Here is a 115,343-nt window from a genome sequence, read left to right on the forward strand (position 1 = left end):
TCGTAATTCCTTTTCCTGTAGGTCTCAAAGGAGTATTCGTTTCAGGTCGGTAAGAGCAGCTGCCAGAGTAACCGCAAACCGTGCGGCTTCGGCACCATCGATAATCCGATGGTCATAGGAGACGCTAAAGGGCAACATCATGCGCGGGACAAACTGCTCGCCATCCCATACCGGCTGCATGCTGCTTTTGGCGACGCCGAGGATAGCTGCCTGTGGAGCGTTGACAATAGGTGTGAAATTGGTACCGCCGATTCCGCCCAAGCTGGAAATGGTGAACGAGGCACCCTGGAGTTCGGCAACAGTGAGCTTCCCCTCACGGGCAGCCTTGCTCAGGGACGACAGCTCATTGGCTATCTCGATCAACCCCTTTTTTTCGCAGCCCTTAATGACCGGAACCATCAGCCCCTGGGGAGTGTCGACTGCCACGCCGATGTTGTAATAATATTTATAGATAATTTTTTTGCCTGGCACCAGGGAGCTGTTAAACAGTGGATGGCGCTGGAGAACACGTACAACAGCCTTGATGATGAAGCACAGTGGGCTGAAACGGATCCCCTCGTCTACATGCTGGTCATTGAGCTGTTGCCTGAATTGCTCCAGGTCGGTGATGTCCGCCTCCTCAAAATGACTAACATGAGGGATATTTACCCAGCTTTTGTGCAGATGGGGCCCGGAAATCCGCTGGATACGCCCAAGCTCCGCCTCTTCGGTGGGGCCGTAAACCGAAAAGTCCTCAAGGACGATTTCCGGCAGGGCGCTGTCCTCTCCTGATGGGCGATCGGCCTGTTGGGCATGCTCCTTAAGGGTTTGCTTGACCAGTTTCTGCACATCCTCCTTGAGGATTCGCCCTTTGGGGCCGGTGGCTGCCACAAGCGCGAGGTCAACGCCGAGCTCCCTGGCATAGGCACGGAGCGAAGGTGTAGCATGGTACACTGCGCCAAGTGGCTGGGCATTGGCAGGCGGCGCTTCCTCGGCGGGGGAAGGCGATGGGACGGGATGTTCCTGCTGCTCTTCAGTTGCCGGCGGCGAGGGACGTTCAGCAGGTGCCTGGGCAGTTGACCGGGCCGCAGATTTTTCTCGACTAATCAAGGCAATGGTGTCACCGCTTCGGACGGTGTCGCCTTCTTTCAGTTCCACAGTATCCACTGTTCCGGCAACTGGAGAAGGAATATCCATCACCGCCTTTTCGCTCTCCAAAGCGACCAGCGGTGTCTCCTTTTCCACGGTATCTCCAGGAGCGACGAACACTTCGATCACAACTATTTCCTGGACATCGCCGAAGTCGGGGATGGTGACTGTTTCGGTGGCCGGCTCCTGGTCCGGAGCAGGTTCCGCTTCTGGAGATTCATCCTTTGGCGAAGTATCCGTCTCCACATCTGTATCGTTATCCGCTTCGTCGGCTGCGTCTGCCGATGCCTCAGTCGTTTTCGCTGATTGGGTATCCACCAGGGCAATGGTGTCACCGCTGACAACGGTCTGGCCTTCCTGGACCAGCACTTCCTGGATGACCCCGCCGAGAGGAGAAGGGATATCCATGACCGCCTTCTCACTCTCCAGGGAGAGCAGTGCGTCTTCCGGCGCGACGGTGTCTCCAACCTGCACGAAGACCTCGATAACGGTGATGTCCTGAACGTCGCCGAATTCAGGAACAGTAATGGTTTCAATGGTCATGACTGTTGCTCCTGTTTAACGTTGCAGGGGATGGAGGTCTTCCGTTTTCAGGTCGAATTGCCTGATTGCTCCGGAGACGGTTTCAGTGTCAATCTCCCCCTGTTCCGCCAGGGCAGCCAGAGCGGCTACCGTAATATGGTAGCGATCCACCCTGAAGAAATCACGTAATGCCTCGCGGGAGTCACTTCGACCGAATCCGTCGGTGCCCAGAATGGTTAAGGGATTGGGGATCAAGCGCCGAATTTGTTCCGGGTAAGCCTGTACATAGTCCGTACTGATGATAGCCGGTCCGGTATGGCCCTCAAGGCGTTTGGTAACAAAAGGCACCTTCCGCGGCTTGTCGGGATGCAGGCGGTTCCAGCTCTCGCTCTCCATCCCGTTGCGATGCAGCTGGTTGATGCCGAGGACCGACCAGATGTCGGCGGCCACGTCAAAATGTTCGGCCAGCAGTTCCGCCGCCGCAAGGACCTCAAGAAAAATGGCACCGCTTCCCATGAGTTGGACTCGATGTTTTCCCTGTTTGCCGCGTCGGTAGAGGTACATCCCGGAGGCAATGTCTTTTTCCACACCCTCCGGCATTTCCGGTTGCTGGTAGTTTTGGTTGAGGAGGGTGATGTAGTAATACAGGTCTTCCCCTTTTGCATACATCCGCTCCAGTCCATTATGGATCAGGATCGCGACTTCGAAAGCAAACGTCGGGTCATATGCCATGCAGTTGGGAATAGGAGACGCATGCAGCAGCCCCTGACCGTCCTGATGTTGAAGTCCTTCGCCGTTTAAGGTGGTGCGCCCGGAGGTCGCCCCCATGAGAAAGCCTTTGGCCCTGGCATCGGCAGCAGCCCACAGCTGATCACCAATCCGTTGGAAGCCGAACATGGAGTAAAAAGTGTAAAACGGCACCATGGCAAGACCGTAATTCACGTGGGACGTAGCAGCGGCCAGCCACGAGGAAATGGCGCCGGCTTCAGTAATGCCTTCCTCCAGTATCTGACCCTTTGGGTCCTCACGGTACCAGGCAATGGTTTCCGAGTCCTGGGGTTCGTAGAGCTGGCCTGTGGGGGCGTATATGCCAAGCTGGCGAAAAAGACCCTCCATGCCGAAAGTCCTGGCTTCGTCAGGAATAATGGGTACGACATGCTTACCGATGCCCTTGTCTTTGACCAGCGTGCCCAGCAAGCGGACAAAGGCCATGGTTGTCGACAGCTCACGGTCACCTGATGAGGCAAGCAGGGCCTTGAATATGTCCTGCTTCGGGACCGGTAGTGGTTTATGTTCAGTGTCGCGAAAGGGTACCGGACCCCCGAGTTTTTTGCGTACCTTGTGCAGGAACTGTTCCTCCGGGCTTCCGGCCGGGGGTTTGATGAACGGCAGCTCGGCAAGCTGGTCATCTTCCAGTGGAACATGGAATCGGTCACGAAACTCCTTGAGCGAATCCAGGTCCATTTTTTTCACATTGTGCGCCACCATCACCGATTCTCCGGCCTGGCCCATGCCAAAGCCTTTGATGGTCTTGATGAGAATAACGGTAGGTTTTCCTTTGAAGGCGGTGGCAGCGGCATAGGCGGCATAGACTTTTCGCGGGTCATGGCCGCCCCTGCTCATCTGCCATAGTTCGTTATCGCTTATATCCTCAACCAGCTTAGCCAGGTAGGGATCGTCGCCAAATACCTTTTGGCGAAGGTAGGCGGGTCCCCTTGCCCTGATGGTCTGAAAGTCTCCGTCTACCATGGAGGAGAATTTCTCCAACAGTTTTCCCTCGACGTCGCGGCGGAGCACTTTGTCCCATTCGCTACCCCATAGGACTTTTATCACATGCCACCCTGCGCCGCGGAACTTTCCTTCCAGTTCCTGAATGATTTTACCGTTGCCGCGTACCGGTCCGTCGAGCCGCTGCAGGTTGCAGTTAACCACAAAGATCAGATTGTCCAGGTTTTCTCGAGCCGCCAGGGACAAGGCGCCGAGGGACTCAGGTTCGTCCGACTCCCCGTCACCCATGAATACCCAGACCTTTCTGTCGCCAGCCGAATGGAGGCCGCGGTTTTCCATATAGCGCATAAATCTCGCCTGATAAATGGCGGCCATAGGGCCTAGGCCCATGGAAACTGTCGGGAATTGCCAAAAATCGGGCATGAGCCACGGATGCGGATAGGAAGAGAGGCCTTTTCCCGCCACCTCCTGGCGAAAGTTGGTCAACTGTTCCTCCTCGAGGCGTCCTTCAACAAATGCTCGGGCGTACACGCCGGGAGAACTGTGTCCCTGAAAGTAGACCATGTCTGCGCCAAAGGGAGCATTGGGACCGCGAAAAAACCAATTAAACCCCACTTCAAACATGGCGGAAACGGAAGTGTAGGTGGCGATGTGTCCGCCTAGAGCCTTGCCGTCCCTGTTGGCTCTGGCCACCATGGCCATCGCGTTCCAGCGGACATAGGCAGCAACATTGCGGGCAATGAAAGACTCTTCGGGAATATGCTCTTCTTGGTCAGGTGGGATGGTGTTGCAGTAGGGGGTGAGGATGCCGGGTGATGTCGACACCCCTTTTTTTCTCGCTTGGTCGGTGAGCACTCGCAGCAGGTAGTCGGCCTTTTCCTTGCCCTCCGCTTCAATAACCCCCTCAAGAGATTGAAGCCAGTCAGTGGTTTCAGCCGGATCGGGATCTTTATAATAGGAACTCATACCTTTACTCCTGCTGTTGTGTTGATGGACATGGGAAGAAGAACAGAGCTATCTCGAATAATGCGTCGAATTTTCCCCAAAGCAGTCGCTGGCTGCATCTGCGGCATTTTTTTAACGCTCGATGTCGGCTCTATGACGGTGTTGAACAACAATGCTCATTTTCAGGAAATTCTCAGGCTACAAAGCTACCTTTTTTGCCAGGAGTGCGCAAGTAAAGATGGACAGGTGAGGAGTGGCAGCGTCTTGCTTGTTTTCGGACGGGCTAGATACTTTACTGACAGGCAGCAGTTGTTTTTCTGCTCTGCTGTGGGGAAATGGGGAAAATGACCGGCTGTTGCCCGGTGGAGACAGGGAAGGGCCGTGGGGAGGCACGATGAACATCCTACATAGTGGTGCATATATATGTGCAAAGTGTCGTTGAGGTCCTGCATTTTTAAGATTAACTGGAGCAGGTTAACTCGTTGTTTGTGCGGAAATGTGCAGGATGTGCAAAATATTAAAAAAATGATTGCTAGTATGAGAAAATTTTAATATAGCAACAGAAAGGACCACTGTTGCATACGAGTGAATTCAGAGGAGGGATTCGTGCGCTTTGCCATTTCTTCCGTTCGCTCGGTGGTGTTTTTCAAGTATCCGGAAAGAACAGGTAAGAGAGGGCTGTCGCAGTTAAGAGAGTGGTATAAGAAAGAGAACAACCCGAAGGTAAGTATACCGGCGATGTAAATCGTGCGTGACCGTATGCTGTGACGGCAGAACTTGTCCATTGTATCAGTTTGTCTAGGAGCGATCCTCAATGCAGACCAAGGAGGTAACTGATGGAATCCAAGGTAGCGAACGGCAACGAGAAGCAGTACGGAGGTGTTACACGGAGGGATTTTGTTAAATTTTGTACAGGGGTTGCCGCAAGCATGGGGCTTCCTCTGAGCGTTGCTCCACAGATGGCAGAAGCGGCGACTTCTCCACGCCGGCCTCCGGTCATCTGGTTATCTGGTCAGGAATGTACCGGCTGTGTTGAGTCCCTGCTGCGTACTTATCACCCGGCCATTGATGCCCTTATTTTTGATCTCATTTCTCTTGAATATTCCGAAACGCTCAATGCCGGTTCAGGGCACCAGGCAGAGCATCATCGCGCACTTTCCATAGAAGAAAATAAAGGCAAGTTCATTCTGGTGGTGGATGGCGCCATCCCGGTCAAGGATGGTGGGGTCTACTGTCAGATCGCCGGCAAGCCTGTTCTTGATATTCTTAACGAAACCGCTCCGCTGGCAGCGGCGGTCATCGCCATCGGCTCATGTGCGGCCTGGGGAGGGGTCCCCTCTGCAGAGCCTAATCCTACAGGGGCTACACCGGTCCATGTCATTTTGAAGGACAAGGGCATTCCAGTGGTCAATATTCCCGGCTGTCCTCCCAATCCGTATAATTTCCTCTCCACTGTTATTCATCTTGTGACCTTTAACAAACTTCCGGCCCTGGACGACAAGGGGCGACCGAAGTTTGCCTATGACCGCCGCATTCACGAAAACTGCGAACGGCGCCCCCACTTTGATGCCGGTCGATTTGCTGAAACATTTGGTGATGAGGGGCATCAGAAGGGGTACTGTCTCTATAAGCTTGGCTGCAAAGGCCCGGAAACGTTTAATAACTGTTCCACTCTCCACTTTGGTGATGTCCGTTCCACCGGCTGCTGGCCTGTGGGAACCGGCGCCCCTTGTTTCGGCTGTTCAGAGGAAGGGGTCGGTTTTCATGCTCCGCTTTTTTCCAAAGCCGACGTGGCGTTTCCCACTCCGCCACTCCAGTTTACCGAGGCCGTGCCCGAAAAGGGCAGCGGTGCCAAAAGCTTTGCCTTCGGGGTTGGCGGTGCTGCAGTAGGGGCAACGGCCGTGGCCCTTGCCAATCTTCGTGGCAAGGATGAAGGCAAGGATGAAGAGTGATCTTCCATTACCAGGAGCGTGCTAACCATGGCTATAAATAGACGAGATTTTCTCAAGTATTCCGCCGGTACCGGTTTGGTGCTTGCGGTCGATGCCGAGGCCAGCGATTCCGTGGAAGAAGCAAAACTGCACCCCGATGCAGTGGGGATCCTCTACGATGCAACGCTGTGCATAGGCTGTATGTCCTGCATGGTCAATTGTAAAAAAGTCAATTCCGAACCGGGTGGAGCCCTGTACCACAAGGAGACAGCCGGTGAGATACCCTTTGAGCGAGCGGGGGCAAACGGCCAGTATGATGCCCCCACTTCGCTTTCCGATAAAACCCTGTGCATCATAAAAGCTTACCGCGGCAAACCTGAAGAGGAGGGAGGCGATGGCGCGTTCTCCTTTATCAAGCAGCATTGCCTGCATTGTATCGACCCTGCCTGCGTTTCGGTCTGTCCGGTTGCCGCATTGAAGAAGCAGCCGGAAACAGGGATCGTCACCTACGACAAGAATCGATGCTTTGGCTGTCGGTATTGTCAGGTCGCCTGCCCGTTCGGTATACCAATGTATGAATGGGAAAAAGCCTCCCCCTCGGTGGTCAAGTGTCAGCTGTGCAATCATCGCTATGCTCAGGGTGGATATTCAGCCTGCTGTGAAGCCTGTCCTACGGGCGCATCCCTGTTCGGCAAGGTGACCGACCTCAGAGAGGAAGCCAAGCGGCGGCTCACCCTTGAGCCTGGCGAAACTTATGCCTATCCCGTCAAAAGGATCGACGGCAACGAGACCACTGAGCAGGTGGTCAAGGAGTACGTTGATCACGTGTATGGAATGGATGAAGCAGGCGGCACCCAGTATCTGTTTCTTGCCGGAGTAGAGTTCGATAAGCTCGGTTTCAATCCGCGGGTAACTGACCAGGTATATCCTGAGTTTACCTGGGACTATGTCTCTCACGTGCCGCAATTGATCGGCACCCTGCTGGTTGCCGGAACCGTGACCCGACTTGTCACCCAGCGACTGGACAAAAGCAAGCAGGACAACACCGACGAACCCAGCGAATAGTCAACGAATATCACCCGGTGATGACGGGTCCGGATCATATCCGACCCCGTTGCGAGAAGCACCATAAGGAGAACGAATATGGCCAAGAAAATTACTATAGATCCGGTAACCAGAATCGAGGGGCATTTGCGCATTGACTGCGAGGTAGACGGCGGTAAGGTGACCAATGCCTGGTCATCCGGTCAAATGTGGCGAGGTATCGAGATAATCCTCCAGGGCAGGGACCCCCGTGACGCCTGGGCATATACCCAACGCATCTGCGGCGTGTGCACAACCGTCCATGCCATGGCATCGGTCAGGGCGGTTGAAGATGCCCTTGATCTGGAAATACCGGTGAATGCGCAGTACATCCGCAACCTGATCATTGCTGCCCACGGCATCCATGATCATGTGGTGCATTTTTATCAGCTGTGCGCCCTTGACTGGGTGGATATCGTGTCAGCAACCAAAGCGGATGCGCGTTCGGCGGCCGCACTCGGCCAGAAGCTGTCCGGGTGGAAACGCAACAGCTATCAGGAGATCAAGGCCGTCCAGGAGCGGCTCCAGAAGTTTATCAATTCCGGCCAACTGGGTATTTTTGCCAGCGGTTACTGGGGGCATCCGGCGATGAAGCTCTCGCCCGAAGTCAATCTGTTGGCGGCGACCCATTATCTGCAGGCATTGGAGTATCAGCGAAAAATCAACCAGGTGGTGGCCATCCTCGGCAGCAAGACGCCTCATGTGCAGAATCTGGCCGTCGGCGGCGTGGCGAACCCGATCAATCCGGATAGCCCCTCCTCACTGACCATCGAGAAACTGTTCAATGTCAAGACCATGATCGATGAGGTCCGGGATTTCATTCAGCAGGCTATGCTGACCGATGTCGCAGCGATCGGTGCCAACTATGCAGAGTGGACACAGTTTGGTGCCGGGGTGCTCAATTACCTGTCGGTTCCTGAGATGCCGATGGATTCCAAGGGAACGGAGTACCAACTGCAGGGCGGCTACATTCCGGGCGGCGATGTCACCCAGTTTGAACAGATCGCCACCCAGACTGAAGGCGTGCTCTACGATAACATCAAGGAATCGATTAAACACGCCTGGTATGAGGGAGACTGGGATCGGTCGCCGTACGAGGGGGAAACCGAGCCCAATTATACCGGTTTTGATTATGACAATAAATATTCGTGGGTCAAGGCACCGAGTTTCAAGGGAGAGCCTGCCCAGGTAGGGCCATTGCCGCATGTGGTTGCCATGTACCTCGCCGGTCACGAAGGGACCCGGCAGTATGTCGATTCCACGCTGGGACTGGTGAGCAAGCTTGCCGGGACCACGGTCGGGATAGATGCCCTGCACTCCACCATCGGACGCATTGCTGCCCGGGTCATACGATGTGCCGTCCTTCACGACACGATGACCGCCTCATGGCAGGCATTGATCGAGAATATCGGTAAGGGCGACTATACCACGTTCAATGCTCCGGTATTTCCCTCGGGCGAACAGCGGGGCGTTGGTTTTCATGAAGCGCCGCGCGGAACCCTGTCTCACTGGATAGTGATTGAAAACGGCAAGATCAAGAACTATCAGGCGGTGGTGCCGTCAACATGGAACGCCGGGCCGCGAAGCGATCAGGGAGAGCTTGGGCCTTATGAAGCCTCTCTGGTGGGGAATCCGATAGCCGATGCCGAACTGCCACTGGAGGTACTGCGGACAGTTCATTCCTTTGACCCTTGCCTCGCCTGTGCCATTCATCTGGTGGATAATAAACGTACGCCACTGGGCAAAGTGAAAGTCCTGTAGGGGGAATGCACTTGAAAGCACTGGTATTAGGAATCGGAAACCTGCTGATCGGTGATGAAGGGATCGGTTGCGCAGCTGTGGAAGAAATCAACAAGCGCTACCGGCTACCGCCTGAGGTGGAATGTATAGACGGCGGTACTGCCGGATTTGAGCTCCTTTCCCTGATGGACGGCAAGGACCTGGTCATTCTGATCGATGCCATGCGCAACGACATGGAGCCGGGAACCTGTGTGTTGATAGAGGGGGAGGATGTGCCCAAAGCGTTTCTTAATTCCATATCGCCCCATCAGTTGGGGATTTCCGATGTACTGGCCGCTGCGCAACTCACCGATTGTTTGCCCGGGCAACTGTTCCTCTACGGGATAGAGCCCAAAAATCTGGAGGTGGGGATCGGACTCACCTCCGAGGTTGAGGCAGGCATGGAAAAAATAATCAGCGCAGTGGTTGAGCAACTTCGTAACTTTGGCTATGAGGTGAAGAGTGATGGAATCAAATCCGAACATTAAAACCTGGACCCCTGCGACGATCGTCATGGTGGTGCTGATTGTGGTCGGCATGGCGGTCGCCGTATACCGAATGATGTATGGCTTAGGCGCAACAACCAATCTCAATGACGTCTACCCATGGGGCTTTTGGCTCGGCCTTGACGTGCTTGGCGGGGTAGCTATGGCTGCGGGCGGGTTCATCATTGCCTGCGCTGTCTATCTGTTCAATTGGAAAAAGTATCGGCCCATCGTGCGCCCGGCTATCCTGACAGCTTTTTTGGGCTACCTGATGGCTGTACTGGCCCTTTTTCTGGATATCGGTCATCCGTTTCGCCTGTGGCATCCGGGGATCATGTGGCAATACCAGTCGGTCATGTGGGTGGTGGCCATGCACGTTATTTTTTATACTACAACCCTGGCGTTGGAGTTCAGTCCCATGTTGTTTGAACGGCTGGGGTGGGAAAAAGCGCGCCGGGCGGTGGGGAAAATCATGGTCGGGGCGGTTATCTTTGGGGTCATGTTGTCAACCCTGCATCAATCCTCCCTGGGAGCCGTATTCCTTATTTCTCCCTCCAAGATGTCACCCCTGTGGTGGGACACCAAGCTTCCCTTTCATTTTCTCGTTTCAGCGGTGGCCATGGGGCTGGCAATGGTCAGTTTTGAAACCGCACTGAGCCAGAAGTTTCTTCACCACAAGGTCGACAAGGGAATTTTTACCGGCCTTGCCAGGGGACTGCTGATTGTACTCAGTTTTTATCTGCTGCTGAAGCTCTATCAACTGTTCACCGTTGCGAGTCCGGGGATGGCCTTTGACGGTTCGGTGGAAGGCAATATGTATCTGCTGGAAATGCTGATCGGGGTTATTATTCCTGTCGCCATTCTGGCGGTGAAAAAATATCGCAACAATACCAGGATCATTTTTTCGGTGAATATCATCGTCATCATCGGGGTATTGCTCAATCGAATGAACGTCTGCCTGTTCAGCCAGGAGAGCTACAATGCCTGGCGCGGCCTGAGCTATTCGCCCTCGTGGAAAGAGTTTATGGTGTCGTTGGGGGTTATTTCCATCGGGGTCTTTTTGTATAAAATGTCCGCAAAACACCTGCCATTGTTCTCTCATTAGGAGTGTACGGTCAAGATCGATTGTTTTGCCGGTCTATGTACGTTATAACCTATACGCCTCACAGTCTCGTCGCCCCCGGCGGGCTGCGGGGCGTTTTTCATGAAACAGGGAGGAGAGATGAACTTGGTTTGTGGACGAATAATTGGTGGACGGGGAACGCGTTTTGCCTTGTTACTCCAGCTGTTAATGGTTGCCGGCTGCTTTACCCTAGTTCCGTATTCTTCAGTTGAGGCTGCGGAATGCAGGCCGTTGCTTGAACAGAAATGCGCAAGTTGTCATTTTATTACCCATATTTGCCCTGATTTGAACAAGGGAAAGGGCAGTTGGACCTGGCGGCGCACCATTAACTCCATGATTGATCACGGGACGGTGCTCACTGATGATCAAGCCAAACAGCTGGTAGATTGTCTAAGCAAGCCAGATGAACAGGTACGTTCACTCTGCAGCCAAAAAAAGAAATAAAGACCGATGCAGCGGTCATCTACACAGGGATAGACGGCAAGCGATGGTAATACGATTACTGGCGGTGGAACTCTACAAAAGTCAGCAGAAGGTGCATCGGCTCAGGGGTGAGCTGGAAAAGGCGACCGGCATGCAAGCAGAGGGACTGCGTAGGGAATTGGCAGTGGCGGAAAAGGAGTGCGAGTTGCTCAGGCGGCGGATTGATGCACGCAAAGAACTCCATAGGTGAAGCATGACGGGGAAAGTACCTTGACAGGACCTGCCTGTTGACCTGCAACCGCTGTTGTGCGCGTGCAGAAGCGATAGGGGAGGAAAAGGGGCTGTTCCATCTGTCGGAACAGCCCCTTTTATTGTATGCAGCTGTTACAATTGAACAACGTTGGCTGCACACGGACCTTTAGGGCCGTCGACAATATCAAAGGTTACCCGGGCATTCTCATCAAGAGATTTGAAACCGGTGGCTTGAATCGCTGAATGGTGGACAAATACATCCTTGCCGCCTTCGTGCTCGATAAATCCAAAACCTTTTGAATCGTTAAACCATTTTACTGTTCCTTCAGCCATTTGTGCTACTCCTGGGTGGTGGCTCCAAAGGGAGCCGCTTGGTAATAATGTTAAACCACCATGTGATGGCTTAACGGATTATCTGGTAGATCCAGATAAAGCGTGTCAACCCTGCTTTCAGGTGGGGTTGATTCCAAAATCAAAAGCGACGGCTCTGTCTCTTTTGTTCTTGTTGTATTTTTTTTGATCCGCCGGCCGTCTTCTTCTGCGTGGGCGTCTGCCGGGGCGAGGATCTTTTCTTTGGCTTCCTTTTTCGGAGCGGTTCAGCAATAGCTTCCCGCCGAGGGGCCGACAGCCGTTCAATCCGTGAGATAATCTCGTTGGCATCCTGATCGGCAGAGGTGATTGGCGCTCCGATTTTTTCCGCACGGCCTGTGCGGCCGGTGACCCGGACAAGCGGGATCCTTTTTTTCGGTATAGGGGTCGGGCTGATATAGTCCAAGGGTGAAAGATTGGTGTGGATTGCAGGATGAAAGGGATGCTGGGTAAAACGCATTCAATCTCCGGTGCCATGTGCATCGGTTCCACAGCAAGGTGCCGGGAAGGGGCAAAATGGCAGCTGTTTGGTAAATTCACTCACGTGAGGCGGCAGAGGAGGTGTCGAGCGCTATTGCCTGCTAGGCCGGTAATGTATCGAAACCCGTATAGTTACCTTCTCTTCCTGTAAAGCAAGTAACTGAACTTTTATGGCATCAACGACGCTGAGACGACGACCAGGTTGTGAGGACGGCATATTAGGACGTAACTTCTCTACTTTTGAAATTGTAGACCCTATATATACTTGGTTTGCTTAACGGTGCAAGCGAAAATAAGATGTATTCCTTTGCAAGGGTGCGCGGTGTGTGCCTTGCTCTGGAGAGGGCAGAACAGAGGTAGCGCTTCGAAGCAGCAAAGGAGGAGACGCCATCAGGCAGGGAACAAAGAACGGATGGTGTACAGGAGCTTTAGGAGTGCACAGGACCGAGTTTTTTTTTTGATGTCGATGATGGGGGTGCCGTCGAGGATATCAAGCCCCTTTACCAGTATTCGGGTATCCTCAACGGCGAGCACCTTGAGCTCTGAGATCGCGATCGGGTTGGGCCTGGCCGGGCTGCGGGTGGCAAAGACCCCATGGAGGCCGCGTGACCGGTCTCCCCTGGGATACAACTTGAGTACCTCTCGGTTGGACAGGTGGAGCCAGAACAGGACAACAATGGTTTGTCCAGCTGTGATCCCGTCGAGTGCGTCGCAGTACGGCGGATATATTTCCAGGGTGCCGGTGTGGTCGGACTCGTCGAAATTTTTTGGTGCCTGCTGACGACTGGTCAAGTCACCATGAAGAACGCCGATAATTTTCAGTTGGGGTGATTCCACGGTTGATGGTCCTCTTTTTGCTCTTACTTGTACCCTCTATCCTTGGAGATGACCAGCAGGTAGTCACCTTCCTCAAGCACATACTCGGCGTCTGGATTGGAAATGAAATCCCCGCCACGGCCTTTTTGGATCCCGAATACGGTGGTAGCATGCTCTTTTTTCATGGCAATGAACACCTCCAGAAAAGGCTGACCAATCATCTCGCGGGGAGCAGGCATGGAATAGAGCTCATTGCCATAGCGACTACTGAGCAGTTCGGTAATGATACGGCTGACACCATGGTCGCTGGCGGCACTGGCTATCAGGTGGCTGTTCAGCTCACTGCCGATGATGATTTCATCGGCATTGGCGCGGCGGCAGTGCTGTTCATTGGCCTTGTCGACCAACTCAACCACACTGTACACGTCAGGGTTCATGCTTTCAACGGTCAGGGCGGTGAGCACGACCTTCGCGTCTCTGGCTGTTGTTTCCACCGAGTCATCACCAAGGATCACCACAGTGGAGGCCTGCTCCAGATTGGCTTTAAGCAAGGTCTCTTCGTTCACAATTCCCCGGACAAAGACCAGTTTGGGGTCGACCAAAGGCTTTTCCTCAATATCGGCGATAAGCACGATGGGAGTTTCCGCTGTCTGCGGGTCGGAACGCAGTTCCTTGATGATGGATTTTGTCCGGTGGTTCCACTCACAGATAATGATGTGTCCGGTTACTGTAAAGTCACCCATTCCTTTATGCTCCCTCAGTCGAATGCCGATTAACATGGTTGCCAGGGTTGCGCTGAGTCCCCCCAGCAGCCCGATACCGAAAAACATGATGATGATCGCCAGCACTCTGCCTTCCAGGGTACTGGGAGAGATGTCGCCATAGCCGACTGTGGTCAGGGTGACGATGCTCCACCAGAGACCGCTAGCAAAGGAAACACCGGGTTCGAAAAATGCAATCAGGTACCCGCTGCAGAGGATGATAATCAGGATCAGCCCCATGAGTTTGAGAAAGTTCTCGCGAAGAAGAAAGTGATAGAGACGCCGCAGCAATTTAGCCATCATTACTCTCCATCAGGTCCACCCGATTGGTGTTGTGTGGGCAGGTGGTTGCATTGTTTCCATAATCTACCAGGCGTCCCGGGGTGAAATACTTGTTTCATACCGGATCACCCCTGTCATCCATTCCATTGATGTTAATCAACATTGGAGATGTGCTTGTTCACTGTTTTCTCGGACAGATTTCCGGCTTTAAGTGTTTGTTGAAAGCTATCCAGCAGGAGTTGATTCTTCTTTCGCAGAGTTGAGCATGCCGCTTCATAGGCCTTGTACTCCATGATGTTTCTCCGGTAGTTGTGTACCTGTCGGTCGTGCCATAGTGCCAACTTCACCGTGGATGTCAAGACGGTGGGCAAGAGCAAGGAATGAAAGAAGATCATACTGTGGATGCGACTTCTGCACCAAGAAAAAAGTGACTAAGGGGGCCGTCGGCGTGTTGAGGAGGTGGAATGCGTGGTGTGAGTTGAAAAAACTGTCAGTCGGGGAGGCGAAATGTGTGTCATCAGAGAATATTTTAAATATGCACATTTTTCCTGCCAATATTTATGAAATAACAATTTCTTTTTTAGGTGAATAGCGCTATTTGATCAGGATGGGGGAAGCAACAGCACCGTTGGTTTTTTTGCTGAAACCTGAATTCGTGACGGCTTAGAGCCTGGGGTAAGCTTATATCATGCTCTGATACAAAATGTTTGATGCGGGGAGAGAAATCCAAGCTTACCAGCCGCCCCGCGGGGTGTCCAATAATGGCACACCTGCTGTGTTGGCAACATATTGATATATTTCCAGTATCATCAATGATGCTGCCGTACTTGCAGTTCCATCATTTTTCAACGCTCACGAACCAGGCGAAAGAGGATGGTTTTGGTGCTTCCTGCCTTGGGAAAAAACAGCAAACAGTAGATGTTGTTCCTGAAGAGGGCGACCAGTATTTCAGTGATCGCTTCAGGTGGCTCGTTCGGTAGTGCTCGCCCACTGTTCCGTATATCCGGTATGAAGAGATGTGGAGCGGTGAATGATTCCAATTTTTAATCTATCCTTATGGAACCATAATGATTTATTGGAAAACCTCAACAAGGAGAGAGCAAACAATGAAAAGCTTCAAAAGCATTCTTCCCGGATTGATAATCGTCTTTATTACCTTTTTTTCTGCGTCTGCACATGCCGCGGATCAGAAAGGCGGGCTCTTTGTCAACCTGACCACCGATGATACCTGGGCAGCGACAAAGGCCATTATGTTTGCCCATCAAAAGGTCCTCAAGCGTGGACATAAACCGGTGGCGATATGGCTCAATGTACGTGGTATTTACCTGGCAGATAAGAAACGAGCCTCACATGTTCACGGGTTGATGAAGGAAAAGAGGCAGTCTGTTCAAGACATGCTGCGCGCCTTTATGCAAGATGGTGGGACGGTCATCGCCTGCGCTGCCTGCTCACAAGCGGCAGGTCTCTCTCACGCCGATTTTATAGAGGGCGTAGTCATGGGCAATGAAGAGCTTGTGACGGGCTTATTGTTTGATCCGGAAGTGAAGACGCTTTCCTGGTAAAGGTGAGGACCTTCGGTCACTGGATGAGGCGGAGAGCATTTTAATCCCGCATATTGCTGCCACAGACTCTTTTGTGGACAGGAGCATCTGGCCACTTATGGCGGCTCGAGATATTTTGCATGAGTAAGGCTGGGAAGAGAGAGCCGTCATCTGAAAAGTGACGTACCTTCAACGTGCTTGACAGGGAGAGAATGAATGCATTATACATGGCATATGAATCAAAAAAGGCCACATATACTCAAAAGACGTTGGCGCTGGCACCAATCAATGCATGTGCCAGCAGGTCAATGATCTATTAGAGAAAAAAATTCGCTGCCGGCATACAACGCGCCGGCAGTTATCATTTTTAAGGGCTGTCGGAAATACTTCGATAGCCCTTTTTTTATATTTTTAATCATGTACACAGCTAAGGAGACTGCCATGACCAAGGATTACTCGCTTTACCCACACCAATTTCCAGATTCCAGCGGCCATTTTGGAGAATACGGCGGCTCGTATATCCCGCCTGAACTGCAGGTGGAGATGGATAAGATCACTGACGCCTATCACACAATCAGTAAAACCCATCGGTTTATCGAAGAACTGCGCTCCATCCGCAAGTATTACCAGGGGCGTCCTACCCCGGTGTTCCACGCCGATCGTTTGTCTCAAATGTGCGGAGGCGCTCAGATCTATCTCAAGCGGGAGGATCTGAATCATACCGGAGCCCATAAACTCAACCATTGCATGGGTGAGGGGCTGCTTGCCAAGTACATGGGAAAGAAAAAGCTAATTGCAGAAACCGGAGCAGGGCAGCATGGCGTAGCCCTGGCAACTGCTGCAGCCTATTTTGGCCTTGAGTGTGAAATTCATATGGGTGAGGTGGATATTGCAAAAGAAGCACCTAATGTTACCCGTATGAAATTGCTGGGTGCCACGGTGGTGCCAGTATCCTTTGGGCTGAAAACATTGAAAGAAGCTGTGGATTCAGCTTTTGAAGCCTATCTCAAGGATCCGGTGAACTCCATTTACTGCATCGGCTCGGTGGTTGGACCTCACCCTTTTCCCATGATGGTGCGTGATTTCCAGCATGTAGTGGGGGTTGAATCCCGAGAACAAATTTTGGATATGACCGGTGGCCTGCCGGATGTGGTGTGTGCCTGTGTGGGCGGGGGCAGTAATGCCATGGGGATTTTTTCAGGTTTTATCAATGATCCGGTCAAGCTAATAGGGGTGGAGCCTGGCGGCCGTTCGTTAAACCTGGGTGATCATGCGGCCACTGCAGCTTTTGGTAAGCCGGGACTTATCCATGGCTTTAAATGCTATCTGCTCCAGGATGAAGAGGGAGGGCCCGCTCCTGTGTATTCCATTGCCAGCGGCCTGGATTATCCTGGTGTCGGTCCGGAGCACAGCGCCCTGAAAGATGAAGGCCGCATCAGCTATGAAATAATCAATGACATAGAAACGCTGGAAGGATTTTATACGCTGAGCCTTATTGAGGGGATTATCCCGGCTCTTGAAAGCGCCCATGCCGTGGCCTATTCGATGAAACTTGCTCGGGAAATGAAGCAGGGGACCATCTTGGTCAACCTCAGCGGACGAGGTGACAAGGACCTGGATTTTGTGACCGAGACCTATGGATTCAACATAGACGAGGCAAAGAAAAGTCTTGTCGAAAAATAGTGGAAATGGTGGCGATTTTTTGGGACTATCCCTGCTCAATGCTCCATTGCTGAAGGGTGTTTCATGCCTGCCTGCGACCAAGCTGGGCTTGACGATGAGGTGGGTACTGTCGCAGCACTGGTGAGGTGCCCCGTCCATGGAGCGGCAATGGGGGAATGTGCAAGGTGCCGGAAGGCTGCACATGAAGAAATGGTGGCGTATGGCGTGTACTCTTTTATGCGGAGATCAAAACAGGCATCCTACGGAAGAAGTGATGGCGTTCTTTTTTACCAGGGATGAAAGGATTCAGTGCATAAAAAAATTTGTCTCCCAGGTAGCATAGAACGCCTACCACCCGGCCAGCCCATCTCTCTCGTGGAGATGGGCTGGAGGAAAACATCTATTTTTTCATGACCTGCACTCCCCCGCCTCTTTGCGGTCATACCGCGAGCTTGCGTCAAGGGTGAGCGCACAAGGTTTTCCACTGGCAGGTGCAAAGGAAATTACTGCGCCTGCTCTGCCCCGCCCTCATCCAATGCCCCTTCCATTTCTCTGGTGGCGATGATGTCTTCCAAGCGTTCTTTTTCAGTAACGAGTTCTTCCAGGGTCATTGTCTCGGGATCGACAGCTGTTCTATTCGGTATGCGAATTCCTTGATCTCTCAGCCATCCGTCAACGCGGGATTGATTTTTTTTATACAGGTAAAAGCCACCTGCGGAAACGACAATGCCGGCGGCAAACCCAACGATATGGTTTGAGTTAATATTCATAGTGAAGCTCCTTTCTGAAGGTTAATGGTATTCCATTTGGCTGGAGGTCCAATCCTTCCATTACCCTGTCATGGGCCTGTGCCATATTCTGGATTTCTTCAAAGAGAGAATCGCCTGTTCCTCCTAATCCCCCCAGGCCGAAAATGCCCAGAATACCATACGCCCAGCGTAACAGGGGAGAGCGAGGATGCTGTTGAGGGACAAGCGAAACCTGATATGTTTTGGGCTCGTTTTCCGCAGAGTGTTTGTTGATTGGTCGAACATCAATGCATTTTTCCGGACCCTGCAATAAGTGACGGCCAAAGCTCGCTACCCAGGTCACGGTCGCACCACGAAGAATATTACCGCGTAACCAGGAGGCGAATAGATACCCCACCGACAGGACTTCGGGGTGTATATACCCTTGCTCACGTGCTTCACGCCAGCCGTGTTCACCTACTGCCAGAGCAACTGCAATGCCGCTGGCCCGGCTCAACCAGGTTGTCTCTTTTCCCTGGCTGATAAAATGAAAGCCGCCTGCCGCCAGTAGCAGTAATCCTGCCACAATAGATGCATCAGTCATCACTTCAGCATCTTCACCGATATGAACCTGCACCGGATTGAATTCGTGCTCCATTGACAAGGCAATCGCCGTACGAAGTAAAATTTCCTCTGTGGTGAGGTGGCCGGTTGCATAGGTCACCAGCAGACTCTTACTGATGGGGTTAAATTGGACGGTTTTTAACCCATGGTGAGACATGATAGCCTGGTGAAAGCGCTGCAGGTCAACAGGGGAAGCGGAGAGCTTCATGCGAATTCGACCGGGTAAACTATGGAGCAGTGATACGCTGAAGGGAGAAGTCATTTACTGTCATCCATGTCGTGTATGAGCAGGCGCGATGAATTCATTACCACCGCAACTGTACAACTGTTGTGCAGTACTGCGCCCCAGAAAACCGGCAACACGCCAACTGAGGCGAGCATTATACCAAGGGTGTTCACGCCAATGGCCGTAGCAAAATTCTGGCGAACGATGTTCATCGTTTTCTGGGCCAGGTGGAGTATGGAGGGAATCATGAGTGGATCGTCACCGGTGATGGTGATGTCTGCCGCTTCCATGGCAATATCTGTTCTGGTGTTGCCCATGGCTATGCCGACATCTGCGTAAGCAAGGGCAGGGGCGTCGTTTATCCCGTCACCAACCATCACTACGGAAGTACCTTTGGATTGAAGCCGTAATACATTCTCTGCTTTTTCGTCAGGCATAACTTCGGCGTGATAACGGTCCATCGCCATACGGGAAGCCACAATCTCAGCGTGCTGCTCAACATCCCCTGTTAAGAGAATAATGTCATCCATGCCGAGATTTCGTAAGCGGTTGAGTGACTTTTTCATATCTTCGCGTAAGACATCCTGAACGCCAATGATACCGATCAGTGTGCGTCCTCGAGCCACATAAATGACGTTTTCCCCTTTTCGCGCTATGCGTTGCGCATTTTCTTCAACCAGCGAAAGGTTGATCTTCGAATCCTGCATAAATCGCCGGCTGCCAACCCGGATAATCGATCTGCCAATCTTGGTGGTGACTCCACGGGCGGTGATTATTTCGTTATTGCTGTGCTTGGGGACAGGCCAGCCTGCTCGGCGCACCCGTTCCACAATGGCCACGGCCATCGGGTGGTTGCTCGTCTCTTCAGCGGCTGCGGCCATGCTGAGCAATTCTTTTTCCGTTACCTCGTCTTGGGAACAGATTACCGAGCTTACTACAGGCCGGCCCTCGGTGAGGGTTCCTGTTTTATCAAAGACCACCGTATCTGTTTCAGACAGCGCCTCCAGATAGTTGCTGCCTTTTACCAGGACACCGTTGCGGGCTGCCGTACAGATAGCTGCAGAGAGGGCAGTTGCGGTGGAAAGCCTCACTCCGCAGGAGTAATCGATTATCAGCATATTCAGGGCGCGGCTGACCTTGCCTGTGATAAAGAACACTATGGCCGCTAAAGCAAAGTTTATCGGAATGAGTTGTGCTGAAAAACGATCCGCGTTGGATTGGATGGTTGCCTTTTTGTGGGCCGCCTCTTCTACCAGATTGATGATTCGAGCAATCGCTGTTCGGTCACCAACCCGCTTTGCCTCAACCACCAGCCGTCCTGATTTGACAACGGTTCCAGCAAAAACCTCATCGTTTTGAACCTTTCGGACAGGCAGATATTCTCCTGTTATGGACGCTTGGTCAACAGCGGCCTCTCCAGAGAGAACCAGGCCGTCTACGCTAATTTTTTCGCCTGTTCTGGAGATAACATGATCGCCCTGGCGAAGGGCAGACAGTGGGACTTTTTGTTCATGGCCGCTTTCATCAATGCGCCAGACAAACTCCTCTCCTACCGAGAGCATGTCGCGGATGGCATTTCTTGTGCGCTCCATGGTATAGGCTGTCAATAATTCGGCAATATCGGCCAATAAAATAATAGTTAATGCAGAGACGCTCTGGCCAGCTGCAACACTGGCGATAATCGCGCTGGAACTGAGCGTGTCGGCGTTGGGTCTTTTTTGCACCATCAGGGAGCGAATGCCATTGCGCAAAATTGGCCAGGCCAGACTCATAGCTGTAAGTGCGGGCATGGAGAGGAATCTGCCGATAAAGGTCTGTGGGGTCGGGCCGGGTTTCAACCAGGAAAAAAGCAGTGTTGCTGAGGTGATACCAATCCGTTGGAGGAGCGATGGTATGGACTCTTCTTCGAGCCGGCGCTCCTGCAGCAACATCGCATTTCGTTCTGCCCGCTCTTGTTTAAAGGCATTGAGCGACCACGATCCGAGTACGGAGGAAACGCGTTCTAAAATTTCATCTGAGGAGGCTTCCGCTGCGTTGTAGTGAATAAGCACGGTTCTGCTGACAGTGGAGAGCGATGCAGAGCTGACCGATACCCCGTCTTCAATTTCCTGAATGATGTGAGAAGAAAATTCTTTGAGAAAGCCGAGGCCTCTGCAGTAAATCCGTATTCTACCTGGAAGGGAGTGGCGGATTTCGCAATTCATCAAGGGGGGACGTTTAGCAGAAATCATCCGGCAATATCCTCTGGTTGGTGTCTAGGTGCAGTTGCCGTTTAATCGTTTTTTGCAGCCATTTTTTTAAATAGGCATATACAGTGTCGGAATCCTTTTCCAATAACCGGAGTACATCTTCTTTTTGTGCAACAAAGACCCTGTTGACGGCTGCTATGAACGAAAGTATTTCTCTTTCCGATAGTGCCTGAACGTCATAATGAAATAAAACGGTGCCCGTGACATGACTGACTGAAACATCATCAATTCCATCCGGCATTTTCAACAGCCGGCTGAGATGCGTTGCCACTTCTTGGTGTTCGCGGCCAACCCGTTTCAACAGAGGAATTTGGAGCCTCAAACGCCCGGGAATGGAATGAACAACCCGCGGTTTTGCCAGCAATAGGTACCCCTCTTCCAGCAGCTTCAACGGCTCCCGCCTTCAGCGCGGTTGATCAGGTTGAAAGCCCACCAAAGGAGGGTCAGGCCGGTGGGCATTGTTGCCCATTTTTCAGTAAGCAGCTTTCTACCGCCGAGTAGGAGTAACCCGCCAACAGCAAGGGTTCGCAAATCCACCATGCCATGTGTTTCGTCGTAGAGCATGCGGTTGATACTTCCACCCACCTGCCTGATTTCTCTGAGCACTCCAGCGGTGACAGGTTTTTCCAGCTCCTTTTCCAGCTCAAGAAGCCGGGCGATGGCGGCAAAGAGCAGGGGCGGTGGTACACGCTCCTGGTCAAACCGTACGATCAAGCTGCCGCTTATTGCGCTGGAAGTGACGCTGTCAATTCCCTCAAGCGAGCTGAGCTGTTCAATTCCGTCTTTCATCCTTTCCTGGTTATTTCGCAGAGCGGGAATGAAAAAACGAATCCGGCCAGGAAGCGCATGCGCAACCTGAATTGGCCCTGTCTGCAACATGGGCAGGCCTTGCAGTACTTTATTTTGTTTTGCCTTACCTGCCAGTGCGGCAATAATAACTCCTGTTACAAGATGCATATCAGCCTGAGTATGGTTTTGTCGATGAGAGCGATGGGGAGTGGACCCTGGTCGTCTCGCCCGGTGAAAGCCTTGTCCCTTAAAAACAGGGAACCATGCAGCAAAACATATTGATGATCAATGACCTCGTCAATGTCCAGGTCGTCTCATTTGAGCTCATGGGTATCAATTTGTTCAAGGCTCTCAACAGGATGCACCTGGCTGCTACCCACCTTCATCCTCTGCGGCATCGCACCAGTCGATTGTTCGCTTTCCAGGCGAAGGTGCAGGCGTTTTAACCAGGCGCTGGAAGAGCAGGCAAACTTGACGAGTGTTTCGAGGCGAAAAAGCACATCATCACTAACCAGGTGTTCAAGTCTGTGCACTTCGGGGGCAGCATCTGCTGGTTTCATATTGCACAGATCGACCAGCAGTCGGGTTAAACACTGTTTGCGTTGCAGTAAACGTTCTGCGAGCTCGATCCCCTGGTCGGTAAGCGATATAGTGCCGCGCGGTATGTGGTGGACGAGGCCAATGGCCACAAGTTTAGCTATATATTTAGAAACACTTGCTTTTTTAACGCCAAGTGTTGCGGCAAGTGTACCGGGACGTACCGGTTTTTTCAGCGACAGATTATATATCGCCGCTATGTAATTTTCCTGAGCCGGTGTTGTTCTCAGTCTTTCCACCATTGCCTCATGGTCGCCCTTGACTCGTTAGCTTTGGTTAACTGCACGCTTGTTCGCTTTCAGGGTAGCATATGCGAGGTGTGTATGGCCAATGTTTTTTTTCTTGTTAATTAGCCTGGAGAAACTTTGACGCCGGGCATATTCTCTGCCCTTAATTGAACACTCATGGATTCAGTCTTCTTTTCAGGCGCACCGGACAGCCTGTCGTAGGCAGTGGCGCTTCATTCGATTTCGTATTTGTAGCCGACGCCGTATACCGAGCGGATTATTTCACACTCCGGTTGAACTGTATGTATTTTTTTGCGGAGGTTGCGAATATGGCTGTCAATGGTTCTGTCATAAACGATACGCTGGTCAGTGTATATGTGTTCCATCAATTGATCTCGGGAATAAATGACTCCTGGTCGCGATGCCAGCAGGTGCAGCAGGCGGAACTCAAGCGCGGTCAGGTGAAGATCATTCCCGTTAAGCCGGGCTGTATACCGTTCTTCATCCAGCTGCAACGGAGCATCGTTCGGCCGACTTGGCGAAGCTCCTCGACGGAGAACGGCCTTTACCCGTGCGACAATTTCCCGTGGGCTGAATGGTTTACAGATGTAGTCATCAGCCCCCAGTTCCAAACCCAGTAATCGATCTATTTCTTCCACCCTCGCCGTTACCATAATGATTGGTACCTGGGAAAATTGGCGAATCTCTCTGCATATTTCCAGGCCATCTTTCCCCGGCAGCATCAAGTCGAGGAGGAGAAGAGCGGGTGTATTGTCCTTGACCCAACTCACAACGGTGCTGCCTTCATTGATGATGTGGGTCGCATATCCAGCTTGATGCAGATATTTCTGTTCAATATCTGCAAGGCGTGGTTCGTCTTCTACTATCAGGATAGTTGGTTCCATAATGTTTCCTTGCACTTTTTTCTTTGGTTGTGAGCAGGGCAAGAGGGAAGCGTTCGCCTTTTCGAGATTAGTGGACCAGCGGGAGGGTGATGGATATCTGCAGGCCTCCTAACCGGGAGGCTTGAGCCTCAATCGTTCCCTGGTGCGCCTTTACTATATTTTTACAGATACTGAGTCCAAGTCCAGCTCCTCCATGCGCTCTGTTGCGGGATTTTTCGGTTCGATACAACCGTTCAAAAATGTGGGGCATATCCTCCTCTGTCACCCCGGGGCCACTGTCCATGAAGGTAAAGAGCTGGGCGTTGGCTGTTGTTTTTGCATAAATATCTACCCTTCCGGGACTGTCGGTATACTTGAGGCTGTTTTGGAGAATATTGGTAAATAACTGTTGCAGGCGATCTGGATCAGCGAGCATAGAAGAGGAACTGCAGAGCGGTGGGTGAAATGTCAAGGTCAACCCTGACAGCTCAAACCGGGGGGCAAAGAGCCTGCATGTTTCCTCCAATAAGAGAGCGGGGGAGGTAAGCACTTTTTTGTAGGATAATGCCCCGATATCCGTCATGGAGAGCTCGTATAGGTCGTTTACCAGGCGTCCAAGGTGCAGTATCTCACCATGGAGGACCGAGAGCGCTTCCGGAGTGGCTGGCTGGATACCATCCTGCAACGCCTCAACCTCTCCTTGTAAAATGGCTAAGGGCGTTCTCAGCTCATGGGAGATATCTGCTACCCACAACTGCCTGGCTTTTTCATTTTCTTCAAGGGTTGACGCAAGATTGTTGAAATGGGTGGAAAGCACACCAAGCTCATCTTTGGAGGTCACAGAAATCCTGGTGGCAAACCATCCGGAGATTAACTGCTGGGTTCCCTCTATGAGCAGATTGATGGGACGGAGCAGATGACCGGTTACAAGAAAGGACATAAGAAACGAGATAAAAAGCATCACTCCGGTAACCAGTGCAAACGACGAGGTTTGTTGCTCAACAAAAAGGAGATCGCTGACGTTGGACAATTCTTTTACAGGCATGAGGCCGAGGTAGCCGATGGTGGCTTTTTCAAGCGATATTGGAAGCATGGTGAGGTGCTCACTTTTTTCCGGCAGTCCTTCATATATGCTCTGTTTATCGGCATCAAAAAGGACAATTCGCCCTCCGATGCTTTCCGGACCATGTTTGGGGGGCGGTGGCATGCGGTGTTTCGGTGGTGGAAAGGGATGATCATTGTCAGGCATCCTGATCCCTTCTTTTCTAAAAAAGGTCTCCACATGCAGACGATGCCACAACTGTTCATTACTGCGTATGAACAACCAGCTGTTCTCCTGCTTATACAATGCCGCTAGGCGCTCTGCCAAATGGGTGAGTTGTGTCAGTTCCTGTTTATTGACATAGTTCAGAAATCCCCGGTCAAAATTCCACTGAAGAAAACTGAAAAGTCCTGCCGCCACTAAAACGCTGCTGGTCAGCAGAGCGAGGAACAGTTTATGCCGTATTTTTAAACCGATTTTCATGGTACGTGCGTGTTGAAGTAGCTGTTGCTGAACCTGCAAAGGTTCATGACCTCAAAATGACACTGTAATGGATAATTGTGCAAAAAATATGATGAGCAGTAGAGAAAACGGGGGGTGACCGAGAGTGAACGGAGGTGCTTTTGCGGTTGAGGTGCTGGTGCCTTTTTCCTTATCAGGTAGTTGAACAGCATGCTCACGAATGCACCAACAGAAAAATTTCCATTTCTCCCTATTTTCTGCATATTGTTGGGCAAGAGTGCATCAGGTGTATTAACCGTTGAATGGATCGTTGTAATCAAGTGGAGAAAAAAATGGTAAACGCAATCAGTGGTGCAGCTAATATGCTTTCAGCGCTCAATAATCAACCGCAGCGGCGTCAGCCGCCTCCGCCCGAACAGGACGCTTTTCAGGTAGCGGATACCAATCAGGACGGAGTGGTGTCTGCTGAAGAACTTGAGGCCCTTGCAGGGGCCGTTTCCGAGCTGAGGGAAACAGACATTTCCCAGGATCAACTGCTCGCCAATTTTGACAGGGACAGCGATGGCGGGCTGAGTGGCGAAGAACTGCTGGATATGTTGTCAAATTATGGCATTGCCCCTCCTGAAATCGCGAGTGCCCAGGAAAACAGTGAAGCTATGCAGCCTACCAGTGAATTGTTTACCAGGGCCCTGGAGGCATATGCCCTGCATTCCGGTAAAGATTCGATCAGTCAATTAATCGAGATACTCCAGAAGGGAACAGCTGAGCAGGACGGCACTATCACCCCTATAGATGTTAAAGCCTGATCCAGGGGTACAGAGGGTGAGATGAAAACCCATCAGGGTTGCATTGTGTGAACAGTAAAGGTTCTTTGCGCAAGGTGCGCTGATGGGTTTGGGGCTTGAAGACACCCTCTTTCTCGCTTACCTTTGCCTTTTTTCCTTCCTCCATGCTTCAACTCTTCAGAAGCAGCCATCCACGTCCATACTGCAGCGGATTTCCCTCCCCCTGCTTTAAGTGGGACCCTCCAGCGCCAGCAACGAGAGGGCGTCGCCTTGCAATTAGCCTCGGCTATCGGATCTGGATCCTTGATGCCTCGGCGCTCGGGGTTTTCGGATTCTCGGACCGGGAAAAATGCTGAAAAAAGTATTTCCTTATTCTCTTCAAATTTTCTGCTTATTCAGCAGGTATGGTTGTTTTCATCATGAGCGATAGAGATATCACAACGTATCAACCGTATGGAAAGTCGACGACTTTCAAGGAGAACAACAATGAATGTACGACAACCAATCCAGATTATTAGCCTGCTCGTGGTAATTGCGCTCGGTTCGGCAATAGCTGCCTGCGCCAGCGGTCAGCGAGAGGGCGGGCGCGGAAGGATGCAGGGGCCGCCACCGGAGGCGATAGAAGCCTGTTCCGGTAAGTCGGAAGGAGACGGTGTTACGTTTGACGGTCCCAGGGGAGAGTCCTTGAGCGGGACCTGCCAGATGGTGGACGATCAGTTGGTGGCAGTCCCGGAAGGACATGCATCCCGGCACCAATAACCATGGTTAAAGGCAGTTGCAAGCGGGCGGGAGGTGAATAACATCTCGCCCGATCTTTCGTATCTGTCCTGCATCTGTGAGCAATGAACTTCGGAGTCTGAGTGTTGAAGGGTAGCGGCACGAGCTGCTGGGCAACGTTCCAGTTGACTCAACCCCAGGCACTCTATGAATTCACGGATTCGGGTTTGTTTTTTTCGCGCTGCACTGGGAGGCAGGGCAATGACTATTGAAGCGATAAAAGGGTGCATTGGTTGCGGTACATGCGTTGAAACCTGCCCGACCGATGTTATCAGAAAGGATGAGGCAAGTGGAAAAGCCTTTGTCGTGTATCCGGAGGACTGTCAGATCTGCCATCTGTGCCGGATGTACTGTCCTGTGGATGCCATAACCATAACACCGGAAAAATCCATTCCGGTTATTGTTTCCTGGGGGTGATCATATGAAAAGGAAATTTCCACCTGCAGTTTTACTGCCATTTGGCCTTTACACGGGGCTGCCGCTCATATTTTTCCTCCTGGGCAACCACCCGAACCGGGCTGTAATCCTGGAGGGAGTCTCTATGGCTGTTCTTCTCGCCTTCTGTCTGGCAATGGGCCAATTTTACTGGTCGAGAACAAATTCTGTGAGCAGAAAAAAAGTGAACATGAACCAGATTCGCCATACCCATGAGATGCTGGGCTACGTATCTGTTGTTATTCTTGCACTCCACCCGTTCCTGCTGGTGATGCCGCGTTTCTTTTCCAATGGTGTAAAGCCACTTGAGGCCCTGACTGCCATAGTGACCACCACTTCCAGCCTTGGCGTCGTTCTCGGTATGGTGGCGTGGGTGGTTTTGGTGGTACTCGGCATGACCTCCATGTTGCGAGGAAAGCTTCCATGGGGGTACCAACTCTGGAGAAAGATCCATGGAGCATTGGCAATGGTGTTTCTGCTCTCTGGAGTAGGGCATGCCATTGACCTGGGCCGACATGTACATGCGCCTATGGCCATGCTGCTGCTTTTTCTTGCCGTCAGTGGGGTAGTCTTGTGGTTGGTCAGCACGTTTTCATCATTGTATGTGTCATCAACGGCGTTACAGAGGAGTCAGCAGCAATGAATGCTTGGTCAGTTGTGGAGAATAGGTCGAGGCGCAGGTTTATGACAGTGGCCGGATGCTTGGCCGGCGCGGCAGCGCTCTCAGCAATCGGCTTTTCGGCTGAAAATAGAGCGAAAAACCACAAGATCACCACTATCGCAGTGAATCAGATCACCTCGGAAATATCTGCAACGGATGTTTTGGTGATTGGCGGCGGTATTGCCGGCCTTTTTGCTGCCGTCAAAGCCCATGACGCCGGTGCACGAGTCCTGATGGTTTCTAAAGGGCGGCTTGGCGCCTCAGGACAGACTCCCTTTGCCAAAGGGATATTTGCCTATGATGCGTCCAGGGAGAAAATGAGCCTTGATGAATTTGTCGATTCGGTTTCCCGTTCGGCACTGGGGACGAATAACCCGGTGTATACCAGGCAAATGGCAGAACATTCCCTGGCAAGGGTCAATGAATTGCGCGATTGGGGCTTTTTTGATTCTTCCCTGTACAACAAATGTTTCACCCGGCCCATCCAAGAGCGAAATATACCACTCATTGAACGGATCGTTATCACCCATCTCATTAAGGAAAAGGGCCGAATTGCTGGTGCTGCGGGATTCAGTCTTGATAATGGGAAAATTCACTTCTTCAGGGCAAAAAGCGTCATCCTTTGTACCGGCGCCGGTGGCTTTAAACCCAACGGTTTCCCAATTTGCGACCTTACCCACGATGGTACCGTTATGGCCTATGACATCGGGGCCAAGGTGACGGGCAAGGAGTGGAATGATGGGCACCCGGGGCAGACAAGCAACCCGGCTGCCTGTTTCGATGGCTGGCACGGCATGTTTGAGCAAAAACCGGGAGTGACCGGCATTGGAATCCGCCATGATCTGGGGGTAGACCTCAATTATGCTGCCTACATGTCCGGAGGAGCCATGGGGGGTGGTCCTCCGGGGATAGGAGGACCGAGGAACATAGAGGGCGGCCCCTACCGGCCTGAGGGTTTCGGTCAATCCGGTCCTCCGGACGGAGCACCTCCCGACGGCAGACCGGCGGAACAAAGCATGGCAGGGGGTAACCCGCGAGGCCGGAAGGACAGGGGAGCGCCTCCGGGGATGGGCGGCATGCCGGTGGGGGGCTCCTCAGCCGGCATGGCGATCCATAAATCAGAAGGGGTGGCGCCCATCAACGAGAAATGTGCATCGACCATACCGGGCCTGTTTGCAGCTGGAGATGCACTTGGTTCGTACATGGCAGGGGGTATTTATACTCAAGTCGGTTCCTCGCTTGCCGGGTCGGCAGTTCAGGGAGGGGTTGCTGCAGAAGCTGCTGCGGCGTACAGCAGCCAGATTGTTCTTGAACCCCTCGCCCAAAAGAAGCGATCAGCCATAGAGGCGGCGATCCTGGCGCCCTTGAAAAAGGAGAGCGGGTATAGCCCTGCATGGGTTACCCAGACGCTGCAGGGTATTATGATTCCCAATTTCATTTTGTATATAAAAAAAGAAAACCTCCTGAAAGGAGCCCTGGCATACGTCGAAGAGTTGCGGGATCATCATGTACCGATGCTGCGGGCCGCTGATATGCACGAGCTGCGCCTGGCGCATGAAACCAAAAATATGGTAATCAGTGCGGAAATGAAGCTCAGGGCCTCTCTGATGCGCAAAGAGAGCCGCTGCAGCCATTTTCGCTTGGATTATCCTGAGCCAGATGAGAAAAACTGGCAGGCATGGATTAATATCTTTAAGGGCGCTGACGGCTCAATGCAGCTGGAGAAGCAGCCTTTTGGCACCTGGCCGGTGTAGAATCCTCCTGCTCCTCACTGCGCTTTCAGCGGGTGGACGCCATATTGCTCATACCATTACCTCTTTATCCGAACGTGGTATGGTGTCCACTTTTTTCACCTGACGTCCCCCTTCCCTCTTCTTTTCTTTGCTTAAACCGCCGGGAGCGGCATCGTATGCCTGGCATGCTCACCTGGCCATGATGGCGTCCTGATACTTTGCTGGTGGCGGGAAGGGTTCGCATTGTTTACCACCACTGCTCTTTCCTTATTTCTTCCCAATTCATTTCATATTCAACGATTACTGTTCTTTCCATCAGAGCGGTAGCAAGGGTACCAGCTCAACTTTATCGGTCCTTGGCAGCAGGGTCCACTGCTTGTGGTCCCTGCAAAATGAAAGCGCCCTGCTGCAAAGGCGGGTCAGCAATGGAGATAGGTCAAATGAATGCACAGAAAATCGGTAAGATACTTGCACTGTGGGGTTTAGGGGTACTTGGAGCGCTTTGCATAACCGCCCAGGCATCTTTTGCCATCAGTACGACCCCCCAGGTGATACAGGGCGAGATCGATGCGCAGTTACAGCAGATATTGAACGACTTGGACGCACAGGAGATTATTGCAATCGATGTTATCTCTCGAAGCTATAGGGCGCAGCGTACAGTTTTGGAGCAAAAGCTGCGGAGTGTACAGAGTGATTTCAACCAGCAGCTCCGGTTTATTTCGGAAGAGACCGCTATTCGTGAGGCGTTTGTTCCTGTTGCCCGTGCGCTGGAAGATATGGCGATTAATGAGGTTATGATGATGAAGGAAATCAATAGCGTCCTGACGGCACATAAGCACAAAAAAACGCTGGAGCATGCTGACCTGGCAAAAGGGGATTTGCATGCCCATTAAGCGGCACCGGCGGCCATGCTTTGGTTTTTTCACTCCTTTTCCGAAGCATGGCAGCTTGTGCCTTGGCATGATTGACACACTGAAAATTGTCATACAGGAAAGAGAAATGGACACGACTACCGCATTAACCCATGCCAGTTCAAGCTCAACGCACAGGTGGAAGGAGGCCCTCGTTATGGCTGGTTCCGGACTTATTCTTATGCTCTTTCTTCTCTTTGCAGGAAAGCCCGGTTATGCGGCCCACACGCTGGCAAAACACGATACCGGCGCGAACATTCCCGGGGTAGAGGAGATGATGAAGAGCATAACGGAAAAATTGGACCTTACGCCATCCCAAACTGCTCAGGTGCGGCCGATCATGGAACAGTTTCACGAACAGGTAAGCGGTGTTATCGCTGAAAGGATAGAGCATCTCGGAGTCCCTTTACCATCAGGAGTACGAAACCAATTACTTGCGGTACACACAGCGACTGTCACTCAGTTGAAAAAGTATCTGTCCGACAAGCAGCTGAAAAAATATCAGGCCTACATGAGGGCTCTCGTGGCACGAAAACAGCGCAGTACAGAAGAGAGCCCCTATCTGTGAACGGACGATTGTACAGCAGACTGTATTATACCGACATCCGGCGCTGTTCAAGCGCCAAAGAGGTGAACAATGAGTATTCAGGCAATCCAGAATGGGCTTCATCGTTTTCCGGAGCTAGACCGGTTACAGCCGATTAACACACGAAAATACAAGGCTATAGAGGAATTGCAGGCAGCACCCAGTATTCCTTTGGAACAATATTTACAGTTCAGCGGGTTAGGGCAGCTGATCGGGAGAAATATTCACCGACTTTCAACCGCAGAACGCGATGAAGTATGTGCCTTTCTTTTTTCCTTATATGCAGCGATGAGGGATAAGTGTTTTGACCCAGAGAAAAGCAGCCTAGAGGCACCGTTAGCCCTGCTGCGCATGGCCGAACAGCAGGAAGTCGCTCTCTGTTCGCTCCTGGTGGAAATATACGATCACTTTGCAATGGCTCAGCAGGCCTTTCGCAACCCTGAGCGGGAAGTGGTTGCCCCTTCAATTCCTGTTGAAATGCTCTACACCTTGTTTATCCCGGTGGATTATATCCGTTCACTTGCAGAGCCGGAGTCTTTTCATCATGCAACATGAACCGATACGCCATTGCGTCATTCCGCATTCTCTTGGTCAGCAATCCAGCAACAAGCCGCTGGAGCCAAGAGTCCTTTATACGCGGCCCCACCACCTTACCGTACCATGTCAGGTATGCGGCAGAGCCTGTACACTGGAAACCATATGCCTGCTCAAGGAAAAAAACCTCTGCCTGTACCATCTGCTGATTGAAAGGGTGCAAGATGCGTTTGTTTCGGCTTGGCCTGGAGGTTGATTACCGCGTTCGTCACAGCGCACCTGAAGCCGTCAACCAAGCATCAGCTGAAAATAACCGAACATTATCCGTAACAATGGCGCGTTGAACACGTCGGATAGCGTGGGTATCTCGCCAGGTCTCAAGTTGACTGTGAAACCTGTGGCTGCTTGTTTTGATCCGTCGAAGCCGCAGGTGGTTGGGTGAGTCTGCCAAGAAAATACTTGCCAAGCATGGAGGCTCCAATGATGACGGCCATGCCCGCCAACACTTGGGGGGAAACTGCCTCTCCGTGCACCAGGGCCACCAGGAGGACGGCCAGTGGCGGCGTCAGGTAACTCAGGAAGCCGATCACCACCATATTGCCGCCGGTGACGGCCCGGTTCCACAGGAAAAAAGAGAGGCCAAGCGGTACCAAGCCAAGGTAAAGGGCAGAGAAAAGGGCCTGGGGAGAAGGCACCTGGTGGGGAAGGGTTACCAGGTAGAATACCCCGGAGCAGAGCGCCGTTAACAGGGTAAAAGCGGCCATGGGCTCCCTGGTCAGCCCCAGTCGTGGCAGTCCTACGGAAAAACTCGACCAGATGACCCCGCAGCAGAGTGCAAGCAGGTAGCCCTGCATGTGGGAGGAGTCAAAGGCAAGTTCTTTTCCCGCGCTGATGACCATGGCGGCCCCGATAAAGCCCATCAGGGCGGCCGCAAGGATGCCAGGTGCCAATCGTCGCAGCAGGAGCAGTGAAGAGAATATAACGATCCACAGCGACCAGGTGGTGGCAAGGATCGCTGCCTCGGCCAGTGGCGCACGGTCCAGGGCCAGGTAATAGACCCAGTGGTAGAGAAAGAGTCCCCACAGGCCAAAGAGGCAGGCCCTGAAGCGGGGAAGGATGAGGCGAAAATTTCGTTGGAGGATACCATCTTGGAAATAGAGGTACAGGGCAGCTGCGGAAAAGCTGTAGAACAACAGCTCTTCAGTTGAAAGTTCTTTCAGGCCGGCACCGGTTGCCGCCGGCAGGCTTGCCCAGCAAAGGATGGCGCCAAGGGCGTAGAGATAGTGTTTCATCGGGTTCTCCGAAAAACCATGGATGGAATAAAAGGTCCCTAATGATAGGAAGCTTTACCCGGGCTGTCTTGAACAAAACTGACATACCCTGGGGTTCCGGCGGGAATTACGGTCAGCGGGATTGCTGCCGGAGGTAAGCGCCGGGCGTCAGGCCGTATCGCTGTTTGAAGCGCCTGGTCAGGTGGCTCTGGTCGGAAAATCCTGTAAGAAGGGCGGCGTCGGCGATAGCGTGCCCCTGGTTGAGCAATACTCTGGCCCGTTCCAGGCGCAGCTGGATAAGGTAGGCATGGGGAGGCATGCCCAGGTGTTTTTTGAACAGGCGCATGAGGTGGAAGGAGGTACAGCCGGCGATGGCTGCAAGCATCTCCAGGCTGAGGGGTTCCTGGAGCATGGAGCGCATGTATTCCACTACCCGGTCAAGGGTCGGGCGGGCGTTGCCGGTACCGGCACGGTCAAAGGTGGCGGAAAAAGCTCCATTGGCCAAACCGGCAAAAAGCGGAATAAGCCTTTCCTCAAGGTGGAGTTGGTCGGCACCGGTGATAAGCGCTTCATGGAGGGCAATGGTCTGGTGCCAATAGTACTGATGGGTAATGACCGTCGAGGGAAGGCCTGGGCAACGATCACCCTGGCCTGTAAAGAGCGTATCCAGGTAGTGAAAAAAATCCTCTCCCAGGTACAGGCTGCGCAGGTGTCTGCTGCCCTGCAACGCAGGGCCGTTGCTATGCACCACGCCCGGTTCAATGATGCTGATACTTCCCGGCTGGAGGATGTCGCTTTGCCCATTGAATCGGAACTGTTCGCCACCATCGGAGTTGGCCCAGAGCACATAACCGCTATGCAGGTGGTCGCGGAAGGCGTGCCCACTCTCACAGGAGAGCGCTTCCAGTCCGGGAATGGCTGAGGACCTGTAGGTTATTCTGGGCTTCATGGTTGAGACAGATGGGATCTTGATGAAATGTTGCTGGAAAGTTACAAGTGGAAAAGTAGTTTATTTCTGTCGGATATACCCGCTGCCAATGGCCGAAAAGGGAAGATCCAGTTCCAGCTCCGGTACCTGCTTTGCCACCCAGGCCACGAAGGTATTGCTGTTCGGGCCGGGAAAGGCCTTGTAGGTGGTTTGCCATGGATAGGCGCGGGCTGCCTGATCGATTGCTGCTATCAGTTGGTCTGTTCCCGGACCTCGATGTTCCGCCAGGATCCGTGGTTTCTCACCATACCAGTACCGGTCAGGAATATCGGGCGCAATTTTCATGACCGGTTGTCCGCGATGGCCTCGCCACCCGACCACGTCATATACGATATACTGCTCTGCCTGTGAAGGTTTGGCCGCAATCCATGTATGGATGGCAAACCAACCTCTCCAACCCCAGGCGTCAGCGCCATAGACGTGGACCACCGCCTCTTTGGTCTTGGCCGGGTCAGGAGCTATTCCGGCTGAGTCGCGTCTGGCAGTACGCCAGTCTTTTCCTGAAAAACAACCGGTCAAAACGGTGAAGAGCAGAATAACAACTGCTGAGAATCTCAATCTGTCCATAACAAGGAGAAGTGTTGGTGTTGTCGGTTCAGCATGAAGAGATGATAGGAAGCTTTGGCCGAGAAGTAAATGGCTAAAGGTAAGGCTATCGTGGAAAGAGGAACACAAGCAAAGATCCACGGGGTGACTGCCGTTCCACGCATGCAGAGGTGCAACCCTGCACATCCCGCGTATGTGGTTCCAGCGAGCAAAAGTGGTTTGGCGCAACTTTTTCTGGTGTCTGGACAGGTAGTTTCCCCTCACGCTGCAATAAGGCTGCTGTCCTTCCCTGGTTACAGCAGGGGGCTCATGAGGTTGGCCAGATTTTCCATGAAGCGGATCGAGGCAGGGCGTCCAAGCCATTGGCTTCTGTCCAGCCGTCGACACTGCTGGAGGTAGCTGAGTTGCAGGTTGCGGATTGTTTCTCCCCAGGCTTTGTCATAAACAAACAGGGTTATTTCGTAATTCAGCCACAGACTTCGCATGTCCAGGTTGACGGTTCCGAACATCGTAATCGAGCCGTCGACAGTAATCGACTTGGTATGCAGCAGGCCTCCATTGAATTTTTGGATGCGCACCCCTGCCTGCATCAACTCGGCGTAATAGGAGCGGCTTGCATAGTGTACCAGTATGGAATCAACTTTGGCCGGGACGATCAATTCCACCCGTACACCACGTGCAGCAGCACTTCGCAGGGCTCTGAGCATTGAGTTGTCGGGCACAAAATAGGGCGTAGTGATCAGTATTTCATTTTGCGCGGCATAGAGCATGCTCAGAATCATTTGCAATATGGCATCATCGGCCTGACCTTCCCCTGGACCAGAGGGAATAACCTGCACGTCTGAAGAACCACAGGGCTCAAGCCGTTTGATGTCTGAAGTCTCGATCAGCCGATCAATGCTCTGGCCTGTTTCTGCCTTGAAGTCGGAGAGCAATATAATCAGCAGTGGCTCAACCGCTGGTCCAACGACTCGCGCCATGGCATCAACCCATTCACCAACGCCGCTTTCCTGCTTGAAAAAGCGTGGGTCAACCAGATTCATTGATCCGGTCCAGGCTATCTCGCCATCAATGACGACTATCTTGCGGTGAAGCCGCAGATCGTTTCTCGAGGTGAGCATGCGCAGTGGACCGGTCGGCATGGCACGAACAACTTCAACTCCGGCAGCCTGCAATCTTTTACGCAGGTCGCTTCTCCACCAACGACTTCCTCCAATAGCATCAACGACAATGCGGCAACGTGCTCCCCGTTTTCGGGCCCGCAGAACAGCCTCCACCACCTCATCCGCCGTTCCACCAGGATGCCATATGTAAAACAGCAGGTGAACAGTGCTCCTCGCGCTATCAATATCCCGTATGATGGCACGGAGGATTTCCTGGGTGTCCGCAATGAGCTGCAGATGGCTGCCAAACAGGGTCGGAATTCCCACAGAAGCAATGCCCAGTTGATTCATGCGGCGACATGCTGGCACGTGCATGTCCCAGTTAACGCGGGAAATATCATCTTCAAGAATTTTTTCTACCCAGTTGGCATAACTCTGTAGCAGTCTTTTTTGCATTTTTGCCCGCTGGCCGCCAATACGCCGTTCACCTACGAGTAAATAGAGCACAACTCCGAGGAGGGGGATGAAGGTAACCACCAGCAGCCAGGCCAGCGCGACCCCTGGTACTGGACGTTTCATGACAATACGTACAAACACGCAGATTACGGCCAGGAAGTGAGTCAGGGCCGTCAACATTCCAGCCTCAAGCATGTAGGTGATCATAAGTGCAATCCTGTTGATAAGGTTGAACCGGTCTCAACCGTGCTGGTCGTGATACGCATCATGCCTGCACAGGGAAAAGTCTGGCCAGGGTCATTTGCTGCCATGGCCTTGGGGCTATGGCAGTGCAGCCTGACAGGTTCCCTGAAAGATACCAAATTGAGCCGCTGGTTGCATTTGGCATGATCACGCTCTGTCCAAGAAAAGGGTCATGAGACAGTTTTGCAGAATTCTCTGCTGCCGGCCGACGTGGCGAGAGGCGTCAGCCCGGCTGAAGCTACATCAGTGCTTCACAGAGAATGCCTCGTGAAAACGGACAGTTCCTTGGGGGATTTTTTCGGTGAATGGCAAGATCAGAAAGAATTCCTGAGGAATCCCTTGGTACTTGACATCAGGAATGTTGTGAAAACCGAAGTGGTTATAATAGTTGGGGTCACCAACAAGGGCACACCCTTGACTGTGCATATCTTTCAGCAACGTCAGGCCCTTGTTGATCAGCATTTTGCCAATGCCCTGCCGCTGATATCCCGGCAACACACTCACAGGACCAAGGCCATGCCAACCGGCTGTACCGTCGGAAATCGCCACCGGCGAGAACGCCACATGCCCGACCACTCTCTGCTCTAGTTCAGCGACCAGGGAGATGGTCAATCCTCCTGACGTTCGCAGTGCATCGATGATCAGGTGTTCTGTCTGGTTGCTGATAACCATAGTCCTGAAGGCAGCAATGGTTACTTCGGTGATGGCAGCGTAATCAGCCGCTGTTTCCTTTCTGATGATCATTCCCCGTTCCTCTTTGTTGTCTATATCGGCTGACCAGGGGTGGCGAGCCGCATGCTTTGTTTTCCTTTTCCTGACAGGTTGGATGCGGCGTTTATCGCTGTCTCCTTTTTTTCATCGCCTTTATGTGCAGGGCGACGTCCTTCCATCGCTCCCGTTCAACTCGTGCGCCACTTTTTTGTTCCCGTTCGGCGATATAGGTGCGTTCAGCCTCGATTTTTCGGTAGTTCTCCAGTCTTTTCGGAGAGAGCAGGCCGTTGGAGACAGCTTGCAGCACCTGGCAGCCTGGTTCATGGCTGTGGCTACAATCCTGAAACCTGCACAGCAGGGAAAGTTGGTCAATATCAGCAAAAGCAGAGGCTGATCCCGCCCAACCAGCGCCAACGGCTACTTCCCTTATTCCCGGATTATCAATCACCATTCCACCGGTTGGCAGCACGATCAGGTCGCGATGGGTGGTGGTGTGTGTTCCTTTGCCCAATCGCCTGCTCACAGCACCTGTTGCCTGTATAGGTTTCCCATACAACGCATTGATGAGCGTTGACTTTCCAGCCCCTGACGAACCGATCAGGGCGACGGTTTCACCCTCGGCGATACGGTGTTGCAGGCGGCCAATGGCATCCTCGTCTGCTAGGGAAAGCAGGTGCACCGGTACCCCCATTGCGACTGATCCGACCGCATCGACATAGCGGCGTGGGTGCTGATGGAGGTCGGCCTTGGTCAGTATAATTTCCGGTGTGATCCCACAGTTGTACACCAGGGTGAGGTAACGTTCTATGCGTCGCAGGTTAAAGTCACGGTCCAATCCACAGACAATGAATGTCCTGCTGAGGTTTGCCGCTATCAGTTGGTCCCGCGGAGGCCCTCCGCCCGTGTGGCGATTTTTCCGGCCGGGTGCAACTCTGGAGAGCACATTTTTTCTTTGGAGTATTGCGTTGATGAGCGAATCGTTTAGGAGCACCCAATCGCCCACCACCGGGTGAAAGGTGGCGAAGGTCTTCTGCAGTTTGCCTGCCAGAGTGGCCAGCAGTTGTCCACGCCCCTGGTCTACTATAAATGCGTTTTTTCGCACTCCGACGATTCTCGCCGGTGAGGAGGCGAGGTCCGAATCTTTCCATTGTTCTTGAAAAAAGGGAGACCATCCCAGATGGTGCAGATGTCGGGGAGGGAATTTTTTTGTTTTTTGAGTATCGGTATGTTCTGTGTGTGGTGAGAGCATCGCACTTTCCAATGTGTTCGTTTGCCGCAGCTGACAACTCCCAAATGGGCTGCCACCAAGCAGACCATGAGTAGCGTTGTTTGTGCGGTCGGTTTTCTACAGTTTGAAATCACTAAGGGAAAGGTGTTACTGTAAGAAGATACAGCTCTACTGCACAGGTTCGATAGAACCGATCAGGGACGGACAGGTCAAAGAGAGGTGGGACACCTTGCTTTGGGATGTGGTACTACGTGCTGATCACGCTGTTGTGCGTCGTGCTACTTCTTATCAGTAACAGGCTGCACAATATCCATTGCGTTATCGAACATTCAACCTCCTGAGATAAATGAGAGAATGCCAGATTAAAGAGTATCGGGCCATTTGTCAAGAACGACATGAAATCGGTCCGGATTCTGCTATCCGCTGGTCGGTTTTCTCTTTTTCGGGTTTCGCTAGAGAGCCGTTTGATGCTTGACTGCACGTGTCTGGATGATATTTTTTGATTTTATTGCTCTGAGGGTTGATCCCCTCTCTTTTGTGTAAATTGTATGCAAGTATGAAGACCCTGTACGTTCCCTTGATGAATATCCTCTTGAAAGCCGCTGCAATCACCTCGCTTGGCTTGGGATTGCTGGGAGCCTTTCTCCCTGTGCTGCCTACTACCCCGTTTCTTATCCTGGCTGCCGCACTCAGTTACAGGTCCTCCCCCCGAATCAGACAATGGCTGCTTGAACATCCGGTTTTCGGTTCCACTATCCGGGAATATCTGCAGCAGAGGACTATATCACGAGCCACTTTGCGAAAAGCATTGGCGATGCTCTGGTTCGGCCTGCTGGTCAGCATTCTGTTGGTGCAACATGTATGGGTGACTGTGGGCCTGGTGACCATAGGGATGTTGGTTACTCTCTACCTTGTGCGCATATGCAGTGACCGACTAGCTCCCTCCAGGGCAATCCACAGAGAAGGGGTCGATGAGTAGCGTACCGTTGGTTTGGTAAAAGACCTTTGATATTATTGACAAAAAATGTTCTTGACGAGTGCCGGCAGGAAAAAGTGCCACCATAACAACAGTTGCTGCATCAGGTATCGTGCCGTGCAGACTGTAGCGGATGTTAACCCCATACAAGGAGAATATCATGGCTGATCTCAAAGTATTTCACAGCGGCAACCCCCATTGAGCTTCATGTAAACAGGCTATAGGTATAGCTGAAGCGATGAAGGAGCTGTTTGGAGACAAGGTGGAGGTGGGAATTTTCACCATCGATTCTCCGGAAGCCTTGCAATATAATTTCAGAAGCTCCACTAATGCGCTGTTTGATGGGGAAATGGTCTCTCCCGAGATCGCGCTGAACAAGGAGAAAATGAAGGGATTTCTGGAAAAACGTATTGGTGAGCAGTGAGCTCGCCTGCGCTGCGCCAGAAAACTTGACGTAAAGCCGAAAAAAGGGCTGTCGGCCCATCAGCAGGCGACGGTACGAATCCGTACCGTCGTCCATAAAGCCGAGCCTCCTCCTGTTGGAGCCTTGGGCGTAGGTGCCCACTTCAGGCGCTGCATTCGGGTACACCCCTCCACTTACAGTGCCGTCCGCAGTTTTTGGCTAAAGCGGCCTGACATGGGGAAGGTTGATCCAGTCGAAATAGCCTCCCGCCAGTTGTGCATAGGCCCACTCCGGTCCTGCGAATGCAGTTGCCACTATATTTCCCTGCCTCAAATCCACCTCAACCAGGGGCAGGCTGCTGAACGCATGCCTCTTCTCAAGGATTACCAGAAGCAGTCCAAAAAGTTCAAGCAAGAGGCCACCGAGAGGCTGGATGCCAGCCACCCTGGAACGACCGGCCAACCGATGGCATCGCTATAGGAGAAAACACCGATCAGATGGCTGTATTCCTGAGCGAGGATCAGCTTGAACAGTTGATGGAATTGCTTCGATGGCTTACCAGAAATCAATGACCGGAAGGGAGGGGCGGTGCTCGGATAGTGAATGGAAACAATCAAGGGGGATGATGGCCGGAGGAGATGTCTTCAGGGGGCTGTTTTCGCAGCCCCTAGCCTTAGCGAAATCCATTGTCCCTCAACCATCCGTGCAGGGACGCTATATGCTCTGGACCAATACCGCAGCAGCCGCCAATGATGGTCACGCCGAGTTGACACCAGGTTTCAGCGAAATGAAGGTAACCTGCCGGGTCGAGTTCCTGGCGGAGTTCCAGGAGTGCGGAATTGGCCAGGGCTTCTTTTTTCTGGGGCGGGAAGGCGTTGGCATACACCCCTATGGGCAGATCTCTCTGCAGGTGCCTGCATTCCTTGAGTGCTGCGGTAATTGCCGACGACATCACCTCTGGTTGACTGCAGTTAAAAAGGATGGCTGATGCCCCAAGCTCGTTGGCAGAACGTAGGGCGCTGGTCACTTTCTCGCCGGAACGGATACACGGGGTCTCTTCATCAAATCCTGCGCCATCCATCAGGGTGAATGACAACCACAACGGGCGGACTTCTCCTGAAAGGGCGGTAGCCACTGCCTCGGCTTCAGCAAGAGAGCTGATGGTTTCCGCAAGCCATAGGTCCACAGAGGGCTTGAGCGCATCAATGATGATTGCCAGCAATGGTTGGGCCAGTTCAGCGATGAAAAGGTCAGGGCGGTAGGAACCGGAGAGCGGCGGAATGGATCCTGCAACCCGGCAACCGGAGCTCGACGCCACATCACGGGCAATGTGACCGGCGAGTGCTGTCAGCGTTTTCCCCTCGGCGAGAAATCGTTCTTTACCCAGGTGAAAAGGGGCAACAGCGTAATTGCTGGTTGTCAGTATGTCGCTCCCGGCCGCAGCAAAAGCCTGGTGCGCCTTTCGTACCAGATCAGGTGCCTCAGTCAGCGCAAGCGCTGACCATTCCGGTTGCCGAAACGGGGCTCCCATCCGCATAAGTTCGCGCCCCATGCCGCCATCAAGGAGGGTAATCCGACTATGGTGTTGAGCTGTTGCCATGTAGCACCGTCCTTGCAAGAGCTGGAGTTGAATGCAGTGATTGTTAATTGCGGCTGAAAAGTGACTTCACCCTCCCTTTATCCTGCTGCTCCGGATCAGTCAACCGGGGAAAGGGGGAGAAGATGGGGAGATGGCATCACCGCGAGTCCATAGGCGCACGTTCTGGTCAAGGGCAGTCAGGGAATACTGCAGCAGCGGTGCATTGTTTTCCAATGCACGGTTCCCTGGCGGCGAAGGAGAGCAGAGCAGGGTAAAGAGTTGTCATGGTCCCAGCGGTGATTAAAGTCAGGAAAAGGGAGCGCGTACATTTCCATGCGACGAACGTTTCAGCATTCACCAGGGGAGTTCTCTCTATGCAAGGCGTACACACTTCGGTCATCTTTTCTGTTTTTCTGTGCATTGCTGCTGCCAATGCCTTGGCAGCGGATATTTCCGGAAAGGTGCTCAACGGGTTGCGCGTCCTGGCTCCGGAGGAAGTCGCCTCTCAGGTCCTCACTGTCTATCGTGGCGATTATGTGGTCTTTCCTGTAGTGGACGGAGAGAGCACAGCCCTGTTGGTTCCGGGGTTGAACATCCTACATGTTTTTCCCGCTGAAAAGGGAGAAAAGAACTATGTGAAGTTCAAACACACCGGTTCCTACGCCTTTGCGTACGGGGAGAGCAAAGGCGAGATCAGGGTTATTGAGTATCAGCAGGCAAGTTACCGTGCGGTAGGTGCTGAGGAGGCAAAAGAGATTCTCGCCAATATTTCCCCGCTGCTCCTGGATGTCCGTACCCCGGAGGAGTATGCCAGAGACGGATTTATTGCTGGTGCTACCCTCCTGCCGGTGCAGGTGCTGCAGCGGGAATATACCCGACTGCTCGATTACCAGGAACAACCGGTTCTCATCTACTGCGCCACTGGCAATCGGAGTACGGTGGCAGCAAAGATCCTGATCGACAGAGGATTTAAGCACATCTATAATGTGCGTTATGGTTTGGTCGAGTGGAAGGCTCGAGGCTTCCCGGTGAAATATATCACAGCTGAGTAATGCGCAAGGGGGGCAATTGATCCGTCAAGGCCACTTTGGCCTTAAGGGGAGGATGCACACGGCGCTCAACCACTTTTACCACCCCGCGTTCAGAAGAACATAGGACAGGGGGAGGAGGTAGAGCAAAAGCAGCACTCCTCGGTAAGCGGCGAGCTGCTTGAAAAATACAGCAATGATCAGACCGGCAAAAACAGCTGTTCCCCGCAGTCCCATGGACATGTAGCTCCACTTGAGAATGGTCGACTCAAGACCGGTAACCACCAGCAAGGCGGCAAAAATAAGGACAGTCAGTGCGCTCAGTCTCACCAGATGAATGGGGGCCATGCTCTTGCTGAGCGCATTTTTTCCGCTCAAAAAGTCATTGTAGATATTGGTCGTCACCCCAAGCACAAGCCCCGCGCCTGTCCCAAGAACAATGAGAAGAATACCGGCAGAGAACAAGGCGGCAAGTACTGGCGGAAATGCCTGCTGGAGAAAGAACGGCAGGGCCTGGGCTGGGCTTGCAGCTACCTCGGGATATTGAGCGCGGAGGTAGAGGCCAACAAGAATACCCATAACGCCGATGGGCGGGATAATGACGGCACTGATAAAGGCTCCGTTTCGGGCTTCGCGCACATCTTTAGCCGAAAAAATCGCCTGCAGGTAGATCTGGGTGGAGAGCACCCCGATGAGCATGGAGGCAATGTCGATCAGCGCCGTTTTTTCTCCATACCGGCTAAACCCCAGCATATCCAATTCTTGGGGTAAACCGGAAAGTATCATTGCCATGCCGCCGCCTTTATACAGTGCCGTTGCCGCACTGATGAACATGACAAAATAGAGCATATAGAATTTGATTTTCCCTATCAATCCCGCACCGGTAACTCCCCCTGATAGAACAAACATGCCGATAAGGGCCATGGTGACCAGGATGGAGAACACATCGCCAAGGTTGAACACTGCCTGCAGAATAGCTATGGCCGCAAGGAACTGGCCGACAACGTGGATAAACATGCCTGCCGAATTGAGGGTGCTGCAATAGTACCTGAACCTTTGGCCAAAATACCTGCCCAGGTATTCGGAGACGGTGATCACCTTTTCCTCCCTGAGCGCACGAGCAAAGAAACAGCCGAGAAGAAAGCAGGAGAGCCCGCTGCCAAAGGTGAAGATGCCGGCGGCAATGCCATGGGTATAGGCTGTCTGAACCGTACCGATGGTGGATACACCGCCGACCAGGGTGCCGATAATGACCCACGAGACACCGGAACGTGAGAGTGACCTGCCGGCCACTGAAAAATCTTCCGCAGACTTGACCTTTGATGAACCGCGAATTGCAACCACGCTGATGCAGAGAAAGGTAAGTATGAAGGTGGCCTGGTAAATATGAGTATTCATGATGGCTGCACGCTGCATCCTGAGACAGACGGACCTGAAGCGCTCCTTTCTGGTACCCCTGGGGTTATGACTTTTCCAGGAAAAGGCGTTGCGGTAGACAGGAGACTTCTGTGAACCTTTTGCACAGGGCTGCCATGGGTGTGCCGGCTGATGCTTCGTTGCAGGGGAAGCATACTGATGTCACTCGTTGTTTTCTGCATTTTTTTTCAGTCGTTTATGCAGCGCCTGTCTGGAGACGCCCAGTAGCCTGGAGGCTTGACTCTGGTTATTATTGGAAGCGGCAAGGGCAAGTTCCACCGCATAGTCACTTAATTCGTTCAGGGTTGGGAAATAACCGAAAATCGATACCAGCGGGTTCGTTGTTGCTGTGGTGGGCATGGACGGTTTAATCGCTCCTGCCAAGCGGCTGAAGATAACCTCATCATTGATTACCCCTGCATCGCTCAAGGCAACCGCATCATAGATATAAGCCTTTAATTCTCTGATATTACCTGGGAAAGTATGCTTTATAAGCGCCTCCATCGCCTGCTTGCTGATGTGAGGGACATTTTTTTTCATCATTTCGGCCGCCTTGTGCAAAAGATGCTGTATGAGCAAGGGAATATCTTCCTGCCGCTCCCTCAACGGAGGAACGTTGATCAAATGGGTGCTTAAGCGATAATAAAGGTCCATCCTGAACGCCCCCTCTCTGCTGGCATGTTTTCTTAAATCCTTGTTGGTTGCAGTAACGATGCGTGCCTGACATCGCTGCGGTGTATCCGACCCGAGGGGATAGTAAATGTTTTCCTGGAGCAGGCGGAGGAGCTTTACCTGTGATGACTCGACTAAATCGCCGATTTCATCAAGAAAAATTGTCCCGTTTTTGGCTTTGTCGATCATGCCTGGTCGGTCGGAATCGGCCCCGGTGTATGCGCCTTTCCTGTGTCCGAAGAGGGTGTCGGAAAATAACGTGTCATCCAGTCCAGAAACATCAACGGCAACGAACTCACCCGGCAACCCACTTACCTCATGAATGGCTCTTGCCAACAGTTCCTTGCCCGAGCCGGTCTCCCCTAAGATCAGAGTGGGCAGTCCACTGGGCGCTGTCGCGTCGATATAGTGAAAGATGGAGAACATCTGTTCATTGGTAGTGATGACATGGGCAAAGGCTTTGTTGGTCCTGGCTCGCTCACCAAAGTGAATACCTTTCAGCGAGAGCACTTCATTGCGCAGCAGCCCTATCTCCAGGGCATTCCGCAGGGCGGAACTGAATGTCTTCAGGTCTATGGGTTTCACCAGGTAGTCGTGCGCCCCCATCTTCAGACAGTGCACAGCGGTTTCGACCTCTGAGTTGGCCGTGATAATGATAACGGGTATATGCGGTTTGTCGGCCCGTAGCTGTTTCAGCACTTCCATGCCGTTCAGCTTAGGCATGTTTAAATCAAGAAAAACGATCGAGGCCTGCTTCCTCTCCAGAGTGGAGAGTACTTTGCGGCTGTCGCTGACGGTCACCACATTGTCCACCCCCATGGAGTTGAGCAGCAGGGTATAGGCTTCCAGTTCAGCCTGTTCGTCATCAACGAGAAGAACTCGGCAGCTCTTCATCTCTGCAGTAATCATGATGGGGTGTCCTTTTCAATTCGTTTTAGCTTGATTGAAAATATGGTTGAGCCCGGCTCGCTTGCCACGGTTAAGGTTCCGCCCATCTCTTTTTCGACGATCATCTTTGCCATGTAGAGTCCTACTCCGGTACCGGATCCGGATGATTTGGTGGTGTAGTATGGATTGAAAATCAAGGGCAGGGAGTGGTTGGAAATGCCTGGTCCGTTATCCATTATATTCAGGTAAACACCTGCATCATCGCCATCCACGGTAATCTCGATCTTTTTCCTGAAAGGACTGTGTCCCTGCGATGCCTTGTCCAGCAGGGCATCCTTTGCATTGGTGATGATATTTATCAGCACGTGAACAAACTCACTCTGATATCCGCAAATCATCAGTGTTTTGGCACCGGAAAGGTTGGTGACCGACAGGTTGATATCCGCATTTTTTATCTGTGCTTCCATCAGTTTGACTGAACTGAAAACAACATCAAAGACATTGAAGTTCTTTTTCTGTTTGGATGGTTTGAAAAAGTTGCGGAAATTATCAATGGTTTTTGACATGAATTTAATCTGGTCGTCCGCACCGGTAACGATCTTGTCGACTAAGGCATCGCTTAAGACATTATTCAACTGTGCTGCCTGGAGACTTGAAATATAAGTAGAGAGCGTGTTGAGCGGCTGTCTCCATTGGTGGGCAATCATACCGAGCATTTCCCCCACGGCTGCCATTTTCTGAGTTTGCATGAGCTGTGCCTCTGCATCCACTCTTTTGGATATATCTCTGATACTGGAAAGGAGCAATTTTTCCTCATTGAGTCGTAACAATTTGATATTGACTGAAGCCGGGAACTGGGTTCCGTCCCGTTTGGTGAAAGACCATCTGAAATAGTACTGTTGTCCTTTTTTGGTCTTTTCATATATTTGATCAAGCATTTCATGGCTGGGCGTGCCGTCCGGCTGGTACACCGGTGAAAGGTCCAGCAGGGATGCCTCAAGTAGTTCCTTTCTGGACATGCCGAACATTTCTTCCGCCTTTTTGTTGCACTCTGAAAGCCGATGGCCCCTGCTGATGACGATACCATCATTGGCTACATCAAACAGTGTTTTATAATAGGTTTCCACCTCCTTTCTCTTCACAATATTCCACTTTAAGTCTTTGGTAATACCAGTTATTTCTTTTTTATGCTCCAAGAGGCTGGAACTGTACCGCTGACTGAGCATGAGGATCATCATCCCGCTGCCGCCAACACTGAACAGGACGATTAACGCCAATATGCCGAGCGCTCTCAAGGTCAGTTCGATGGCGAAAATCATGGTATTCTGCCGGGCCTGCTCCCTGGCTTCCACGTAGGGGGAGGTGATGCATAAAAACCAATTCGAGCCGGAAATATTTTTATAGGAAAGTATAGAGTCTTCGAGATTGCGGGACCTATAACGGACACTTTGGGCAGCAGTACCCCCAAAGCTCTCCATCTGCTTGAAAAGCTCTGATTCCAATCGGAAGACATTTTCCTTCATGACGTAGTCCCGATCGGGATGAAGGAGTATGGTGCCGCTGCTTTCCACGATGAAGGCAAAACTGTTTTTACTGAACTTGTGTTTCAGGATATTCTGTTCAAGGGTGTCTAATACCGTATCAGCGCCTACCACCCCCACGAATTCATCGCCCACCACCAAAGGACTGACCAGTGCGATGACCAGGCTGTTGGTGACAAGGTCGATGTGCGGCGTGGAAAAACTCATTGTGTTTTTTTTAAGGGCATGGAGGTACCAGGGGCGCCAGCTGGTCGAATACCAGGGTGGCGGGACCCAGCCGGCACCATCGATAAGGGAGCCGTCTGCCTCCAGTCCAATGTAGACGTCACTGAAATACCCAGCTTTCATCGCCATCTGCAGCGGCCCGTGGGTTTCCCGATTGTTCCCTATGCTGTCCTCGGGCAAGGACTCGATCGCGGCTCTGAGAATTTTTTTCTGTTGCGCCATCCAGATTTCAACAATATTTGCTGTTTTTTCTGCTGCCTCCTCCTGGTGCTTAAAAATGGTCCGTTTTACAACGTCGCGTGAAATGCGGTAGTTCAGGCCGACCGCCAGTAAGACGACGATGGAAATGATCAGCATGATCAGCATGCTCTTTTTACTTTGAAAGCTCATGATCTTTCTACAATAGAAGAGGTGTCGGTGAGGGAAACCTTTCAGGGGGGAACCGTTCGATTGTCCCTGCATGGAGCCGTGCATAGTTCTCCTAATTTTTGCAAATATCACGCCAGATGATCTGGACGTATGCAAGGCGACAGGTCGTGCAGGGTGGCGCCCTCCCTCAGCTATTCATGGACCAGCCTGCTGGGAATTGTACCCTGTGTGCAACGGATACAGGAGTACTCTTTTCCCCTTCCCCCGTGAGTCAACCGTGCTTGACAGTGTCAACCCTGGTTGACATGGTGGTTGACATTCAACAAAAAACTCCTCTCGAAGAACTCAATTTATCTTTTATCTATTTGAAATTTATGTATAAATTTTCAGCCTGTTTTTTGGGCATGCTAGTTGCTTTAACCCACAGTAACCATTATGGGCAGGCGTTACACGCCGGCGTCATTGTCGCCTGCTCGCGTCATTCAATCGAGATAGGAGCGTATTATGCTGGAGAAAGTGATGGATGTTAAAAATAAACTCATTGCCGCGGCGTTGGCCGTTGGCATGATCTGCGGTATGGTCGTTACCGATGCTGCAGCAGCAACGTATAACTGGCGTTTTGCTAATCTGTACGGACGAGGAACTGCGTTCGGCGCACTCTACGAAGAACTGGGTAAGAATATCGAAAAACTCTCAGACGGAAAGATCAGGGTCCAGGTACTGTACTCTGGCGAGGGAGTTGGTACCTCCGGGCTTTTAAGTGCGGCCAAATCAGGCATGATCACCATGGTGGCACCGTTTCAGTCCATGCATGCCGGAGAATTCCCCGCAGGTATAGTTGAAATCGGCTTGCCTGGCGATACCTCCACTCCCGAGGAACTGTACGCGCTCTTTCATGAGCAGGGGTGGGCACCAATCCTCACCGAGGCTTATGGAGAGCACGGATTGGTCTGGCTGGAGCCCTATATTCAGCCGCCGGTCTACGTGCTGACCAAAAAGCCGATCGAATCCATCGAAGACTTTCAAGGGCTCAAAATACGTGCACCAGGTGCATACGGAAAGTTTCTCCGAAACCTCGGCGCCTCACCTGTTTCTCTTGCCTGGGGTGAAATCTATACCAGTTTGGCTACAGGGGTCATCGACGGTTCCATTGGCAGCAACATGATCGATCATCGCGACGGTAACCATGTTGAAGTGGCCAAATACATGTATCCACTTCCTCTTGCAAGCGCGCAGGTGCTTCCCATACTGGTGAATCAGAAGGCATGGAACAAACTCTCTGATGAGTTGAAGGCAGCAGTGGTTGAGGCGACCAGGATCCATGCACAAGCCCAACTGGACAACTCAAGGGAATGGGAGAGCCAGGCCGTGGCAGAAATGGAAAGCAAGGGCCTGAAGTGGAGTCCCGAGCCAAGCGACGCGGACAAGGCAGCCTGGGCAAAAGCGGCTGAAACACTGTGGCAGGAGTATGCCGGTGCCGATAAATACAGCAAACAGCTTGTAGATATCCTCATGGAAAAATAGCTCCACCCTCTTCATTCAACAGGTGCTTTTCAGCCACAACGGAGTACGTCAAGCAATTTGCCGTACTCCGTGAATCAACAGTGTAGGTGTATCCATGTTTGTATCCATATTGCGCTGGTTTTGTCGTCAAGTCGACCTGCTCTCTCAGCTCGCCGGCTATGCGGCCTCAGTTCTTATGCCTGTGCTGGCGTTTATTGTCTCCTTTGAGGTTTTCTGTCGCTACTTTCTCAACCGGCCATCTATTTGGGCCTTTGATGTGTCTCTGTTTCTTTTTGGCTATATCGCAATTTTGGGCGGAGCGTACGCCCAGCAGCGGAGAGCAAATATTACGGTTGATATTCTCTACAAAAAAGTCTCGCGGAGAACCCGGCGGGTATTTGACATTATCTCTTTTACCGTAGGTGTTTTTTTCCTGGTGCTCATGCTCTACCTGAGTGCGGACAAGCTTCAGGATGCTCTCCAGTTCAATACCCGCAGGCAGAGCGAATGGGCGCCGCCAATGCACCATTTCTGGATTATGACCATTATAGCCTGCGCGCTCTATATCCTCCAGCTTGGCAAGGACATCATTGCCAACGTTTTTTTCCTGGTTACCGGCAGTGAACTGACACCAAAGAAAACATCTCAATCAAGCCACCTGCAAGCGGAGAAGGACAATGGGAATTGAAGCTCTGACCGCCATTTTACTGTTTTGTATATTCTTTTTCTTTGCGTTGGGTGCGCCGGTGGGCTTGGCCCTTGGCGGTATCGCTATGGGCGTCGGATATTTTACCTGGGGGGAAGCGGTGTTTAACGTCATCCCGACAACCATTGAATCCACCTACTTCAGTTTTATTCTCCTTGCCATACCGCTCTATATCTACATGGGCCAGTTTTTTACCAAATCCGGTATTGGAGACGCGATGTTTGATGCGAGCCAGATGCTCATCGGAAAAATTAAAGGCTCGCTTGCAATCAGTGTCATTGTGGTCTGTTCAATGATCGGGGCCATGGTGGGCATTATCGGAGCCGGTATAATGACATCAGGGAGTATTGCTCTGGGACCTATGCTGGATAGGGGCTATGACAAACGATTAGCCCTCGGAGTCATCATGGCCGGAGGCGCTTTGGGGATCCTCATTCCCCCGAGCATCCCCATGATCATGTTTGCCGCTGCAACCCATAACTCTATCGGAAAGATGTTTATCGGTGCCATGATGCCGGCGCTATTAACGGTGATACTACTTATTACCTATGTATTCATCAGCTGTAAGCTCAATCCCAAGAAAGCGCCTATTACCGCTGCCGATGCAGACAATCAGCAGCGGCCGTTAGGCGAGAAAATCTCCATTGCCCGAGACGGTTTTCTTACCATGCTGCTTATCGTGGCCGTATTGGGGAGTATTATAACAGGGATCGCCACCCCGACCGAATCAGGCGCCATTGGTGTTGCCGGGGCCGTTCTGTTGTCGATTATCTTCAAACGATTCAAGGTGAAGATGTTTCTCAGTGTCGGTCTGCAGACATCCATCCTGGTCAGTGTAGCCATGTGGATCATTTTTGGTGCTTCTGTTTTCAGCAACTTTCACCTGCTGATGGGAGTGCAGTCCATGGTCTCCAACTTTGCCCTCAATCTCGACCTGCCGCCTATCATGATCATCATCATGTTCCAGGTGATCATGTTGTTGCTCGGCTTCATTATCGATGAATTTATCATCGTCCTCATGTGTGCACCCTTATTCACGCCGGTAGCAGTGTCTCTCGGCTATGACCCCATATGGTTCGGAGTGTTGATGATCCTCAATATTCTCATTGCAGTCCAGACACCGCCGTATGGTTTTGCCCTGTTTTACCTAAAAGGGATTGCCCCGATCGGGGTAGGTATGGCTACAATTTACCGTTCCGTCATCCCCTTTATAACCGTTAACTTTATCGTTCTGGTCATCTGTATGCTGTTTCCTCAGATTGTCCTGTGGTTGCCAAATAAGGTTTTGGGATAGACTGAACCTATTACAATAAAACATATAAAGGAAAGTAAATGCGTACTGTAAAAAGTAATGCCGAACTGCAGGAAATTCGCAATCAGGTTATTGCAAAAGGGAATGTCAGCGGCACGTCCTCCTATGTTGCTCATGCACAGGGAGCGGTTATCACCGATGTCGAGGGGCAAGAGTATATCGATTTCGCTGGCGGTATTGCGGTGATGAATGTGGGCCATTCTCATCCTAAGGTGGTCAAGGCTATTCAGGACCAGGCGGAGAAATTTACCCATACCTGTTTCATGGTTTCTCCCTATGAGTCGGCTGTTCGGCTGGCACAGAAACTATGTGATGCGGTTCCGGGAAATGCTCCCAAATCCGCCATGTTTGCCAACAGCGGGGCGGAAGCCGTGGAGAATGCGGTTAAAATAGCCAGATATTTTACAAAGAAGCAGGCCATCATTGCTTTTGACAGTGCCTTCCACGGGCGCACCTTGATGGGCATGTCCCTTACTTCCAAGGTGAAACCGTATAAACTAGGCCTTGGTCCGTTTGCTCCTGAAGTATACCGTATGCCCTATGCAAACTGTTATCGATGTCCGTTCAATAATCAGTACCCGGCGTGTGATCTTGAATGCGCTGATCACCTGGAGCATATGTTTATCAATACCGTGGCAGCGGAAGAAACCGCAGCGGTCATCGTGGAACCGGTTCAGGGTGAAGGTGGATTCATCGCTCCGCCCAGGGACTATTTTCAACGGCTTAAGTCCATCTGCGAAAAAAACAACGTGCTGTTTATTGCCGATGAAATCCAGACAGGTATCGGTCGAACCGGTCATATGTTTGCCATGGAGCATTATGGGGTTGAAGCTGATATCACGACCACGGCAAAGAGTCTTGCTGCCGGTATGCCTCTTAGTGCGGTTGTTGGTAAAAAGGAAATCATGGATGCGGTCCATCCCTCGGGCATCGGTGGTACCTACGGCGGTAATCCGTTGTGTTGTGAGGCGGCATTGGCGGTTTTTGATATCTTTGAGAGCGAAAACCTCCTTGAGCAAGCTGTCGCCCTGGGGCGTACGCTGGAAGACCGGTTTGCAAAGCTTCAGCAGCAGTATGACCTCATAGGCGATGTACGCGGTATCGGGCCGATGATTGCCATGGAACTGGTCAAAGACAGAGCAACAAAAATACCTGCTGCGGACGAAGCCAAGGCGTTGGTCAGATACTGCTTTGACAATGGCTTACTTATTCTGGCCTGCGGCACCTATGGGAACGTTATCAGGTTTCTCATGCCCCTGGTCATAACCGATGAACAACTGAACAAAGGCTTGCAAACCCTTGAACAGGGGTTTGCCGCTTTGAGCAAATAACACTTCTTTTCCTATGCCTTCAAACATGACCTGCTCTGGACTGTGTGGTACCCTGGACAGGTCATGCTGTTTTTTACCCGCCTTTTTACCGAGGAGTGACAAATGCACGGGTTTTATAACCGTATCCTGACCATTGATCTAACAGAGAAAGTTTTCGATATTGAAAACGTTTCCGACGATATTCTTGAGCAATGCCTAGGAGGCAAGGGGTTGGCTACCCATTTGCTCCTTGAGCGTAACCCCGTTGCAGTTGATCCGCTTTCCCCGGAAAATCACTTGATCTTTGCTACGGGTCCCTTTTGCGGCGGCCGTCTGTGGGGGGCCAGTCGGTTTGGTGTCTATACCAAATCTCCGCTCACTGGTTTTTACACCGAATCCTATTCAGGAGGAAGGGTGCCCGAATCCATTGATTCCACCGGGTTTGATGCCATACTCCTGGTCGGCAGGGCGGACAGGCCGACAGCACTAGTCATTCATCCGGACGGGGTGTTTTTTCATGATGCCGCTTCCCTGTGGGGAATGGAGACCTTTGCCGCTGAGGAGGAGGCGTTAAAGACGTATGGTACCGGCAAAGAGGGGTATGGCAAGCCGGGTGCCGTGGTTATTGGCCCTGCCGGGGAAAACCTGGTGAATTTTGCCATCATTGCCAATGATAAATGGCGCTGTGCCGGGAGAACCGGGGTAGGGGCGGTGATGGGATCTAAACGGGTCAAGGCCATTGTCTTTCAGGGTGACAGGAAACGCGTCTATGCAGCGCCTGATCAGGTGGCTGCATATGCCAAGGCGTTTTCCACGCAGCATATGCAGAATCCGGGGGTCAAGGCCTACCGTAAAATGGGAACAACCATGATGGTCTCCCTGATGAATACTGCCGGTGCCTTTCCTGCAAAGTATTGGAGTCAAGGCTCCTGTGACCATTGGGAAAAAATAAGTGGTGAAAAGTATCACGATGAACACAAGATCAAGCCGCATGCGTGTGCGAAATGCTTCATGGCCTGTGGCAGGTTGTCCACCTTGTCCAGAGGACGTCATAAAGGGCTGCAACTTGAAGGCCCGGAGTATGAGACCATCTACTCCTTTGGCGGCCTGTGCATGGTAGAGGAGATGGAAGAGGTCGCCTACCTCAACGATCTCTGTGACCGGTTGGGCATCGATACCATCACTGCCGGGAATCTTTGTGCCCTGGTAATGGAGGCAAAAGCCCAGGGCCGTGTCGAATATGCGATAGAGTATGGCCATGCGGATCAGGTGATTGCCCTGGTGGAAAAGATTGGCATGCGGCAAGGTATTGGCGATATTCTCGCTGATGGCATCCTTCCCGCATCGAGATATTTTCAGGTTGAAGACCTTGCTATCCATGTCAAGGGACTGGAGCCGGCAGGGTATGATCCGCGGAAACTCAAAGGCATGGGGCTGACTTTCGGCACCTCGCCCAGGGGAGCCTGTCACCTGAGAACAACATTTTATAAACCGGAGCTTGCCGGCTGGATCCCTCCTGATCAGATTAAGGGAAAGGCGGAAATGGTGGTCGAGTATGAGGACCGGCTCAATATATTTGATACCCTGACGCTCTGCAGATTCTATAGAGATCTCTACTCTTGGGAGGAACTTGAAAAAACCCTTGAGCTGGTTACCGGCGCCCCCTTCCCACAGGAGAGGCTCAGGAAAATCGCGGCACACATTGCGAATATGACCAGAGCATATAACCTGAGGGAGGGACTACAACCTAAGGACGACCGACTGCCTCAAAGGCTCCACAAAGAGGCGTTAGCGGATGGGAGTACGCTCACTGCAGAAGAAATGGAGTACTTGCTGCAAGACTACTATCTGCACAGAGGATGGGACCAGAATGGTTTGATTCCAACCGGTGAGACCGGGTGAGTCTTGGACGTGCCGACATTGGTGCCTCCCCTGAAAAGGCGGAGGACGGCAGGGGGCTGGGAGAATCGTTGCTTTCTTGATTGAGCTGAATTTGCTCACGCATTGCAGCCTCCTCCATTTCCGGCTGAGGTGGGCAAAGGGCAGGAGGGTTTGCAACCTTCTTAATTCGGGCTAAGTTGTCGAGGGGCAGGAGATGGATGGGAGTGCCCACTCAGCTTGGACTGAGCGTGCCGAAGCCCGTTTGTCTATCGTCAAGCTATTGGCCGCCCAGGAAAAATACCATAGCTCTCAAAGAGGAGGGAGATCATGATGCGTGTCCTGATGTTGACCGTTTTGTTGATGATGGCGCCTGTTACCGGAGTTGAGGCGTCCTTCGATCACCAGATATGGGACCGGCTGCTTGGCGAGCATGTACAGTTGATCAACCAGGGCCAGGCGAGCCAGGTTGATTATCGGGGCATGGCTGTTGACGAGGAAAAACTTGATCAATACCTCGATGCACTGGGCGCGGTCAGCCGGGCATCCTTTGCGCAGTGGTCCCAGGAGGAACAACTCGCCTTTCTGATCAATGCCTACAACGCGTGGACCGTCAAATTGATACTGAGCAAATACCCTGACTTGGAATCGATTAAAGACCTGGGGTCGCTGTTCCGTTCGCCATGGAAAAAACAGTTCATCCCCCTGTTCGGCGAACAGCTGTCGCTCGATGACATTGAGCACGGCCTCATCAGAGAATCGGGGCGGTACAATGAGCCACGCATCCATTTCGCGGTCAACTGTGCAAGTATCGGCTGCCCGGCTCTGGCAAATCATGCCTATGCAGGCGCAGCCTTAGACGCTCAGCTTGAGCGGGTAACTGGTCTGTTTCTCGCTGACCGTACGAGGAATCGCTTGGTAGACGGCCGTCTGCAGGTAAGCTCCATTTTTAAATGGTATCGCGAGGATTTTGAGCGCGGCTGGCAGGGGGTTGACTCGCTGCCGACATTTTTCTTTCGTTACCGCCAAAGTCTTGGGCTGGACCGGCAGCAGGCTGATGCGGTCGTTGCCGGTAAGGTACCCATTACCTTCTTTGACTATGATTGGCGTCTCAATGACGTACGCTGAAAGGAGGAGCATTAATTACGCGTTGTTGGCAGTACCGGCAAAATCAATGAGTAAACCTCCGCTTAAGCGGCAAGTCGATCTGGAAAACAGTGCCTTGTCCTTCGCTGGAGGAGACGGTGATTGAGCCGCCGTGGGCCCGAATAACCCCGTAAGAGACTGAGAGCCCCAGGCCGGTACCGTCGCTTTTGGTGGTAAAGAAAGGATTGAAAATTTTTCCCCGAACTGTCTCGTTGATACCTGGTCCGGTGTCGGCCACCTTTACCCGCACCCATTGCCCATGGGCGCTCCCGGACAAACACAGTTCTCCTTTCCCTGCCATGGCCTGCACCGCATTGAGCAGAATATTGGTGAACACCTGCCGCAATCGCTCGCGATCCCCTTCGACAGCAGGCAGCTGCGTAGCAAAGCTTTTTTTAATCTCGATTCCGGCCATCGGCGCGTGATGGCTGAGCTGGTCAAGGATGTCATCCAGCAGGTCAGGTATGGGCACTGGCTCCAGGTCGAGGTCCTGCTCCCTGGATGAGCTGAGCAGATTTCGCGTGATCAGCGAAATCCGTTCAACCTGTTTCAGTATCTCGGCCAGCTCCTCTTGTTCGCCGGCGTCGGCCGCCAGGCCCATCTGCAGAATTTCAACATTGCCACGGATAATTGCCGCCGGGTTATTGATCTCGTGGGCCACCCCGGATGCCAGCGAGCCTATTGCCGCCAATTTCTCCTGGTGCAGCAGTTGTTCCTGGGTTTGAATCAGCTCCAGGCTTTTTTCTTCCAGCTGCGAAGTTCGCTGGGCAACTTTTTTTTCCAATTGGCGATTGAGCTCCTGCAGTTCCAGGTCACTGACTCGCAGGGCGTTGGTCATTTTGGCAAAAGCGGTGGTGAGGTGTCCGATCTCGTCATGACCGGCCACCGGTAAAGACACATCTCGCTGGCCACTGGCGATTTTTTCCGCAGAGCGAGCCAAGGCCAGAACAGGTTTGGATAATCGCTGGGCAAGCCAACCAGCCAGCAGACCGCCGAACAGGCTACCTACAATCAGCAATCCAAAAAGGGTCAGGAAGGCACGGTTTTTTACCGCAACCAGCGGTTTCTCCAACATACCGACATAGAGTGCACCAATCGCCTCGCCCCTGTCATTCATAATCGGTTCGTAGTCGGTGAGGTACCATTCATTGACCACAAGTGCCCGGTCGAGCCAGATTTCCTTTCGTTCTAATACTGCCTCGGCCACCCGGGGGGAAATCTTGGTACCTATAGCGCGTTCACCACTTTTCAAGCGTACAGTGGTGGCCACCCGTAATTCTTTAAGAAAAATGGTGGCACTGCCAACGGCAACCCCTTCAAAGGTGTCCTGACCGTATACCAGTTCGCTGATTCGATCGACCAGGACCACATTATTGTTGAGCATCACCCCGCCGTAGAGACAGCCGACAGGCAGACCAGACCGATCAAGCAGCGGGACAGCTGCAACCAGGAACATGCCACGCCGCTCCAGCGGCTTACCCCCGGCTGCAGGGCCGTCAATTTGAGCACGCAGAGCCAGCTCCTGACTTTCGTGTTCCATTTCCGTTTCACTCAGCAATACCATCCCCTGGTAGGGCCCGTCGGCCAGGGCTCTGAGGACAAAATCGGCGGCGCGTGGCACCTGCTCAACGCCGGCCTGCAGCAGTAATTTCCCCTGCGGATTGGCTATATTGAGGATGTCCAGCTGTTCCTGCTGCCGGATTTCACTGAGGAGGGTGCCGAGAGCGGCAGGGTCTGCGCTCTTCGAGGTGCCGCTCAGGGGCAATGATCGGGCGGTAAAGCGCACTACTTCGTACAACCGTTGCTGTTCCCGTTCCAGGACAGTTCGCGCGGCGTTCAGATCATTACGGATTTGCTTTTGGGTCTGCTCGACGATTGAAGCGTTGATCAGAAAGGAAGCGGCAAGCGCCACCAGTACCAAAATGAGCACCAGTGGTGTTACAATAGCCAGCGTCAGTTTACTGCGAATCGAGTAGAAACCGTAGGAGAAAGGGCTGGTCATGCGTCGAGTAACTCGTCTTGGTTTAGATCGAATTCCTTTATTTTTCGATCGATGGTCCTGCGTGTCACCCCGAGCAGTTTCGCTGCCTGTTTTTTGTTCCATTTGGTTTGCCGAAGTGCACGAGTAACCTGCAACCGCTCTGTCTCGCGCAGGTTAAGGGGCAACGCCTGGTCATCTTCCGGCTGCGGCGGCTGGCTGGTAAACGGCAAGTGTGCAGGCATGATCACCTGATCACGGGCGATAATTGAGCAGCGCTCCATAACGTTTTCCAACTCACGCACATTCCCGGGCCAACTATACCTTTTCATCGCCGCCAATGCCTTAGGATCAATGCCTATCACTGTGCGTCGGGTCTTTTTGGCGATTTTTTTCAGGAAATGCGCAGCCAGGGGCTCAATATCTTCTTTGCGTTCTCGCAGCGGCGGCAGCTCCACAGGAAAGACGTTGAGGCGATAGAACAGATCCTCGCGGAATGTCCCGGCAGCGACTTCCTGCTGTAAATCCTTGTTGGTGGCGGCGACGAAGCGGACATCGACCTTCCTGATGGTGGTCGAACCGACCGGGATAAACTCTCCCTCCTGCAGTACTCGCAGCAACTTGGCCTGTAGCGGCGGGCTCAGTTCCCCGACCTCGTCGAGGAACAGGGTTCCCTGATTAGCCTCTTCAAGCAACCCCTTCTGCGCCTGAACTGCTCCGGTAAACGCGCCCTTGACGTGACCAAACAGTTGGCTTTCCAGCAGGGTCTCCGCTAAAGCAGCGCAGTTCAGGGCCAGAAAACGACTGCCTTTACGCGGGCTGGTATAATGGATAGCGGCGGCTACCAGCTCCTTGCCGGTACCACTCTCTCCCAATACCAGGACGCTTAAATCGCTGTCAGCAGCACTGAGCGCCAACTCATAGGCCTGACGAAAGGTATCGCTGCAAAATATCGGGTCGGCAGGGACTTTCTGTTCCTGCAGCTCTTTTTTCAGGGAACTGTTCTCTTCGCGAAGGCGATGCTGTTCAAGGGTGTGTTTGACCACGGCAAACAGTTTTTCCTGCGGGAAGGGCTTGGTCAGGTAATCATAGGCACCGACCTTCATCGCCTCGACCGCTGACTCTATGGTGCCATGTCCGGTCATGATGATGGCCGGCAGTTGCGGTCTCTTCAGCTGCAACTGTTTCAGGACTTCTATACCATCCATTTGCGGCATTTTTACATCAAGCAGCAACAGATCGGCATCGCCATCACCTTTCTCCAGGCTCTTGAGCAGGAATAACGGATCGGCAAAACTTTCGACCTGGTACCCCCAGTTCTTCAGCATTTTGCTGAGGTAACGCCGCATCCCCTGTTCATCATCACAGATCAATATTTTTGTCGTCATAGCCTCTCTGTCATGTATCAACGAGTGTCCGCCATCGGCCGGGTTCAGACCATGCGTTTTGTTTGAGGCAAGGTACACGCCACTTTCGTTTATTCAAAGGAGTATAACCAGATTAACGGTTTGGGCAATCGTCCACTGAAAGATACAGATATTTTACACACCTTCTCGGGGATTCGCCTGCTCATGGAATAGAAATGGTTTAGTCCAAAGAGCTTCCCGTCCGCCTTTCCTGTCCAACCTGATCAAAGTGGGTATTCCTGTCCGGCGACGGACAGAATGGAGCAGGGCTCCTGCCGAAAGTAGACGCAGCCCATCTTTCGTTTCTGGACAGAAAACAGAAACTTTTTTTCTTTTTTCCAGCACCTTCAGCTCCATCAACAAAAAGCATACGGCTTGGTATGCCCTTTGCCTAACACTGATAATCCATTTTTAATTATTTTCTAATTTTCCAGTAACAATTCCACGTGAGGGGAGAAAAGAATGGGAATTTCGAGACGTAATTTTTTAAAAGGGAGCGCACTAACGGCTGGCACCGTTGCATTGACCGGTAAAGCGGCCAGTGCGAGTGTTGACTCCCCGGAGTTGCGCACCAAAGGGTTGAAGACCAGCACTACCGTCTGCCCCTATTGTGCGGTCGGTTGCGGCATGATCGTCCATACCAAGAACGGCAAGATCGTCAACATCGAGGGCGATACAGAACACCCAATCAACAGGGGATCGCTCTGTTCCAAAGGTAGTGCCCTGTTTCAGGTGGCCAACAACGAACGCCGTCTGACAAAAGTTCAATACCGCGCACCAGGCAGTAAAAAATGGGAGGAAAAATCCTGGGACTGGGCAATGCAGCGCATGACCCAGCTGATGAAGGAAACCCGTGACCGTAATTTTGTCCAGCAGGAAGAGATCGACGGTAAGACCTACACCGTTAACCGCAACGAAGGCATGGCCATGATCGGTGCTGCTGCGCTGGACAACGAGGAGTGTTATCTGCTTGGCAAGTTCGGTCGTGCCATGGGGGTCGGCTATATCGAACACCAGGCGCGCATCTGACACAGCGCAACTGTCGCCGGTCTGGCGGCTACATTCGGTCGTGGAGCAATGACCAACCACTGGAATGATATCCAGCACGCCGATGTCATCGTGTGCATCGGTTCAAACCCTGCAGAGAACCACCCCATTTCCTTCAAATACGTGGAGATGGCGATGGACAAAGGCGCCAAGCTGGTCTCCGTCGATCCACGCTATACCCGTACCTCGTCCAAGGCGGATCTTTATGCCCAGCTCCGCCCCGGGACCGATATCGCCTTCATGGGTGGTTTGATCAACTACGTACTCAAAAATGATCTGATTCACAAAGACTACGTGGTCAATTATACCAATGCGGCGTTCCTGGTAAGCGAAGATTTTGCATTTGACGATGGCATTTTCTCCGGCTATGACGCTGAAAATTTCAGCTACGATAAAGAGAGTTGGGCCTATCAGCTGGACGATAACGGGATGGCCAAACGTGACGATAGTCTCCAGCACCCGCGCACTGTCTACCAGTTGATGAAAAAGCACTACGCCCGCTACACTCCGGAAAAGGTGTGTGAGATCACCGGAACCGAAGTGCAGAGCTACATGGAAGTGGCCCGCACCCTCGCTTCGACGCATAAAGCCGGCAAGGTAGCGACCATCATGTACGCCATGGGCACCACCCAGCACACCCACGGGACCCAGAACGTACGTTCCTACGCTATGATGCAGCTGTTGCTCGGCAACATTGGTCTGGCCGGCGGTGGAATAAACGCCTTGCGTGGTGAGTCCAACGTCCAGGGATCGACCGATTATGCGATCCTCTACCATATCCTGCCCGGCTACCTGAAAGTGCCGACATACGACAATGCGGACCTGGCGGCATACAACGCCAAGTGGACCCCGCAGACTAGCGATTCCCAGAGCGCCAACTGGTGGAGCAACACCCCCAAGTACATGACCAGCCTGCTCAAGGCCTACTGGGGAGATGCTGCCACTGAAGCAAATGATTTCTGCTACGATTACCTTCCTAAACGCAGTGGCAATTACTCCTACATCAGACTGATGGAACGTCTGCAGCACGGAGGTTTCGAGGGAATGATCTTCATGGGAACCAATCCGATCGTTGGTGGCCCGGATGTCAATGCTATTGCCTCGGGGATGGATAACCTCAAGTGGCTGGTCGCCGTGGATCTGTGGGAAACCGAAAGTTCGGTCTTCTGGAAACGTCCTGGAGTCGATCCAAAAGATATCGATACAGAGGTATTCCTGCTGCCGGCCGCTTCTTCGGTGGAAAAGGAAGGATCTATTTCCAACTCCGGTCGCTGGGCTCAATGGCGCTACAAAGCAGTCAATCCGCCCGGCCACGCTGAGAGCGACGCCTATATCGTTGACCAGTGGGTCAAACGTCTCAAAGAGCTGTACAGCAAGGACGGTGTTTTTCCTGATCCTATCGTCGATCTGGCCTGGAACTATGGTGACGGCCATGAGCCGGATATCGACCTGGTCGCGCGCGAGTGCAACGGCCGATTCACCCGTGATGTGGTGATCAAAGGCAAGGCGTTCAAAAAAGGGCAACAGGTGCCAAGCTTCGCCTACCTGCAGGCGGATGGTTCAACCTCGAGCGGTAACTGGCTCTATTGCAACTCCTACACCGAGGAGGGCAACAAGATGATGCGCCGCGGGCTGGAGGATCCGACCGGAATGGGGTTTTACCACGATTGGGCCTGGTGTTGGCCTGTCAACCGGCGAGTGCTCTACAACCGCGCGTCAGTGGATGTTAATGGTCGCCCCTGGAATCCGGAAAAGCCGGTTATCAGCTGGAATAAACTGACCCGCAAATGGGAAGGCGATGTGCCAGACGGCGGGTGGGTACCAATGAGCGAAGATGGTACCAAGTCGCCATTCATCATGATACCCGAAGGCTATGGGCGGTTGTTCGCAGCCGGCTTGGCTGACGGGCCTCTCCCCGAGCACTATGAACCAATGGAGAGCCCGGTTGCCAACGCCATGACCGGACAGCAGTGCAACCCGGCGGTATCTGTTCCCGGAAAGATTGACAACAGCGGCAGGTATCCATACGTCGGCACCACCTACCGGGTCTCTGAACACTGGCAGGCCGGTGCAATGACCCGCAACCTGCCCTGGCTGGTTGAGTTGGTTCCTGACATGTTTGTCGAGATCAGTGAGCAGCTGGCTGAATGGAAGGGCCTGAAAAACGGCGATATGGTCACCGTCAGTTCAGAGCGGGGGCAGATTGAGGCACGAGCACTGATCACCGAACGGATCAAGCCGCTGCGCGTGCAGGGCAAACTGGTTGAACAGGTCGGCATGCCATGGCATTTCGGTTTTAACGGCATGGCCACCGGTGGTACTGCCAACACCCTGACCGCAGCGGTCGGCTGTGCCAATACGACCATTCCGGAGTACAAAGCCTTCCTCTGCAATATTGAGAAAGGAGGTATCAAGTCATGAGCAGCAACAAGAGCCCCAAACAGAATGCCTTTCTGATTGACCTGACAAAATGTACCGGTTGCCGTGGGTGCCAGGTCGCCTGCAAGCAGTGGAATCAGCTGGAAGCGGAGGAGACGGAGTTTTTCACCGGTGAAGGGTACCAGAATCCGCCGGCAATGTCAGAGTATACGTTCACCCGCATCAAGTTCCGCGATTATCAGAAAAACGGTCAGAACGAGTTCGCTTTTTACAAAGAGATGTGCATGCACTGCGATGATCCGGCCTGTGCCTCGGTCTGCCCGGTCAACGCGTTTGAGAAGACCGCCGAAGGGCCGGTCATCTACAAAGCGGATCGCTGCATCGGCTGCCGTTTCTGTATGATCGCCTGTCCGTTCGGTGTTCCCAAATACGAATGGAGCAAAGGGCTGCCGCTGGTCAGAAAGTGTACCGGCTGCTACAGCCGGATCAAGGAAGGGCTCCAGCCGGCCTGCGCCACCGCCTGCCCGACCGCTATCACCTACGGTCCTCGGGAGGAGATGGTCAAGATCGCTGAGGAACGGCTTGCAAATCATCCGGACAAGTACATCCGCAAAATTTACGGCCTGGAGGAAGCGGGTGGCACAACGGTCCTTTACCTGACCAATCTGCCCTTTAACGAACTGGGCTTCAAAGACGTCACCCAGCGCCCTCTGCCCGAGTATACCTGGCAGGCACTGCGTTTTGTCCCTGCGTCGTTTCTCGCCGTGGGCGGCACCCTTTCAGCCCTTTCCTGGATAACTCACCGTCGTGAACGGCTGATGAAGAAAAATGCAACCGTCGAGCAGGTCGAGACTCCTGCTGAAAAGAAGGAGGAGTAACGATGTCAACAGCTCGCGTTATTATAAATGAAGTCAAGGGATATCACGGATTCATCAAATTCATGATTTTCATCGTTGCCCTGAGCGGTGTGGCCGCAATGGCCCGTTTTGTCTTCGGTCTGGGCGCCACCACCAATATGGACGATACCTATCCCTGGGGACTCTGGGTCTCTTTCGACGTGGTCACCGCCGTCCCGCTGGCAGCCGGGGCCTTCACTCTGGGGGCAATCGTCCACTGCTTTCATATCAAGAAACTCGAACCGCTTGTTCGTCCGGCGATTGTTACCGGTTTTCTCGGCTATTCACTGGTCTGTGTCGGTCTGCTTCTCGACCTGGGGCAACCGCACAAAGGCTGGCACGTGCTGCGTTACTGGAACCTGCACTCGCCGATGTTCGAGGTCTCCATGTGCGTCATGGCCTACACCACCGTACTGTTCCTTGAATTTCTCTCGCCGGTGGCAGAAAAATTCGGCTGGCATATCCCTCTGCGCATTCTGCGTTGGCTGGAAATGCCGCTGGTCATCCTTGCTGCGGCAATCTCGACCCTGCATCAATCGTCACTGGGTACGTTTTTCCTGATCGCCGTCGATAAACTGCACAACCTCTGGTACAACCCGCTGCTGCCCTTGCTCTTCTGGGTCAGCGCCATCTGCAGCGGCATGTGTATTATCATCCTCGAAGCAACCGCCACCCATAAATGGATGGGCCAGCCGAACGAGGGCGTGCTGTTGCGCACACTAGCGAAAATTCTGCCATTCACCCTCGGTCTATACATAGCGCTGCGCATCTACTCTCTATTGGCGCTGTCGGAAACACCACTTTTCGATAATCCGACCCTGACCCTGCTGTTTGTGCTGGAGTTTGGCATAGGCTTTATCCTTCCCTTCTGCATGTTCATCAGCAACACGGTCCGCAACGACGATCGCCTCCGGTCGCACGCCGCTCTGCTGGTGATTTTCGGCCTGGTACTCAATCGTTTCAACGTCTCCATGTTCGGCATGATGGATTCGACCCATATATACTATCCATCCATTATTGAATCCATAGTGACCATTGGCATCATTACCGCACATGTCCTGTTCTTCGTGCTGATCGCTAAGTACTTCCCGATCTTCGAGCATCATCCCGAAACTGTTGATTACTCCATACCCGACTCGTTTGGCAAAATCGACGACGCCGTTCCCAAAGGGGCATGATCCCTTTTTACCGAAGACCGGACAGGTCTTCGGTACCACTGACCACTTTCCTCCACCGCATGGCCAATGCGTGGAGGAAAGTACCACAGGAACAAAGGCATATTAGGTAAAAAAATTATCCAATGGGTTCATGATGCATAATAACAAGGCACATGGAATTGTTCGCGTTAGACAGGGCCGCAGTGAACACCTTCAACGTCATACCGTCACTGAATACCCTCTGCGTCTGCAGGTCAATGGTCGCGAACTGGCGACTTTGGTTTGTTCCCCGCACCAGCTTGAATTTCTGCTGATCGGTTTTTTCCACTTGCAGGGGTTTATCCAATCACTCGACGATATTGAATCGCTTGATGTTTGCGATACATACGGCCTGGCCAAAGTATACCTGAATGGCAAGTTGCCGGAGCGGTTGCAGCCGACCCTGACCTCCGGCTGCGGTACCGGAATCGCCTACAAACTCCCAACCCGGCTGCTCGACGAGAGCAAGCACCGGCCGCGGTACTACGATACGCGCGCGCTGCTGCAGTTGATGAAGGAACTCAACGACCTGACCGAGCGTTACCGCAGCCATGGCGGTATCCATTCCGCAGCCGTCGGCGACCGGAACGGAATGCTGCTGCTCCACGCCGAGGATATCGGCCGCCACAATACCTTTGATCGAGTGGCTGGTGAGGCCTTGATCCGCAACATTGACCTGCAGGACAAAATGCTGGTCACCTCCGGAAGAGTATCCACCGAAATGGTTGCCAAGGCGGCAAAACTCGGGGTAGGCTTGATCGCTTCACGCACCTCGCCAACTGATAAAGCCGTTGCCCTCTGCGAGCAGGCCGGCATCACCCTGGTCGGGTATGTGCGTGGACAGAATATGGATATTTACACCCACCCGCAGCAACTGTTGGTCAACAACGCCGGAGAGCGAATCAGCGGCGTTACCGGGGTCATCCTGGCCGGTGGGGAGAGTCGCCGTATGGGCAGTAATAAGTCCCTGCTGCCGCTTGCCGGCGCGCGTTTCATCGATCAGGTCTATCGGCGCATGATCGGCCTTTTTGATGAGGTCATTATCGTCACCAACACCCCCGACCTCTACAAAGAAATCCCCTGTCGTAAAGTTCCGGATATCTACTATGCGCAAGGCTCGCTCGCAGGATTGCATTCCGGCTTGTCCCATGCCAAGAGTGAGAAAATCTTCGTCGCTGCATGTGATATGCCATTCATTTCTCCAGCGGTGGTCAAACAAATTTGTGCACGTGCTGATCAGGGAGATGTCGTGATCCCGTACAGCAGTAACGGACATGAACCTTTGCACGCACTGTATAGTAAAAAATGTTTACCAGCGATGGAGCAGGTCCTTGACGCCGGCGTCAAACGCATCATAGCTTTTTTTGACAAGGTGGAAAAGGTTGAGCTACCGGCAAGCGATATTCGCCGTATTGATCCTGAAGAAAAAAGCTTTCAGAATATCAATACGCCTGAGGATTATTTCCGTCTGCGTGGCGCAGTGATCGACACGGATCAGCCGCAGCTGAAACAGGGCAACAATTAAAAGGGGTTCCTCATCTCGGTGACGGGTATTTCTTGACGAAGGAAAATTATATGCCCAACCTGCATCAGGCCAACGATCTGGCGACCCATTCAGCACCTCGACCGGCCACCGAAAATGTTTCGCTGCTCGACGCCAATACTCCGCTCATGGCTCAAGAACGACTCGTCAGTCAGCATCCACCGGCTGTCTCTTTTATTGCCCGCTCCGGGGCCGGTAAAACAACATTGCTGACCAGGTTGATCGCCGAGTTAAAAAAACGTGGTTATACAGTAGGTGCCATCAAACATGGTCCCCCCAACTTTGAAATCGATCGCCCCGGTAAAGACAGCCATCGCCTTTCCGAGGCCGGTGCGGACAGCATGCTTATCAGCGCTGACAATAAACTGGCACTGGTCAAACAGGTCCGGCAAGCACCGACATTCGAGGAGATGCTGACAACCTATTTTCCTGATGTTGATATTATTCTGATCGAAGGGTTCAAAAGGGTTGGTTTACCGAAAATTGAAATCCATCGCCACCAGCACCGTGGTGTGCTGCTTTGTCGCGGGGAGAATCACGACCCGAACCTGATTGCCGTTGTCACTGATGGTGAAATAGAGGTCGATGTCCCGCAACTGGACCTGAATCAGCCGGTGCTTATCGTCGATTTTCTTCTCCGGCACTTGTCCATTACCTGAGGCAAACCAGCCGTTGCAGGGACTGCCATCGCAGCTGATGAAACCGGAAAAAGGCCATCTCGTGTGCCACCACATCGGCACCACTTTTTGTGGTGCGTCCCGTAACTCCTCGTGCGCGAAGTTGCTATGGGCGTTGAAAGTCTTTTCGCGCCTGTTCCACACCCTTCCGAAAAGCGCATCCATCCACATGATCATTCACCAGTCCCACAGCCTGCATGAAGGCATATGCCGTGGTTGGACCGAAAAATTTCCAGCCGCGTTTTTTCAGGTCCCTGCTGAGTAACTGTGAGGTCCTGGTAATGCTTGGGATAGGGGCCTCGCTGTCTTTTTTCCCCATTCCAGGCTCGCGGGATGCAGGTTCCCAGCGCCAGATATACGTTGCCAGGCTACCGAACTCATCGACGATTTCAAGCGCTCGGCGACTGTTGGTAATGGTTGCCTCAATTTTCCCACGATGCCGTATGATGCCGGCATTGCCGAGGAGGCGAGCGATATCATCACCATCAAAGGCAGCAATTTTGTAAAAATCGAAACCAGCGAATGCCTCTCGAAAATTTTCACGCTTTCGAAGTATGGTCAGCCAGGAGAGGCCCGATTGGAATCCCTCCAGGCAGATTTTTTCAAACAGCTTGAAGTCATCAGCAACCGGAAAGCCCCATTCTTCATCGTGGTAGGCACGGTAATCCGCAGGTTCATGCCCCCACCAGCACCTGGAAAATCCACTTTCATCTGTAACAAGGTACGTTGTGTTTGTTTCGGTCATTGGCCGCTCCTCCGCCCGTTGGAAAGATTTTTCGGTAGTGTGCATGGTAGGTGATTTCAGTGTCTGTTTACTCTGCATTCACTCGAGCGCTCCAGTGCGTGGGGAAGCAGATCAGCCAGCACATCAATGGATCGCTGAAGAGTATTGCATGAACACACCACTAACGGTACAGGTTCGAGGCGTTTGGGCGAAGCAGATTAACGCAATTGAAACGTCAAAGGTGAACTGAGACGTGTTACCCGGTAAACCTGTGTTCTTTTGCTGCACTTCATAGCATCGGGACCATTTTCTTCATCCCCTGCACCCCGGTGATTCGGTTTGCCCATTGCTGGTGATGAAGTTTGTCAGCATGTCGATATTAGGGGTATCAATGGACGTTTTTGCAATCAGTGTTTGGAAATCGCGAGCGAGGTTTTCCATCTCGTCTCGGGCAGCCTTCGCGTGCATGGTAAAGGCCACCTCTGCGAACTTGCTCTCAAGTAACTTTTTTACCGCCACCCTGTTCATGAACTCCGGGAGCCAGTAGAAGAGATTGAATTCAAAAGGCTGGCGTTTCAGGAATCCGAGGGCCCTGAGTACGCGGCCGCCCTCTTTGGCCGCACGGACTAATGCACACAGCGTATCCTTGTCTTTTGCGGTCTGATAGTTGTCGCAGTGATGCCTGTAGAGGGCGCCGGCCAGCGGATTGACCAGTGCGACATGGTATCTGAGCCATCCGTCGATATCTGTGGTCAGGTTGACCGGAATTCCAGCAGTTGCAAAAAGGGCTTTGACCGCTAGCGTTCTTTCCTTGCTCTGACCATCGATTTCGCCAATGATTACGGCTCGCCGGTTCCGGTTGGGTTTTATTCGATCGGCATAGTGGACGACCTGGCCGTGAATTCCGCCACCCACGCCGGGGAAGCCGAAAAGTATCTTCTCTACCGGCAAGCGCTTTGTGTACGCATCAAAACCCAGTGTGTTGTTCCCCATGAACAGGATATTCTTTATCCCTGGGCTCGCGGCGAGAATCTCGAATACAGGGCAAAGCTTATTTCTTCTGACGAGAACGATCACCAGATCATACTCATCATCGGGTTTGAGTTTGTCCACCACCTTGATACGCGATGAACCGATCATCCCCGTAAGTTCATTTTGTACAATCAGCCCGTTTTTTATGAGCCAGTCGTAGCGATTGCCGCGGGCAAGGACGGTCACATCCCTGCCTGCCTCGTGCAGCAGGTGCCCGTACACAGATCCCAGAGGACCGGCGCCAAAAATGAGGGTTTTCATTAGGAATGCTCCAAGCAAAAAGGCTGCACACGTGACCGACCTGGCGCGAGGTGGAGCGCCCTGCACACTGTTCAACGCTTCCAGTTGTCTTTAATCCACTGTATCGTATCCTTTTGATTACTGATTTCTTGTGGAAGTCGATCGTGGATCATTTTTTCTATTTTTTTCCCGAAGCTGTCAACGTCCCATGCCAAGTGATCCGTCAGATGGTTGATGATATAGAGTACTTGCCATCCTTCTTTTCTGTTAAAGGGCGTTGTGTCGGGTATTCCGGAGACCCTGGGATCATCTTCCGCGTAGTCGGACCAGGTGTATGTATACACAAGGTCTTTGTTGGTAAAGGTTTCCATATCCACTCCACAAACTAAGGAAAGGAAATACATAAGGAGTATAGATTAACCATAAACATCCACGCGGATATGGCCCAGTATCGTTGCTGTATTTGTGCGTCATCACCTTTTTTTACCGATCAAAGCGACCTTGGCGAACCACCACCTCCCTGTAATCCAACAATCCGTGGTGCGCCGGGAAGGCGGCCACAGGTCCGGCTGTGTTGTCGGTGGCTACATCCTCCACCAGGCTGATGTCGTCTCAGGTGTGCTCCTCCTTCCCCCTCGCATCATACAGGCGCCCAGGCTGCTCAATTAGACGAGTGATTCTAAGGAGAAATGTTTTCCTGTTGAGGCAATTTTTTTCCGGTAATCGGTGCGCTGAATTGCTATAATAACTGAGAGTCGGTATCGTTTCTGCCACATCCCATTGCCACCCAGGGTGCACACGATGATGAGCACAGATGCACAGAAAGGTACATGCGGTCTTCTTTCTCCTGTCCAGCCGCAATGGTGTCTGGTTGGTTGTTCGCCGACCCTTCACCGCTGCCCCCTTCAGCTTTGCTTCCTACCACTCTTCCGGTTGGCACACCGTTTCGTTTTCTGTACTGCCCTCAACCTGCAGCGGCTCAAGCGCTGCAGCGTGGTCCTGAAATAAACGGATGGGAAGCTGATGCATGCCACGCACGCACAATATGCCACGGTGGAAAGGCTGCCCTGCGAGAACGGAGAGCGTACGGTGCGGTTGAAAAGTTCGGGCGACTGGACCATGGATACCCTCCACGATGCTGCTGTTTTGCTGGGTGAGCTTACCGACAGCTGTCGAAATGTCACTGTCAGGTGGGATGTGACGGACACGGGCCGAGTAGATTCCGCCGGTATGCTGCTGTTTATTCGGACCTGTAATGCGCTGCGGGCAAACCAGTGTTCCATTGAGGTGACGGGGGCAACCAGGGAGCAGGAAAAAATTTATCAGCTGGTATACCGGTATGCTGCCGAACATCCCGCTGCTCAAACTGCGCTGGTCTTGCGCCTGCTGGCGCCGTTAAACAGGATCGGTCGACGATTCGTAGCTTTTCTGAGGGACCTGCGCGAATTTCTAGCCTTTATTGGGGAGAATTTCGTCAACCTGCTGCTTGCCCTGGTGAATCCCCGCACCATTCGCTTTGGCGCTATTGTGAAAAACATTGAGGAAGCAGGGGTGCGGGCCATGCCCATTGTGGCCTTGACCAGCTTTCTTATCGGGGTGGTAATCGCCTACCAGGGAGCGGTGCAGCTGGAGAAGTTCGGCGCCAATATTTTCATCGTGGATATGATCGCCCTGTCCGTTACCAGGGAACTTTCCCCCCTCATTACCGCCATCGTGGTTGCCGGTCGAACCGGCTCCTCCTATACGGCTCAGCTAGGCGTGATGAAGATAACCGAGGAGATCGATGCCATGCGCACCATGGGCTTTGATCCCCATCGTTTTCTGGTGCTGCCGCGCATTTTTGCCCTGATCATAGCCCTGCCATTGATGATATTTTTTGCTGATATCATCGGCATCGGTGCCGGCATGTTCATTTCCCATGTTCACCTTAACCTTTCTTATTCGGAGTTTATCAACCGGCTACAGAATGTATTGGCGGTGAAACATGTATGGGTGGGCATCGGGAAGGGGCCGTTTTTCGCCTGGTTGATTGCCACTGTGGGGTGTTTTCGCGGAATGCAGGTCTCAAAAAATACCGAGAGCATCGGCCGCTACACCACCATCAGTGTGGTCAATGCCATCTTTCTGGTGATCGCCTGTGACGCACTTTTTTCAGTGGTATTTACGGAGCTTGGCATTTGAACGACACGATTATCACTGTATCGGATATCGTTACCCGATTTGGCGCCAATTTGATCCATGACGGCATCAGCCTCAGCGTGGGTCGGGGCGAAATTTACGGTCTGCTGGGTGGCAGCGGTTCGGGAAAGTCTACCCTGCTTAAACAGATGATTATGCTGCTGCGTCCAGAGTCGGGAGCAATATCTCTGCTCGGGCACGACCTTATGGCCATCAGCCGTGAGGATGCCGCCTCCCTGCGCCATCATTGGGGAGTGTTGTTCCAGGGAGGAGCCCTCTACTCTTCACTCACCGTGGCAGAAAATGTCGGCATCAAGCTGCGGGAGTATACCGACCTGCCGAAACACATGATTGAGGATCTGGTCCAGATGAAGATAAACATGGTTGGGCTTCCGCCTCACGCGGCAAGCCTGTATCCGGCTGAATTGAGCGGCGGCATGGTCAAACGAGCAGGCCTGGCGCGTGCCCTGGCCATGGATCCCCAGCTGTTGTTTCTCGATGAACCCACATCCGGGCTGGACCCCATCGGCGCTGAGGCGTTTGATAAGCTGATTATTGAACTGCGGGATATTCTCGAATTAACGGTGGTTATGGTTACCCATGATCTGGATTCCATCTGGACCATTGTTGATCGTTTTGCTGTATTGGGCGAAAAAAAAGTGATCGCAGAAGGAACGCTCAACCAGGTCGTGCAATCTCCCCACCCCATTGTCAGGCAGTTTTTTGGAGGGCCACGGGGGCAAATACGGAGCAGAAGTGGAAAGTAAAATCAACTATACATTTGTCGGTTTATTCGTCGTACTGCTGACGGCTGGGCTGATACTTTCTGCCTACTGGTTGGGCAAACATGGAGGCCAAGAGGAGTATGTCCCCTATCTCGTCTATATGACGGAGTCTGTTGCAGGGTTGAGTACTGACGCCTCGGTAAAATATAAAGGGGTGAATGTGGGCACGGTCAAGCAGTTGGGGATCAATCCTCAGAACTCCGAGGAGGTAGTCCTCCATCTGCAGATTGTCCACGGCACTCCCATCAAGACCGACACCATTGCTCAACTCAAGTCATTTGGCATAACCGGCCTGGCTTTTATTGAGCTCAGCGGCGGCAGTAACGATGCGCCACTGTTGGAATCCTCAGGCGACACGATTCCTGTCATTCCTTCTATTCCCTCTACTTTTACCCAAATGTATGGTTCCCTGGAGCAACTGGTACAGCAATCGACCCGGGCTATGGTTAAGTTTGACCGGATACTCAACGAGGATAATCTCGCAAATATTACGGGCATTCTTGCGGAAACAAAATTGCTTGTCAGCGATGTCAGAACCCAGTTGAAAGGGGTGCAGCATCTGATTGACCACGGAGTGGTCATGGAGCAGCAGGCGACCAGGGCTTTTGAAAAGGTTGCTGAGGCCTCTGCAAGCATACAAACAGCGGCACAAGGTCTGGAGGCAAGCTATACGGATCTGGGCCTTAACCTGCGGCAGGACGTGCAACAGAGCCTTGAACTCTTCAATCAGCTGTTGTACGACCTGGATCTTCTCGTGGGAGACCTGCAGCGTGCAACCCAAGCCATACAGGCCAGTCCAAGCGACCTGTTGTTTAAACGCAGTCAGCCTAAACCCGGACCGGGAGAAAGGGGATATGAGGAAAAATAGCGGCATCGCAGCGGTAATGCTCTGCTGTGCACTTGTCAGCTGCAGCGTGAAGACCATTCCGCCCAGCGATATCTACACCATCGTTGCTGATGGAGGACAAAGCGGGAACATCACCCTTCCCGCAAGCACCAATACAGTGAGAGACCATGTTCTTCAACTGGCACCCATGCAGGCACCACGGATGTTTACCAGTACCGATATGGTGTATACCGCTTCCAGGTACCAGCAAAGCAGCTATGCCTACAGTCAGTGGAGCGATGCGCCTGTGAGGGTGTTGCCCCTCCTCTTTCAAACAGCCCTTGAGGCAAGCGGGAGGTTTGGTGCGGTTATCGGCTCTCCATCTGCGGCACAAGCTGACTTTCTCCTGGAGAGCACCCTCCTCGATTTCAGCCATCATGTGCATGCGGACAGCCCCTCGGAAGGGGTTGTCCATGTACGTTTTTACCTGATCGACACCGCAACGCGTTCGGTGGCCGCCACCAGAGCGTTTAGCGCCCGGTTTCCCAGCTCCGCACCCGCAGCAGGCGATGGGGCTGTCGCGCTCAACCGGGCGTCGAACAGGGTTGCCCATGACCTCGCCGCATGGCTGCAGGGGATGGAGCTTTGAAGGGGCGCACACCCTCAACTTTTTCTGATAACTTCTGTACTCCCCGGGAAGAGGAGTGGGCAGTCAGCCACTGTTTCTTCCTATTGCCGGAGGGTACGGCAGTCTCTTTTTTCGATCAAGCTCTTGTAGAGATTCCTTATTCCCCGTTGTCGTCGAGCAAGAGCAAGGGAAACCCGGGGAGGGCAAGGCATGTTGTTTCGCTGATACAGATTCTTGTCAAAAAGGGCGATGTCCGATATGTAATGGTGTGGATGATTTATCAGCGAGAACAGATTATCTGCCTTCCCTGTATGTTCTTAAAATGCAGAGAATCTATTGGAACGGGGATATTGACCCTATATTGACCCTTTTGTTGAGAGAAAGGATGCCGGAGGAGAAACGTGCAGACACGGAAGACGAATGATGGTGGATTGTTTGAAAGGGTCGGGGGTGTTGAAGGGATAAGGAAACTCACAAACTGTTTCTATGACATCATGGAAGCTTCACCGGAAGCAGCAGCAATCCGTGACATGCATCCGAAAGATCTGGATGCTACCAGGGAGAACCTCGCTTTGTTTCTCAGCGGTTTTCTGGGTGGCCCGTTTCTGTATAAAGAGAAACATGGTACAGGAATCAATCTGACTGACGTGCATGCGCTGTATGATATCGGTATCCCGGAGCGTGATTCCTGGCTGGCCTGCATGGAACAGGCCTTAGCAAAGCAGCAAATAGCGGAGGAGGTTCAACGTGAACTGATGGAGCGGTTTATGATCCCTGCCGAAAAGATCCGCAGTTTTTGTCAGCAGCAGTTTCACCGTACGCTGCATGTATATAAAAGCTGAGGTCTGGTACCTTGGCTTGGATTCCGCCTCATAACCAAGCTGCAATCTTCTTCTTCCCGGCCATTTCGGCCTTTCACTTCCCAACCTTTGTGCCAAAGCTAATCAAAGGCGATCTCTTCGATTATACCACTTTCCCTTAACTGGCTCAGGATACCGGCACATTTCTCCTTGATGGTGTCCCTCAGCAGCCGTGCTGCCGGGGTAATCAGCTGCCTGCTCGGAAAGATGATCCAGAGTTCGGTGGCAGAAGCCCTGAACTCCGGCATGATACTCTGCAGGTTGCCGGAGAGCAGATCCGTAGATACATCCAGGCAGGATTTCAATGCCAGTCCCTGTCCGTCGACACACCACCGGCGCACCAGGTCGCCGTCGTTGGCAATACGGTTGCTTTTCATCTTTACCCGGTATTCCTTTCCCTCGTTACTGAATGTCCATACATCGTTGGTGATATCATATAACTCATACAACAGACCGTTATGAGAGGGCAGGTGGTTGGGGTGGGTTGGTGTTCCGTATGTATCCAGATAGATCCGGGATGCGCAGAGCAGATGGGGAACACTGCAGAGCTTGAACCCATAGAGGTTTGCGTCGTTCAGCGATCCGGGCCGGATGTAGCGCAGGGCAATATCGATGGAGTCCCTGAATAAGTCCACATTGCTGTCACTGAGACTGAGCCGCACGCTTACGTCAGGATAGGCATCCATAAATTCATTGAGCCACGGCCTGACCAGATTCCTCCCCAGGTCGGAGGCGACGGCTATTCGCAGTTCGCCTTCCACCACCGCCAGATCACTGCGTATCTGCTGTCTGCCCTGTTCCAACATCTGCAGGGCCTGTTCACAGTGAGGAATATAGCGTTCACCTGCACTGGAAAGGCGAAGCTGCCTGGTGGTACGGATAAACAACTCCACCCCGAGAGCGGTCTCCACCCGCTTTATTGCGGTGCTGGCTCTTGGCGTGCTCATATCCAGCTGGGTTGCTGCAGCGGTAATGGAGCGTAATTGGGCAACTTTAAGGACGACCTGGAGATCTTCGAGCAGCATATTGTTAAAAATATTTTAATAATGTTTCAAAAACTATACTGTTTATTTCTAATAAAGAAAACCCTATTGTTTCGCCCACAAGAGAAGAGCTGCGATGGAGTGCCCTGGTGATGAAGGTTCAGGAGGCCAATGAGGGGCAGCGCACACAATAAAGAAAAGGTCGGTGAGCGTATCCCACTGGCCACTGCATTTTCAAGGGAAGAAAGATATGAAAGCGATGATCATTGAAGCGTTCGGGAGTTCCGACGTATTTGCGCCTGCGGCAGTTGACAAACCGGCGGCGAGCCCTGGCCACGTCTTGGTGAAGATTGCGGCAACCAGTATTAATACCGTGGATACCATGATTCGTGAGATGGGCAAGGACTTGCCCATTTCGCCAGAGCTCCCGGCTATTCTGGGTATGGACTTCGCCGGCACTGTCGAGGCAGTGGGCGAGGGTGTTGCTGCCTATGCTGTCGGCGATGAGGTGTATGGCTGTGCCGGCGGGTTGGGTGACCTGCCGGGCACTCTGGCAGAATACATCGCTGCTGATGCCAGGTTGATCGCCCGCAAACCGAAAAAACTGACTATGCGTGAAGCGGCGGCATTGCCTCTGGTTGGCATCACTGCCTATGAAGGCCTAAAACGGGCCGGGGTCGGGCCGGGGCAGAAGGTGTTGGTCCATGGCGGTTCAGGTGGGGTCGGCCATGTTGCTGTGCAGCTGGCCCGTTCCTTTGGAGCAGAGGTCTACTCAACAGGTGGTGGTGAAAAACAGTTGGCATTGATCAGGGAACTGGGGGCGACTGGAATTAATTACACAACGGAAACGGTTGCCGAGTACGTTGCAAAGTATACAGACGGGGCTGGTTTTGATGTTGTCTTTGATTCCGTAGGCGGGCTGAATCTGCTCAACTCCTTTGAAGCGGCTGGGCTCAATGGTCAGGTTGCGACCACTGTGTCTTTGGTTGAATTGGATCTGTCCCTTGCCCATTTTAAAGGGTTGTCGCTGCATGTTGTTTTTATGCTGATCCCGATGATCCACAACTATAAACGGGAAGAGCATGCTGAAATTCTCGCTGCACTGGCGGATATCGTTGATGCCAGCGGCTTACATCCGGTCCTGGATGAACAGCGGTTTGCTCTTGTGGACGCGGCAAAGGCCCATGACCGACTGACCAGCGGTCAGGGCATGGGGAAAGTCGTTGTAGAGATTTAGCGAAGTTCGAGGAGCTTGCCATCGCCCAAATATACCTGCGCCGGTGAGCACATCACATCAGGAGGGAGGAAAAACATGCATACAACAATGTTGATTACAGGGGCCACTGACGGCATCGGACTGGAGACCGCCAGAATGCTGGCCCCCATGGGGCATACGCTCCTGCTGCATGGGCGCAATCGCTCAAAACTGGAGCACGTTGCTGAAGAGCTGGCCGGTGTGAAAGGAGCAGGACAGGTTGAGTGCTACGTGGCCGATCTGTCGCGCATTGCGGAGGTGGAAGCACTGGCTGAGGCCGTGAGAGGGCAACACCAAAGGCTCGATGTGCTCATCAATAATGCCGGGGTCTTTATGACATCACAACCAATGACCAATGAAGGGCTGGATGTGCGGTTTGCGGTGAACACCGTTGCACCCTACCTGCTGACCCGCGCTTTGCTGCCGCTGATGGACCTGTCCGGACGAGTGATCAACCTCTCTTCCGCTGCCCAGGCGCCGGTCGATCCAGATGCACTGCGAGGGCGAAAACACCTGGCTTCAGATAGTGCGGCCTATGCCCAGAGCAAGCTGGCCCTCACCATGTGGTCCCGCCACCTGGCCCTTTCTCTGGGTAAGGACGGCCCGGTAATTATTGCGGTGAATCCACGATCTTTGCTTGGATCGAAGATGGTGAAACAGGCATACGGGACCAGCGGCGGTGATGTCCGCATTGGCGCGGACATTCTGTGCAAGGCAGCGCTAGATGATGAATTCGCCACTGCATCCGGACAATACTTCGATAATGATATCGGGCGGTTTGCCGATCCGCACCCTGATGCGATCGATACCCGGAAATGTCAGGCAATTGTAGATGCTATTGAAGCGGTTCTGGATGCGATCACACCGTAGGACAACTAAGGAAAGAGCGAGCTATGTATTACGAAGGAAAAGTATATCGCCCCTGGATGGAGGCCGATAGTTTATTGATCCAAACCACCATTGGCTGCACCCATAACAAATGCACGTTCTGCGATATGTTCAGGGAGAAGCGGTTTCGTATCAGAAGTATTGATGACATTTTCAGCGATATCGACCGTGCGAGATCGTATATTCGCCGCGTACGGTCAATTTTTCTCGTTGACGGTAACGTATTGGCGCTGAAAACAGATTTTCTCCTCAAGGTATTGGACAAGTTGACCGCCACCTTTCCGGAATGTGAAAAGATATCGGTTTATGCCGGGTTGAATGACCTCAGGCGAAAATCCGTTGAGGAGCTAACACGGCTCAAAGAGGCGGGCTTAACCAAGGTGTATACCGGGCTTGAGTCCGGCGATGCGCTGACCCTGGAACAGATCAACAAAGGGTTGACCCCTGAGCAGGCCAAAGAGGGCATGGCCCATGCCAAGGCAGCCGGTATCGCCGTGCTTATCTCCATTATTTTCGGCATTGGCGGCAGGGATCGGTCATGGGAGCATATTTCGGCGACCACAGAACTGCTCAACATTCTCCAGCCAGAAGAGCTGGCCCCCATGGCGCTGACCATCCAGCCGGGAACCATTCTGCAGGAGCAGGTTGCATCTGATGATTTTCTTCAGGCCACCCCGTTGCAGATCCTTGAAGAGGAGAAGTATCTGCTGGAGCACCTGGAAGATTTCGATATGCTCTACTGGGGAGACCACAGCAACAATATTGAGTCCCTGAAAGGGATGTTGCCAGCGTATAGGGAGGCTTTTCTTCGCAAGGTTGATCATGCCATTGCCCACCATCCGGTCACGAGCCAGGAGGTGCTGCAGACCACTCCATGGTAAAAAGGCGGCTGGAAGAGACAGGTGTGCCGTTGTTAACCACCCTTTGGTGCGGGTAATTCACTCTGCCCGGGCGCGCCTGGACGCCCGGGCAGTACAACGAGAAACAACAAAGAAGAACATTATGCATGCTGTTGAAATGATCAAAGAGCGCAGAAGCGTTCGTACATTCAAAAATGAGCGGGTGAGCAGGGAGACCATGCGGAATATTGTCGGTTACTGCCCCGAGAGCTGGCCAATCATTTCCGCAGCATACTGATCGGCGTTCAGGCCCGTCAGCAGATGAATCAATGAGTCATCGATGCGGACAACTGCTTTGATTCCCATATCCTGGAGGGCCTCATCATTGACCTTGGCAGAATCCTTAACCCGCATGCGGAGCCTGGTCTGAGCGCAAGCTTCAACCGTGGATATGTTGCCTGGTCCACCCAGGGCAGTCAGCCAGTCGGCAACCTTCTTCGGGGCATTTTGATCTCGGAGCTTAGGCTGCACCCCAGGTTCTTTGTAGGAGACTTCTGAAGGTTTTTCCAGGTCTGTCAATTCGGCATCGTCTCCTGCGGTCTCAAGGTAGAGCATCATATCGGTCATCAGGTTTTCCGACCTGGTGCCGAATATAACCTGCAACCCTGTTCCCACGGTAACCACACCGGCCGCCCCGAGAGCTTTCAGCTTTTCAGGGCTGGCCTTGGTGATGTCGTTTACCTCGACACGCAGTCGGGTGATGCAGGCATCGAGGCTGACGATATTTGACCGACCGCCAAAGGCAAGGACCAGTTGTCTTGCCATGGTGTCTGCTGCCACACTTCGTGCCTCCTCAGAATCGGCCTCGGCTTCTTCCCTTCCTGGCGTCTTCAAGTCCATCATGGTAATGGCAAAACGGAAAACACCGAAGTAAACCATGCCAAAAATCGGCCCCAGGATGAGAATCATCCATGGTTTGATGTTGATGGCGTAAAAAAGCAGGTAGTCGATCAGCCCGTGAGAAAAAGAGTACCCCATCCGCACATCCAACAGGTAAGTGACAACAAACGCCAGTGATACCAAGACGGCATGGAAAAGATAGAGCAGCGGTGCCAGAAACATAAAAGCGAATTCAAGGGGTTCCGTGATACCGGTGAGAAAGGAGGTTAGCGCGGCGGAGAGCATTATACTCCCGGTCTTTATCTTGTTTTCAGGCTTTGCCGTATGATAGATGGCAAGAGCTGCGGCAGGCAGGCCAAACATCTTGAATACAAAGCCGCCGGCCAGAATCCCAGCCTGACGATCTCCTGCAAAGAATCGATTCAATACCCCTCGAACCACTTCACCGTCCGGCGTCGTATAGCTGCCCAGTTCGAAGAAGAAGGGGACATTCCAGATGTGATGCAGGCCAAAAGGGATCAGCAGCCTCTCCACAAATCCATAGATGCCAACAGCCAAGGTAGTGTTGCCGGTTGAAGCAAATTCTGAAAAAGCGTCAATGCCGTTTTGAATTGGCGGCCAGATGAAACTGAGCAGTACACCCAGCACAATGGCAGCGAATGAGGTGGCAATAGGTACAAAGCGTTTACCGGCAAAAAAACCGAGATACGGTGGGAGCGTAATCCGATAATATTTGTTGAACAGAAAAGCGGCCAGACCACCGACCAGTATTCCGCCAAACACACCGGTATCGATAGAGTCCATCCCGAGAACAGAGCGTGTCTCAAGTCCCAGTAAACTCGCCGCCACCCCCATTGTTGCCACCATTACCGCATATCCCACAGCGGCCGACAAGGCAGAGACACCGTCATTTCTCGTCAGTCCCAGGGCAACGCCAATGGCAAAAAGCAGGGCAAGATTACCGAAAATTGCACCACCGGCAGCAGCCATCATGGAATTGACGACCTCGGGAAAGACAGCGAACTCAGCGCTGCCGACACCAAGAAGAATACCGGCTGCGGGTAGAATGGCTACCGGCAACATGAGTGATTTACCAATTTTTTGCAGAAAGGCGAACCCCTGACCCCAGATCTGCTTTACCATGACTTTACCTCGCATTTCCTACCAGTTCGCGAGCCTCGGAACTGGAAACACAGTGCATGACATCTTCCGCCAGCTGCTGACAGGCCGTTTTCGACCACTTCCGTACTTCCGCCTTGATAGAGGGCAGGGCCGGTACGGATACCGACAGTTCATCGACTCCAAGACCCAGAAGCACCGGTACTGCGTCGGGGTCAGAGGCAAGCCCGCCGCAGACACCTATCCACTTTCCTTGAGCGTGGGCACCTTCTGCTGCGTATCGGATCATCCTTAGTACCGCCGGATTCATTCCGTCCACTTTGGCTGCAAGTTTGGGATGTCCACGATCCATGGCAAGGCAGTACTGGGTCAGGTCATTGGTGCCGACGGAAAAGAAATCCACCTCTTTTGCAAACTGTTCTGCCATGACGGCAGTGGAGGGAACCTCAACCATGATGCCGACTTCAATCGGTTGGACGCCGAGTTTTTCCCTCTCGGTCTCCAGCATTGCCGTGGCCTCGCGAAGTTCCTGCATGGTTGCAATCATCGGAAACATGATACGGATCTTACCATGTGCCCCGGCACGGAGGATTGCCCGGGCCTGAACCCGAAAAATTTCCGGTCGCTCCAAGCCGATACGAATACCTCGTTGGCCTAGAAAGGGGTTCTCCTCAATCGGCATCGGCAGGTAGGGAAGAGGCTTGTCCCCGCCCACATCCAAGGTCCTGACAATCAGCGGGCGCCCTTCCAGCGCAAGTAGGATATCCCGGTATACCTCGTACTGCTCTTCTTCGGTCGGCGCGGCAGTTCTCTCCAAAAACAGGAATTCCGAGCGGAGCAGGCCCACTCCCTCACCCCCTAGTTGAATAGAATCCCTGGCCTCGTCCACTCCCCCGATATTGGCGACGACCTCCACTCTCCGTCCGTCGGTGGTTACCGCGGGTTCGCTTGCGACAGCGAGATCTTTTTTCTTTTGTTCTCGCAGGAGGGTCTGCTCTTTGAGCGTACTGCGTATCAACTCTTCCGATGGGTTAACGCGCAGTGTCCCCTTGGTTCCGTTGAGAATGACCATGGTTCCTTCTTTGATTTCCAGTGCTGCAGCCTCGATCCCCGCAACAGCTGCAATATCAAGGGATCGTGCGAGGATAGCCACATGGGATGTTGCTCCACCGGTTGTGGTACAGAACCCCTTGACCCGTTCCGTATCTATGGTGGCGGTAAACGAAGGGGTCAGCTCCTCTGCGATGAGTACCGCTTCATCGGGCAATTGCAGTTCCTCGGTCTCTTTGCCGGTCAATATGCGAAGCACCCGTTTTCCAACATCGCGCAGATCGTTAGCCCGTCCGGCAAGGATTTCGTTGTGCAATACAGCGAGCTGTTCTGCATAGGTGACATAGGCATGCTGCCAGGCATACTCGGCGCTTTTCCCCTTGGCGGTGAGGCTTCTGGCAATTTCAAGCAGATCCGGGTCGTCAAGTATCTCCCGGTGTGCAGCAAAAATAGCCGCCTGGACATCATCCGACTGCTTGTGCAGGTTTATCTGTAATGCCTCAAGATAGTTTTTGGCTTCTTCAAGTGCCTCGTCGAGACGGACATTCTCGCGATGTGCGTCCTGTGCTTCCTCCTCAAATTCAAAGACCTCTTCACGAACCATTACGGCCTTGCCAACGGCAATTCCAGGTGCGGCAGAAACACCGAGCAGAAGATCCGGATCACCACTTTTGGGCCCTGAGAGCATCATCTGGTCTTCAGTGATTTCTATGGATGCCGGCGCCAAAATCGGGGTGGTCCCCTCATCGCCGAGGCCGCCTGCTATCTGGGGAAATAGCTCTCCCACGGCTGCCTCGGCATCCCTCCCTACCGCCCTTAACTGGATTTTGTCGAGATGGGCGACATTAAGCTTCATGATCCCGACCACGGATTTGGCATTAGCGCTCTCTTCACCTTTTATCAATTCAACTCTGGCGTCGAATTTTTTGGCTAAACCGGCAAGCACGGCGGCGGGGCGAGCATGAAGGCCGGTCGGATTCGGAATAACCAGGGCCTCTGAGACAACCGTGAGCCCGGGCTCTTCCTGTTGTTCCTCTGCTTTTTTCTGCAGGGTTACCGTCATAAGATCGGTTATGCCGCATTCCGCTGCACCGCTTGCCTTATCAACTCCTGCGACAAGCTCGCTGTTTGTAAGGATAACCTGGGTCAACAGACTTTTGGCGCTGGTTGCAACAAGGTCAAGGTCCATACTGATGAGTTGATCGCCCAGGGCAACCTCCTGGCCTTCCTGGACATGAGCAATAAAGCCGTTGCCTTTCAGGGCGACGGTATCAATCCCTATATGCATCATTACCTCCAGGCCGGAGGCGTGCGTGATGGTAACCGCATGACAGGCGCTGTGCAGTTGCGATACTCTGCCGGCAAAAGGCGCGGTCAAGGTATCGTTGACAGGATCAATAGAAATGCCGTCTCCAACCATTTTCTGTGAAAAGACAGGGTCAGGCACCTGCTCGATCGGAAATATCACGCCGGATAAGGGAGCTTTAACAGTGACGTTATCCATGCTTCTATTCCTTGTATGCGTAGAGATGATTAGAAATTAAGATTGAACTTCAGTCCCAGCACCGTCGCATCAGAGAAGTCCCTGGACCCGTTGGGGTTGGAGATGTATTGAAAGGAAGGCATCAGTTCGATACCGCGCCCAAGTGCCAGGTTATAGGTCAGTTCAAGAAGTGTCTCGTTGGTGCGCTCTTTACCGGAAATAAAGTCATGGGTATAGGTGTTGAATTCCGAGTGCTCAGCATAGGTAAGCATGGCTCCGAATTTGTCCCTGTCCCGTGTGGGAATCAAGCCTTTGTACACAAACCCAATGGTGTAGCTCGTGGTAAGGGCGGAAATTTCATCATCACTGTTAAAGACAACAGAGCCGAAGGCTGCAAGGCCTTGATCTTCAGCGCCTTGCTCACGATACAGCATCCAGTCGGTAAGCAGCCAAAATGAGGTCTGTCCTTCAATGATCTCATCGGTATGAAAAGCGGTGAAATCACCGGTATGATGATTCACCCCGATTTTCAATACATCGTCGACTCCGGACCTGGAGTCACGATTGAAATACAACTGCAGTTCAGCGGCTAGCGCTACCCCGTTATTGCCAAGGGTCCAGTCCCAACCGTTGTTGTCCTGCTCGGTCCAGCCTCCGTCAAAAATACCGACCTTCACCTGTACCATTTCACCGGCTTGAAGTTGAGCATGAATTCCTGCAGTGGCATCAGGGTAGGCATTCAGGGAGTATGGGGTAAAGACTCCTTTCGGGCTGCCGCATATCGCATTATTCATAAAGTTGCAGTAGAGGTCCGAACGAAGAAAGAGGTCATTCATGACCAGGCGGCCGTAATCTAGAGAAAGACGTTCTCCAAACGCTGTCGTGAATTGAAAATTCACTAGTTTAGTGGTCTGCCCGCCAAACGCCTCCTGGCTTTTGTTGTAGTACTCACCGTAGACATACCGGCCATCTTCAGTTGAGGCCGGAACCACATATTCTTCAGACAGGTTGTCACCGCTTCGGCTGGAATATTTTGCCAGGAATACCGTTTGGGGCAAACCGATCAGTGTGGCAAGATTCAGGCGAAGTTCAGCATTGATATTGTGCAGGTAGGTGCTATCCTGCTCAAAGCCTCCAGAGACAGAGGCTGCAGGCTCTGCTGTATAGGTGAGGCCAATATCAACCCCAGCCTGGTGGAGCTTTGTTCGATAGCCACCCCAGTCGCCGGTCATGTATTGTTGGGAAGGATAGAGCTCGGTACTAGTAGCAGGTAATGCGGTGAAGAAAAGTAAAGCAATGCAGATGTGGCAGTTCGGGTACAATATCCTCATGCTGACCTCCCTAAAAATGAAAAGCCTTCTGAAATACGAGTCGCCGAAATTTTTGCCCAGCTGTAGACAATCATGCAACTAAACTCTTGTGTACAGGTTGTGAGTTAGCTGAAGACGTGTCGTTGGCTGTTGATTATATGCCTGCGATAAAATTAAATGCAAGTTATTATTGTGGAATCAGTGATAAATTGAAGTTTTCCTCTGCTTGAAATACTGAACTCGCAGCAAAGTTATCCTGTTTGAAGCGCCCCTTGTTGACCTCAAGACACTGGTGTTCAGAAATAGTTATCTGAAATAAAAAAAACATTTTTTGATAGTTTTCTGTTCTGCTTCAAATGGCAATTGTTGATGAGAAAGAGAGCCTGTTTGCCTGTTCCGGGTCTCGATAACCTGCCCCACGAACAGGAGGAGGCCATACACTGGCTTTCGAGCCGGTGAGGAGACTGGTATCAAAGTGGTGAACTAGCCTCACCGGCTCAATGGCCGGTACTTTCGCGCGGCCGATAAGGTGCCTCAATGTCTATCGATAAGATTGAGCAATTGTACCAATACCGTGTTACGGTGAGCCTCCGCATGAATCTCCTTTTATGTTAATGTGTTGTGAGTAACACCATTATTCAGGAAAGAAGCTCATCAGGCCTTATCAATTTTCTTAGCGGATAGTAACGGCAGAACTTAAAACCGACAGTATACCCATAGGGAGTATCATGAAAATTATATCGCATTATTCTGAAGTAGAGGCTCAACGCTACAATGGAGATCAGGTCAAGGGAGTCGCGGGGCGAGTCGTAATTGGTAAAGACGACGGCGCTATGAACTTCTGTATGCGTGTCTTCACTGTTGAACCGGGTGGCTTTACACCGCGTCACTCCCATGCGTGGGAGCATGAAGTTCTGGTTCACTCAGGAACAGGTCAGGTGCTGCAGGAAGGGGTTTGGAAAGATGTATCGGCCGGAGCTGTGGTGTTTATCCCCGAAAACGAAGAACATCAGTTGCGCAATAAATCGGACAAGGATTTTGTTTTTGCCTGTTTGATCCCTAAAGGTGTTCCTGAGCTATAGTCAGGTTCAGCAGAGCCTGTGTGTGCAAGCTTCTTCCTGTGGATCGATGATCTTCGATCTGCGGGAAGAAATCTATTTTCCTGGGGCTAAGGGAGAATCGATACCTTTGAGAAGCTAAAGATACATGAGTGGCTCAGTTTCTGTAACACCTGACCGATAGAGCCAAGGCATGAGTCAAAAAGCCAAAGTTTCCAGTATGTTGTTGTGCAATGTGTGATGGGAGACAATTGGCATCAATCAGAACAAAAATCTAATACAAAGAAATTAGGCCGTTGTACAGTCAGGACATTTACCGATTAAGAAAACTTCATGATCTTCAACAACAAAACCGGCAGGTGTGGCATCTTCCAATTTTAAAGCACATCCTGGTAACTCATACGCCCGTTTGCATTCACGGCAAAAAAAATGATGATGGTGATCTTTGCCTGATCGTTCATAGAGGGTTCCAAAAGAAGGGTGAACAATTTTCTCCAGCCAGCCATTATCAGTGAGTATTTTCAATGTCCTGTAAACGGTGGCAATATTGAGAGAAGGTACGGAGCAACGACTATATGTATGGATTTCCTCCACGGTCAGGGGGCGTTCATGCTGGTTGAAGACACCTTCTATAGCTTTTCTCTGTGCTGTGACTCTTTTCAAAATTAATCTAACCTCCTGGGAGGTAAATCTAAAACCTTTTGCCATTTATTGCAACTTAACTTGCAATATGATTGACGGAAGAGTTCGGTCGATTTATAGTTGCAAATGATTTTGCAGTATCATTTCAGGCGAAAGGCCAGTGTTAGTTAATCTAAATGGAGAGAGAAATGAGATTGATCTGGAGAATGGTTTTGCCCATAGTCATGCTGTTATTATTTCAGGCAAATAACAGCATGGCGGCAGATAAGGTTCCTGTATTTGTCAGTATTGTGCCGCAAAAATTCTTTGTCGAGCAAATTGGCAAGGATTTAGTGGATGTGCAGGTCATGGTTTTGCCTGGTGCCAGTCCTGCTACTTATGAGCCTAAACCGACACAGATGACTGCCCTATCAAAGGCAAAAATCTACTGTGCCATTGGTGTTCCATTTGAACATGCTTGGCTCAAAAACATCTCCGCAGTTAACCCCAATATGCAGGTTGTCCACACAGACCATGGTATTAAAAAGCTTACCATGACTGCTCACCACCATGATGACCATGAAGGTGAACACCACGAAGGCGAGCATGATCATGAAAAAAAAGGTGGTCATGACCAAAAGGTGCACGATGAAGATCATCATGACCATGCCGGGCTTGATCCTCATGTCTGGTTATCCCCAGCTTTAGTAAAAGTTCAGGCCAAGACGATTCTGTCAGCACTTCAAGAAGCTGATCCGGCAAATCGAGCTACCTACGAAAGCAACTACAACGTATTCATTGAGCAGATCGACCAGCTGGATGTCCAGCTGAAACAGATATTTGCAGGAAAAGAGGGGCTGCAATTTATGGTGTTTCATCCTTCCTGGGGTTATTTTGCTCGTGACTACGGGTTGAAGCAGGTACCTATCGAGGTGGAGGGTAAAGATCCAAAACCAGCCCAACTGAAAGAACTGATCATGCATGCTCGGGAAAAAGGTATCAAAGTGGTATTTGTTCAACCTCAATTTTCAGCCAAAAGCGCTGAATTGGTGGCCCGGGAGATCGGTGGCCAGGTGGTCGTTGCCGATCCTCTGGCTGAAGACTGGATGGTAAATTTGCAGCAGGTCGCAGACAAGTTCCAGGCAGTATTAAAATAGGGACATATGTTTTGCAGCAATCTCGTAGCAAGAGCTTTAATCACAAGAGTTGGAGGTGCTGCACCTTGAACTCACCTCACTTGTGGTTGATAGAGGAGGCCTTGCCTGTAGAAAAGATTAAAAATAGAATGTTTTTATATATATACAGTGCTTCGGGAAAGATCCGATGTGCATACTAGAACCGTCTAAGGGAGATTAACAAATGGCAAATTGCTGTGACATGAAAAAAGGAGATGAGTTTATCTGTGAAATTTGCGGACTCGAGCTAACTGTTAAAGCACCATGCACCTGTAAGCCAGATACTAATGGTTGCTGCACAGTACCTCTGCAATGTTGCGGGAAGGAAATGAAAAAGCAGTAAGATAGTAATCGACTACTTACAACAAAAGGGCAAAGTGGGCGGAAGCATTATCTTTGCCCTTTTTCATTTTTAGACGCCAGGATGCTTGACCGCTTAAACCAGGCAATTATCCCTGCATTTATTTCTGATCAATCGTCGCGGATTGATGTTTTACCAATAGGTTTTTTCAAAGCGGCGATCAGAGCAAGATCGCGGCCATAGATATCCGGCACAAAGCCTAATCTTCCCTCTGCATCGGGTTGTACTGTCCAGTACATTAAAAATACATCAATCGGTTTTTTCAGTGAAACAGTGGTCAACTTACCGCTGTTGACTGCTGCATCGATTGCCCTCCTGTCCCAACCTTCCTGACCATTGAGGAGTAATTCGGCAAGCTTCAGGGGATCTTTTACTCGTATGCAACCATGACTGAATGCTCGCTGTGTTTTGGCAAAAAGGCTTTTGTGCGGAGTATCGTGCAGGTAAATGGCATGTTTGTTTGGAAACATGAATTTAACCCGGCCAAGGGCATTGTTTTCCCCAGGCATCTGTACCAGGGCATAGGGGAAGTTACGCTGAGTTAACGTGTTCCAGTCAACACGTTCCGGATCGACCCGTTTGCCGTCAGCATTGAGTAATTGATAGTTGTTACGGGTGAGGTAGGAGGGGTCCCTGCTGAACCGGGGGAACATTTCTCTGGTAATACTCCTCGGTGCGGTCCATGTTGGGTTAAAGACCAGGTAGGTCATGGTCGACTTAAAGATAGGGGTCTGATTGCTGATGGTCCCGGTCATTACATCGGTGGACCATATTACCCTGTTGTTTTGCCCTAGCCACAGCCTGTACCCTGCTATGTTCACGAGAATAAATTCCGGGGTTATATCATTAACAACCCACCTGATACGATCCATGTTGACCCGAATCTGATCTGCCCGATAGGAAAACGGCATGTTCAATTCATGGAATGTTGCCTGGCCCACAATTCCATCAGCCTCCAAGCCGTAGCGTTGCTGAAAACGTTGAACACTGTTTTTCAGGTGCTCATCAAAAAGGGTGGAGTGTTGATTGTCGGAAGGGAACCCCAAAACATGGAGTCTATGACGGAGTTGCGCAACGGCAGCACTCTCATCGCCAACGTGCAGTGGTGTGGTCCCTGGTATCTCTGTGAATGATGTCTGTGCGGCCAGGTCAGAAAAAAAGAGCAATTCCTGTCGCAATTTCCCGTAGACAGCAAGGTCAGGTTTTAATGCCTCAAGAGCGCTGGCAACTGTTCGGTTGTCTACATGGGTATTGAGCGCGAGGATTATTTCGTCGGGTAGAAGTTCTTTCCTGCTGTAATTCCAAGTTTTTTCGAATCGTGCTGGCAAAATTTTCCCATTTGCCAGATGGGCAGCGTAGAGCAATAGGCCATCGGTGAGTAATACATCCAATTCCGCCATTTCTCGTGAGAAATGGGAGGTGTCTTCGTCTATTCGTTGGAGCAGTGGTGCAAGGACATCGTAGTGATAATCCTGAGGGAACAACCCTTCCTGGTCACTACTGCCAAGCAAGGCAACTATACTGTGAGCATAATCGAGATCGCTCCAGGCCGGTTCAAAATTCCGGCTTTGGTAAAAGAGGGAGAGGATACCTGTTGCCATGATGGGCTCTCCCTGGATGACAAGAGGTTCATCAAGTACAAATGCGTCATGGAGTAATTCGATGGTGTCACTCTCTTCTTCAGCCTGAAGATGAGTGAAGCTCAAAGAAAAAAGGACAACAATCAGAAGGAGTATTTTTGTATGCATGAACCTGTTTACTCTGTTGGTTGAGGTGAGCAGGCGTCGATGAAGCCGATGGAAAAATGCCGACCGCAGTGGTGCTGATGGCTAACTGAGTGGAGGAGTATTGCTAACGATTCTTTCACTGTGAAGTCAGCATGTTGCATATGCTGAAAATATACACTGCCTGCAGAATGGGTTACGCATAGGCTTGGTGTAAAATTTGGCTGCTGTTTTTTGTCTTTGCCGTTTCTGTAGGGCTTCAGGCAGCAGCATTACCACTTCTGGTGACCGTCGTCGAATCCTCGGTTGAGCGGTCAAGTCTTCTTGTTTGAGCGGTGCTTAATCTATGGGTAAAAAAAATGTAATTTTGCTTGCATTAAAAAAATAAGATCACGCTTCCGGCAATGGTCAGCAGAACATTGGCAAAGGCGTATGCACCGGTGTAGCCGAGAGATGGCATGGCGCTGTCAGCTTCTTTGGTGACAACACTGAGCGAAGCCCCACTGGTCATTGATCCGCAGATGCCGCCAAACAGCAAAACCGGATCAATTTTGAGTATTTTCCTGCCAAAAACGTATCCGACTACGATAGGTATCGTTGTTACCATGCCCCCTGCGATGATCAGAAGGGGGCCGGCGGCCATGAAGGTCGCGATGATGTCGCCGCCTGCCCTGAGACCGACCCCAGCCATAAACAACAGCAATCCCAATTCCATCAAGATCCAGCGGGCTGCGTCGGGAAGTCGACCAAAAGTTGGTGAAATACTCCGCAGGTAACCAATGATCAGCCCTGCTGAAAGAAGTCCCCCCGCAGAGCCAAGACCAATGGAGAGTTGGCCGACCTTAATGGCCAACAGGCCGATAAGTACGCCGAGGCAGGTGCCGAAACAGAAGGTCACCATATCGGTTTCGGCAATCTCCTGTTCAACATGACCAAGTTTTTTGCCTAATTTTTCGATGTTTTCGTTTGAGCCGACCACATTGAGGATGTCGCCTTTTCGTATCTTCAGATTTGGTGAGTGGGGCATCTCCATCCGCATGCGAACCACACTTTTAATCAGAACACCGTAGGTGAGAGGAATGTCAAGGTTTTCCGGAGACATGCCGATAATGTCCTTGTTGAGCACTACAATTTGAGCGGATTGAATATAGTCGCTCAGATTCACCTTCGGGTTGATCTCTTTGCAGTAGGTTGCGAATTTCCCTAAGACATCCGTAAAATATCGGGTGCCTGCCAAAATGTAGATCTCATCTCCCAATTGGAAGCGGTGGTCACGGCCCTCGTCGTCGTCGAGAAGCTTTCCATCCCTGACGACGCGGACGACTGCTGATTTGTCCCAAAATTTCTCCTTTAGCTCATCTGCTGACAGCAGGGTTGCCTGCTCGTCTATCACCCTGAGCGCCCGTGTAGAGTAATTTCGATCTATGGGCTTTTTGTTTTCAGAACCTTTTACCTCCAGTTCTGCGGACTGTTTTTTTAAATCTATCCCAACTATACCGGGCAGGAGTTTGATGATCGCAATCAACCCTGCAAGACCGAATATGTAGGTAATGGCGTAGCCGGTTGCAACATTACCGATCATTACTTCTGCGGTTATCCCGTCAGGAGGGACGACCTGGCCGCTTCTGATTGCTTCCTGAGCGGCCGCCAGGGTGGGTGAGCTGGTCAGGCCACCGGCGAGTAAGCCGGCAGAGGTACCTGGGGCCAGCGAAAGGAACTTCGTTGCCAGTAGAGCTACTGCAAATCCGGTGGCTGCTATAACAGTAGCAAGGGTGAAATACTTCAGGCCATCAGTGCGCAGCACGTCAAAAAATCTCGGTCCTGCCTGGTAACCAACAGAGAAGATAAAGAGAGCAAAGCCGACAGATTGGGCTCCTGGGGTGATGTGAAAATCAAAATAGCCAAAAAACAACCCTGCAAATAAAACCCCTGCAATAGGGCCAAAAGAAAAACTACCGAGTCGAATATTCCCAATGAGGTATCCAAGGCCTAAAATAAAAAACAGCATCAACGTATGTTGTTGATGCATCAGTTCAATCAGGCGCATAAAGAGATTGAGATCTTCCATTGGTTCCTCTTTAGGTGCGGGGTATGTGCGATGGCTGTTTGATCCTCAACAACATGCCAAAACTACGCATTAATTAAAAAATATCAATATGTTTAAAGTATTATGCTCTGCGCCGCATTGCTTTTCGTACCACCTGGTAAGCAGTGGCGAGGTTACTACGTAGCGCCGAATGGTGCCAGCGTGCAGCCACATCCCTGTGTCGGCATAGCTACAGCTGAAGCGGGATGTGTTGTGCGTGTCCCCATAGTGCGTCTGTTTCCTCAACACTCCTTTTTCGGTGCTCCATGCTCTTGCCTGATAAATGAAACGCAGATTTCTTGGATCGGTTTTTTCCATTTCGGCGGCGGCAACTCCAGATCCGGTTTGCGATGGCCAACCGCAATCAGTAGCGACAAACAGTAGCTATTGGTGATGTTTCTTTACAGACGCTTTGGTGATCAAAGCCACCCCATGGGATGGGGTTCAAACCCCAGGCTGGTGGCCTCGTGCTCTACGCAGGACCATCAACTTTCACGGTCGCAGGTGGAACCCCGAAGGGGGACGTTGCTGGGAAGAAGGAGATATGCAGGGGTTGCTCGGGAACGTCTCTCTTTTGGTCAAAAAAAGCTGGTGGCCCTGCGAACATGTCTGATGTCTTCAAACTTTATTTTTGCCTCGATGTCTTTTGGGCAGAAGAGTTGAATATTCAACCGCTATGGGCAACGAATACTTAAACAAGTAGGAGCCAAGCCGGCAAGAACAAAAGGAGGGGCGATTGTGCTATTGAGTGGAGCAGAGGGGGGGTGAATGCCGCGCTTCCCGGTGGAGCGCGGCATTCATGGGTCAGCTAGAGGGAACCAAACAGGTACGGCGAGCAGGGCTGGGCCCTGCTATTGTGAGGCGCCAAAGATAGCTTCCGGGCGGGTGGTGTCCCCTGTGGCGCTTGGGAAGGTTGGGTAAATGTAGGCTTTTTCACCTGATTCGAGCAAGTGGTTGGCCTCCTCCATGTAGCGGTTAAAACGGTGCTTGCACTCGTAAAAACCGTGCCACCAGGCATAATCCGGGGCCATCATAGCGGTGCCCATCCTGGCTCGACGGCCTTCATGGTGCCAGAGCTCGTAATATTCCACTTCCAGCATTTCATCGAAGAATTTGCTCTTATCGAGCAGTCCTTTGGCGTAAAGCTCATCCAGGACTTTTTTTGCCGGTTTGAAATAGTTCTCATTGTAATTTTCCACCGCTTTATCCAGGTCGGAGTAGTGTCCGTTGACCCAGGTCTGGCTATGGCACTGAATGCAAATCGCCTTCATCTTATCGCGTTCAGTTTGCCAGTTGGTATTCGCTGGAAACGGTTTAAATTCCGATGGCCGTATGGTCAGGGGCGCCTGGGTCTCCCAGGAGAGCCGCTCAGTGACATCGTGAGTAGTCATTACCTCGCCAGCGCCGGACATATGGCAGGATGCGCAGGTGGGAGAGCGATAGTCCAACCCAGGAGTCCAGGTGCCGGGGGCGGCGTCCCAATTGTATTCATCCTTGTAGGCGTGGTACATGGTGCCATGCTTGGATTCGTTGTAGATCTCTATCTGTGGATGATCCGGACCGAGGTGGCACTGGTCGCAGGCTTCGGGCATTCTGGCTTCAGCCAGAGAAAACCGGTGGCGGGTGTGACAGCTGGTGCAGGAGCCGAGCGAGCCGTCCAGGTTGACCCTTCCGACCCCAACGTTGGGCCAGGTTTCAGGGTCGATGTGACCATCTTTCATTTTCAGGACCGTGCCATGGCACGCATAACAGCCCGCTTTGCGCTCGGAATCGGAGTTCATGCCGCCATTAAGCCATGGGTCAAGCTTCCACATGATTTCGACGGTGTTTGCATGCTTGCTGCGGGCATACTGCTGTGATTCGTCGGGGTGGCAGCGCGAACAGTCTTTGGGTGTGACTGCTGCGGCAACAGGAACAAAATATTGTTTGTCTGCCCATTTGGAGTTGCCGCTCTCATAGACTTTGGCATGGGCGGTGCTGACGTCAAGGTCGGTTGGGTCTGCCATGTGGCAGTCCAGGCAGGTGATGCCTGAGCGGGCATGGCCGCTGGCTGCCCAGTCGGCAAAAAGTCCTGGGTGTTGCTCCTGGTGGCATTCGATGCAGGCCCTGGCAGCTTCAGGCATGCTGCGCGCCAGGCGAAATTGGCGCACCTGCATGAAGTTGCCGGTTGCCGATTCGTCCGCGACACTTTCCTCCTGAGCCGGGACAGTGGTAAGGCTCGCGGCCACAAATAACAGTACAGCAGTAACGATAGGCAACCATCTGTTCATAATGTACCCCCGAAAGTACCTGGATATTCAACTTCTCCTCTGGAATTAAACGTAATGCCCGGGGCGCGATAGGGCCCCCGGGCCTGCTTGTGCGCATAATAGGCGCGATCAACGTGGACCAGCATGTTGTGGCAGTCAACGCATTTTCGCTCGTAGCCTGGCCGGCCGTAAAGCGCGGAACGGTGCGCAAGCATGGCCCCGCGGCTCGTTGGAATATAGAGCAGGTTGCGGTGACATTTCTGGCAGTGGGTATTTTCCATATACCCGTAGGCGGCCTTTCTGTTCTCGGCACGATCATAGCCTTGGGGACCCTCGATCACGTGAACGACAATATCTTTTAAACCATGCAGGGTCTTGCTGTAGAAGAAGGCAAAGGTTTTTTCAGGCGGGGGGAGGTGGCAATCCATGCAGTTGGCTACGATGCCCTGGGGATTGTTTACGTGGCTCGAAGTCTGCCAGGACCTGTAGGCAGGAACGATTTCATGGCAACCCGCGCAGAAGTGGGGGGTGGAGGTGCGGGCCATGGTGTAATAGAGCAGGCTGAACAGTGGAAAGGCGATAATGATGCCTATGCCAATGAATACGAGCGGTTTGAAGAGACGTTTCATCGTGTGCGCACCTCTCTGCCTAGAAGGATGATTCTTTCGCACTACCTCTCGAATACAGCATCAACGTACAATGAATACTACTCCAGAATGCCATTTTTTTCCTGTGTTTTTTTTAAAATATATTAATATGCTACAAAGTGGTGATTGGTAATCTCGATTGAAAATGAATATACATGTTTTTCGTATCTTCTTCTGTGTGGTTTTTTATTAAATTACAATAAAAAAATTGAGTTTTTGCAATGCTTCTGAGGAAGATTCTGCTGTAACATGGTGATTGATCCTGTCGTTCTTTTGTCGAGCTGGATCAATGAGGGTTGACGGAGCGTGCAGGTGCAATGGAGCAACGCATCTGCTGGTACACTGATACATCAATGGTTGCCAACACAAGCTGAAGCGCTCATGGATGTCTGATAGGTCGGTTTGATGAGTCTCAGTGTCTGTATTCGTACCAGCTTTCTTCTCTGTCACCAATCTATCGGCAGAAATCGTGTTGTATACCGTCACGGATTGAGTATGTAGGGAACCGACAATTGGGAATATGGAGATGCGCAGCAGTCACTGATTGAGAGTATGGTGCCAGCTGTAATGGCATCATCATGCGGAGAGAAATATTAGGAGCGTTTCAGCAGCATATCGGAGCGAGAGGGCAGTATGAATTTGTTGGCACTCTGTAGTGAAAACGGTTAAAAAGTCCTTCCTGTAGGGGAGGGGGGTATTTAATAGAGCGCGGAGATGCGGTGGAGCCGGCTCTGCCTGCCACCTGTCGCTGGTACACCAACCGGTTCAGGAGAAAAAAAGAGCGATAAAAATAATTATTAATTGCATTCATCGCCAAGTAGTGTATGGTGTGCGCAACATCCTCTAAAGTAGAAGCAACATTCCTTTATGTAGTCCTCGTAAACTTCGTTGTTGTCCAGCGTTGAACGTCACTAGAGAAGTTCCTACTGCTTATTTACATTGGAAAACGGTATGAATGTGGATTGCTGCGAGTCGGCCCCTTGTCATGCCGACGGCTATCCCTCTATGGTTGGGTTGTTGACCTGACCAGACATGCATTTCTTTTTTGGAAATTGGTCCACTTAGTTGTGTGCATGTCAACTATACGACGGAGTTTTAATGAGTTTTAATACATTTGATTTTTCGCAGCAGATATGTGCAAACATCGCTGCCTGCGGCTATACCAGCCCAACGCCGATTCAAGAACAGGCCATACCCCCTGTTCTCGCCGGTCAGGACTGTGTCGGGCTTGCCCAGACCGGCACTGGAAAGACAGCAGCCTTTGTGTTGCCAATCCTGCAGCGGCTGCTCAACGGGAAAAGAAAGGGTATTCGAGCGGTCATTATCGCCCCGACCAGAGAGCTGGCAGAGCAGATTCACCAGAATGTGCGGAGTCTGGCTCACAATACTTCATTGCGAAGCGTGGTGGTCTATGGTGGTGTCGGTAAGCAGCCCCAGTTACGGGGGTTGCGCGCCGGAGTGGATATCGTCGTCGCCTGCCCCGGGAGACTGCTTGATCTGCTCACTGAGCCGGGGATATCTCTCAACCATGTGGGAACACTGGTTCTTGATGAGGCTGATCATATGTTCGACCAGGGATTCCTTCCTGATATCAAACGGATAATCAGGCAACTGCCGCAAAAAAGGCAGAATCTTGTTTTTTCCGCCACTATGCCTCGGGCCATTCAACGTCTTATTGACGATATACTGATCGATCCAGTTAAGGTGGAGGTGAATCACACTGTTGCCGCAGCAACCATATCCCATGCACTGTATAAGGTGGCAAAGCCCCGTAAGACGGTTCTTCTGAAAAAGCTGTTGTCCGGCAAGGAGATAACCAGTGCCGTGGTATTTACCCGCACCAAGTTCAAGGCCAAAAATCTGGCCATTCAACTGGAAAAGGCGGGACACAAGGCCGTTGCATTACAGGGAAACATGTCTCAGCAGAAACGCCAACGAGCGATGGACGGGTTTCGTGATGGCACCTTTACAATACTGGTTGCCACCGATATTGCTGCGCGTGGTATTGATGTGTCCGATATCTCCCATGTCATCAACTATGATGTCCCTGATACGGCTGAAACCTATACTCATCGGACTGGCCGGACCGGAAGGGCAGAAAAGCATGGACATGCCATTTCTTTTGCCGACCGGGGCGACATGTCGATGATAGCCCAGGTTGAACGCAATCTCGGGATGAAAATGGTGCTGGAGACCATGGATCTGCCTGTGGAAATGGAAAAGAAGAAGAGCAATAATCAGCGGCCATCGGCAGGCAATCAACCAAGAAAATACCCTGGTAAGGGGAGGAATCGGCGAACAAAAGTCATTTCCCCCATTGCCGGATAACGGAATCTGTAATGAATTTATGGTGACTCCGGGTGATGAGCATCCGGGGTTGCCGGTCAGACGGAAAGGTCTTCCGCTTGACCGTATCACAAAAGCCATCCCCAGACGGGGAGGCAATGAAAGGAGTTGGAGAAAATGGCAGAAGGAACAGTTAAGTGGTTTAACGATGCAAAAGGGTTTGGTTTTATTGAGCAGGACGGCGGCAAGGATGTGTTTGTGCATCACAGCGCCATCCAGGCCCAGGGGTTTAAATCGCTTGATGAGAACGCTCGGGTAAGCTTTGAGGTGGTTGATGGTCCGAAAGGTCCCGCTGCCGCAAATGTGGTGCAGCTGTAAGCGAGCTCGGCGTTTTGAACCTGCCTGGGGTAAACGCCACGGGCAGGTGATGAACAACATATATCGGCAACAGAGGAAAGCGTCGCACAACGGTTGTTTCCTCTGGTGCCTGCAGCATAGCGCAGTACGAATGTATGGTGACTCCGGGTGATAAGTATTCGGGGTTGCCGGTCAGCAGGAAAGGTATCCGACCTGACCGTATCACAAAAGCCATCCCCAGTCGGGGTGGCAATGAAAGGAGTTGGAGAAAATGATAGAAGGAACAGTTAAGTGGTTTAACGATGCAAAAGGGTTTGGTTTTATTGAGCAGGACGGCGGCAAGGATGTGTTTGTGCATCACAGCGCCATCCAGGCCCAGGGGTTTAAATCGCTTGATGAGAACGCTCGGGTAAGCTTTGAGGTGGTTGATGGTCCGAAAGGTCCCGCTGCCGCAAATGTGGTGCAGCTGTAAGCGAGCTCGGCGTTTTGTGAACCTGCCTGGGGTAAACGCCACGGGCAGGTGACGAACAACATATATCGGCAACAGAGGGACGCGTCGCACAACGGTTGTTTCCTCTGGTGCCTGCAGCATAGCGCAGTACGAATGTATGGTGACTCCGGGTGATAAGCATTCGGGGTTGCCGGTCAGCAGGAAAGGTATCCGACCTGACCGTATCACAAAAGCCATCCCCAGTCGGGGTGGCAATGAAAGGAGTTGGAGAAAATGATAGAAGGAACAGTTAAGTGGTTTAACGATGCAAAAGGGTTTGGTTTTATTGAGCAGGACGGCGGCAAGGATGTGTTTGTGCATCACAGCGCCATCCAGGCCCAGGGGTTTAAATCGCTTGATGAGAACGCTCGGGTGAGCTTTGAGGTGGTTGATGGTCCGAAAGGTCCCGCTGCCGCGAATGTGGTGCAGCTGTAAAATCTACGTTTACGCATCGCTTTAGCCCCGCACTCAGTGCGGGGCTTTTTTTTTGCTTTTTTTCCTGACGGCGAAACATAACCGCAACCTGAAACAAACGGTATTGATCCAGCCAGTGGGAGATGGCCATTGGCTGGATTTACAGCGTTTCCCTGCCGTTCTGCCTGCAAACCGCAGTGACCTTTCCGCACCGATGCCTCCCAAGAGAGAGGTCGAGCGCCGACGCAACACCCAGGTAACCCGACCCGACATCGTGTAGACATCACCCTGTATCCGGTCAGTTTTTGCTTCTCGCCACTGGACAACCCTCGGCATTTTTTCTAGTATGTCACCCTTCTGTGACCACGCCGGCCTTTCGGCTACCTTTTTACGAATATTGGAGGAAAAAGATGAAATCTTGGGCAAATATACTCGTGGTTCTTACTCTGGCCGTTTCCCTGAGTTCATGCGCCAGCCTCGACACCAACCAGAAACAGGGTACTGCCATCGGTGCCGGGGTCGGGGCCGGAGTGGGGGCAATTCTCGGCCAAGCCATTGGCAGCAATACGGAATCGACCCTGATCGGTGCCGGCATAGGAGCGGCTCTCGGTGGTATTGCCGGTAACCAAGTCGGGCTCTACATGGACAACCAGGAACGGGAACTGCGGAATGTGATGGCCATGTCGGAAGCTGCAAGTATTCGCCGGAGTCAGGATGTTCTGATTGCCACCTTCAAGGGAGAGGCCTTTTTCGCGTATGATTCCGCCTCCCTGCTGCCTGGGGGATACACAGAAATTTCCAGAATGGCGACCGTGCTCAACAAGTACCCGCAAACCCAGATCGAGGTGGCCGGCCATACCGATACACGTGGGTCTGAGCAGTATAATCAGCAGCTTTCCCTGCGCAGGGCTCGTGCTGTTGAAAGCGCATTAATTCAGCAGGGTGTGGCCGCTAGCCGGATAAGGGCTATCGGTTATGGTGAAAGCCGTCCCATTTCCTCGAGTGATGCCATGAATCGACGGGTGGAGGTAGTGATCATCCCGGTAACGCAGTGATCGCCATCAACCAGGCCAGCCAGAGAGCATCAGGCTTCTGATTAACCGTCGGGCCGTGACCGTTGGCCTACCTGTCCATGGTTCCAGTTTGCCTGAGTTGCCTGACATCTCGGGCCTGAATCCTAGGGCACCAGGAGCGTTCAAGTTCGGTTTGCGGTACAATAGAGAGCTTTTTTGGTTACTTCAAGGATGACCGGATGAGCAGGCATTGCCGTACCGGCAAACATTTACATGAGGAGAGTGCAGGTATTGATCAGGGGAGGAATACGGCTCGGCATACTGTATCTGCTGGTCTGGGCGGTCTCCGTTGTGTGGGATGGAGGGGGAGCGTTTTACCGTGAAGGTGTGGAGAGGACACTCGAATTTTTCCCCCTTGCCTTTGAGGTGGATCTGTTTGCCGCCTTTCTTTGCATGGCTTGCGCGTGGCACACGGCAGGTTTCTGGTTATGGGTGTATACGGTCAAAGGATCCCACCATAAAGCGGTTTTTCGCCATCCTTTGCCTGCTCAACCCCTCAGGCATTATTTTCGCCTGCGAATGCGGCGACCTACAGGTGCCGCTGTAACCAGCCTGCTGGGGCTTCTGTTTGCTCTGCAGGCCCTGCAGCAACTCCAATTTTCCTCGTTCGCCTCCGGACCGTTCGCTCTGGTCTATACTTTTCCGTTGCTGCCGGACTTAGGCAGCAGGGGGACGCCCTGGCTTGTCTATGGGGTGGCCCATCTTGGCGTTGTCGCCTTCGGTTGGTGGCTGCTGGGGGCAATGGCGGGCAAGCGGCATCGTCCCTCGAGGGATGGAAGCAATGCTTTTGTTCAGTATCAGGTACGGCGCAACCCTGTTGCCCAGGTTTTTGCGATTGTTGTTCTTCTCGCCCATTTGCCTCTTGCTTCGATAACCGCCGCCGCCTCTCCTCATCCATTCCACGGGGTGGTTGTGTTGTGTTCGTTGGCTGGCATGTCCCTGGCGGCTCTTGTGGGGCAGGCTGTCAGCCTTGGCATAATGCGGCGCCACGATATCTGGTTTGCAGCCCTGATAGAACAGGCCCGTCGTCAGGGTCCAGCGTCCGAGGAGTACATTGCCTGGGAATCAACCCTGACATTTTTGACCGGGGAGAAACCGCTGCCGCTCGATGGGTATGCAGGGATGGATTCACCGCCTTTTACGGAAAAGGGCGACAAGGCAAAGGCGTGGTCAGGATTTTTCAGCAAAAAAAGAGCAGCCAGGACCGCTGGCGCAAAACCGTCGCATGCTGCTGCCGGAGAGGCAAAGCCTCGTCGAACCCAAGCGCAGGCAAGTCGTGACGGTGAAAAACTGCTGGCAAGGGCAAAGACCTACCTGAAAAACAATAAGGCCGGCAAGGCGCGTGCGCTCTTACAGCGATTGACTGAGCATGAAGACCTCAGGGTTCGTCAACATGCCGACGAGTTATTGAGTGCCTGTCCGGCAAAGGATGCGAGCCGTTTTTCATTGCTCAGGATAGCGAGGATGTCGGCAGTTGCTGCCCTGGCTGTTGGGGTGGTGATCACACTTGGAGTAGCCTTGCAGTGGAGTACGTTGCCTGGAGCGGACGAAACCAGACAGTTGGCCCGCTCCGCCCATTTTCACGTGAAAAAAAAGAATGTCCAAGGGAAAAGCAGGGTTACGCTTTTTGGTAATCGATATGACTACAGCCTGAATATCAGTCGAGAAAATATTGCTGAAGCTTTTCAACAGGCGGTGATAGCCAGCGAGGACCACCGCTTTTATGAGCATAGTGCCCCCTATATACTGGCCAAATTTGCCCAAGCCGGCGCAATGTGTGCGGCATCGAAGCTGAATCCCCTCTCAGGCGGAGCCTGCCATGGGAACAGTACGCTTGCCCAGCAGCTTGCAAGAAATCTGTTCTTGAGTGAACAGCGATCAGTTGCCCGCAAGCTCAGTGAACTGCTATGGGCGTTGAAGATGGAAACCGGCTTGAGCAAGGATGAAATCCTTAATTTGTATATGAATCGCATCTACCTGGGCAACGGAAATTATGGGGTAGAAATGGCGGCCCGCGACTATTTTCAGAAAAAGGCGTCCGACCTTGAAACGACGGAGGCGGCCTATCTGGCTGCAGCGATCAAACGACCGGGATGGAATTGGCATCAGGACCGGGAGGGAGCGAGCCAGCGCGCCAGGCTCATCCTTGCCCTGATGAGGCAGCATGGGTACACGGATGCGGACCACGTGTTGCCTGAAAATTTCAGGCCCTGGAGCGGAAATAGACAGGTGCATAAACCCTACCTGGGGCACCTGTGGCAATGGGCCAAAAGTGATATTGCGCCGATTATGCAATCAATGCCTGATGGGAACTACAAGGTCCTGACCAGCTTAAATGCAGAAGTGCAGATATATGCGGAAAAAGCCCTGCATAACGAGGTGGCGCGGTTGCAAAAAAGGGGGAAACCGGTAAGCCAGGGGGCGGTGGTCGTCATGCGTCCCGATGGGCAAGTGCTGGCCATGGCTGGAGGGGTTGGAGAGAGAGGGCGATATTTCAATCGAGCTAAACGGACAGAGGGCCTGTTGCCCCGTCCTCCAGCCTCTGCGTTTAAACCTTTCGTCTATCTGGCCGCATTGGAGTCGGGGCTTGAGCCCGACTCACGTATTTATGCAGGGCCGGTCTCCATCCCCATGCAGGGGAGTGCCAAACCTTACCAGCCGAGAAATCACGATGGGAAGCAGTACGCCTATGTCAGTCTGCGCGATGGGCTGGTCCATTCCATCAATACGGCGGCGGTTCACCTTCTGTACAGTCATGTGGGCTTTGAGCGATTGTTCGGCACGGTTGAGCGTCTTGGCATAGCGCCGGATACCATGAGAAAACAATGGGGCGTGGCGCTTGGCCAAAACGGGGTTTCCCTGATAGAGATGACAGCGGCTTACTGCGTTTTTGCCAATGGCGGAAAAGCGGTGCAGCCATATACCGTGAGGGCAATAACCAGTGAATCCGGAAAGACTATCTGGCACCGACCGGAAGAAAAGGCTAAACAGGTTTTTCGACGCGAAGATATCTCCGACCTCAACTCGATGCTGCGTGATGTTGTCCGCTACGGCACCGGTCGGCGAGCAACCGAAGGCCTCTCTGGCGCAGTCATGCTTGCCGGAAAAACAGGCACCGGCGATGGGTTTGTTGACGCCTGGTTTATCGGCTATACTGCCGACCTGGTGATAGGGGTGTGGCTGGGCAATGATCAACCGACGACTATGGATGGGGTGTACGGAGGTACCGGTCCGGCCAGAGTGTACAATGACCTGATGAGAAAATTAATCGATTACACCGATATTACCTCGGGAACAGGTGCGCTTCCCTGAGTCATTGCACTCGGTACCCTCCTGTCAACCGTTTGGTTCCTCGTATTTATAGCCGATGCCATAGGCCGAGCGGATGAGCTCCAGGTTGGGACAGGCCTGCGCTATTTTCAGGCGGAGCTTCTTGACGTGGCTGTCCACTGTGCGATCATTGACTGCACGGTGATCCTGGTAGATGCGATCAATGAGCTGGCTCCGGGAGAAAATTCGGCCAGGCTGGGAATAGAGGACTGCAAACAGCTCAAATTCCACCTTGGTGAGCCCCAGGTCCTTGTCGCGAAGAAAGACGCGAAAGCCTTCCCTGTCAACCATCACTACCTCACTTTCAGATGACGGGCTCGTGCTCGCCCGTCGGAGTACAGCCTTTACCCTGGCCACCACTTCCCTGGGGCTGTAGGGCTTACAGATGTAATCATCCGCCCCCAGCTCAAGGCCTATCAATCGGTCAATCTCCTCCGCTCGGGCTGTGGCCATAATAATGGGTACCTGGGAGAATCTGCGTATATCCCGACACAGGCTGATGCCGTCTTTGCCCGGCAACATGATATCGAGCACAATCAATTGTGGCGAATGCTGCCTGACCCAGTTCTCCACCTCTCCGCCATCATCGAGGATGTGGGCGGAGAACCCTGCAGCCTCCAGGTAATCGCTGAGCAGTTCAGCCACAGGTGGTTCATCTTCTACGACGAGGATTATCTGGCTCATGTTGTCTCCTTATGAGTCGGAAGGGTGACCTGAATCCAGAGCCCCCCTTCCGGGGCATGTTGAGCAGTGATGGTTCCCTGATGCGCGGTCACGATCTGTTTGCAGATGGCGAGCCCGAGACCGGAGCCGCCCAGGGCCCTGCTGCGGCTTTGCTCAACCCGGTAGAGTCGATCAAAGAGGCGGGGCAGTGCCTGATCCGGTACCCCGGGGTGGGTATCCCGTATTCCCAGACGGATTGATAACGGATCTCTCTCCAGTACTACCGTGATTGTCCCGCCCCTGTCCGTATACCTGATCGAGTTGGTTAGGAGGTTACCGATCAGCTGCTGCAGCCGTTGACGGTCACCACGGACCAGTGCCGTCTCGGGAAGCGGGTGCATGTCAAGGTGAAGCCCTGCCTCCTCTGCCTCCTGCTGATAGGCGTTCAGCTCGTCTTTCACCACCCGGCAGAGGTCAAGCTCTTCAGTAATAATGGAGAGAGAGGCTCTATCGGCACGGGCCAGATCGTTGAGGTCTTCCACCAGTCGGCTCAATCGCATTACCCCTCGGTGCAGATTATCGTAGGTCCGCTGGTCCGGATGGCGGATGCCATCCTGCAGGGCCTCGATTTCCCCACGGAGAGTGGTAAGCGGGGTACGCAGTTCATGAGCAATATCGCTTACCCACCGTTTTCGCTGAACTTCGTTTTCCTCCAGGGTCGCTGCCAGTTTATTCATATCGGCAGACAATCGTCCCAGCTCATCCTTTGCCTGTTGAGGAACCCTGGTGGCGTAGTTGCCGCCTATCAGCGCTCTGGCTGCATCAGAGAGACGCCTGATGGGTTTGGTCAGGTGGTAGGCCAGGGGCAGAGAGATGCCGATGGTGATGAAGACCGCGGCAATGCCCACCAGCAGGATCACCAGTCGCTGTTTTTCCACAAACAGGAGCTGGTGGGTCTCGGATATCTTCTGCGGCGGGTAGAGGCCGAGGGTGCCGACCTGGGAGCCGCTATGCATGATCGGAATCAGGTGGGGCGGTTTTTTCCTGCCCTGCCTGTAACCGAAAATGACCTGTTGGTTCATATCGAAAATAACGGTTCGCTGGATAGGATGGCGGGGACGCTTGCTCCCTTTTTCCGGTGGCGTCAATATCCAGTCCGGGAGTTCATTCTTTTTGGCCATTTCCAGTAAACGGTCCCTTTTCTTTCCCTCGGGCATGGTACGCGCATGCAGTTCCAGCATCATCAGGGGACGGTCCATGAGCAGCTTCCATTTCCCGTATTCGGCGTAATAAGTCTCTATCTGCCTGGCCAGTTGCTGCGCTTCCTGCTGCTCTTCCAGGTTGACGTATTCAAGGAAGCCACGGTCAAAACTCCACTGAATCACCGCCGCCATGTAGCCGACAACCGCCAGGGCGGCAAAGAGTATGGCTGTGAAGAGTTTATATTGAATCGATAGGTTCATAGGCATGGGGGGAGAAAGGTACCTTTCCTGGTTTTGTCCTCACCCATGACAATAGGACAATTTGTGTAAGAAATCTTCTTTTGCACAATGTTTTCTCATTTCTTCGAAATTAGCAGACTACGTTGTAAGCCAGGCAGGTAACCACACTCCAGTTTTTTCAACGAAATGCTCATGAAGAATACCACAAAAAAAAATCCCATCAGCCGTAAGCTCCTGTGCTCGCTGCTGTCAGTGCTTCTGCTCTCAGGGTGCACTGCACGGGTTACAAGGGAGCCGGAAGCTTCGATTGCCCTTCCGGCGGCCTTTTCCCGTTCCGGTAACGGTGTGTTGGCGCAAAAGTGGTGGCTCTCTTTTGGCGATCAGCAATTGAATACGCTCATCGAACAGGCATTGAGCGATAATTTTACCCTCAAGAGTGGCTGGGATCGCCTGCACCAGGCACAGGCGGTGTATGGGAGAACCAGGTCCGGCCTGTTTCCCTCCCTGGATGGTGAAGCGGACGGCAGCCATACGTTCGAGCATACTGACGGAGTGATGGAAAAGAGTGATACCTTGTCTCTGGGGCTTGCCGCCGCTTATGAGGTTGATCTGTGGGGCAAGATCGGTTCAGAGGTGGAGGCAGCCAGGTTCGATGTGGAAGCGACCGGGGCTGATCTTGATGCCGCCGCCATGACCCTGGCTGCGGAGGTTGCCGCCACCTGGTTTGATTTAGTGGGGCAAAGCGCCTCCCTCTGGCTGCTTGAGGTGCAGATCAGGACCAATACCAAGGGACTGGACCTGATCACGGTCCAGTTTCGCACGGGCCAGGTTCCCTTTGCTGACGTACTCCAGCAGCGGCAGCTGATCGAGTCCCAACAGGGTGACCGGGAGCAACTGCTGGCCCAAAAAGCGCAGACAGAGCATGCGCTGGCCATTTTACTGGGGGCGGTTCCCGGCTCTGGCGAGTGGTCAGTGCCTGCACAGCTGGTTGAATTGCCGGGGTTGCCTGCCACCGGCATCCCGGCGGAGGCGATTCAATCCCGTCCGGATGTCCGCAGCTCGTTTCTGGCTCTTCAGGCGGCCGACCAGCGGGTGGCGGTGGCCGTGGCTGACCGATACCCCTCGTTGCGCCTGAGCGCGTCGCTTGAAACCATCAATAGACCCTCCACAGACATTTTCAGCGATTATCTGGGTTCCCTCATGGCCGGGCTGACCGCACCTCTTCTCGACGGCGGTTCGCGGAAGGCCGAGGTGCGACGGACGCGGGCGGTGGCAGCAGAGCAACTGCACCTCTATGGCCAGGCCCTACTGGACGCCGTGGGGGAAGTGGAGGACGCCCTGGTGAAAGAGCGTCGCCAGCAACTGTATATCCAGAGCCTGGATGCACAGCTGGACCTGGCAGAAAAAACCCTGGAACAGGTCAAGGATCGCTATCTCAAGGGGGTGGAGGATTATCAACGGGTGTTGACGGCACTTATTTCCCTCCAGTCGCTTCAGCAAACGCGGATCAGCGCCCACAAGGAACTCCTGTTGTACCGGATTGAACTGTGCCGAGCCCTGGGCAGTGGCTGGAAATACAGTAAGGCGTGATCCCTCTGGAGGGTTAGGAAAACAGACAAGAAGAGTAATGAGAGGATATGAATATGCAAGACGTGGAAAGAGACAGGTTGCCCGATCAGCGGTTATCGGCAGAAACACCGGCACCACAGGGCCGGGCTCTGCGATCTGCGGTGCTTTTCTGTATTCGCTACCTGCTTCCGGTAGCAGCACTGGCGGTTGGAGCGGGGATCACCCTCTTATTGATGAATACCGGACCGCAGGCTCGCCCTGTCCCGCCAAAAACAACTGGCGTTGGGGTGCGAACAACAACCATTGCCTATGACGCCTATCCGACCATGCTCCATGCCATGGGCGTGGTGAAGGCCGCGCGGTCGATTGAGCTGAATCCTCAGGTCAGCGGGAAGGTGACGGCCCTGAGTGAACATTTTGTCCCTGGTGGTAGGATCGTCGAGGGGGATATGCTGCTCCAGCTTGATCCTGCGGATTATCTGCTGGCCATGACCCAGCAGGAATATGCGGTGGTGCAGGCCCGCAACAACCTTATACTTGAAGAGGGAAATCAACTGGTGGTGAAGCGGGAGTTTGAACTGCTGGGAGAAGAGGTGTCGGCGGCGGAAAAACGACTGATGCTCAGAGAGCCCCAGCTCAGCACCCTGCAGACAGAACTGACCATTGCTCAGTCCAAGTTGGAACAGGCACAGCTTAATCTGGCTAGAACCACGGTCAGGGCGCCCTTTAACGGGGTTGTCCAGGCAAAGAGCGTGGATATCGGTACCTGGGTGTCAACCGCTACCCCCCTGGCGACCCTGGTAGGTTCGGATAATTACTGGGTGGAGGTATCGGTCCCCGAAGAACAGCTTCAATGGATTTCGCTGCCCTCCGGTCTGGAAAAAACCGGGAGCCTGGTCAAGGTGTACAACCCAACGGCATGGAATGATGTCCTTTATCGTGAAGGCCGCGTGATCCAGTTACTCCCGGGGCTCGAGACCAAGGGACGCATGGCGAGGCTGCTGATTGAGGTGAAGGACCCGCTGGCGCTGCTCTCGGAGAATACAGGGAAACCGCAGGTATTAATAGATTCCTTTGTTCGGGTGGTTATCGAGGGCAGACCCATTGATATGGCCGTCAAACTCCCTCGGGAGTACCTGCACGACGGCAATCGGTTATGGGTTTTTTCATCTTCAGGGGAGTTGGGGATTCGTGAAGTGGAAATAGGCTTCAGAAATCGGGAGAGTGTATTGATCACCGAAGGTATCAGTGATGGGGAAGAGGTGATTACCACCAACATCTCCACCCCGGTTGAGGGGATGGTGCTCAGCCGATTGGGTTCGCACACCTCCGGTCAGGGGCAAACAGGAGGAAAAGGTGTTGCCAACGAGCAGAGAGCCCGCCCCGAAGGAGAGCAAACCGATGCAAAATAGATTGAAGCAGTCCTCCGGTCCCATCGCCTGGATGACCCGCAACCGGGTCACTCCCAATCTGCTTATGGTGTTTCTGCTGTTGGGCGGGGTGTTCAGCGCACAGCACATCAAGAAAGAGGTTTTTCCCGAATTTGAGCTTGATACAGTGAGTATCAGCGTTGCCTATCAGGGATCAAGTCCGGAAGAAGTTGAACAGGGCATCATCCTAGTGGTGGAGGAGGCGATTTCCTCCATTGAGGGTATCAGCGAGATATCCGCTACCGCTTCTGAAGGTAGTGGACAGGTGGCCGCGGAGTTGCAGGATGGGGTTGATCGCCAGAAAGTCCTGCAGGAGGTCAAGCAGGAGATCGACCGAATCACCACCTTTCCCGATGATGCCGAAGAACCGGTGGTCTCCCTGAGTTCGCGCAAGCGGGAAGTGCTGCAGCTCAGCCTGTACGGTAACGCCAGTGAGCTGGTGCTGCGGGAACTGGGAGAGCAGGTACGCGATCGACTGCTCCAGCAGCAGGGGATTTCGCAGGTGAGTATCGTCGGCGCCAGAGATCTGGAGATTCATGTGGAGGTGAGCCAGGAAACACTCCGTGCCCATGGGCTGAGCATGGAAATGGTTGCCTCGGCGATCAAGGAGGCCTCGGTGGAAATTCCTGGCGGTGAGATCAAGACCGATGCCGGAGAGATACTGTTGCGGGTACGTGATCGCCGTGATTGGGCGTCTGAATTTGCCCACATCCCTGTCATCAGTGGTGATGACGGAACGGTGCTCTACCTGGATGATATTGCGGAGGTCAGCGAGGGGTTTGAAGACAGTGATCGGGCTGTCACTTTTAACGGCCAACCCACCATTGCCATGGATGTCTACCGGGTGGGTGATGAAACACCGATTGGAGTTGCGGCAAGCGTTCGGACGGCCATGGCGGAAATCGCACCGGACCTCCCGCCGGGCATATCCTGGAAGATCAGCAGAGATCAATCAGAGGTCTATGGTCAACGCCTGGAACTGCTGTTGAAGAATGCCGCCATCGGCCTGGCACTGGTGCTGGTGCTGCTGGGGCTGTTTCTCGAGATCAAGCTGGCCTTCTGGGTAACCATGGGTATCCCGATCTCCTTTATGGGGTGTCTGCTCCTGCTGCCGGGGTTTGATGTATCAATCAATATGATCTCCATGTTTGCCTTTATTGTCGCCCTGGGGATCGTGGTCGACGATGCCATTATTGCCGGGGAGAATATCTACGAGTACCGTCGGCATACCAATGGATATCTGGAGGCTGCCATTGCAGGGGCGCGGGATGTGGCAGTTCCCATTACCTTCAGCATCCTGACCAATATTGCGGCCTTTCTGCCCATGCTCTTTATCCCCGGGGTGATGGGGAAAATCTGGAAGGTGATCCCGATTGTGGTCATCACCGTGTTTGTGGTGTCATGGGTGGAATCGCTTTTTATTCTTCCGGCCCATCTCGCCCACAGCCATTCCGGTCGGGGCAATCGCTTTGGGCGTTATATTGCTGATCGACAGCAGGCCGTCAGCCGTGGCCTTACCCATTTCATTGAATCGGTATACGGTCCAGTACTCCATGGGGTTCTTCGTTACCGCTACCTGACGGTTGCCGCAGGCATTGCATTGCTTATGGTGATCGCAGGGTATGTCTTCAGTGGAAGAATAGGGTTAATCCTCATGCCCAGGGTGGAGTCTGACTATGCGGTGGTGACCGCCACACTTCCCTATGGCAGTCCCATGGAAAAGGCTGAGCAGGTTCGTGAGCGGCTGGTCGGTTCCTTGCAACGGATACTAGACAGGCAGGATGGCCAGACACCGGTGACCGATGTTTTTACCAGCATCGATGATAGCCAGGTTGAAGTGCGCGCTTTCCTGGTTGATCCGGAGCTGCGCACCTTGTCCACCCGACAGTTGACCGGCTTATGGCGAAAGGAAACCGGCTCCATCCCGGGACTGCAGTCACTGCGTTTTGAATTTGACCGGGGAGGTCCGGGACGGGGAAAATCACTTTCTGTTGAATTATCACATCGGGATATTGATACCCTTGATCGTGCAAGCGCTGCATTGGCTGAGCAACTCAGTGGTTTCAGTCAGGTGACCGATGTGGATGACGGTTTCACGCCCGGCAAGGAACAGCTCGATTTCAGGATTACCCCGGAGGGGGAAAGCCTGGGGTTGACCGGTGCGGCCATTGCCAGCCAGGTACGCAACAGCTTTCAGGGGGTTGCAGCCCTCAAGCAACAGCGTGGACGAAACGAAGTGACGGTGCAGGTACGGTTGCCCGAGGAGCAACGGTTGAGCGAGTATGATGTGGAGACCATGTTCATTCGAACGCCTGACGGCGATTATGTGCCCCTATCGTACGTGGCGGAGATGGAACGGGGCAGGGCATACAGTGTAATCAAGCGACGAGACGGGAGGCGAACCGTGACTGTTGGCGCGGATGTGGAGCCCATTGGTGAGACCGGAATTGTCCGGACGGCATTGGATACCACCATCCTGCCGGAACTGGTCAAGATTTATCCCGGCCTCTCCTATAGCTACCAGGGGCGGCAGGCTGATATGCAGGAAAGTATCGGCAGCCTTTTCCTGGGGCTCGGCGGGGCGCTGCTGGTGATCTATTTCCTGTTGGCGATCCCCTTCAGGAGCTATGTTCAGCCGATAATCGTTATGACTGCCATTCCCTTTGGGGTTGTCGGTGCGGTGCTTGGCCACATGGTCATGGGCTACAATCTGAGTGTCATGAGCATGATGGGCATTGTAGCCCTTTCCGGGGTGCTGGTGAACGATTCCCTGGTGCTGATTGATTTTGCCAATAAAGAACGTGCCCGGGGGCTTTCGGTTTATGCGGCCATCCACCGTGCAGCCACAAGGCGCTTTCGGCCGATCCTGCTCACTACTCTGACCACCTTTGGCGGTTTGGCGCCCATGATTTTTGAAACTTCCCGTCAGGCAAGGTTCATGATCCCTATGGCGCTCTCCCTGGGCTATGGCATTCTCTTTGCGACCTTGATTGTGTTAGTACTGATCCCTTGCCTGGTGCTGGTCTGTGATGATCTCGGCCGACTGCTGCATCGGCTCTATGCACCGGCAGGGAAGGCTCTCCCGACAGCAGAGGGAGAGCCGGTGGAGGCACCGGCGGCAGCGGGCAAGAACGGATAACGTTCCGAGGCTTGAAAGAGTACGCTCAGCTCGAAATGATGCCGTCGCGGGATCACCAAGAAAAAAGCGGGCCAGGAAAGACCCGCTTTTTTCTTGGCAATGGTTAGAACTCTATGTCAATTTTTGCATAGGAACCGAATGCGCCGTCATCTTCAACCGCCACGCCGTCAAGCCGGCCATCGTAGTCAGGCTGTAAATACCCCGCATACCAGGAGAGGGTGCAGCCTTTGGAGAGAGTGTACCTGAGCGCACCGGAGACCTCCAGATAGTTGGCTAGCCGTTCGTCGGTAACGTCAACATCATCGCCATCGTCAATGTCAACGTAGACGATGTTACCCGTGAGGCTGAGTGCCTCGGTGAGCGCGTAGGTCGCGGTCAGGCCGCCCCAGGTCCAGTCACCTGTATCATCGCCGAATTCGTCAACTGTAATCGGGTGGTCGCCACCGATCATGATAAAGCCATAGTATTCATCAGGCGTAAACCCGTCTTTGGTAAAGCCGAGATCGAGCGACATGGTCAGTGCGTCTCTATACCACAAACCACGGAGATACCCGCCAAACCCGTCTGAATCACCTGTAAAATCACTGAGGTCAGCTTCGGCGTAAGAAAACTCGCCTTCCACCCCGAATTGTCCGTTTTTCCATTTCCCGAACATGGTACCGAAAAAACCTTGCTCCTGAGGGTCAACGGCCGAACGATCATCCGTCTGGTACGCTGCAATACCGCCAAGATTCCAATTGCTTATGGCGTAATTGGCGGCAGCACCATAACGGTAGCTGTCGTTATCTTCTGTGACATCGGTTTCATCACCAGATTCCTGCCCCTCAGACTCCACTTCGAGAAATGGAATCAGGCGGAAATTGTCTGTATTATAGATGCCGCGAAAACCGGCAAGGCCGATATCATCATACATGAAACCGTTGCCGTAGCTCACGCGGTATTTTCCCGCCTCCAGTGTAAAAGCGTCGTTAAAGGGGATGCCGATGTAGGCTTTGTCAACGTAGATATTGTTGTCCAGTGCAATGTCGGTTTCACCGTTGAACTTTTCCTCTGCCAGGCGAATGCGTCCGTGGGCATATGCGCCTCCGGCTGCGGTACCGGTCACTTCGAACCGTACGCGTGAGTCCATAGTTGTGCTTGCATCGTCATCGCTGTTGCCGAACTCATAGTCATCTTTGTAGATGACACGGGCGCGGGCGTCACCGGTTATGGTGATGCCGGACTTGTCCTCGAATTCTGCTGCGGTTGCCATACCACCTGCAAGCAGCAGTGCAGGAATGACTGCAAATACCTTTTTCATCTTTTGCTTCTTGGTTATTCTTCCGGGCAGTAAGTACCCTTGATGGGAAACCTTGCAGCCATCCGTTTTCAGTGCCGAGACCTCAATAGACAACTGGCGATGACCGATGATTTCCTTCAATGTTCTGCATGGTTAATGCATAGGTATACGTACATGGAAAGTATGAAGACAGTGTGGAGCCAATGAGGAGAATGGTGATCGAACCTCTCTGCCTTGGAGGAAACCAGATCGTGACGACTCAGGGGGTGAATCGCCGCGCATGTATTCAGGGAGATTTAAAAATGAGAGGTGATTCCGGCACGAATCGAGAGGTTGTCAAGGGGGAAGCTGGCAAGCGGAATTAAATCCGGTTACCCGGCAATTGGCTGCTGTTTGCAGCAGTGCGAATTTTTTCCTGTCGCAGCTCGCCCAACGTGACCCGTAGAGGTTCTCCGTTGTTATGGGCCAGTCTAAACCAATTGCGAATTTCGCTGCTTAGGATTTCCTCGCCGACACCACGGTTAAGCGTGGGCTCACCGACGGGATTGTCCAGCATACCGGAATTGATAAAGGTCCAGCGGCCGTCCTGGCGCGATACAATTCCGGTATGCCCCCTGGTTTGAGTTGAAAAAGAGAGGATTTGACCATTACTCAACAGCGGTTCCATTTCCCTGGTCAATTTCTCGGCATTGGTCTGCCAGTCGGTAAGATTTCGGTAGTTTTTGGCCAGTATGGTTGAACCCGCCACCTCAACGATCCCCTCACCATTGAGATAGGCATTTGCCGCCATCCCCCGATCAACAGCTAACCGGGTTAATCTGCTGTAGAGGCCATTGGTCCCGCTGTAGGGAATATCCAGCTGTTTGAGGCCATTGACCAGGAGTTCGTAGCAGTCTATTTCCTTGTAGGGCTTTCCTATGTAGGATTGTACCGCCTGGCTGAGATCGGCAACTGTCTCCTCTCGGCCAGGGAGTGCTTTTGCAGCAGGAGCTATTTTATTCTCTGCTGCGAGTGACTGGGCAACAGGGGCGAAACTGGTGGCGGCTGCCTTGGATTCCCAGGTAATCTCCATGGTCGCAGGATTGAGCATTACTGTAGCGCCTGGCGGAACACGGTGGAAGGGTTTCTCTGCATTAACCGCTTGGTCGAGAATGTTCCAGACGTGATCCCGGAAGCGTGAATTTTTGCGTAAAACGTGGGAAACCGTAGGCGCATCGTTAGTGATGACGCCAAGTCGAACAGGTTTCTCCGTTGACGTCATCGGCGTTTCCTTTGCCGTCAGTCCTCTCTCTCCTCTCGCAGGTGCAGGGGAGCGCGTTTGCACCGCGTTAACCACATTGTTCAGCTGACCGGCTGGATGTTTTTCAGTTCCCTGTGACCAGGATAATTCACCAGATTGGGGATTAAGATATATGGTGGTGCCCGCTTGTATAGCTCTGTAATTTTTCTTTTGGTTGTGGGGATTGCGGAGGATTTCCCAGGTTCTTTTTTTCAAATCCGCATGCTGGTACAGCAGCTCCGATACGGTGGGCGTCTGTGTGGTGATGGTGCCAATTTCCAGCAGATCGTCCTTACCTTGCCGATGTCCAGGGACGTGCTTTGCTGAAGCCACCACACCGGCGAGCATTTCTTGAAAAGAGCCGGATGTTTTTGCCAGTTGAGGTATGGTTGGCGTTTGCCCAGTGGTTTGTACAGTCTTGTGTATTTCCATAATCTCTTAGCACATCGTATGCGAGCGTCCGGGACAGATGGACTGGCCTCTCCAGTCCCCTTTACCTTTTTTTCCAAGCAAGTAATGCTCCAGAAACCCCTTGCTCTCTTTTTGTATCGGCTGATCACCTGACATTGCTTATTCCTGCAGGTAAAAAAAAGGCAGAAAGCCCTGGGGAGATCACTCCCGGCCTGGGTTGGATGCGGGACCCCTGGTTTTGAAGACGATTTCTCGACACCGAGCCTTTGACCATGTTTGTCAGGTGCGAACTACCGTTGCCGTTCTGTTCCAATCTTGTTTTCTCTTGGACAGGCTCAGGGGAACCGGCCTGGTGGGTGAAGGGGTCTTTATAGTATTTAGTCGAATATAGAAACCCTTGGCCTTTGGCCAAGGTCAGAGTTCATAGGCTTTGCCGTATGGACGACTCATTGCTAAATCTTCAACTATGTTGTCCCCACAACGTAGAAGAAGGAGAAAGCAATGAGTCGATTCCGAAAGGGAACCCTATTGGGGTAATCATTTCTGATCACGCGGCTATTGTGTTGATACCGTTGGCCTTGATGCTGAAATGATAAGGAAATATGTCAAGTATCAAGATGAGCGGGATAGTTATCACGAACAACAGCGTCGATTATTTTGAAAAATTTGGGGGCAACTCCCTTTGCCTCTTTTAGAGGCAAAGCAATTTATCCCCTTTCAGGGGTTAATCAATACCGGCCCCTTTGGGGTCGGTTGTTTATTATTGTCGATCACGGCGTACGGTCAAAGCATGCGCTTGCCCTGTCCTTGAAAGCGCATGGATTAGAGTCTATAGTCTACTCAACTGTGCTCCGCCCGGAAGGGAGCGAGACGTAGATTCCTCAACGTTCATGAGCTCAGCGGTTTTTTGGGTCATGGTGTTGAGGAGTCCCGGGGCGCTCTATTTATCGGCTGAGCGATCACGCTCCAGTTGTCAAACGGTGAGACGGGGTGGCCTTGGTATGGGGCATGACGGTATTTTGGCAGAAAGGTTTGAAATAGCGTACAGCACGGTTTTTTCCCGTAAACAATGGGAGAATCGGCATCAGGAAACAGCATGTACAAAGGCGAGAGATTTAATTCCATTACGCATCTTGCAGGTTCTGTAGCGGCTATTGCTGGTCTAGTTGCGTTGATTACCGTGACCAGCAGAAAAGGGGAGGCGCTGTCCCTTGTCAGTGTATGTATCTATGGAATCAGTCTTGTCCTGTTGTATGTATTTTCTACCCTCAACCATAGTTTGCGGGGGAAGGCGAAAAGTATTTTTCAAAAATTAGATTTTCTCGCAATTTATCTGCTTATTGCAGGTACCTATACACCTTTTGCCCTGATTACTTTAAGGGGCGGTCTGGGATGGATCATTTTTAGCCTGGTGTGGGGGCTTGCACTTCTGGGGATTGTGCTGGAATTGTTCCTGCACAACGAAAATAGAGCGAAGTCGATACTCATTTATCTCGTGATGGGCTGGATAATTTTAATAGCCATCAAACCATTGATTCATGCAATAGGCGTTTCCGGCTTTGCCTGGCTGCTGCTGGGCGGTCTGTTTTATACATGTGGAGTATTTTTTTACATAAATGAAAAACGGGTCAAGCATTATCATGGGGTATGGCATGTGTGCGTTTTGGCGGGAAGTACATTCCAGTACATCACCATTTATTGCTATGTCCTCTAGATGGTTCATTTCTGCAGAGGTGTTGGGAATTACTCTTGCCATGGCATGGTGTGGGGTTGCAGGTGACCTTTCAAAGGTATATAAATTGCATGGTGATCGTATGGTGTGCAATCTCTTTCGGGAAACGTGAGGGAAAATTTTACAATGCATGTATTGACCAACTGTACCCTGGTTTTTGAGATTGGTGTGCCAACGCCGTTTGTGTTCATGTTGCGGCCGCGCAGTGGCGCGTATCAATGGGTTTCCAGTGAGACCTACAGACTGGATCCTGTTGTTTATGTTTCAGAATTTACAGATCTTTTTGGTAATTTATGCCAGCGGTTGGTTGCTCCCCCGGGAAGGTTTTCTGTTCACACCAAGGCGCAGGTTATCGTTGCAGAAGGGGTGGATCGGGAACCGGGCGGGCAATTTGTAGAGGTACGGAATCTGCCAGATGGAGCACTGATATTTCTGCTGCCCAGCCGATATTGTGAGTCAGAGTATTTTGGTCAGATGGCGGCTGACATTACTGCCGGAGTTGCATTGGGGTATGATCAGGTTGCGGCAATTGAATCCTGGATTCAGGCCAATATACGTTATGCGTTCGATGACAGTGATGCCCCTGTTACAGCCAGCGAGGTGAACACCAGGGGGTGGGGAGTCTGTCGAGATTTTGCTCATTTGGGGATTGCTCTTTGCCGTGCGCTAAGCATACCGGCCCGTATGGTTGTCGGGTATCTCCATGGTTTGGAGCCAATGGATATGCACGCCTGGTTTGAGGCCTATGTGGCAGGACGTTGGTATCTTTTTGATCCCGTCCAGACCCGAGAGAAGAGGACATATGTAGTTTTAGGGTATGGCCGTGACGCGGCTGATGTTGCCATCTACAATCAGTTTGGGCCACCTGTATATCCAATTGAAAAAATAGTAGATGTGAGGTGTGAACATGCTGGTTGACCAGGGTGGAAGCTGTGGAGATGGAGCACGCTCAGGGACCATCTGCCGTTCATAATCAGTAAAAACGACATTTTTGTAAATACAGAAGCCCGTTTGTTACAAAGAGCAGGTTAGAGACAGGGATGAGATTTTATGAAAACATTTACATCGTATGATCCAGAAGGATTTTTTGATGAGTTGATTGACGAAAATGGCAACCCGCGGCCCGGTGCTCATTTGCTTGTGGAAAAGATCGAATCGCTGCCGGATGGTGACTTGAAGCTCAGGCAAAAAGAGGCGGAAGCCCTGCTTCTGAAAATGGGCATTACCTTCAATGTGTATGGCCAAGGA

Annotated in this window: 101 protein-coding genes and 1 pseudogene (2 of these 102 running past the window's edge); 57 read left to right on the forward strand and 45 right to left on the reverse strand. The window is 52.4% G+C overall.

What is annotated here, in order from left to right:
• The 3 genes in view from lpdA to aceE are tightly spaced (at most 23 nt apart) and all read right to left on the reverse strand, a layout consistent with a single transcriptional unit that may run on beyond the window.
• On the reverse strand, position 1 holds a 1-nt sliver of the coding sequence (gene lpdA, locus ACZ52Z_RS17830) for a dihydrolipoyl dehydrogenase (RefSeq protein WP_464268126.1). Its footprint begins 1,406 nt before the window's first position; a 1-nt sliver of its 1,407-nt coding sequence is all that appears in the window; its start codon straddles the left edge of the window (only 1 of its three bases is visible, at position 1); the stop codon falls past the left edge of the window.
• Positions 2-24: 23 nt separating this feature from the next.
• The gene (locus ACZ52Z_RS17835) at positions 25-1,671 is read right to left on the reverse strand and encodes a dihydrolipoyllysine-residue acetyltransferase (RefSeq protein WP_464268127.1); all 1,647 of its coding nucleotides are present in this window, start codon (positions 1,669-1,671) and stop codon (positions 25-27) included.
• Between the two features lie 15 nt (positions 1,672-1,686).
• A complete protein-coding gene (gene aceE / locus ACZ52Z_RS17840; protein WP_464268128.1) occupies positions 1,687-4,344 on the reverse strand; it encodes a pyruvate dehydrogenase (acetyl-transferring), homodimeric type in 2,658 nt (885 codons plus the stop codon).
• 585 nt (positions 4,345-4,929) lie between these two features.
• On the opposite strand from aceE, the gene ACZ52Z_RS17845 reads away from it, so the two are divergent.
• The 8 genes from ACZ52Z_RS17845 to ACZ52Z_RS17880 all read left to right on the forward strand — a co-directional run bounded on the left by ACZ52Z_RS17845 (position 4,930) and on the right by ACZ52Z_RS17880 (position 11,397).
• Positions 4,930-5,067, forward strand: a complete 138-nt coding sequence (locus ACZ52Z_RS17845) for a hypothetical protein (protein WP_464268129.1) — start codon at positions 4,930-4,932, stop codon at positions 5,065-5,067.
• A gap of 92 nt (positions 5,068-5,159) precedes the next feature.
• Positions 5,160-6,275 carry a hydrogenase small subunit gene (locus ACZ52Z_RS17850; protein ID WP_464268130.1) on the forward strand — a complete coding sequence of 372 codons (1,116 nt, stop codon included), beginning with the start codon at positions 5,160-5,162 and terminating at the stop codon, positions 6,273-6,275.
• Positions 6,276-6,302: 27 nt separating this feature from the next.
• Positions 6,303-7,319, forward strand: coding sequence for a hydrogenase 2 operon protein HybA (gene hybA, locus ACZ52Z_RS17855; protein ID WP_464268131.1), 1,017 nt, complete (start codon positions 6,303-6,305; stop codon positions 7,317-7,319).
• Positions 7,320-7,397: 78 nt separating this feature from the next.
• Positions 7,398-9,098, forward strand: a complete 1,701-nt coding sequence (locus tag ACZ52Z_RS17860; protein WP_464268132.1) for a nickel-dependent hydrogenase large subunit — start codon at positions 7,398-7,400, stop codon at positions 9,096-9,098.
• A gap of 5 nt (positions 9,099-9,103) precedes the next feature.
• Positions 9,104-9,604: a HyaD/HybD family hydrogenase maturation endopeptidase gene (locus ACZ52Z_RS17865; RefSeq protein WP_464268133.1), complete on the forward strand. Its 501-nt coding sequence runs from the start codon at positions 9,104-9,106 to the stop codon at positions 9,602-9,604.
• Complete coding sequence (gene nrfD, locus ACZ52Z_RS17870) at positions 9,582-10,706, forward strand: NrfD/PsrC family molybdoenzyme membrane anchor subunit (protein WP_464268134.1); 1,125 nt, start codon at positions 9,582-9,584, stop codon at positions 10,704-10,706. Before ACZ52Z_RS17865 ends, nrfD (ACZ52Z_RS17870) begins: the two co-directional genes overlap by 23 nt.
• Positions 10,707-10,823: 117 nt before the next feature.
• A complete protein-coding gene (locus tag ACZ52Z_RS17875; protein WP_464268135.1) occupies positions 10,824-11,168 on the forward strand; it encodes a hypothetical protein in 345 nt (114 codons plus the stop codon).
• A 43-nt stretch (positions 11,169-11,211) separates the two neighbouring features.
• Complete coding sequence (locus ACZ52Z_RS17880) at positions 11,212-11,397, forward strand: hypothetical protein (protein ID WP_464268136.1); 186 nt, start codon at positions 11,212-11,214, stop codon at positions 11,395-11,397.
• Positions 11,398-11,531: 134 nt separating this feature from the next.
• On the opposite strand, the gene ACZ52Z_RS17885 is transcribed toward ACZ52Z_RS17880, so the two are convergent.
• The 5 genes from ACZ52Z_RS17885 to ACZ52Z_RS17905 all read right to left on the reverse strand — a co-directional run bounded on the left by ACZ52Z_RS17885 (position 11,532) and on the right by ACZ52Z_RS17905 (position 14,400).
• Positions 11,532-11,732: a cold-shock protein gene (locus tag ACZ52Z_RS17885; RefSeq protein WP_464268137.1), complete on the reverse strand. Its 201-nt coding sequence runs from the start codon at positions 11,730-11,732 to the stop codon at positions 11,532-11,534.
• Positions 11,733-11,871: 139 nt separating this feature from the next.
• Complete coding sequence (locus tag ACZ52Z_RS17890; RefSeq protein ID WP_464268138.1) at positions 11,872-12,228, reverse strand: hypothetical protein; 357 nt, start codon at positions 12,226-12,228, stop codon at positions 11,872-11,874.
• 410 nt (positions 12,229-12,638) lie between these two features.
• The gene (gene tsaA / locus ACZ52Z_RS17895; RefSeq protein ID WP_464268139.1) at positions 12,639-13,085 is read right to left on the reverse strand and encodes a tRNA (N6-threonylcarbamoyladenosine(37)-N6)-methyltransferase TrmO; all 447 of its coding nucleotides are present in this window, start codon (positions 13,083-13,085) and stop codon (positions 12,639-12,641) included.
• A 23-nt stretch (positions 13,086-13,108) separates the two neighbouring features.
• Complete coding sequence (locus ACZ52Z_RS17900; protein WP_464268140.1) at positions 13,109-14,128, reverse strand: potassium channel family protein; 1,020 nt, start codon at positions 14,126-14,128, stop codon at positions 13,109-13,111.
• Positions 14,129-14,259: 131 nt separating this feature from the next.
• Positions 14,260-14,400 (reverse strand): site-specific recombinase like protein, encoded by a 141-nt coding sequence (locus ACZ52Z_RS17905; RefSeq protein WP_464268141.1) that lies wholly within the window; start codon positions 14,398-14,400, stop codon positions 14,260-14,262.
• Positions 14,401-14,868: 468 nt separating this feature from the next.
• Between ACZ52Z_RS17905 and ACZ52Z_RS17910 the strand changes: the two genes are divergently transcribed.
• The 3 genes from ACZ52Z_RS17910 to trpB all read left to right on the forward strand — a co-directional run bounded on the left by ACZ52Z_RS17910 (position 14,869) and on the right by trpB (position 17,331).
• The gene (locus ACZ52Z_RS17910; RefSeq protein ID WP_464268142.1) at positions 14,869-15,087 is read left to right on the forward strand and encodes a hypothetical protein; all 219 of its coding nucleotides are present in this window, start codon (positions 14,869-14,871) and stop codon (positions 15,085-15,087) included.
• A 126-nt stretch (positions 15,088-15,213) separates the two neighbouring features.
• Positions 15,214-15,669 carry a DsrE family protein gene (locus ACZ52Z_RS17915; protein WP_464268143.1) on the forward strand — a complete coding sequence of 152 codons (456 nt, stop codon included), beginning with the start codon at positions 15,214-15,216 and terminating at the stop codon, positions 15,667-15,669.
• Between the two features lie 420 nt (positions 15,670-16,089).
• Positions 16,090-17,331 (forward strand): tryptophan synthase subunit beta, encoded by a 1,242-nt coding sequence (trpB, locus tag ACZ52Z_RS17920; protein ID WP_464268144.1) that lies wholly within the window; start codon positions 16,090-16,092, stop codon positions 17,329-17,331.
• Positions 17,332-17,813: 482 nt separating this feature from the next.
• Here trpB and ACZ52Z_RS17925 read toward each other — a convergent pair whose 3' ends face one another.
• From ACZ52Z_RS17925 to ACZ52Z_RS17960, 8 genes are all read right to left on the reverse strand, one after another.
• Complete coding sequence (locus tag ACZ52Z_RS17925) at positions 17,814-18,080, reverse strand: hypothetical protein (RefSeq protein WP_464268145.1); 267 nt, start codon at positions 18,078-18,080, stop codon at positions 17,814-17,816.
• Entirely contained in the window at positions 18,070-18,924 is an 855-nt protein-coding gene (locus ACZ52Z_RS17930) for a hypothetical protein (RefSeq protein WP_464268146.1), read from the reverse strand. Before ACZ52Z_RS17930 ends, ACZ52Z_RS17925 begins: the two co-directional genes overlap by 11 nt.
• Positions 18,921-21,119, reverse strand: a complete 2,199-nt coding sequence (locus ACZ52Z_RS17935; protein WP_464268147.1) for a heavy metal translocating P-type ATPase — start codon at positions 21,117-21,119, stop codon at positions 18,921-18,923. Before ACZ52Z_RS17935 ends, ACZ52Z_RS17930 begins: the two co-directional genes overlap by 4 nt.
• Complete coding sequence (locus ACZ52Z_RS17940; protein ID WP_464268148.1) at positions 21,106-21,528, reverse strand: HMA2 domain-containing protein; 423 nt, start codon at positions 21,526-21,528, stop codon at positions 21,106-21,108. The genes ACZ52Z_RS17935 and ACZ52Z_RS17940 overlap by 14 nt, the downstream gene beginning before the upstream one ends.
• Entirely contained in the window at positions 21,525-22,094 is a 570-nt protein-coding gene (locus ACZ52Z_RS17945) for an HMA2 domain-containing protein (protein ID WP_464268149.1), read from the reverse strand. Before ACZ52Z_RS17945 ends, ACZ52Z_RS17940 begins: the two co-directional genes overlap by 4 nt.
• Before the next feature lie 146 nt (positions 22,095-22,240).
• Positions 22,241-22,765 carry a metal-dependent transcriptional regulator gene (locus ACZ52Z_RS17950; RefSeq protein ID WP_464268150.1) on the reverse strand — a complete coding sequence of 175 codons (525 nt, stop codon included), beginning with the start codon at positions 22,763-22,765 and terminating at the stop codon, positions 22,241-22,243.
• A 218-nt stretch (positions 22,766-22,983) separates the two neighbouring features.
• Positions 22,984-23,655, reverse strand: a complete 672-nt coding sequence (locus ACZ52Z_RS17955; protein WP_464268151.1) for a response regulator — start codon at positions 23,653-23,655, stop codon at positions 22,984-22,986.
• 67 nt (positions 23,656-23,722) lie between these two features.
• On the reverse strand, positions 23,723-25,159 hold the full coding sequence (locus ACZ52Z_RS17960; protein WP_464268152.1) for an ATP-binding protein: 1,437 nt from the start codon (positions 25,157-25,159) through the stop codon (positions 23,723-23,725).
• 311 nt (positions 25,160-25,470) lie between these two features.
• Between ACZ52Z_RS17960 and ACZ52Z_RS17965 the strand changes: the two genes are divergently transcribed.
• The 8 genes from ACZ52Z_RS17965 (at position 25,471) to ACZ52Z_RS18000 (ending at position 31,581) form a co-directional block, all read left to right on the forward strand.
• Positions 25,471-25,944 (forward strand): EF-hand domain-containing protein, encoded by a 474-nt coding sequence (locus tag ACZ52Z_RS17965; RefSeq protein ID WP_464268153.1) that lies wholly within the window; start codon positions 25,471-25,473, stop codon positions 25,942-25,944.
• A 465-nt stretch (positions 25,945-26,409) separates the two neighbouring features.
• Positions 26,410-26,682, forward strand: a complete 273-nt coding sequence (locus ACZ52Z_RS17970; protein WP_464268154.1) for a hypothetical protein — start codon at positions 26,410-26,412, stop codon at positions 26,680-26,682.
• A gap of 165 nt (positions 26,683-26,847) precedes the next feature.
• The gene (locus ACZ52Z_RS17975; protein WP_464268155.1) at positions 26,848-27,117 is read left to right on the forward strand and encodes a 4Fe-4S dicluster domain-containing protein; all 270 of its coding nucleotides are present in this window, start codon (positions 26,848-26,850) and stop codon (positions 27,115-27,117) included.
• Between the two features lie 124 nt (positions 27,118-27,241).
• Positions 27,242-27,778: a ferric reductase-like transmembrane domain-containing protein gene (locus ACZ52Z_RS17980; RefSeq protein ID WP_464268156.1), complete on the forward strand. Its 537-nt coding sequence runs from the start codon at positions 27,242-27,244 to the stop codon at positions 27,776-27,778.
• Entirely contained in the window at positions 27,775-29,550 is a 1,776-nt protein-coding gene (locus ACZ52Z_RS17985) for an FAD-dependent oxidoreductase (RefSeq protein WP_464268157.1), read from the forward strand. The genes ACZ52Z_RS17980 and ACZ52Z_RS17985 overlap by 4 nt, the downstream gene beginning before the upstream one ends.
• A 419-nt stretch (positions 29,551-29,969) precedes the next feature.
• On the forward strand, positions 29,970-30,422 hold the full coding sequence (locus ACZ52Z_RS17990) for a hypothetical protein (RefSeq protein WP_464268158.1): 453 nt from the start codon (positions 29,970-29,972) through the stop codon (positions 30,420-30,422).
• Positions 30,423-30,528: 106 nt separating this feature from the next.
• Positions 30,529-31,008: a hypothetical protein gene (locus ACZ52Z_RS17995; RefSeq protein WP_464268159.1), complete on the forward strand. Its 480-nt coding sequence runs from the start codon at positions 30,529-30,531 to the stop codon at positions 31,006-31,008.
• A 69-nt stretch (positions 31,009-31,077) separates the two neighbouring features.
• Entirely contained in the window at positions 31,078-31,581 is a 504-nt protein-coding gene (locus ACZ52Z_RS18000; protein WP_464268160.1) for a hypothetical protein, read from the forward strand.
• Between the two features lie 356 nt (positions 31,582-31,937).
• Here ACZ52Z_RS18000 and ACZ52Z_RS18005 read toward each other — a convergent pair whose 3' ends face one another.
• The 6 genes from ACZ52Z_RS18005 to rsgA form a co-directional block, all read right to left on the reverse strand.
• A complete protein-coding gene (locus tag ACZ52Z_RS18005; RefSeq protein WP_464268161.1) occupies positions 31,938-32,852 on the reverse strand; it encodes a DMT family transporter in 915 nt (304 codons plus the stop codon).
• A 112-nt stretch (positions 32,853-32,964) separates the two neighbouring features.
• Complete coding sequence (locus tag ACZ52Z_RS18010; RefSeq protein WP_464268162.1) at positions 32,965-33,780, reverse strand: helix-turn-helix domain-containing protein; 816 nt, start codon at positions 33,778-33,780, stop codon at positions 32,965-32,967.
• Between the two features lie 60 nt (positions 33,781-33,840).
• A complete protein-coding gene (locus ACZ52Z_RS18015; RefSeq protein ID WP_464268163.1) occupies positions 33,841-34,386 on the reverse strand; it encodes a DUF3750 domain-containing protein in 546 nt (181 codons plus the stop codon).
• A 272-nt stretch (positions 34,387-34,658) separates the two neighbouring features.
• The gene (gene cls, locus ACZ52Z_RS18020) at positions 34,659-36,131 is read right to left on the reverse strand and encodes a cardiolipin synthase (protein ID WP_464268164.1); all 1,473 of its coding nucleotides are present in this window, start codon (positions 36,129-36,131) and stop codon (positions 34,659-34,661) included.
• 279 nt (positions 36,132-36,410) lie between these two features.
• The gene (locus ACZ52Z_RS18025; protein WP_464268165.1) at positions 36,411-36,911 is read right to left on the reverse strand and encodes a GNAT family N-acetyltransferase; all 501 of its coding nucleotides are present in this window, start codon (positions 36,909-36,911) and stop codon (positions 36,411-36,413) included.
• A gap of 91 nt (positions 36,912-37,002) precedes the next feature.
• On the reverse strand, positions 37,003-38,127 hold the full coding sequence (gene rsgA / locus ACZ52Z_RS18030) for a ribosome small subunit-dependent GTPase A (protein ID WP_464268166.1): 1,125 nt from the start codon (positions 38,125-38,127) through the stop codon (positions 37,003-37,005).
• A gap of 535 nt (positions 38,128-38,662) precedes the next feature.
• Between rsgA and ACZ52Z_RS18035 the strand changes: the two genes are divergently transcribed.
• Both ACZ52Z_RS18035 and tsoX read left to right on the forward strand, forming a co-directional pair.
• Positions 38,663-39,085, forward strand: a complete 423-nt coding sequence (locus ACZ52Z_RS18035; RefSeq protein WP_464268167.1) for a YbaN family protein — start codon at positions 38,663-38,665, stop codon at positions 39,083-39,085.
• Positions 39,086-39,242: 157 nt separating this feature from the next.
• On the forward strand, positions 39,243-39,506 hold the full coding sequence (gene tsoX, locus ACZ52Z_RS18040) for an HSGNPxU motif (seleno)protein TsoX (RefSeq protein ID WP_464268168.1): 264 nt from the start codon (positions 39,243-39,245) through the stop codon (positions 39,504-39,506).
• A gap of 198 nt (positions 39,507-39,704) precedes the next feature.
• Here the strand turns inward: tsoX and ACZ52Z_RS18045 are convergent, their stop codons facing one another.
• Entirely contained in the window at positions 39,705-39,899 is a 195-nt protein-coding gene (locus ACZ52Z_RS18045) for a hypothetical protein (RefSeq protein WP_464268169.1), read from the reverse strand.
• A 259-nt stretch (positions 39,900-40,158) separates the two neighbouring features.
• The gene (locus ACZ52Z_RS18050) at positions 40,159-41,085 is read right to left on the reverse strand and encodes a homocysteine S-methyltransferase family protein (protein ID WP_464268170.1); all 927 of its coding nucleotides are present in this window, start codon (positions 41,083-41,085) and stop codon (positions 40,159-40,161) included.
• Positions 41,086-41,438: 353 nt separating this feature from the next.
• On the opposite strand from ACZ52Z_RS18050, the gene ACZ52Z_RS18055 reads away from it, so the two are divergent.
• On the forward strand, positions 41,439-42,116 hold the full coding sequence (locus ACZ52Z_RS18055) for a rhodanese-like domain-containing protein (protein ID WP_464268171.1): 678 nt from the start codon (positions 41,439-41,441) through the stop codon (positions 42,114-42,116).
• A 75-nt stretch (positions 42,117-42,191) separates the two neighbouring features.
• On the opposite strand, the gene ACZ52Z_RS18060 is transcribed toward ACZ52Z_RS18055, so the two are convergent.
• From ACZ52Z_RS18060 to ACZ52Z_RS18070, 3 genes are all read right to left on the reverse strand, one after another.
• Entirely contained in the window at positions 42,192-43,490 is a 1,299-nt protein-coding gene (locus tag ACZ52Z_RS18060) for a sodium:solute symporter family protein (RefSeq protein WP_464268172.1), read from the reverse strand.
• A 180-nt stretch (positions 43,491-43,670) separates the two neighbouring features.
• Positions 43,671-45,089, reverse strand: coding sequence for a sigma-54-dependent transcriptional regulator (locus ACZ52Z_RS18065; RefSeq protein WP_464268173.1), 1,419 nt, complete (start codon positions 45,087-45,089; stop codon positions 43,671-43,673).
• Positions 45,086-47,224, reverse strand: coding sequence for an ATP-binding protein (locus ACZ52Z_RS18070; protein WP_464268174.1), 2,139 nt, complete (start codon positions 47,222-47,224; stop codon positions 45,086-45,088). Before ACZ52Z_RS18070 ends, ACZ52Z_RS18065 begins: the two co-directional genes overlap by 4 nt.
• Before the next feature lie 483 nt (positions 47,225-47,707).
• On the opposite strand from ACZ52Z_RS18070, the gene ACZ52Z_RS18075 reads away from it, so the two are divergent.
• The 6 genes from ACZ52Z_RS18075 (at position 47,708) to ACZ52Z_RS18100 (ending at position 55,040) form a co-directional block, all read left to right on the forward strand.
• Entirely contained in the window at positions 47,708-48,727 is a 1,020-nt protein-coding gene (locus ACZ52Z_RS18075; protein ID WP_464268175.1) for a TRAP transporter substrate-binding protein, read from the forward strand.
• A gap of 94 nt (positions 48,728-48,821) precedes the next feature.
• On the forward strand, positions 48,822-49,394 hold the full coding sequence (locus ACZ52Z_RS18080) for a TRAP transporter small permease subunit (protein ID WP_464268176.1): 573 nt from the start codon (positions 48,822-48,824) through the stop codon (positions 49,392-49,394).
• The gene (locus ACZ52Z_RS18085) at positions 49,384-50,706 is read left to right on the forward strand and encodes a TRAP transporter large permease (protein WP_464268177.1); all 1,323 of its coding nucleotides are present in this window, start codon (positions 49,384-49,386) and stop codon (positions 50,704-50,706) included. Before ACZ52Z_RS18080 ends, ACZ52Z_RS18085 begins: the two co-directional genes overlap by 11 nt.
• A 38-nt stretch (positions 50,707-50,744) precedes the next feature.
• On the forward strand, positions 50,745-52,055 hold the full coding sequence (gene gabT / locus ACZ52Z_RS18090; protein ID WP_464268178.1) for a 4-aminobutyrate--2-oxoglutarate transaminase: 1,311 nt from the start codon (positions 50,745-50,747) through the stop codon (positions 52,053-52,055).
• Positions 52,056-52,157: 102 nt separating this feature from the next.
• Positions 52,158-53,936, forward strand: coding sequence for an aldehyde ferredoxin oxidoreductase family protein (locus ACZ52Z_RS18095; RefSeq protein WP_464268179.1), 1,779 nt, complete (start codon positions 52,158-52,160; stop codon positions 53,934-53,936).
• A 306-nt stretch (positions 53,937-54,242) separates the two neighbouring features.
• On the forward strand, positions 54,243-55,040 hold the full coding sequence (locus ACZ52Z_RS18100; protein ID WP_464268180.1) for a DUF547 domain-containing protein: 798 nt from the start codon (positions 54,243-54,245) through the stop codon (positions 55,038-55,040).
• A 43-nt stretch (positions 55,041-55,083) separates the two neighbouring features.
• Here the strand turns inward: ACZ52Z_RS18100 and ACZ52Z_RS18105 are convergent, their stop codons facing one another.
• Positions 55,084-57,060: a sensor histidine kinase gene (locus ACZ52Z_RS18105; RefSeq protein ID WP_464268181.1), complete on the reverse strand. Its 1,977-nt coding sequence runs from the start codon at positions 57,058-57,060 to the stop codon at positions 55,084-55,086.
• Complete coding sequence (locus ACZ52Z_RS18110; RefSeq protein ID WP_464268182.1) at positions 57,057-58,424, reverse strand: sigma-54-dependent transcriptional regulator; 1,368 nt, start codon at positions 58,422-58,424, stop codon at positions 57,057-57,059. The genes ACZ52Z_RS18105 and ACZ52Z_RS18110 overlap by 4 nt, the downstream gene beginning before the upstream one ends.
• A gap of 480 nt (positions 58,425-58,904) precedes the next feature.
• Between ACZ52Z_RS18110 and fdnG the strand changes: the two genes are divergently transcribed.
• From fdnG to mobB, 5 genes are all read left to right on the forward strand, one after another.
• Positions 58,905-61,910: a formate dehydrogenase-N subunit alpha gene (fdnG, locus tag ACZ52Z_RS18115; protein ID WP_464268183.1), complete on the forward strand. Its 3,006-nt coding sequence runs from the start codon at positions 58,905-58,907 to the stop codon at positions 61,908-61,910.
• Entirely contained in the window at positions 61,907-62,746 is an 840-nt protein-coding gene (locus ACZ52Z_RS18120; protein ID WP_464268184.1) for a 4Fe-4S dicluster domain-containing protein, read from the forward strand. The genes fdnG and ACZ52Z_RS18120 overlap by 4 nt, the downstream gene beginning before the upstream one ends.
• 2 nt (positions 62,747-62,748) lie before the next feature.
• Positions 62,749-63,942, forward strand: a complete 1,194-nt coding sequence (gene nrfD, locus ACZ52Z_RS18125) for an NrfD/PsrC family molybdoenzyme membrane anchor subunit (protein ID WP_464268185.1) — start codon at positions 62,749-62,751, stop codon at positions 63,940-63,942.
• Positions 63,943-64,072: 130 nt separating this feature from the next.
• On the forward strand, positions 64,073-65,485 hold the full coding sequence (fdhD, locus tag ACZ52Z_RS18130; protein WP_464268186.1) for a formate dehydrogenase accessory sulfurtransferase FdhD: 1,413 nt from the start codon (positions 64,073-64,075) through the stop codon (positions 65,483-65,485).
• 50 nt (positions 65,486-65,535) lie between these two features.
• Positions 65,536-66,162, forward strand: coding sequence for a molybdopterin-guanine dinucleotide biosynthesis protein B (gene mobB / locus ACZ52Z_RS18135; protein WP_464268187.1), 627 nt, complete (start codon positions 65,536-65,538; stop codon positions 66,160-66,162).
• A gap of 124 nt (positions 66,163-66,286) precedes the next feature.
• On the opposite strand, the gene ACZ52Z_RS18140 is transcribed toward mobB, so the two are convergent.
• From ACZ52Z_RS18140 to ACZ52Z_RS18150, 3 genes are all read right to left on the reverse strand, one after another.
• On the reverse strand, positions 66,287-66,925 hold the full coding sequence (locus tag ACZ52Z_RS18140) for a DNA-3-methyladenine glycosylase I (RefSeq protein ID WP_464268188.1): 639 nt from the start codon (positions 66,923-66,925) through the stop codon (positions 66,287-66,289).
• A gap of 291 nt (positions 66,926-67,216) precedes the next feature.
• Complete coding sequence (locus ACZ52Z_RS18145) at positions 67,217-68,197, reverse strand: ketopantoate reductase family protein (protein ID WP_464268189.1); 981 nt, start codon at positions 68,195-68,197, stop codon at positions 67,217-67,219.
• Positions 68,198-68,268: 71 nt separating this feature from the next.
• Complete coding sequence (locus ACZ52Z_RS18150) at positions 68,269-68,547, reverse strand: hypothetical protein (RefSeq protein ID WP_464268190.1); 279 nt, start codon at positions 68,545-68,547, stop codon at positions 68,269-68,271.
• A 443-nt stretch (positions 68,548-68,990) separates the two neighbouring features.
• Here ACZ52Z_RS18150 and ACZ52Z_RS18155 point away from each other — a divergent pair, with 443 nt between their 5' ends.
• The 6 genes from ACZ52Z_RS18155 to ACZ52Z_RS18180 all read left to right on the forward strand — a co-directional run bounded on the left by ACZ52Z_RS18155 (position 68,991) and on the right by ACZ52Z_RS18180 (position 73,435).
• The gene (locus ACZ52Z_RS18155; RefSeq protein WP_464268191.1) at positions 68,991-69,179 is read left to right on the forward strand and encodes a hypothetical protein; all 189 of its coding nucleotides are present in this window, start codon (positions 68,991-68,993) and stop codon (positions 69,177-69,179) included.
• A 20-nt stretch (positions 69,180-69,199) separates the two neighbouring features.
• On the forward strand, positions 69,200-70,357 hold the full coding sequence (locus ACZ52Z_RS18160; RefSeq protein ID WP_464268192.1) for an MlaE family lipid ABC transporter permease subunit: 1,158 nt from the start codon (positions 69,200-69,202) through the stop codon (positions 70,355-70,357).
• Positions 70,354-71,121 (forward strand): ABC transporter ATP-binding protein, encoded by a 768-nt coding sequence (locus ACZ52Z_RS18165; protein ID WP_464268193.1) that lies wholly within the window; start codon positions 70,354-70,356, stop codon positions 71,119-71,121. Before ACZ52Z_RS18160 ends, ACZ52Z_RS18165 begins: the two co-directional genes overlap by 4 nt.
• A complete protein-coding gene (locus ACZ52Z_RS18170; RefSeq protein ID WP_464268194.1) occupies positions 71,111-72,007 on the forward strand; it encodes an MlaD family protein in 897 nt (298 codons plus the stop codon). Before ACZ52Z_RS18165 ends, ACZ52Z_RS18170 begins: the two co-directional genes overlap by 11 nt.
• Positions 71,994-72,614 carry an ABC-type transport auxiliary lipoprotein family protein gene (locus ACZ52Z_RS18175; RefSeq protein WP_464268195.1) on the forward strand — a complete coding sequence of 207 codons (621 nt, stop codon included), beginning with the start codon at positions 71,994-71,996 and terminating at the stop codon, positions 72,612-72,614. The genes ACZ52Z_RS18170 and ACZ52Z_RS18175 overlap by 14 nt, the downstream gene beginning before the upstream one ends.
• A gap of 380 nt (positions 72,615-72,994) precedes the next feature.
• Positions 72,995-73,435, forward strand: coding sequence for a group II truncated hemoglobin (locus ACZ52Z_RS18180; protein WP_464268196.1), 441 nt, complete (start codon positions 72,995-72,997; stop codon positions 73,433-73,435).
• A 98-nt stretch (positions 73,436-73,533) separates the two neighbouring features.
• Here the strand turns inward: ACZ52Z_RS18180 and ACZ52Z_RS18185 are convergent, their stop codons facing one another.
• On the reverse strand, positions 73,534-74,478 hold the full coding sequence (locus ACZ52Z_RS18185; RefSeq protein ID WP_464268197.1) for a LysR family transcriptional regulator: 945 nt from the start codon (positions 74,476-74,478) through the stop codon (positions 73,534-73,536).
• 208 nt (positions 74,479-74,686) lie between these two features.
• Here ACZ52Z_RS18185 and ACZ52Z_RS18190 point away from each other — a divergent pair, with 208 nt between their 5' ends.
• The 3 genes from ACZ52Z_RS18190 to ACZ52Z_RS18200 all read left to right on the forward strand — a co-directional run bounded on the left by ACZ52Z_RS18190 (position 74,687) and on the right by ACZ52Z_RS18200 (position 77,460).
• Positions 74,687-75,673, forward strand: coding sequence for a zinc-dependent alcohol dehydrogenase family protein (locus ACZ52Z_RS18190; RefSeq protein ID WP_464268198.1), 987 nt, complete (start codon positions 74,687-74,689; stop codon positions 75,671-75,673).
• 75 nt (positions 75,674-75,748) lie between these two features.
• Complete coding sequence (locus ACZ52Z_RS18195) at positions 75,749-76,561, forward strand: SDR family NAD(P)-dependent oxidoreductase (protein WP_464268199.1); 813 nt, start codon at positions 75,749-75,751, stop codon at positions 76,559-76,561.
• A gap of 23 nt (positions 76,562-76,584) precedes the next feature.
• Positions 76,585-77,460 (forward strand): B12-binding domain-containing radical SAM protein, encoded by an 876-nt coding sequence (locus tag ACZ52Z_RS18200; RefSeq protein WP_464268200.1) that lies wholly within the window; start codon positions 76,585-76,587, stop codon positions 77,458-77,460.
• Positions 77,461-77,673: 213 nt separating this feature from the next.
• On the opposite strand, the gene ptsG is transcribed toward ACZ52Z_RS18200, so the two are convergent.
• From ptsG to ACZ52Z_RS18215, 3 genes are read right to left on the reverse strand one after another with little or no spacing between them, the layout of a single operon-like run.
• Positions 77,674-79,461: a PTS glucose transporter subunit IIBC gene (gene ptsG, locus ACZ52Z_RS18205; protein WP_464268201.1), complete on the reverse strand. Its 1,788-nt coding sequence runs from the start codon at positions 79,459-79,461 to the stop codon at positions 77,674-77,676.
• A gap of 4 nt (positions 79,462-79,465) precedes the next feature.
• A complete protein-coding gene (ptsP, locus tag ACZ52Z_RS18210; RefSeq protein WP_464268202.1) occupies positions 79,466-81,991 on the reverse strand; it encodes a phosphoenolpyruvate--protein phosphotransferase in 2,526 nt (841 codons plus the stop codon).
• Positions 81,992-82,020: 29 nt separating this feature from the next.
• Positions 82,021-83,301 carry a carbohydrate porin gene (locus ACZ52Z_RS18215; protein ID WP_464268203.1) on the reverse strand — a complete coding sequence of 427 codons (1,281 nt, stop codon included), beginning with the start codon at positions 83,299-83,301 and terminating at the stop codon, positions 82,021-82,023.
• A 707-nt stretch (positions 83,302-84,008) separates the two neighbouring features.
• Between ACZ52Z_RS18215 and ACZ52Z_RS18220 the strand changes: the two genes are divergently transcribed.
• On the forward strand, positions 84,009-84,362 hold the full coding sequence (locus ACZ52Z_RS18220) for a cupin domain-containing protein (RefSeq protein ID WP_464268204.1): 354 nt from the start codon (positions 84,009-84,011) through the stop codon (positions 84,360-84,362).
• A 264-nt stretch (positions 84,363-84,626) separates the two neighbouring features.
• On the opposite strand, the gene ACZ52Z_RS18225 is transcribed toward ACZ52Z_RS18220, so the two are convergent.
• Entirely contained in the window at positions 84,627-85,046 is a 420-nt protein-coding gene (locus tag ACZ52Z_RS18225) for a Fur family transcriptional regulator (protein ID WP_464268205.1), read from the reverse strand.
• A 122-nt stretch (positions 85,047-85,168) separates the two neighbouring features.
• On the opposite strand from ACZ52Z_RS18225, the gene ACZ52Z_RS18230 reads away from it, so the two are divergent.
• Positions 85,169-86,116: a metal ABC transporter solute-binding protein, Zn/Mn family gene (locus ACZ52Z_RS18230; protein WP_464268206.1), complete on the forward strand. Its 948-nt coding sequence runs from the start codon at positions 85,169-85,171 to the stop codon at positions 86,114-86,116.
• A 489-nt stretch (positions 86,117-86,605) separates the two neighbouring features.
• Here ACZ52Z_RS18230 and ACZ52Z_RS18235 read toward each other — a convergent pair whose 3' ends face one another.
• The 4 genes from ACZ52Z_RS18235 to ACZ52Z_RS18250 all read right to left on the reverse strand — a co-directional run bounded on the left by ACZ52Z_RS18235 (position 86,606) and on the right by ACZ52Z_RS18250 (position 93,183).
• A complete protein-coding gene (locus ACZ52Z_RS18235; protein WP_464268207.1) occupies positions 86,606-88,243 on the reverse strand; it encodes a L,D-transpeptidase family protein in 1,638 nt (545 codons plus the stop codon).
• A 352-nt stretch (positions 88,244-88,595) separates the two neighbouring features.
• On the reverse strand, positions 88,596-90,287 hold the full coding sequence (locus tag ACZ52Z_RS18240) for an aspartate:alanine exchanger family transporter (RefSeq protein ID WP_464268208.1): 1,692 nt from the start codon (positions 90,285-90,287) through the stop codon (positions 88,596-88,598).
• Between the two features lie 869 nt (positions 90,288-91,156).
• The gene (locus ACZ52Z_RS18245; protein WP_464268209.1) at positions 91,157-92,575 is read right to left on the reverse strand and encodes a multiheme c-type cytochrome; all 1,419 of its coding nucleotides are present in this window, start codon (positions 92,573-92,575) and stop codon (positions 91,157-91,159) included.
• Complete coding sequence (locus ACZ52Z_RS18250) at positions 92,572-93,183, reverse strand: cytochrome c3 family protein (protein ID WP_464268210.1); 612 nt, start codon at positions 93,181-93,183, stop codon at positions 92,572-92,574. The genes ACZ52Z_RS18245 and ACZ52Z_RS18250 overlap by 4 nt, the downstream gene beginning before the upstream one ends.
• A gap of 1,116 nt (positions 93,184-94,299) precedes the next feature.
• Between ACZ52Z_RS18250 and ACZ52Z_RS18255 the strand changes: the two genes are divergently transcribed.
• The 6 genes from ACZ52Z_RS18255 (at position 94,300) to ACZ52Z_RS18280 (ending at position 101,133) form a co-directional block, all read left to right on the forward strand.
• Complete coding sequence (locus tag ACZ52Z_RS18255; RefSeq protein WP_464268211.1) at positions 94,300-95,529, forward strand: DEAD/DEAH box helicase; 1,230 nt, start codon at positions 94,300-94,302, stop codon at positions 95,527-95,529.
• A gap of 135 nt (positions 95,530-95,664) precedes the next feature.
• Complete coding sequence (locus ACZ52Z_RS18260; protein WP_464268212.1) at positions 95,665-95,865, forward strand: cold-shock protein; 201 nt, start codon at positions 95,665-95,667, stop codon at positions 95,863-95,865.
• A 250-nt stretch (positions 95,866-96,115) separates the two neighbouring features.
• A complete protein-coding gene (locus ACZ52Z_RS18265; protein ID WP_464268213.1) occupies positions 96,116-96,316 on the forward strand; it encodes a cold-shock protein in 201 nt (66 codons plus the stop codon).
• Between the two features lie 252 nt (positions 96,317-96,568).
• Positions 96,569-96,769 carry a cold-shock protein gene (locus tag ACZ52Z_RS18270; RefSeq protein ID WP_464268213.1) on the forward strand — a complete coding sequence of 67 codons (201 nt, stop codon included), beginning with the start codon at positions 96,569-96,571 and terminating at the stop codon, positions 96,767-96,769.
• Positions 96,770-97,158: 389 nt separating this feature from the next.
• Entirely contained in the window at positions 97,159-97,803 is a 645-nt protein-coding gene (locus tag ACZ52Z_RS18275) for a YiaD family glycine zipper/OmpA-like lipoprotein (protein ID WP_464268214.1), read from the forward strand.
• A 240-nt stretch (positions 97,804-98,043) separates the two neighbouring features.
• Complete coding sequence (locus ACZ52Z_RS18280) at positions 98,044-101,133, forward strand: transglycosylase domain-containing protein (protein WP_464268215.1); 3,090 nt, start codon at positions 98,044-98,046, stop codon at positions 101,131-101,133.
• 24 nt (positions 101,134-101,157) lie between these two features.
• Here the strand turns inward: ACZ52Z_RS18280 and ACZ52Z_RS18285 are convergent, their stop codons facing one another.
• Together ACZ52Z_RS18285 and ACZ52Z_RS18290 are read right to left on the reverse strand one after the other, a co-directional pair.
• A complete protein-coding gene (locus ACZ52Z_RS18285; protein WP_464268216.1) occupies positions 101,158-101,835 on the reverse strand; it encodes a response regulator in 678 nt (225 codons plus the stop codon).
• Complete coding sequence (locus ACZ52Z_RS18290) at positions 101,832-103,277, reverse strand: ATP-binding protein (protein ID WP_464268217.1); 1,446 nt, start codon at positions 103,275-103,277, stop codon at positions 101,832-101,834. Before ACZ52Z_RS18290 ends, ACZ52Z_RS18285 begins: the two co-directional genes overlap by 4 nt.
• 171 nt (positions 103,278-103,448) lie before the next feature.
• Between ACZ52Z_RS18290 and ACZ52Z_RS18295 the strand changes: the two genes are divergently transcribed.
• The 3 genes from ACZ52Z_RS18295 to ACZ52Z_RS18305 are packed head-to-tail and all read left to right on the forward strand — an operon-like array spanning position 103,449 to position 109,394.
• On the forward strand, positions 103,449-104,846 hold the full coding sequence (locus ACZ52Z_RS18295) for an efflux transporter outer membrane subunit (RefSeq protein WP_464268218.1): 1,398 nt from the start codon (positions 103,449-103,451) through the stop codon (positions 104,844-104,846).
• A gap of 47 nt (positions 104,847-104,893) precedes the next feature.
• Entirely contained in the window at positions 104,894-106,237 is a 1,344-nt protein-coding gene (locus ACZ52Z_RS18300; RefSeq protein ID WP_464268219.1) for an efflux RND transporter periplasmic adaptor subunit, read from the forward strand.
• On the forward strand, positions 106,227-109,394 hold the full coding sequence (locus tag ACZ52Z_RS18305) for an efflux RND transporter permease subunit (RefSeq protein WP_464268220.1): 3,168 nt from the start codon (positions 106,227-106,229) through the stop codon (positions 109,392-109,394). The genes ACZ52Z_RS18300 and ACZ52Z_RS18305 overlap by 11 nt, the downstream gene beginning before the upstream one ends.
• A 103-nt stretch (positions 109,395-109,497) precedes the next feature.
• On the opposite strand, the gene ACZ52Z_RS18310 is transcribed toward ACZ52Z_RS18305, so the two are convergent.
• The gene (locus tag ACZ52Z_RS18310; RefSeq protein WP_464268221.1) at positions 109,498-110,694 is read right to left on the reverse strand and encodes a porin; all 1,197 of its coding nucleotides are present in this window, start codon (positions 110,692-110,694) and stop codon (positions 109,498-109,500) included.
• A 340-nt stretch (positions 110,695-111,034) separates the two neighbouring features.
• Complete coding sequence (locus ACZ52Z_RS18315) at positions 111,035-112,384, reverse strand: hypothetical protein (protein ID WP_464268222.1); 1,350 nt, start codon at positions 112,382-112,384, stop codon at positions 111,035-111,037.
• 493 nt (positions 112,385-112,877) lie between these two features.
• On the opposite strand from ACZ52Z_RS18315, the pseudogene ACZ52Z_RS18320 reads away from it, so the two are divergent.
• The 4 genes and pseudogenes from ACZ52Z_RS18320 to ACZ52Z_RS18335 form a co-directional block, all read left to right on the forward strand.
• Positions 112,878-113,024: pseudogene (locus tag ACZ52Z_RS18320) on the forward strand (transposase); the annotation flags it as partial.
• Positions 113,025-113,459: 435 nt separating this feature from the next.
• Complete coding sequence (trhA, locus tag ACZ52Z_RS18325; RefSeq protein WP_464268223.1) at positions 113,460-114,077, forward strand: PAQR family membrane homeostasis protein TrhA; 618 nt, start codon at positions 113,460-113,462, stop codon at positions 114,075-114,077.
• Positions 114,078-114,221: 144 nt separating this feature from the next.
• Positions 114,222-115,013, forward strand: a complete 792-nt coding sequence (locus ACZ52Z_RS18330; RefSeq protein ID WP_464268224.1) for a transglutaminase domain-containing protein — start codon at positions 114,222-114,224, stop codon at positions 115,011-115,013.
• A 132-nt stretch (positions 115,014-115,145) separates the two neighbouring features.
• Positions 115,146-115,343, forward strand: the 5' end (the start) of a protein-coding gene (locus tag ACZ52Z_RS18335) for a circularly permuted type 2 ATP-grasp protein (protein ID WP_464268225.1). Its footprint extends 1,257 nt past the window's final position; 198 of the gene's 1,455 nt are visible here — the first part of the coding sequence; its start codon is at positions 115,146-115,148; the stop codon falls past the right edge of the window.

The sequence above is a fragment of the Desulfogranum aggregans genome (assembly GCF_055398265.1).

Coding starts and splice junctions, on each gene's coding strand:
- ACZ52Z_RS17835 (WP_464268127.1), bottom strand. CDS start 1,671: ATGACCATTGAAACCATTACTGTTCCTGAATTCGGCGACGTTCAGGAC.
- aceE (WP_464268128.1), bottom strand. CDS start 4,344: ATGAGTTCCTATTATAAAGATCCCGATCCGGCTGAAACCACTGACTGG.
- ACZ52Z_RS17850 (WP_464268130.1), top strand. CDS start 5,160: ATGGAATCCAAGGTAGCGAACGGCAACGAGAAGCAGTACGGAGGTGTT.
- hybA (WP_464268131.1), top strand. CDS start 6,303: ATGGCTATAAATAGACGAGATTTTCTCAAGTATTCCGCCGGTACCGGT.
- ACZ52Z_RS17860 (WP_464268132.1), top strand. CDS start 7,398: ATGGCCAAGAAAATTACTATAGATCCGGTAACCAGAATCGAGGGGCAT.
- ACZ52Z_RS17865 (WP_464268133.1), top strand. CDS start 9,104: ATGCACTTGAAAGCACTGGTATTAGGAATCGGAAACCTGCTGATCGGT.
- nrfD (WP_464268134.1), top strand. CDS start 9,582: ATGGAATCAAATCCGAACATTAAAACCTGGACCCCTGCGACGATCGTC.
- ACZ52Z_RS17875 (WP_464268135.1), top strand. CDS start 10,824: ATGAACTTGGTTTGTGGACGAATAATTGGTGGACGGGGAACGCGTTTT.
- ACZ52Z_RS17880 (WP_464268136.1), top strand. CDS start 11,212: ATGGTAATACGATTACTGGCGGTGGAACTCTACAAAAGTCAGCAGAAG.
- ACZ52Z_RS17885 (WP_464268137.1), bottom strand. CDS start 11,732: ATGGCTGAAGGAACAGTAAAATGGTTTAACGATTCAAAAGGTTTTGGA.
- ACZ52Z_RS17890 (WP_464268138.1), bottom strand. CDS start 12,228: ATGCGTTTTACCCAGCATCCCTTTCATCCTGCAATCCACACCAATCTT.
- ACZ52Z_RS17900 (WP_464268140.1), bottom strand. CDS start 14,128: ATGATGGCTAAATTGCTGCGGCGTCTCTATCACTTTCTTCTTCGCGAG.
- ACZ52Z_RS17905 (WP_464268141.1), bottom strand. CDS start 14,400: ATGGAGTACAAGGCCTATGAAGCGGCATGCTCAACTCTGCGAAAGAAG.
- ACZ52Z_RS17910 (WP_464268142.1), top strand. CDS start 14,869: ATGGCACACCTGCTGTGTTGGCAACATATTGATATATTTCCAGTATCA.
- ACZ52Z_RS17915 (WP_464268143.1), top strand. CDS start 15,214: ATGAAAAGCTTCAAAAGCATTCTTCCCGGATTGATAATCGTCTTTATT.
- trpB (WP_464268144.1), top strand. CDS start 16,090: ATGACCAAGGATTACTCGCTTTACCCACACCAATTTCCAGATTCCAGC.
- ACZ52Z_RS17925 (WP_464268145.1), bottom strand. CDS start 18,080: ATGAATATTAACTCAAACCATATCGTTGGGTTTGCCGCCGGCATTGTC.
- ACZ52Z_RS17930 (WP_464268146.1), bottom strand. CDS start 18,924: ATGACTTCTCCCTTCAGCGTATCACTGCTCCATAGTTTACCCGGTCGA.
- ACZ52Z_RS17935 (WP_464268147.1), bottom strand. CDS start 21,119: ATGATTTCTGCTAAACGTCCCCCCTTGATGAATTGCGAAATCCGCCAC.
- ACZ52Z_RS17945 (WP_464268149.1), bottom strand. CDS start 22,094: ATGCATCTTGTAACAGGAGTTATTATTGCCGCACTGGCAGGTAAGGCA.
- ACZ52Z_RS17950 (WP_464268150.1), bottom strand. CDS start 22,765: ATGGTGGAAAGACTGAGAACAACACCGGCTCAGGAAAATTACATAGCG.
- ACZ52Z_RS17955 (WP_464268151.1), bottom strand. CDS start 23,655: ATGGAACCAACTATCCTGATAGTAGAAGACGAACCACGCCTTGCAGAT.
- ACZ52Z_RS17960 (WP_464268152.1), bottom strand. CDS start 25,159: ATGAAAATCGGTTTAAAAATACGGCATAAACTGTTCCTCGCTCTGCTG.
- ACZ52Z_RS17965 (WP_464268153.1), top strand. CDS start 25,471: ATGGTAAACGCAATCAGTGGTGCAGCTAATATGCTTTCAGCGCTCAAT.
- ACZ52Z_RS17970 (WP_464268154.1), top strand. CDS start 26,410: ATGAATGTACGACAACCAATCCAGATTATTAGCCTGCTCGTGGTAATT.
- ACZ52Z_RS17975 (WP_464268155.1), top strand. CDS start 26,848: ATGAATTCACGGATTCGGGTTTGTTTTTTTCGCGCTGCACTGGGAGGC.
- ACZ52Z_RS17980 (WP_464268156.1), top strand. CDS start 27,242: ATGGCTGTTCTTCTCGCCTTCTGTCTGGCAATGGGCCAATTTTACTGG.
- ACZ52Z_RS17985 (WP_464268157.1), top strand. CDS start 27,775: ATGAATGCTTGGTCAGTTGTGGAGAATAGGTCGAGGCGCAGGTTTATG.
- ACZ52Z_RS17990 (WP_464268158.1), top strand. CDS start 29,970: ATGAATGCACAGAAAATCGGTAAGATACTTGCACTGTGGGGTTTAGGG.
- ACZ52Z_RS17995 (WP_464268159.1), top strand. CDS start 30,529: ATGGACACGACTACCGCATTAACCCATGCCAGTTCAAGCTCAACGCAC.
- ACZ52Z_RS18000 (WP_464268160.1), top strand. CDS start 31,078: ATGAGTATTCAGGCAATCCAGAATGGGCTTCATCGTTTTCCGGAGCTA.
- ACZ52Z_RS18005 (WP_464268161.1), bottom strand. CDS start 32,852: ATGAAACACTATCTCTACGCCCTTGGCGCCATCCTTTGCTGGGCAAGC.
- ACZ52Z_RS18010 (WP_464268162.1), bottom strand. CDS start 33,780: ATGAAGCCCAGAATAACCTACAGGTCCTCAGCCATTCCCGGACTGGAA.
- ACZ52Z_RS18015 (WP_464268163.1), bottom strand. CDS start 34,386: ATGGACAGATTGAGATTCTCAGCAGTTGTTATTCTGCTCTTCACCGTT.
- cls (WP_464268164.1), bottom strand. CDS start 36,131: ATGATCACCTACATGCTTGAGGCTGGAATGTTGACGGCCCTGACTCAC.
- ACZ52Z_RS18025 (WP_464268165.1), bottom strand. CDS start 36,911: ATGATCATCAGAAAGGAAACAGCGGCTGATTACGCTGCCATCACCGAA.
- rsgA (WP_464268166.1), bottom strand. CDS start 38,127: ATGCTCTCACCACACACAGAACATACCGATACTCAAAAAACAAAAAAA.
- ACZ52Z_RS18035 (WP_464268167.1), top strand. CDS start 38,663: ATGAAGACCCTGTACGTTCCCTTGATGAATATCCTCTTGAAAGCCGCT.
- ACZ52Z_RS18050 (WP_464268170.1), bottom strand. CDS start 41,085: ATGGCAACAGCTCAACACCATAGTCGGATTACCCTCCTTGATGGCGGC.
- ACZ52Z_RS18055 (WP_464268171.1), top strand. CDS start 41,439: ATGCAAGGCGTACACACTTCGGTCATCTTTTCTGTTTTTCTGTGCATT.
- ACZ52Z_RS18060 (WP_464268172.1), bottom strand. CDS start 43,490: ATGAATACTCATATTTACCAGGCCACCTTCATACTTACCTTTCTCTGC.
- ACZ52Z_RS18065 (WP_464268173.1), bottom strand. CDS start 45,089: ATGATTACTGCAGAGATGAAGAGCTGCCGAGTTCTTCTCGTTGATGAC.
- ACZ52Z_RS18070 (WP_464268174.1), bottom strand. CDS start 47,224: ATGAGCTTTCAAAGTAAAAAGAGCATGCTGATCATGCTGATCATTTCC.
- ACZ52Z_RS18075 (WP_464268175.1), top strand. CDS start 47,708: ATGCTGGAGAAAGTGATGGATGTTAAAAATAAACTCATTGCCGCGGCG.
- ACZ52Z_RS18080 (WP_464268176.1), top strand. CDS start 48,822: ATGTTTGTATCCATATTGCGCTGGTTTTGTCGTCAAGTCGACCTGCTC.
- ACZ52Z_RS18085 (WP_464268177.1), top strand. CDS start 49,384: ATGGGAATTGAAGCTCTGACCGCCATTTTACTGTTTTGTATATTCTTT.
- gabT (WP_464268178.1), top strand. CDS start 50,745: ATGCGTACTGTAAAAAGTAATGCCGAACTGCAGGAAATTCGCAATCAG.
- ACZ52Z_RS18095 (WP_464268179.1), top strand. CDS start 52,158: ATGCACGGGTTTTATAACCGTATCCTGACCATTGATCTAACAGAGAAA.
- ACZ52Z_RS18100 (WP_464268180.1), top strand. CDS start 54,243: ATGATGCGTGTCCTGATGTTGACCGTTTTGTTGATGATGGCGCCTGTT.
- ACZ52Z_RS18105 (WP_464268181.1), bottom strand. CDS start 57,060: ATGACCAGCCCTTTCTCCTACGGTTTCTACTCGATTCGCAGTAAACTG.
- ACZ52Z_RS18110 (WP_464268182.1), bottom strand. CDS start 58,424: ATGACGACAAAAATATTGATCTGTGATGATGAACAGGGGATGCGGCGT.
- ACZ52Z_RS18120 (WP_464268184.1), top strand. CDS start 61,907: ATGAGCAGCAACAAGAGCCCCAAACAGAATGCCTTTCTGATTGACCTG.
- nrfD (WP_464268185.1), top strand. CDS start 62,749: ATGTCAACAGCTCGCGTTATTATAAATGAAGTCAAGGGATATCACGGA.
- fdhD (WP_464268186.1), top strand. CDS start 64,073: ATGATGCATAATAACAAGGCACATGGAATTGTTCGCGTTAGACAGGGC.
- mobB (WP_464268187.1), top strand. CDS start 65,536: ATGCCCAACCTGCATCAGGCCAACGATCTGGCGACCCATTCAGCACCT.
- ACZ52Z_RS18140 (WP_464268188.1), bottom strand. CDS start 66,925: ATGACCGAAACAAACACAACGTACCTTGTTACAGATGAAAGTGGATTT.
- ACZ52Z_RS18145 (WP_464268189.1), bottom strand. CDS start 68,197: ATGAAAACCCTCATTTTTGGCGCCGGTCCTCTGGGATCTGTGTACGGG.
- ACZ52Z_RS18150 (WP_464268190.1), bottom strand. CDS start 68,547: ATGGAAACCTTTACCAACAAAGACCTTGTGTATACATACACCTGGTCC.
- ACZ52Z_RS18155 (WP_464268191.1), top strand. CDS start 68,991: ATGCACAGAAAGGTACATGCGGTCTTCTTTCTCCTGTCCAGCCGCAAT.
- ACZ52Z_RS18160 (WP_464268192.1), top strand. CDS start 69,200: ATGCATGCCACGCACGCACAATATGCCACGGTGGAAAGGCTGCCCTGC.
- ACZ52Z_RS18175 (WP_464268195.1), top strand. CDS start 71,994: ATGAGGAAAAATAGCGGCATCGCAGCGGTAATGCTCTGCTGTGCACTT.
- ACZ52Z_RS18185 (WP_464268197.1), bottom strand. CDS start 74,478: ATGCTGCTCGAAGATCTCCAGGTCGTCCTTAAAGTTGCCCAATTACGC.
- ACZ52Z_RS18190 (WP_464268198.1), top strand. CDS start 74,687: ATGAAAGCGATGATCATTGAAGCGTTCGGGAGTTCCGACGTATTTGCG.
- ACZ52Z_RS18195 (WP_464268199.1), top strand. CDS start 75,749: ATGCATACAACAATGTTGATTACAGGGGCCACTGACGGCATCGGACTG.
- ACZ52Z_RS18200 (WP_464268200.1), top strand. CDS start 76,585: ATGTATTACGAAGGAAAAGTATATCGCCCCTGGATGGAGGCCGATAGT.
- ptsG (WP_464268201.1), bottom strand. CDS start 79,461: ATGGTAAAGCAGATCTGGGGTCAGGGGTTCGCCTTTCTGCAAAAAATT.
- ptsP (WP_464268202.1), bottom strand. CDS start 81,991: ATGGATAACGTCACTGTTAAAGCTCCCTTATCCGGCGTGATATTTCCG.
- ACZ52Z_RS18215 (WP_464268203.1), bottom strand. CDS start 83,301: ATGAGGATATTGTACCCGAACTGCCACATCTGCATTGCTTTACTTTTC.
- ACZ52Z_RS18220 (WP_464268204.1), top strand. CDS start 84,009: ATGAAAATTATATCGCATTATTCTGAAGTAGAGGCTCAACGCTACAAT.
- ACZ52Z_RS18225 (WP_464268205.1), bottom strand. CDS start 85,046: ATGGCAAAAGGTTTTAGATTTACCTCCCAGGAGGTTAGATTAATTTTG.
- ACZ52Z_RS18230 (WP_464268206.1), top strand. CDS start 85,169: ATGAGATTGATCTGGAGAATGGTTTTGCCCATAGTCATGCTGTTATTA.
- ACZ52Z_RS18235 (WP_464268207.1), bottom strand. CDS start 88,243: ATGCATACAAAAATACTCCTTCTGATTGTTGTCCTTTTTTCTTTGAGC.
- ACZ52Z_RS18240 (WP_464268208.1), bottom strand. CDS start 90,287: ATGGAAGATCTCAATCTCTTTATGCGCCTGATTGAACTGATGCATCAA.
- ACZ52Z_RS18245 (WP_464268209.1), bottom strand. CDS start 92,575: ATGAACAGATGGTTGCCTATCGTTACTGCTGTACTGTTATTTGTGGCC.
- ACZ52Z_RS18250 (WP_464268210.1), bottom strand. CDS start 93,183: ATGAAACGTCTCTTCAAACCGCTCGTATTCATTGGCATAGGCATCATT.
- ACZ52Z_RS18255 (WP_464268211.1), top strand. CDS start 94,300: ATGAGTTTTAATACATTTGATTTTTCGCAGCAGATATGTGCAAACATC.
- ACZ52Z_RS18260 (WP_464268212.1), top strand. CDS start 95,665: ATGGCAGAAGGAACAGTTAAGTGGTTTAACGATGCAAAAGGGTTTGGT.
- ACZ52Z_RS18265 (WP_464268213.1), top strand. CDS start 96,116: ATGATAGAAGGAACAGTTAAGTGGTTTAACGATGCAAAAGGGTTTGGT.
- ACZ52Z_RS18270 (WP_464268213.1), top strand. CDS start 96,569: ATGATAGAAGGAACAGTTAAGTGGTTTAACGATGCAAAAGGGTTTGGT.
- ACZ52Z_RS18275 (WP_464268214.1), top strand. CDS start 97,159: ATGAAATCTTGGGCAAATATACTCGTGGTTCTTACTCTGGCCGTTTCC.
- ACZ52Z_RS18285 (WP_464268216.1), bottom strand. CDS start 101,835: ATGAGCCAGATAATCCTCGTCGTAGAAGATGAACCACCTGTGGCTGAA.
- ACZ52Z_RS18290 (WP_464268217.1), bottom strand. CDS start 103,277: ATGAACCTATCGATTCAATATAAACTCTTCACAGCCATACTCTTTGCC.
- ACZ52Z_RS18295 (WP_464268218.1), top strand. CDS start 103,449: ATGAAGAATACCACAAAAAAAAATCCCATCAGCCGTAAGCTCCTGTGC.
- ACZ52Z_RS18300 (WP_464268219.1), top strand. CDS start 104,894: ATGAATATGCAAGACGTGGAAAGAGACAGGTTGCCCGATCAGCGGTTA.
- ACZ52Z_RS18305 (WP_464268220.1), top strand. CDS start 106,227: ATGCAAAATAGATTGAAGCAGTCCTCCGGTCCCATCGCCTGGATGACC.
- ACZ52Z_RS18310 (WP_464268221.1), bottom strand. CDS start 110,694: ATGAAAAAGGTATTTGCAGTCATTCCTGCACTGCTGCTTGCAGGTGGT.
- ACZ52Z_RS18315 (WP_464268222.1), bottom strand. CDS start 112,384: ATGGAAATACACAAGACTGTACAAACCACTGGGCAAACGCCAACCATA.
- trhA (WP_464268223.1), top strand. CDS start 113,460: ATGTACAAAGGCGAGAGATTTAATTCCATTACGCATCTTGCAGGTTCT.
- ACZ52Z_RS18330 (WP_464268224.1), top strand. CDS start 114,222: ATGCATGTATTGACCAACTGTACCCTGGTTTTTGAGATTGGTGTGCCA.